Annotated in this window: 110 protein-coding genes (2 of these 110 cut by a window edge); 88 read left to right on the forward strand and 22 right to left on the reverse strand. The window is 45.7% G+C overall.

Annotation, left to right across the window (positions count from 1 at the left end; genetic code table 11):
- Both cydD and cydC read left to right on the forward strand, forming a co-directional pair.
- Nucleotides 1-413: the 3' portion of a thiol reductant ABC exporter subunit CydD gene (gene cydD / locus IGI96_RS07850; protein WP_005226535.1), read on the forward strand. The gene continues 1,309 nt to the left of window position 1, outside the view; the window shows 413 of its 1,722 coding nt (coding positions 1,310-1,722); its start codon lies off the left edge, out of view; its stop codon occupies nucleotides 411-413.
- Nucleotides 406-2,163 (forward strand): thiol reductant ABC exporter subunit CydC, encoded by a 1,758-nt coding sequence (gene cydC, locus IGI96_RS07855; RefSeq protein ID WP_086338872.1) that lies wholly within the window; start codon nucleotides 406-408, stop codon nucleotides 2,161-2,163. The genes cydD and cydC overlap by 8 nt, the downstream gene beginning before the upstream one ends.
- 55 nt (nucleotides 2,164-2,218) lie before the next feature.
- On the opposite strand, the gene IGI96_RS07860 is transcribed toward cydC, so the two are convergent.
- Nucleotides 2,219-3,199: a polyprenyl synthetase family protein gene (locus tag IGI96_RS07860; protein ID WP_005226544.1), complete on the reverse strand. Its 981-nt coding sequence runs from the start codon at nucleotides 3,197-3,199 to the stop codon at nucleotides 2,219-2,221.
- Between the two features lie 93 nt (nucleotides 3,200-3,292).
- On the opposite strand from IGI96_RS07860, the gene IGI96_RS07865 reads away from it, so the two are divergent.
- The 3 genes from IGI96_RS07865 to IGI96_RS07875 all read left to right on the forward strand — a co-directional run bounded on the left by IGI96_RS07865 (nucleotide 3,293) and on the right by IGI96_RS07875 (nucleotide 6,513).
- On the forward strand, nucleotides 3,293-4,195 hold the full coding sequence (locus IGI96_RS07865) for a prenyltransferase (protein WP_005226546.1): 903 nt from the start codon (nucleotides 3,293-3,295) through the stop codon (nucleotides 4,193-4,195).
- A gap of 31 nt (nucleotides 4,196-4,226) precedes the next feature.
- On the forward strand, nucleotides 4,227-5,435 hold the full coding sequence (locus IGI96_RS07870; protein WP_015508719.1) for an NAD(P)/FAD-dependent oxidoreductase: 1,209 nt from the start codon (nucleotides 4,227-4,229) through the stop codon (nucleotides 5,433-5,435).
- 136 nt (nucleotides 5,436-5,571) lie between these two features.
- On the forward strand, nucleotides 5,572-6,513 hold the full coding sequence (locus IGI96_RS07875) for an FAD:protein FMN transferase (protein WP_086338873.1): 942 nt from the start codon (nucleotides 5,572-5,574) through the stop codon (nucleotides 6,511-6,513).
- A gap of 62 nt (nucleotides 6,514-6,575) precedes the next feature.
- Here IGI96_RS07875 and IGI96_RS07880 read toward each other — a convergent pair whose 3' ends face one another.
- Entirely contained in the window at nucleotides 6,576-7,490 is a 915-nt protein-coding gene (locus IGI96_RS07880) for a LysR family transcriptional regulator (protein ID WP_086338874.1), read from the reverse strand.
- A gap of 263 nt (nucleotides 7,491-7,753) precedes the next feature.
- On the opposite strand from IGI96_RS07880, the gene IGI96_RS07885 reads away from it, so the two are divergent.
- The 7 genes from IGI96_RS07885 (at nucleotide 7,754) to IGI96_RS07915 (ending at nucleotide 16,732) form a co-directional block, all read left to right on the forward strand.
- A complete protein-coding gene (locus IGI96_RS07885; RefSeq protein WP_438784991.1) occupies nucleotides 7,754-8,359 on the forward strand; it encodes an NADPH-dependent FMN reductase in 606 nt (201 codons plus the stop codon).
- Between the two features lie 18 nt (nucleotides 8,360-8,377).
- On the forward strand, nucleotides 8,378-10,804 hold the full coding sequence (locus IGI96_RS07890; RefSeq protein ID WP_086338876.1) for a flavocytochrome c: 2,427 nt from the start codon (nucleotides 8,378-8,380) through the stop codon (nucleotides 10,802-10,804).
- 90 nt (nucleotides 10,805-10,894) lie between these two features.
- Complete coding sequence (locus IGI96_RS07895; protein ID WP_005226552.1) at nucleotides 10,895-12,124, forward strand: L-lactate MFS transporter; 1,230 nt, start codon at nucleotides 10,895-10,897, stop codon at nucleotides 12,122-12,124.
- Nucleotides 12,125-12,345: 221 nt separating this feature from the next.
- The gene (locus IGI96_RS07900) at nucleotides 12,346-14,448 is read left to right on the forward strand and encodes an SH3 domain-containing protein (RefSeq protein WP_086338877.1); all 2,103 of its coding nucleotides are present in this window, start codon (nucleotides 12,346-12,348) and stop codon (nucleotides 14,446-14,448) included.
- A gap of 241 nt (nucleotides 14,449-14,689) precedes the next feature.
- Nucleotides 14,690-15,193 (forward strand): general stress protein, encoded by a 504-nt coding sequence (locus tag IGI96_RS07905; protein ID WP_086338878.1) that lies wholly within the window; start codon nucleotides 14,690-14,692, stop codon nucleotides 15,191-15,193.
- Between the two features lie 268 nt (nucleotides 15,194-15,461).
- The gene (locus tag IGI96_RS07910; RefSeq protein ID WP_086338879.1) at nucleotides 15,462-16,028 is read left to right on the forward strand and encodes a hypothetical protein; all 567 of its coding nucleotides are present in this window, start codon (nucleotides 15,462-15,464) and stop codon (nucleotides 16,026-16,028) included.
- Between the two features lie 290 nt (nucleotides 16,029-16,318).
- The gene (locus tag IGI96_RS07915; RefSeq protein WP_010748527.1) at nucleotides 16,319-16,732 is read left to right on the forward strand and encodes a phosphate-starvation-inducible PsiE family protein; all 414 of its coding nucleotides are present in this window, start codon (nucleotides 16,319-16,321) and stop codon (nucleotides 16,730-16,732) included.
- Between the two features lie 33 nt (nucleotides 16,733-16,765).
- Here the strand turns inward: IGI96_RS07915 and IGI96_RS07920 are convergent, their stop codons facing one another.
- Genes IGI96_RS07920 through IGI96_RS07930 form a run of 3 tightly spaced genes read right to left on the reverse strand, consistent with a single transcriptional unit; the run spans nucleotide 16,766 to nucleotide 20,093 of the window.
- Nucleotides 16,766-18,637, reverse strand: a complete 1,872-nt coding sequence (locus tag IGI96_RS07920; RefSeq protein WP_438784992.1) for a fructose-1,6-bisphosphatase — start codon at nucleotides 18,635-18,637, stop codon at nucleotides 16,766-16,768.
- Nucleotides 18,627-19,445 carry a pyruvate, water dikinase regulatory protein gene (locus IGI96_RS07925; RefSeq protein WP_005226564.1) on the reverse strand — a complete coding sequence of 273 codons (819 nt, stop codon included), beginning with the start codon at nucleotides 19,443-19,445 and terminating at the stop codon, nucleotides 18,627-18,629. Before IGI96_RS07925 ends, IGI96_RS07920 begins: the two co-directional genes overlap by 11 nt.
- Nucleotides 19,446-19,457: 12 nt before the next feature.
- The gene (locus tag IGI96_RS07930; RefSeq protein ID WP_005232817.1) at nucleotides 19,458-20,093 is read right to left on the reverse strand and encodes a helix-turn-helix transcriptional regulator; all 636 of its coding nucleotides are present in this window, start codon (nucleotides 20,091-20,093) and stop codon (nucleotides 19,458-19,460) included.
- Nucleotides 20,094-20,283: 190 nt separating this feature from the next.
- On the opposite strand from IGI96_RS07930, the gene ppdK reads away from it, so the two are divergent.
- The gene (gene ppdK, locus IGI96_RS07935; protein WP_015508725.1) at nucleotides 20,284-22,917 is read left to right on the forward strand and encodes a pyruvate, phosphate dikinase; all 2,634 of its coding nucleotides are present in this window, start codon (nucleotides 20,284-20,286) and stop codon (nucleotides 22,915-22,917) included.
- Between the two features lie 82 nt (nucleotides 22,918-22,999).
- Here the strand turns inward: ppdK and IGI96_RS07940 are convergent, their stop codons facing one another.
- Nucleotides 23,000-23,392, reverse strand: coding sequence for a YbaN family protein (locus IGI96_RS07940; RefSeq protein ID WP_438713149.1), 393 nt, complete (start codon nucleotides 23,390-23,392; stop codon nucleotides 23,000-23,002).
- 172 nt (nucleotides 23,393-23,564) lie between these two features.
- On the opposite strand from IGI96_RS07940, the gene IGI96_RS07945 reads away from it, so the two are divergent.
- From IGI96_RS07945 to IGI96_RS07955, 3 genes are all read left to right on the forward strand, one after another.
- Entirely contained in the window at nucleotides 23,565-24,374 is an 810-nt protein-coding gene (locus IGI96_RS07945; protein WP_005226570.1) for an aldo/keto reductase family protein, read from the forward strand.
- Between the two features lie 285 nt (nucleotides 24,375-24,659).
- Nucleotides 24,660-26,705 (forward strand): methyl-accepting chemotaxis protein, encoded by a 2,046-nt coding sequence (locus IGI96_RS07950; RefSeq protein WP_005226571.1) that lies wholly within the window; start codon nucleotides 24,660-24,662, stop codon nucleotides 26,703-26,705.
- A 272-nt stretch (nucleotides 26,706-26,977) separates the two neighbouring features.
- Nucleotides 26,978-27,187, forward strand: coding sequence for a hypothetical protein (locus IGI96_RS07955; RefSeq protein WP_086338881.1), 210 nt, complete (start codon nucleotides 26,978-26,980; stop codon nucleotides 27,185-27,187).
- A gap of 33 nt (nucleotides 27,188-27,220) precedes the next feature.
- Here IGI96_RS07955 and IGI96_RS07960 read toward each other — a convergent pair whose 3' ends face one another.
- Both IGI96_RS07960 and motA read right to left on the reverse strand, forming a co-directional pair.
- Nucleotides 27,221-27,991, reverse strand: a complete 771-nt coding sequence (locus tag IGI96_RS07960; protein ID WP_086338882.1) for an OmpA/MotB family protein — start codon at nucleotides 27,989-27,991, stop codon at nucleotides 27,221-27,223.
- Nucleotides 27,992-28,004: 13 nt separating this feature from the next.
- The gene (gene motA, locus IGI96_RS07965; protein WP_005232810.1) at nucleotides 28,005-28,769 is read right to left on the reverse strand and encodes a flagellar motor stator protein MotA; all 765 of its coding nucleotides are present in this window, start codon (nucleotides 28,767-28,769) and stop codon (nucleotides 28,005-28,007) included.
- A gap of 619 nt (nucleotides 28,770-29,388) precedes the next feature.
- Between motA and flgB the strand changes: the two genes are divergently transcribed.
- The 50 genes from flgB (at nucleotide 29,389) to IGI96_RS08215 (ending at nucleotide 75,259) form a co-directional block, all read left to right on the forward strand.
- Entirely contained in the window at nucleotides 29,389-29,748 is a 360-nt protein-coding gene (gene flgB, locus IGI96_RS07970) for a flagellar basal body rod protein FlgB (RefSeq protein ID WP_017144455.1), read from the forward strand.
- Between the two features lie 21 nt (nucleotides 29,749-29,769).
- A complete protein-coding gene (gene flgC / locus IGI96_RS07975; RefSeq protein WP_003129038.1) occupies nucleotides 29,770-30,186 on the forward strand; it encodes a flagellar basal body rod protein FlgC in 417 nt (138 codons plus the stop codon).
- Between the two features lie 7 nt (nucleotides 30,187-30,193).
- Nucleotides 30,194-30,517 (forward strand): flagellar hook-basal body complex protein FliE, encoded by a 324-nt coding sequence (gene fliE / locus IGI96_RS07980; RefSeq protein ID WP_016608997.1) that lies wholly within the window; start codon nucleotides 30,194-30,196, stop codon nucleotides 30,515-30,517.
- Nucleotides 30,518-30,544: 27 nt separating this feature from the next.
- The gene (fliF, locus tag IGI96_RS07985) at nucleotides 30,545-32,167 is read left to right on the forward strand and encodes a flagellar basal-body MS-ring/collar protein FliF (RefSeq protein WP_176324010.1); all 1,623 of its coding nucleotides are present in this window, start codon (nucleotides 30,545-30,547) and stop codon (nucleotides 32,165-32,167) included.
- Nucleotides 32,168-32,177: 10 nt separating this feature from the next.
- Nucleotides 32,178-33,182, forward strand: coding sequence for a flagellar motor switch protein FliG (fliG, locus tag IGI96_RS07990; protein ID WP_005226586.1), 1,005 nt, complete (start codon nucleotides 32,178-32,180; stop codon nucleotides 33,180-33,182).
- Nucleotides 33,166-33,924: a hypothetical protein gene (locus IGI96_RS07995; RefSeq protein WP_086338884.1), complete on the forward strand. Its 759-nt coding sequence runs from the start codon at nucleotides 33,166-33,168 to the stop codon at nucleotides 33,922-33,924. The genes fliG and IGI96_RS07995 overlap by 17 nt, the downstream gene beginning before the upstream one ends.
- The gene (gene fliI, locus IGI96_RS08000) at nucleotides 33,921-35,273 is read left to right on the forward strand and encodes a flagellar protein export ATPase FliI (RefSeq protein ID WP_438784993.1); all 1,353 of its coding nucleotides are present in this window, start codon (nucleotides 33,921-33,923) and stop codon (nucleotides 35,271-35,273) included. Before IGI96_RS07995 ends, fliI begins: the two co-directional genes overlap by 4 nt.
- Before the next feature lie 22 nt (nucleotides 35,274-35,295).
- Entirely contained in the window at nucleotides 35,296-35,715 is a 420-nt protein-coding gene (fliJ, locus tag IGI96_RS08005) for a flagellar export protein FliJ (protein WP_005226592.1), read from the forward strand.
- 65 nt (nucleotides 35,716-35,780) lie between these two features.
- A complete protein-coding gene (locus IGI96_RS08010; RefSeq protein ID WP_086338885.1) occupies nucleotides 35,781-37,154 on the forward strand; it encodes a flagellar hook-length control protein FliK in 1,374 nt (457 codons plus the stop codon).
- Nucleotides 37,155-37,166: 12 nt separating this feature from the next.
- The gene (locus IGI96_RS08015) at nucleotides 37,167-37,598 is read left to right on the forward strand and encodes a flagellar hook capping FlgD N-terminal domain-containing protein (protein ID WP_003129052.1); all 432 of its coding nucleotides are present in this window, start codon (nucleotides 37,167-37,169) and stop codon (nucleotides 37,596-37,598) included.
- Nucleotides 37,595-37,957, forward strand: a complete 363-nt coding sequence (locus tag IGI96_RS08020) for a flagellar protein (RefSeq protein WP_015508733.1) — start codon at nucleotides 37,595-37,597, stop codon at nucleotides 37,955-37,957. Before IGI96_RS08015 ends, IGI96_RS08020 begins: the two co-directional genes overlap by 4 nt.
- 78 nt (nucleotides 37,958-38,035) lie before the next feature.
- The gene (locus tag IGI96_RS08025; RefSeq protein ID WP_010748537.1) at nucleotides 38,036-38,932 is read left to right on the forward strand and encodes a flagellar hook-basal body complex protein; all 897 of its coding nucleotides are present in this window, start codon (nucleotides 38,036-38,038) and stop codon (nucleotides 38,930-38,932) included.
- Between the two features lie 35 nt (nucleotides 38,933-38,967).
- Nucleotides 38,968-39,165 carry a flagellar FlbD family protein gene (locus IGI96_RS08030; protein ID WP_005226609.1) on the forward strand — a complete coding sequence of 66 codons (198 nt, stop codon included), beginning with the start codon at nucleotides 38,968-38,970 and terminating at the stop codon, nucleotides 39,163-39,165.
- An 11-nt stretch (nucleotides 39,166-39,176) separates the two neighbouring features.
- Nucleotides 39,177-39,680, forward strand: coding sequence for a flagellar basal body-associated FliL family protein (locus IGI96_RS08035; RefSeq protein ID WP_005472968.1), 504 nt, complete (start codon nucleotides 39,177-39,179; stop codon nucleotides 39,678-39,680).
- A 14-nt stretch (nucleotides 39,681-39,694) separates the two neighbouring features.
- The gene (locus tag IGI96_RS08040; RefSeq protein WP_015508734.1) at nucleotides 39,695-40,060 is read left to right on the forward strand and encodes a flagellar biosynthetic protein FliO; all 366 of its coding nucleotides are present in this window, start codon (nucleotides 39,695-39,697) and stop codon (nucleotides 40,058-40,060) included.
- Nucleotides 40,057-40,821, forward strand: coding sequence for a flagellar type III secretion system pore protein FliP (fliP, locus tag IGI96_RS08045; protein WP_005232783.1), 765 nt, complete (start codon nucleotides 40,057-40,059; stop codon nucleotides 40,819-40,821). The genes IGI96_RS08040 and fliP overlap by 4 nt, the downstream gene beginning before the upstream one ends.
- Before the next feature lie 25 nt (nucleotides 40,822-40,846).
- Entirely contained in the window at nucleotides 40,847-41,110 is a 264-nt protein-coding gene (fliQ, locus tag IGI96_RS08050) for a flagellar biosynthesis protein FliQ (RefSeq protein WP_005226613.1), read from the forward strand.
- 12 nt (nucleotides 41,111-41,122) lie between these two features.
- Entirely contained in the window at nucleotides 41,123-41,872 is a 750-nt protein-coding gene (gene fliR / locus IGI96_RS08055) for a flagellar biosynthetic protein FliR (protein ID WP_005232781.1), read from the forward strand.
- A gap of 30 nt (nucleotides 41,873-41,902) precedes the next feature.
- Nucleotides 41,903-42,970: an EscU/YscU/HrcU family type III secretion system export apparatus switch protein gene (locus tag IGI96_RS08060; RefSeq protein ID WP_016609019.1), complete on the forward strand. Its 1,068-nt coding sequence runs from the start codon at nucleotides 41,903-41,905 to the stop codon at nucleotides 42,968-42,970.
- Nucleotides 42,971-42,989: 19 nt separating this feature from the next.
- Nucleotides 42,990-45,065 (forward strand): flagellar biosynthesis protein FlhA, encoded by a 2,076-nt coding sequence (gene flhA / locus IGI96_RS08065; RefSeq protein ID WP_005232779.1) that lies wholly within the window; start codon nucleotides 42,990-42,992, stop codon nucleotides 45,063-45,065.
- Between the two features lie 30 nt (nucleotides 45,066-45,095).
- Nucleotides 45,096-45,803 (forward strand): sigma-70 family RNA polymerase sigma factor, encoded by a 708-nt coding sequence (locus tag IGI96_RS08070; protein ID WP_005226623.1) that lies wholly within the window; start codon nucleotides 45,096-45,098, stop codon nucleotides 45,801-45,803.
- Nucleotides 45,800-46,501 (forward strand): flagellar hook-basal body protein, encoded by a 702-nt coding sequence (locus IGI96_RS08075; RefSeq protein WP_086338886.1) that lies wholly within the window; start codon nucleotides 45,800-45,802, stop codon nucleotides 46,499-46,501. The genes IGI96_RS08070 and IGI96_RS08075 overlap by 4 nt, the downstream gene beginning before the upstream one ends.
- Before the next feature lie 10 nt (nucleotides 46,502-46,511).
- On the forward strand, nucleotides 46,512-47,294 hold the full coding sequence (locus IGI96_RS08080; protein ID WP_086338887.1) for a flagellar hook-basal body protein: 783 nt from the start codon (nucleotides 46,512-46,514) through the stop codon (nucleotides 47,292-47,294).
- A 12-nt stretch (nucleotides 47,295-47,306) separates the two neighbouring features.
- Nucleotides 47,307-48,017, forward strand: a complete 711-nt coding sequence (locus IGI96_RS08085) for a cell division ATP-binding protein FtsE (RefSeq protein ID WP_005226626.1) — start codon at nucleotides 47,307-47,309, stop codon at nucleotides 48,015-48,017.
- A 154-nt stretch (nucleotides 48,018-48,171) separates the two neighbouring features.
- Nucleotides 48,172-49,467 (forward strand): methyl-accepting chemotaxis protein, encoded by a 1,296-nt coding sequence (locus IGI96_RS08090; RefSeq protein ID WP_005226627.1) that lies wholly within the window; start codon nucleotides 48,172-48,174, stop codon nucleotides 49,465-49,467.
- 18 nt (nucleotides 49,468-49,485) lie between these two features.
- Entirely contained in the window at nucleotides 49,486-49,989 is a 504-nt protein-coding gene (locus tag IGI96_RS08095; RefSeq protein WP_010748543.1) for a chemotaxis protein CheW, read from the forward strand.
- A complete protein-coding gene (locus IGI96_RS08100; RefSeq protein WP_005226629.1) occupies nucleotides 49,961-50,470 on the forward strand; it encodes a chemotaxis protein CheD in 510 nt (169 codons plus the stop codon). Before IGI96_RS08095 ends, IGI96_RS08100 begins: the two co-directional genes overlap by 29 nt.
- A 15-nt stretch (nucleotides 50,471-50,485) precedes the next feature.
- Complete coding sequence (locus tag IGI96_RS08105; RefSeq protein WP_086338888.1) at nucleotides 50,486-51,496, forward strand: protein-glutamate methylesterase/protein-glutamine glutaminase; 1,011 nt, start codon at nucleotides 50,486-50,488, stop codon at nucleotides 51,494-51,496.
- A gap of 5 nt (nucleotides 51,497-51,501) precedes the next feature.
- Nucleotides 51,502-52,275: a CheR family methyltransferase gene (locus IGI96_RS08110; RefSeq protein WP_005226631.1), complete on the forward strand. Its 774-nt coding sequence runs from the start codon at nucleotides 51,502-51,504 to the stop codon at nucleotides 52,273-52,275.
- A 21-nt stretch (nucleotides 52,276-52,296) separates the two neighbouring features.
- Nucleotides 52,297-54,348 (forward strand): chemotaxis protein CheA, encoded by a 2,052-nt coding sequence (locus IGI96_RS08115; protein ID WP_086338889.1) that lies wholly within the window; start codon nucleotides 52,297-52,299, stop codon nucleotides 54,346-54,348.
- Nucleotides 54,345-54,932 carry a chemotaxis protein CheC gene (locus IGI96_RS08120; protein ID WP_074934305.1) on the forward strand — a complete coding sequence of 196 codons (588 nt, stop codon included), beginning with the start codon at nucleotides 54,345-54,347 and terminating at the stop codon, nucleotides 54,930-54,932. Before IGI96_RS08115 ends, IGI96_RS08120 begins: the two co-directional genes overlap by 4 nt.
- A gap of 14 nt (nucleotides 54,933-54,946) precedes the next feature.
- Complete coding sequence (locus IGI96_RS08125; RefSeq protein WP_003129084.1) at nucleotides 54,947-55,309, forward strand: response regulator; 363 nt, start codon at nucleotides 54,947-54,949, stop codon at nucleotides 55,307-55,309.
- A 19-nt stretch (nucleotides 55,310-55,328) separates the two neighbouring features.
- The gene (locus IGI96_RS08130; RefSeq protein ID WP_005226635.1) at nucleotides 55,329-55,718 is read left to right on the forward strand and encodes a chemotaxis protein CheW; all 390 of its coding nucleotides are present in this window, start codon (nucleotides 55,329-55,331) and stop codon (nucleotides 55,716-55,718) included.
- Between the two features lie 17 nt (nucleotides 55,719-55,735).
- Entirely contained in the window at nucleotides 55,736-56,746 is a 1,011-nt protein-coding gene (gene fliM, locus IGI96_RS08135; protein WP_005232756.1) for a flagellar motor switch protein FliM, read from the forward strand.
- A complete protein-coding gene (gene fliY, locus IGI96_RS08140; RefSeq protein ID WP_005226637.1) occupies nucleotides 56,743-57,801 on the forward strand; it encodes a flagellar motor switch phosphatase FliY in 1,059 nt (352 codons plus the stop codon). Before fliM ends, fliY begins: the two co-directional genes overlap by 4 nt.
- Before the next feature lie 95 nt (nucleotides 57,802-57,896).
- On the forward strand, nucleotides 57,897-58,172 hold the full coding sequence (gene flgM / locus IGI96_RS08145; protein WP_005226638.1) for a flagellar biosynthesis anti-sigma factor FlgM: 276 nt from the start codon (nucleotides 57,897-57,899) through the stop codon (nucleotides 58,170-58,172).
- Nucleotides 58,173-58,529, forward strand: a complete 357-nt coding sequence (locus IGI96_RS08150; RefSeq protein WP_086338890.1) for a hypothetical protein — start codon at nucleotides 58,173-58,175, stop codon at nucleotides 58,527-58,529.
- A gap of 11 nt (nucleotides 58,530-58,540) precedes the next feature.
- A complete protein-coding gene (gene flgK / locus IGI96_RS08155; protein ID WP_086338891.1) occupies nucleotides 58,541-60,064 on the forward strand; it encodes a flagellar hook-associated protein FlgK in 1,524 nt (507 codons plus the stop codon).
- Between the two features lie 3 nt (nucleotides 60,065-60,067).
- Nucleotides 60,068-60,988: a flagellar hook-associated protein FlgL gene (gene flgL, locus IGI96_RS08160; protein WP_005226641.1), complete on the forward strand. Its 921-nt coding sequence runs from the start codon at nucleotides 60,068-60,070 to the stop codon at nucleotides 60,986-60,988.
- A 136-nt stretch (nucleotides 60,989-61,124) separates the two neighbouring features.
- The gene (locus IGI96_RS08165) at nucleotides 61,125-62,207 is read left to right on the forward strand and encodes a flagellin (protein ID WP_005226642.1); all 1,083 of its coding nucleotides are present in this window, start codon (nucleotides 61,125-61,127) and stop codon (nucleotides 62,205-62,207) included.
- 102 nt (nucleotides 62,208-62,309) lie between these two features.
- The gene (locus IGI96_RS08170; protein ID WP_005226643.1) at nucleotides 62,310-62,723 is read left to right on the forward strand and encodes a flagellar protein FlaG; all 414 of its coding nucleotides are present in this window, start codon (nucleotides 62,310-62,312) and stop codon (nucleotides 62,721-62,723) included.
- A 4-nt stretch (nucleotides 62,724-62,727) separates the two neighbouring features.
- Complete coding sequence (gene fliD, locus IGI96_RS08175; protein WP_005226644.1) at nucleotides 62,728-64,149, forward strand: flagellar filament capping protein FliD; 1,422 nt, start codon at nucleotides 62,728-62,730, stop codon at nucleotides 64,147-64,149.
- Nucleotides 64,150-64,223: 74 nt separating this feature from the next.
- Nucleotides 64,224-64,553, forward strand: a complete 330-nt coding sequence (locus tag IGI96_RS08180; RefSeq protein ID WP_005232745.1) for a hypothetical protein — start codon at nucleotides 64,224-64,226, stop codon at nucleotides 64,551-64,553.
- 13 nt (nucleotides 64,554-64,566) lie between these two features.
- Nucleotides 64,567-64,935: a flagellar export chaperone FliS gene (gene fliS, locus IGI96_RS08185; RefSeq protein WP_034859136.1), complete on the forward strand. Its 369-nt coding sequence runs from the start codon at nucleotides 64,567-64,569 to the stop codon at nucleotides 64,933-64,935.
- Between the two features lie 165 nt (nucleotides 64,936-65,100).
- Nucleotides 65,101-66,852 carry a hypothetical protein gene (locus tag IGI96_RS08190; protein WP_086338892.1) on the forward strand — a complete coding sequence of 584 codons (1,752 nt, stop codon included), beginning with the start codon at nucleotides 65,101-65,103 and terminating at the stop codon, nucleotides 66,850-66,852.
- Between the two features lie 166 nt (nucleotides 66,853-67,018).
- On the forward strand, nucleotides 67,019-67,459 hold the full coding sequence (locus IGI96_RS08195) for a MarR family winged helix-turn-helix transcriptional regulator (protein WP_086338893.1): 441 nt from the start codon (nucleotides 67,019-67,021) through the stop codon (nucleotides 67,457-67,459).
- Nucleotides 67,456-69,198 (forward strand): ABC transporter ATP-binding protein, encoded by a 1,743-nt coding sequence (locus tag IGI96_RS08200; RefSeq protein ID WP_005226665.1) that lies wholly within the window; start codon nucleotides 67,456-67,458, stop codon nucleotides 69,196-69,198. Before IGI96_RS08195 ends, IGI96_RS08200 begins: the two co-directional genes overlap by 4 nt.
- The gene (locus tag IGI96_RS08205; RefSeq protein WP_086338894.1) at nucleotides 69,164-70,930 is read left to right on the forward strand and encodes an ABC transporter ATP-binding protein; all 1,767 of its coding nucleotides are present in this window, start codon (nucleotides 69,164-69,166) and stop codon (nucleotides 70,928-70,930) included. The genes IGI96_RS08200 and IGI96_RS08205 overlap by 35 nt, the downstream gene beginning before the upstream one ends.
- Nucleotides 70,931-71,097: 167 nt before the next feature.
- Entirely contained in the window at nucleotides 71,098-72,531 is a 1,434-nt protein-coding gene (locus IGI96_RS08210; protein WP_086338895.1) for a glycoside hydrolase family 1 protein, read from the forward strand.
- 265 nt (nucleotides 72,532-72,796) lie between these two features.
- Nucleotides 72,797-75,259 carry a heavy metal translocating P-type ATPase gene (locus IGI96_RS08215; RefSeq protein WP_438784994.1) on the forward strand — a complete coding sequence of 821 codons (2,463 nt, stop codon included), beginning with the start codon at nucleotides 72,797-72,799 and terminating at the stop codon, nucleotides 75,257-75,259.
- 73 nt (nucleotides 75,260-75,332) lie between these two features.
- Here the strand turns inward: IGI96_RS08215 and IGI96_RS08220 are convergent, their stop codons facing one another.
- Together IGI96_RS08220 and celB are read right to left on the reverse strand one after the other, a co-directional pair.
- A complete protein-coding gene (locus IGI96_RS08220) occupies nucleotides 75,333-76,049 on the reverse strand; it encodes a GntR family transcriptional regulator (RefSeq protein ID WP_005226669.1) in 717 nt (238 codons plus the stop codon).
- 108 nt (nucleotides 76,050-76,157) lie between these two features.
- Nucleotides 76,158-77,429 (reverse strand): PTS cellobiose transporter subunit IIC, encoded by a 1,272-nt coding sequence (gene celB / locus IGI96_RS08225; protein ID WP_005226670.1) that lies wholly within the window; start codon nucleotides 77,427-77,429, stop codon nucleotides 76,158-76,160.
- Nucleotides 77,430-77,588: 159 nt separating this feature from the next.
- On the opposite strand from celB, the gene IGI96_RS08230 reads away from it, so the two are divergent.
- The 3 genes from IGI96_RS08230 to IGI96_RS08240 all read left to right on the forward strand — a co-directional run bounded on the left by IGI96_RS08230 (nucleotide 77,589) and on the right by IGI96_RS08240 (nucleotide 81,398).
- On the forward strand, nucleotides 77,589-78,977 hold the full coding sequence (locus IGI96_RS08230) for a glycoside hydrolase family 1 protein (RefSeq protein ID WP_420870395.1): 1,389 nt from the start codon (nucleotides 77,589-77,591) through the stop codon (nucleotides 78,975-78,977).
- A 247-nt stretch (nucleotides 78,978-79,224) separates the two neighbouring features.
- Complete coding sequence (locus tag IGI96_RS08235) at nucleotides 79,225-80,466, forward strand: PTS sugar transporter subunit IIC (protein ID WP_438784995.1); 1,242 nt, start codon at nucleotides 79,225-79,227, stop codon at nucleotides 80,464-80,466.
- A 191-nt stretch (nucleotides 80,467-80,657) separates the two neighbouring features.
- On the forward strand, nucleotides 80,658-81,398 hold the full coding sequence (locus IGI96_RS08240; protein ID WP_438784996.1) for a GntR family transcriptional regulator: 741 nt from the start codon (nucleotides 80,658-80,660) through the stop codon (nucleotides 81,396-81,398).
- Nucleotides 81,399-81,472: 74 nt separating this feature from the next.
- Here IGI96_RS08240 and uvrC read toward each other — a convergent pair whose 3' ends face one another.
- Complete coding sequence (gene uvrC, locus IGI96_RS08245) at nucleotides 81,473-83,263, reverse strand: excinuclease ABC subunit UvrC (protein WP_086338898.1); 1,791 nt, start codon at nucleotides 83,261-83,263, stop codon at nucleotides 81,473-81,475.
- Nucleotides 83,264-83,494: 231 nt separating this feature from the next.
- Nucleotides 83,495-84,346, reverse strand: a complete 852-nt coding sequence (locus tag IGI96_RS08250; RefSeq protein ID WP_086338899.1) for a LysR family transcriptional regulator — start codon at nucleotides 84,344-84,346, stop codon at nucleotides 83,495-83,497.
- Between the two features lie 65 nt (nucleotides 84,347-84,411).
- On the opposite strand from IGI96_RS08250, the gene IGI96_RS08255 reads away from it, so the two are divergent.
- Nucleotides 84,412-85,440 carry a YeiH family protein gene (locus tag IGI96_RS08255; RefSeq protein ID WP_438784997.1) on the forward strand — a complete coding sequence of 343 codons (1,029 nt, stop codon included), beginning with the start codon at nucleotides 84,412-84,414 and terminating at the stop codon, nucleotides 85,438-85,440.
- A gap of 165 nt (nucleotides 85,441-85,605) precedes the next feature.
- Here the strand turns inward: IGI96_RS08255 and IGI96_RS08260 are convergent, their stop codons facing one another.
- Nucleotides 85,606-86,373, reverse strand: coding sequence for a DeoR/GlpR family DNA-binding transcription regulator (locus IGI96_RS08260; protein ID WP_438784998.1), 768 nt, complete (start codon nucleotides 86,371-86,373; stop codon nucleotides 85,606-85,608).
- A gap of 332 nt (nucleotides 86,374-86,705) precedes the next feature.
- Here IGI96_RS08260 and ulaG point away from each other — a divergent pair, with 332 nt between their 5' ends.
- From ulaG to araD, 7 genes are all read left to right on the forward strand, one after another.
- The gene (ulaG, locus tag IGI96_RS08265; protein ID WP_438784999.1) at nucleotides 86,706-87,770 is read left to right on the forward strand and encodes an L-ascorbate 6-phosphate lactonase; all 1,065 of its coding nucleotides are present in this window, start codon (nucleotides 86,706-86,708) and stop codon (nucleotides 87,768-87,770) included.
- Nucleotides 87,771-87,817: 47 nt separating this feature from the next.
- Nucleotides 87,818-88,291, forward strand: coding sequence for a PTS sugar transporter subunit IIA (locus IGI96_RS08270; protein ID WP_010748562.1), 474 nt, complete (start codon nucleotides 87,818-87,820; stop codon nucleotides 88,289-88,291).
- Nucleotides 88,292-89,758, forward strand: a complete 1,467-nt coding sequence (locus tag IGI96_RS08275) for a PTS ascorbate transporter subunit IIC (RefSeq protein ID WP_438785000.1) — start codon at nucleotides 88,292-88,294, stop codon at nucleotides 89,756-89,758.
- A 23-nt stretch (nucleotides 89,759-89,781) separates the two neighbouring features.
- Entirely contained in the window at nucleotides 89,782-90,075 is a 294-nt protein-coding gene (locus IGI96_RS08280) for a PTS sugar transporter subunit IIB (protein ID WP_008376531.1), read from the forward strand.
- 72 nt (nucleotides 90,076-90,147) lie between these two features.
- Nucleotides 90,148-90,786, forward strand: a complete 639-nt coding sequence (locus IGI96_RS08285; RefSeq protein WP_010748564.1) for a 3-keto-L-gulonate-6-phosphate decarboxylase UlaD — start codon at nucleotides 90,148-90,150, stop codon at nucleotides 90,784-90,786.
- A 6-nt stretch (nucleotides 90,787-90,792) separates the two neighbouring features.
- Nucleotides 90,793-91,692, forward strand: coding sequence for an L-ribulose-5-phosphate 3-epimerase (locus IGI96_RS08290; RefSeq protein ID WP_010748565.1), 900 nt, complete (start codon nucleotides 90,793-90,795; stop codon nucleotides 91,690-91,692).
- Complete coding sequence (gene araD, locus IGI96_RS08295; RefSeq protein ID WP_086339155.1) at nucleotides 91,664-92,350, forward strand: L-ribulose-5-phosphate 4-epimerase AraD; 687 nt, start codon at nucleotides 91,664-91,666, stop codon at nucleotides 92,348-92,350. Before IGI96_RS08290 ends, araD begins: the two co-directional genes overlap by 29 nt.
- Nucleotides 92,351-92,393: 43 nt before the next feature.
- On the opposite strand, the gene IGI96_RS08300 is transcribed toward araD, so the two are convergent.
- The 6 genes from IGI96_RS08300 to IGI96_RS08325 all read right to left on the reverse strand — a co-directional run bounded on the left by IGI96_RS08300 (nucleotide 92,394) and on the right by IGI96_RS08325 (nucleotide 98,415).
- Nucleotides 92,394-92,897 (reverse strand): GNAT family N-acetyltransferase, encoded by a 504-nt coding sequence (locus tag IGI96_RS08300; RefSeq protein ID WP_034859148.1) that lies wholly within the window; start codon nucleotides 92,895-92,897, stop codon nucleotides 92,394-92,396.
- A gap of 206 nt (nucleotides 92,898-93,103) precedes the next feature.
- A complete protein-coding gene (locus tag IGI96_RS08305) occupies nucleotides 93,104-94,543 on the reverse strand; it encodes a 6-phospho-beta-glucosidase (protein WP_060791640.1) in 1,440 nt (479 codons plus the stop codon).
- A gap of 32 nt (nucleotides 94,544-94,575) precedes the next feature.
- Nucleotides 94,576-95,886 carry a PTS sugar transporter subunit IIC gene (locus IGI96_RS08310; RefSeq protein ID WP_438785002.1) on the reverse strand — a complete coding sequence of 437 codons (1,311 nt, stop codon included), beginning with the start codon at nucleotides 95,884-95,886 and terminating at the stop codon, nucleotides 94,576-94,578.
- Nucleotides 95,887-96,045: 159 nt separating this feature from the next.
- Entirely contained in the window at nucleotides 96,046-96,804 is a 759-nt protein-coding gene (locus IGI96_RS08315; RefSeq protein ID WP_086338903.1) for a MurR/RpiR family transcriptional regulator, read from the reverse strand.
- A 57-nt stretch (nucleotides 96,805-96,861) separates the two neighbouring features.
- Entirely contained in the window at nucleotides 96,862-97,788 is a 927-nt protein-coding gene (locus tag IGI96_RS08320; RefSeq protein ID WP_086338904.1) for an ROK family protein, read from the reverse strand.
- 75 nt (nucleotides 97,789-97,863) lie between these two features.
- Nucleotides 97,864-98,415 (reverse strand): GNAT family N-acetyltransferase, encoded by a 552-nt coding sequence (locus IGI96_RS08325; RefSeq protein ID WP_086338905.1) that lies wholly within the window; start codon nucleotides 98,413-98,415, stop codon nucleotides 97,864-97,866.
- A gap of 320 nt (nucleotides 98,416-98,735) precedes the next feature.
- Here IGI96_RS08325 and IGI96_RS08330 point away from each other — a divergent pair, with 320 nt between their 5' ends.
- From IGI96_RS08330 to IGI96_RS08345, 4 genes are all read left to right on the forward strand, one after another.
- Nucleotides 98,736-99,104: a YxeA family protein gene (locus IGI96_RS08330; RefSeq protein WP_086338906.1), complete on the forward strand. Its 369-nt coding sequence runs from the start codon at nucleotides 98,736-98,738 to the stop codon at nucleotides 99,102-99,104.
- 295 nt (nucleotides 99,105-99,399) lie between these two features.
- Nucleotides 99,400-100,746: an amino acid permease gene (locus tag IGI96_RS08335; RefSeq protein WP_086338907.1), complete on the forward strand. Its 1,347-nt coding sequence runs from the start codon at nucleotides 99,400-99,402 to the stop codon at nucleotides 100,744-100,746.
- Between the two features lie 107 nt (nucleotides 100,747-100,853).
- A complete protein-coding gene (locus IGI96_RS08340; RefSeq protein WP_005226702.1) occupies nucleotides 100,854-101,282 on the forward strand; it encodes a DUF1761 domain-containing protein in 429 nt (142 codons plus the stop codon).
- 240 nt (nucleotides 101,283-101,522) lie between these two features.
- Nucleotides 101,523-102,023, forward strand: a complete 501-nt coding sequence (locus IGI96_RS08345; protein WP_086338908.1) for a hypothetical protein — start codon at nucleotides 101,523-101,525, stop codon at nucleotides 102,021-102,023.
- 107 nt (nucleotides 102,024-102,130) lie between these two features.
- Here the strand turns inward: IGI96_RS08345 and IGI96_RS08350 are convergent, their stop codons facing one another.
- Nucleotides 102,131-103,267, reverse strand: a complete 1,137-nt coding sequence (locus IGI96_RS08350; protein ID WP_128432080.1) for a serine protease — start codon at nucleotides 103,265-103,267, stop codon at nucleotides 102,131-102,133.
- Nucleotides 103,268-103,693: 426 nt separating this feature from the next.
- On the opposite strand from IGI96_RS08350, the gene IGI96_RS08355 reads away from it, so the two are divergent.
- The 3 genes from IGI96_RS08355 to IGI96_RS08365 are packed head-to-tail and all read left to right on the forward strand — an operon-like array spanning nucleotide 103,694 to nucleotide 107,207.
- Nucleotides 103,694-104,998, forward strand: coding sequence for a hypothetical protein (locus tag IGI96_RS08355; protein WP_086338910.1), 1,305 nt, complete (start codon nucleotides 103,694-103,696; stop codon nucleotides 104,996-104,998).
- Nucleotides 104,999-105,043: 45 nt separating this feature from the next.
- Nucleotides 105,044-106,429 (forward strand): hypothetical protein, encoded by a 1,386-nt coding sequence (locus tag IGI96_RS08360; RefSeq protein WP_086338911.1) that lies wholly within the window; start codon nucleotides 105,044-105,046, stop codon nucleotides 106,427-106,429.
- A gap of 4 nt (nucleotides 106,430-106,433) precedes the next feature.
- A complete protein-coding gene (locus IGI96_RS08365) occupies nucleotides 106,434-107,207 on the forward strand; it encodes a hypothetical protein (protein WP_438785003.1) in 774 nt (257 codons plus the stop codon).
- Between the two features lie 97 nt (nucleotides 107,208-107,304).
- Here the strand turns inward: IGI96_RS08365 and IGI96_RS08370 are convergent, their stop codons facing one another.
- Nucleotides 107,305-108,234, reverse strand: coding sequence for a methyl-accepting chemotaxis protein (locus tag IGI96_RS08370; protein WP_086338913.1), 930 nt, complete (start codon nucleotides 108,232-108,234; stop codon nucleotides 107,305-107,307).
- 218 nt (nucleotides 108,235-108,452) lie between these two features.
- Here IGI96_RS08370 and IGI96_RS08375 point away from each other — a divergent pair, with 218 nt between their 5' ends.
- The 3 genes from IGI96_RS08375 to budA all read left to right on the forward strand — a co-directional run bounded on the left by IGI96_RS08375 (nucleotide 108,453) and on the right by budA (nucleotide 112,054).
- On the forward strand, nucleotides 108,453-109,412 hold the full coding sequence (locus tag IGI96_RS08375) for an alpha/beta hydrolase (RefSeq protein WP_015508776.1): 960 nt from the start codon (nucleotides 108,453-108,455) through the stop codon (nucleotides 109,410-109,412).
- 254 nt (nucleotides 109,413-109,666) lie between these two features.
- Complete coding sequence (gene alsS / locus IGI96_RS08380; RefSeq protein WP_438785004.1) at nucleotides 109,667-111,319, forward strand: acetolactate synthase AlsS; 1,653 nt, start codon at nucleotides 109,667-109,669, stop codon at nucleotides 111,317-111,319.
- A gap of 18 nt (nucleotides 111,320-111,337) precedes the next feature.
- Nucleotides 111,338-112,054 carry an acetolactate decarboxylase gene (budA, locus tag IGI96_RS08385; protein ID WP_010748584.1) on the forward strand — a complete coding sequence of 239 codons (717 nt, stop codon included), beginning with the start codon at nucleotides 111,338-111,340 and terminating at the stop codon, nucleotides 112,052-112,054.
- 127 nt (nucleotides 112,055-112,181) lie between these two features.
- On the opposite strand, the gene IGI96_RS08390 is transcribed toward budA, so the two are convergent.
- Entirely contained in the window at nucleotides 112,182-113,675 is a 1,494-nt protein-coding gene (locus IGI96_RS08390) for a helix-turn-helix domain-containing protein (protein WP_438785005.1), read from the reverse strand.
- Nucleotides 113,676-114,269: 594 nt separating this feature from the next.
- Here IGI96_RS08390 and IGI96_RS08395 point away from each other — a divergent pair.
- A protein-coding gene (locus IGI96_RS08395; protein ID WP_438785006.1) for a peptidoglycan DD-metalloendopeptidase family protein crosses the window boundary here: on the forward strand, nucleotides 114,270-115,343 show its 5' portion. 429 nt of this gene lie beyond the right edge of the window; only the first 1,074 of its 1,503 coding nucleotides appear in the window; the start codon lies at nucleotides 114,270-114,272; its stop codon lies off the right edge, out of view.

Consider the following 115,343-nt stretch of genomic DNA (forward strand, 5'->3'; position numbering starts at 1 on the left):
TACTGAAAGCCATTGAAGTGGCAGGCTTGACTGAGCTTTTGGCGGAGCTGCCGCAAGGGTTGGACACGATGTTAGGAGAAGGGGAACGGCATCTAAGTGGCGGACAAGCCCAACGGATCGCTCTAGCCCGTGCCTTTTTAGACCAGCAACGAAAGATTCTTTTGTTTGATGAACCAACGGCTCATTTGGATATTGAAACCGAAGTTGCTTTAAAGGAACGGATGCTACCGCTGATGGAAAACCGTTTAGTCTTTTTTGCAACCCATCGCTTGCACTGGATGGAAGAAATGGATGAAATCATCGTGATGGATCAAGGAAGAATCGTGGAACAAGGAACCTTGGCACAACTGCAGCAAAAGCAAGGTGCTTTTACAGAACTAGTCAATGGAATGAGGAGGGAACAGCTTGAATAAAATCGGCTTATTGCGCTCATTGAAAACTGATACGTGGGTCAAGCCTTTCTTGTCAAAATACAAAAACGTTTTGGCGCTGGCCTTATTCCTAGGCTTCTTGACCTTTTTCTGTGGTGGGGCACTGATGTTTAATTCTGGGTACCTGATCAGCCGCTCGGCATCGATCCCAGAAAACATTCTATTGGTTTACATCCCCATCGTACTGACCCGAGCGTTTGGGATCGGCCGTCCAGTCTTTCGCTATTTGGAACGGTTGACCAGTCATAGCTGGGTCTTGCGCATGACCTCTAATTTACGATTGAAACTGTACAACGTAGTAGAAAAAGATGCGATCTTCTTTAAGCAAGCGCATCGCACAGGGGATATCTTGGGCTTATTGGCAGAAGATATCAACCATATTCAAAACCTGTATTTGCGGACGATCTTTCCTACCGTGATCGCTTGGATCTTGTATGCGTTCTTGATCATTGGACTCGGCTATTTTTCTTGGTGGTTTGCTTTGGTGATGCTGCTGCTATTAGGGATCATCGTCTTTGTCTTGCCGCTTTGGTCGGTGATCATCAACGGCGCGCGGCAAGAAAAGCAAAAACACATGAAAAACAACTTGTATACGACACTGACGGATAATGTATTAGGGGTTTCTGATTGGGTCTTCTCTCAAAGAGGCAGCGAGTACGTGGCTGCCCATAAGGAACTGGAAACGCAGTTGCGGGCGGTGGATGAACAGATGCTGTCCTTTGATCGCCGGCGTGATTTTCTTTTACAAAGCATCTTTGGAGTGATCGCTGTCGCATTGCTGCTTTGGACCAGCATTCGCTTTCCAGGTAACCACGGAGGAGCAGCCAACTGGATCGCTGCCTTTGTCCTGTGTGTCTTTCCTTTAGTTGATGCATTTGCGCCATTACCGTCTGCTGCTCAAGAAACCAATCGCTACAAAGACTCCATCGATCGCTTCAATGCATTGCCAGAAGAAAATCGCCAAGTCTCCATGGAGCAACCGTCAGTACCTGAAGTGACGGGCCTCGTGTCGATCACAGTCAAGGACTTGCATTTTCAGTATCCTGAAGGCAAAGAAGTGCTTCATGGGTTGGATCTAACGATTCCTGCGCATCAAAAACTAGCGATCCTTGGTCGCAGCGGTTCTGGGAAAAGTACATTTGCCTCCTTGTTGCGAGGCGATCTGCAACCGACGCAAGGGTCGATCACCTTAAACGACGTGCCTGTGACGGTATTGAGTGAGTCGATCAGTGACTTGATCGGTGTCATCAATCAAAGTCCCTATCTTTTCCATACGACCGTCTTGAATAATATTCGGCTAGGCAATGAGTCGGCTTCGGAAGAAGAAGTCTGGCGCGTACTGGAGCAAGTCGGGTTGAAAGAAATGGTGGCAGCTTTGCCTAACGGCTTGGCGACGATGGTGGATGAAGCCGGCTTGCGTTTTTCTGGTGGAGAACGCCATCGTTTGGCATTGGCGCGGATCTTGCTAAAAGATACTCCGATCATCTTATTGGATGAGCCAACCGTCGGCTTAGACCCGATCACGGAGCAAGGCGTGCTCGAAACCTTTTTCCAAGTGCTGGAGAACAAAACGATCATTTGGATCACCCACCACTTGCAAGGAATTTCGATGATGGACCGTGTGCTCTTTATTGAAGATGGTCAGTTGACCATGAGCGGAACACCTGCCGAATTGGCAGCAGAAAACAAACATTTTCAACACTTATTGGCCATTGACCAAGGACGACGATAAAAAAAGAGCGTCCATCAATCAGTGATGGACGCTTTTCTTCTCATTGCTCTATGGCTCAGTAATTGCGCTGCAAGAGCAGTTCAGTTAATGAACGAATTTTGGCTTTGCTAGGTGCTTCGGGCAGCAGATCGATGTCGTCTAAGGCTTTTTGCGTGTAGGTGACCGCGAAAGCGCGCGCTTTTTCAACACCGCCGTAACGGACGACAAGATCCGCAACTTCTTGGGCTTCTGCCAAGGAGAGTGCTGCTTTTTTATTCAAATAAGGAGCGAATGCTGCAGGTGCCTGTTCTTTGGCAAATAGCAGCGGTAAGGTATAGACTCCTTGTGCCAAATCTTCTAGAATCGGTTTTTTCAAAGTGCCGCTATCAGAGGTGTAGTCGAGAATATCGTCGAATACTTGAAAGGCGATCCCGATGTTGCGACCGATCTCACCCGCCCGCTCTTGGTTTTCTGTGTCGAGGCCGCCAAAATGAGCGCCTTCGAGACAAGCGAGCCAAAACAGTTCAGCGGTTTTGCCGTTGATGCTTTGCAGATAGTCGTCAATCGATTCATGGATGTTGTAGCGAGTGTGCATTTGATCAAGTTCACCTAAAAGGAGTCGTTTCATGGCTTGTGCGTTGGTTTTTAAAAACGGGGAGCCATTCATACTTTCGATCAAAAGCTCAAAAAATTGGGTGAACAAAAGATCACCCGTGTAGACCGCGATATCCTTGCCGTATTTGGCTTGAACAGTGACTTGACTGCGCCGCAGCGGCGAATCGTCAATGATGTCGTCGTGGATCAAAGTGGCCATGTGTAAAATTTCTAGAGAAGCAGCAATTTTTGTTAATTGGTCGGTTTTTTTATAATGGGGATCGCCTAAGTCAGCAAACAAAAAAAAGAGCGCTGGCCGCAGCATTTTTCCACCTGAATAAGTAAAGTCGATCAAAACATCTTGTATCTCTTTGTTACGAACAGTAACGTGTTCTTCAATGATGGAACATACGGTTTTCAATCGTTGTTCGATCGTCGGATAATCGATCCAAAAGTCAAACATAGTATAACCCTTTCTAACAGTCATTCAGCCCTTATTCTAGCGTAAAGGGGCGTGATTGACTAGTTTAATGCACTCACTAAAGGAGGTGAAGTTGTGACGCTACCTGTATTTTTAGAACTTGTCGAATTTAAAGCAAAAACCGCCAGTATTTTGCCATTTTTCATTGGTGTCTGCTACAGCTGGTACAATTATCAAACGATTCATCTTGGCTATGTCCTATTGTATTTCATTGCCATGCTGATCTTCAATATGGCGGTGGATATTTTAGATAACTACAACGATTACCATCATGCCACAGAAGGGCATGATTACAAAGAAAAGACCAATATCATTGGTCGGGAACAGTTGTCTGTCAAATTGGTTTTTTGGTTGATGGTCTCCATGATCATCGTTTCCGCCGCCATGGGAATCGCCTTGGCAATGGTGGTTGGTTGGCCGCTCTTTTGGATGGGACTGTATTGTTACCTAGTCGGGATCTTTTATTCCTCTGGTCCACGGCCGCTTTCTAGTTTGCCTTTAGGCGAGTTCTTTTCTGGCTTTACGATGGGCTTTATGATCTCATTGATCTGTGTCTACCTTAATGCCTATCAAACCTTTGAATGGAACATTGCCACGATTGGCAGTATTTTCTTGATCTCATTACCCAACACATTATGGATCGCCAACTTGATGCTGGCAAACAACATTTGTGATCTGGAAGAGGATGAAAAAAATGAGCGCTATACGCTGGTGCATTACCTTGGTAAAGCCCGTGCGTTGAAATTATTTATCACGATGAACGTCTTGGCGTTTGTTGCGATCATTGCCTCAGTTGCCCTCAACATTGCGCCTTGGTCACTGGTTCTGACCTTTTTCGCGGCGCCCTTTGTCTGGCAACAGACAAAACGATTTATGCAAAAACAAATCAAAAGAGAGACCTTCATTTGTGCCGTTCGGATCCTTGCGGTCGGAGCATGCGTACAAGTGCTGAGTTTTGCGATTGGTTTGATTTTATAATTTTTACAGCAAAGAAAGGAAGTAAGGAAACATGAAGGAAGTTGTCATTTTAGGAGCAGGGTATGCTGGATTGCGAGCATTGCACGTACTGCAAGGAGCAAAAGAAGCGTTTCACATCACATTGATCGACAAAAACGATTATCATTATGAGGCAACCGATCTTCATGAAGTTGCGGCCGGTACGCAACCAAGAGACCGCATTTGCTATCCCATCAATGATGTCGTTCGTCCCCAAAAGACGAGCTTTGTTCAAAAGGAAGTGGCGTCGATCGATCGTAACCAGCAAGTGATCGTTTTTAAAGATCAATCCACGTGCACGTATGATTATTTGATCGTGGCATTAGGCTTTGAATCAGAATCATTTGGGATCCCTGGTGTCGAGGAGCATGCGTTGGAAATGGTGGATGTCGACTCCGCAGAAAACATCTATCATCATTTGTTGAAACAAATGAAGGCATACAAAGAAACACAAAATCCTGACTACCTAAAAATCGTTGTCTGCGGTGCTGGTTTCACTGGAATCGAATTGCTAGGTTCATTGGTGGAAAACCGTAAAACCTTCGCGAAAGCAGCAGGTGTCAAACCAGAAGACATCAAACTGTACTGTGTCGAAGCAGTGACTCGTTTATTACCGATGTTTGATGAAAAACTATCGGATTACGGGATCAAAAATCTCGTTAAATGGGGCGTAAACTTCCTGACTGGTAAACCCATCAAAGCAATCAAACCAGGTGTCGTTGTCTATCAAAATGATGCCGATACAGGAGCAACAGCAGAATTATCAGCCAAAACCATCGTTTGGACCACAGGCGTCAGCGGCAGCCATGTGATGGCTGAATCAGACTTTTCTGCTCGTCGTGGTCGCGTGATGGTCAATCAAGACCTAACAGACCCTGATCATAGTAACGTCTATGTTGTCGGTGATGTTTCAGCAGTCATGGACCCAGCGACCAATCGCCCGTATCCAACAACGGCTCAAATCGCTTTGAAGATGGGGCAGCATGCGGGTAAAAACATCTTACGTCAAATGAACGGGGAAAAACCAGCAGATTTCCACTTTGAATCATTAGGTTCAGTGGCATCGATCGGCAATACCCATGCCTTTGGCTTAGTAGGGAAAATGGGCATCAAAGGCTATCCCGCTTCCGTGGTGAAAAAAGCCATTATGGATCGTTCCTTGTACCAAACCGGTGGGGTCAAAGAAGTATTGGCGAAAGGCCGCTTCGACTTTTATCATTGAGCAATAGAAACAGCAGACTGCGAGGGTGACCTCGCAGTTTTTTTTCAAAAAAAGCAGCAGTGGTATCCCCCAGACTACTTTTTTCTCCCAGAAACTGCTATGATAGCCAAAAGAACAGAACAAAGGAGCAAGGACAATGCCAGAAGGCCAACGAGTGTTACAGGGAATGGGAACGGTGATCACGATTTGGGTGCAGCATGAAACCCCAGAAGTGATCTTAGAGGAAGCAGCCCAAAGAGCTGCGGCCTTTGAACAGCGTTTTAGTGCCAATGACCCGACGTCTGAGTTGATGCAGATCAATCAGCAGGCAGGACAAGGAGCGATCGCTGCCACACAGGAATTGTTTGAATTGATCGCACTAGGGAAAGCCCATAGCGTACCCAAAGATAGCTACTTAAATATTGCCATCGGTCCTTTGGTGCAGGAATGGCGGATCGGGTTCCAAGATGCTCATCTACCAACGCCTGAGAAAATCGCGGAGCTGCTGCCAAAGACTGATCCTGCCAAGATCATTTTGGATGAAACGCTGCAGACCGTCGGGTTAGCTGCTGGCATGAAGCTTGATCTAGGGGCTGTGGCAAAAGGATATTTTGCTGATTTGTTGATGACCTATTTCAAACAGGTTGGTGTCACAGCCGCTTTGATCGATCTTGGAGGCAATGTGGTGACTTACGGCGATGCCCCGAGCCATCAAGATGGCTATTGGCGGATCGGGATCCAAAACCCTTTCCTACCAAGAGGGAATTTTGTCGCAGCGTTGAAGGTTCGTAATCAATCAGTCGTTACATCAGGGATCTATGAACGAACCTATCAGGTAGCGGGCAAGACCTATCATCATATTTTTGATCGAGATACGGGCTATCCGTTAGAGTCAGCCATTGCCAGTGTCACGATTCTCTCCGACCAATCGGTTGATGGAGAGATTTGGACGACCCGCTTGTTCGGCAAAGAGCCACAAGCCATCTTGCAGGAGCTGGCGCCGTTAGAAGGAATCACTGGGTTAGTCATTACCAAACATGGAGAGTTGATCTATCCGCAAGAATTAGCCCGTTTGATCGAAACGCCAACAGCAGAATGAAAACAAGCAGCGATCACCTAGGAATATAGGTGGTGGCTGCTTGTTTTTTTGTAAAAAGAAAGCTAGACGTGTTGCAAAAAGGTCTCGATCAAGTCGGCTTCGCTGTTTGACAATGCCCGTTCGGCTTGATGGGCAATAAAATAGGTGAGGGACAAGAGTTCCTCTGGCATCGGATAAAGATTAAAAGGGGTCGCAGTCGCTGCTTGCAGCACGCTTTCGGGTACGATCGCAATCCCGAGGTTGTTTTCTGCCAATGCTGCTGCTGTATAAATATTGCTGCTTTCTATGAGAACGGTCGCCTCTACTTTGTATTTTTGCAGCAATTGATCGATTTGACGCCGAATCGCCGAGCCGCTGGCAGTCAAAATCAACGGACTTTGCAGCAAGTCTTTGACTGCCAATGAATCAGGTGCTAAATACCGCTTCTCTGGTTGATACAGGGGAGAACAAGGCGGAATGATCGCTAGATACCGTTCTTGATTGGTACTGTGGACTGTTAGATTCGGTGCGATCGTCTCAGGATTTTGTCCGATAAAAAAGTCCAGCTGCCCATTCAACAGTCGTTTTTCATTGTGCTTCGGCAGGTCTTCCCGTAAGAAAAAGTGCACGCTGGGATAGTGTTCATAATATGCAGGCAAAAAGAGTGGCAGCAGATAGGAACCAAGGCTGGGCAAGATGCCTAAGCGCAAAGAACGCTTCTCGGTCGCGGTATACCAAGACAGCCGACTTTTCAATTTGGCAGACTCTGTTTCCAAGGTTTCCAGATATTGATAATAGATTTTACCAGCTTCCGTCAGTTGGAAATGACCCGGCTGCCGATTGATGATGGGGGTCCCTAGCTCTTGTTCGGCACGTTTCACGGTTTGTGTCAAGTAAGGCTGTGAGATGTAGAGGTCTTTGGCGGCTTTGGTATAGTTGCTATGCTTTAACAAGGTATCGAGGTATTGCAGCATCAGATGGGAATCTTTAAGTGCCATTGCGTGGTCCTCCTAGTCATTTTTTTCATTATAACAAATTTGTTATTGATAGATAGTTAAATAAATATTTCACAAATAAAGAATTCAGTCGTACACTAAATGGGTACTTGGGGAAGATTTTTTTGTTTAGGAAGAAGCCTTTCATCTCAGTAGGTCTTAAAAACCAACTTGAGAAACGATTGAAAAAAGAAATCAAAGCCAATGGTCAAAAACTTTTTATTTATTGTTAAATGTTAAATTATTCACAATTAGGAGAGATGATAATGAAATTGATTGGAATCGTAGGAACCAACTCGACGCGTTCGACCAACCGTCGCTTACTGCAATTTATTCAAAGCCATTTTAGTGACCAAGCGGAGATCGAACTTTGCGAAATCAGTGATCTGCCAGCATTTAATGAACCAGAAGATCGGACGGCACCAGCGGCAGTTCAAGCCTTGTCAGAGAATATCGAAGCAGCAGATGGGGTGATCATCAGTACACCAGAATACGATCACTCGATCCCAGCGGTGCTAAAAAGCATGATTGAATGGCTTTCTTATACGACGCGGCCTTTGATCGATAAACCAGTGATGATCACGGGTGCTTCTCTTGGTGCATTAGGTTCATCGAGAGCCCAAGCCCATTTGCGTCAGATCTTAGATGCACCAGAAGTAAAAGCTCGAATCATGCCGAGTGCGGAATTTTTATTAGGGCACTCCATGCAAGCCTTCGATGAACAAGGAAACTTGCTCGATAGCGAAAAAGTTGCCGAACTAGAAGATTGTTTCAATGAATTTGTCTTGTTTGTCGAAATCACGAACCGTCTGGTCAGTGAATATTCAACGGCTAAAGAACGAGCAAAGAAATTTTCGTGGGAACAAGCATAAGAAAGAGAGGAACCAGTCATGAAATTTGTCGGCCTAATCGGAACGAACGCCAAAAAATCCACCAATCGCCAATTAGTGGCGTTTATGCAGCGAGAATTTGCTGCCCTAGCAGAAATTGAACTACTGGAAATCAAGGATGTTCCAATGTTCAATGAAACACAAGATCAAACCAATAGTGAAGTGATCCAACGGTTAAATAGCAAGATTTTAGCAGCCGATGGGGTGATCATTGCGACACCAGAGCATAACCATTCGATTCCTTCCGCATTGAAAAGCGTCTTGGAATGGCTCTCCTTCAATCTCCATCCCTTTGATGGCAAACCAGTGATGATCGTCGGTGCATCCTACGATGTACAAGGCTCTTCGCGAGCACAGCTTCATTTGCGCCAAATCCTTGATGCACCGGGTGTCAATGCGACAGTCATGCCAGGAAATGAGTTCTTGTTGGGACGTGCGCATCAAGCCTTTGATGAACAAGGCAATTTAAAAGATCAACGAACGGTCGATTTTTTGGAAAGCTGTTTCCGCAAGTTTGTTCGGTTTACGGAAGTCGCTAATTTGTTGAACGTACCAGAAGAAGTCGTTTATGAGCCTGGCGAATACACCGTCACAGCACCAGGACATAACGGGGATCTACCAATGGTCGTCAAATTGAGTGAAGAACGGATCGAAGCTATCGATATCGATACTTCTGGTGAATCCGAAGGGATCGCTGATGTCGTTTTCGTACGGATTCCTCAAGAGATCATTGAAGGGCAAACCTTAAATGTCGATGCGATCTCTGGTGCTTCGGTTACTAGTAACGGTGTCGTTGATGGCGTAGCAAAAGCCGTGAAAATGGCTGGTGCGAACCCAGATGTCTTGCGCAAACGTCCAAAAGCCGCCAGTGCTTTGCAAACAGAAGATGAAACGTATACCACCGATGTCGTTGTAGTAGGTGGCGGCGGCGCGGGTCTGAGTGCGGCTGCCAGTGTGCTGCAAGCCAATAAAGATGTGATCTTAGTAGAAAAATTCCCAGCGATCGGTGGCAATACTGTACGTACTGGCGGACCGATGAATGCCGCGGATCCAAAATGGCAAAACGGCTTTTCCGCATTGCCTGGCGAACGCAGTGCTTTAGAAGAAGTGCTGACGATCGATGAGCAAGAGATCGATGCAGAATACTTACCAGACTTCAAAGCTTTGAAGGCACAAATCACTGCGTATCTTTCAGAAACGACGCCAGAAAAAGAATACTTGTTTGATTCTGCTTTGTGGCATCGAATTCAAACCTATTTAGGCGGAAAACGCAAAGATTTGAATGGTCAACCGATCTATGGGAAATACGAGCTAGTGAAGATCTTGACGGATCAAGCATTGGACTCAGTGAAATGGCTAGAAGAAATCGGCGTAGAATTTGATATGAACAATGTCGATATGCCAGTAGGAGCGAAATGGCGCCGAGGACATAAACCAGTCAAAAACGAAGGGTATGCCTTTGTCTCTGCTTTGCATCAATTCGTGAAAGAACATGGGGGAACGATCTTAACCGATACGCCTGTCAAAGAATTATTGATCGAAGATGGCAAGGTTACTGGAATCATCGGGGAAGGCCGTAACGGTCAAAAAGTCACGATCCATGCCAAAGCAGTGATTTTAGCTTCTGGTGGGTTCGGAGCGAATACGAAAATGTTGAAACAATACAATACCTATTGGACAGAGATCGAAGACGATATCAAAACGTCAAATTCCCCAGCGATCACTGGTGACGGGATCAAACTAGGGGAAAGTGCTGGCGCGGACCTTGTTGGCATGGGCTTTTCGCAAATGATGCCCGTATCTGATCCAAACACAGGGGCTTTGTTCAGTGGCCTGCAAGTGCCACCTGCTAACTTTGTGATGGTCAATCAAAAGGGTGAACGCTTTGTCAATGAATACGAAAGCCGCGATGTATTGACCCAAGCGGCGATCGATAATGGCGGATTGTTCTATTTGATCGCGGATGAAGAGATCAAGAAAACCGCTTATAACACGAGCCAAGAAAAAATCGATAAGCAAGTAGCTGCTGGTACGCTGTTCCGCAGTGAGACCTTAGCTGGCCTGGCAGAGCAGATCAATGTTGATCCAGCCGTCTTAGAGGCGACCGTTGCGAAATACAACAGCTATGTGGATGCTGGGAAGGACCCAGAGTTTGGCAAAGATGTCTTCGACTTGAAAGTGGAAAAAGCACCTTTCTATGCCACACCAAGAAAACCAGCGGTTCACCACACGATGGGGGGATTGAAGATCGATCCGCAAACCCATGTGTTGACGAAGGAAGATCAAATCATTGAAGGGCTGTATGCAGCGGGGGAAGTTGCTGGGGGGATCCATGCTGGCAATCGCTTAGGCGGCAACTCGTTGACAGATATCTTTACTTTTGGCCGAATTGCTGGAAAGACAGCAGTCGCAGAACATCTCGAATAAAAAGCCTTGCGCGTTGTGTCTCGTCACGCGCGCTAGCTTTTGAAAAAACATGTGAATAAAGTAACATGCTTAAAGCAAAGGAGAGAAAAAATGGAAACAAAAATCAATCGTTGGCTGATTCTGATCGCTTCGACCGCGGTATTGCTGTGTACGGGCGCTGTTTACGCCTTTAGTGTTTTTGCAGGACCTCTTAGTCAATTAAAAGGCTGGTCCATGGAAGAGATCATGTTAGCCTTTACCATCAATGCCGCAGTTGGCCCGATTACCATGATTTTGGGTGGTTTGCTGACAGACCGAGGAGCCGCTAGATGGGTCATCGCTGGTGGAGGCGTGTTGTTCGGAGCGGGCTTCTTCCTGACGGGATTGGTCAACTCACCCGCCATGCTGTACCTGACCTATGGAGTCTTTGCTGGTTTAGGGCAAGGCTTTGCCTATTCGGCTTGTTTAAGCAATACGATTCGGCTATTCCCAGATAAACGGGGACTGGCGTCGGGCTTGATCACAGCAGGTATGGGTGGGGCAGCGATTATTGCCGCACCGATTGCAAATCGTTTGATCGAATCACAAGATGTACTAGCAGCGTTTCGGATTTTAGGGATCGCCTATATCGTGATCGTCTTAGTGGCTAGTCTGTTTATTCGCAAGGCACCAGAAGATTATCGCCCAGCAGGTTGGCAACCAGCGGCGCAAGGAAAAAATGGCCCACAAATCAATCTGAATTGGTTGGACATGCTAAAGACCCCAACCTTCTACTTGATTATCGTTATGTTAGGGGCAGGGGCTTTCTCAGGTTTGATGATTGCTTCTAACGCATCGGTGATCGGGCAAAGTATGTTCGGTTTGACGGCAGCCGCCGCTGCCTTTTATGTCAGCTTGTACTCATTGAGCAACTGTTTTGGTCGTGTCCTTTGGGGCACCGTTTCTGATAAAATTGGTCGGACGAATACGTTGATGATCATCTATGGCGTGGTGGCATTGTCCTTATTCCTATTGACACTTGGTCAGACAACCGTGATCTTCACTGTCGGGATCATCGGTTTAGGACTGTGCTTCGGGGGCGTGATGGGGGTTTTCCCATCGATCGTTATGGAAAATTACGGACCGATCAATCAAGGAGTCAACTATGGAATCGTCTTTATTGGTTATTCTACGGCGGCATTCTTTGGGCCTAGAGTGGCAGCAGCAATCGCTGAAAGCAACCAAGGAGATTATACAAAAGCCTTTTATACGGCAATTTTCTTGGCGGTTTTTGGGCTCGTTCTCAACATTGGCTATGCGATGCTGAAAAAAGCCAAAAAGCCTGCACCTGTTATTAAATAACAATTCACCCAAAGCAGTCTTTTTGATAAAGGCTGCTTTTTTGGTGCCAAAACCACTCTTTTTTCTTTTTTTAAAACAGAGGATTGGCGGATGAAGCAAAAGAGAAAACTGTTTCATAGCAAGAAATTATCTCGTTGATTTCACTGTTTTTTCATCTTAACCCCCCATTTTTTAATAAATCGTGTTACAATAAAAAAAGGCTAATACGACGGAGGGATTAAATGACAATTCGTAAAGAACGACGCCGCTTAGAAAAGCGCTTGAAGCGCACACAATATACCCAAAAAAGTATTACGATGGCTACTACTTTAGTAGCGGGATCAACGTTTATCCCGACCTTAGGGCATGCGGCTGAAACGGCAACGACAGAAACTAGCAATGACCTCAAGGTCGTTGAACAAACAACAAACACTACACCAGAAACCGACAGCACACCGGTTGAGGAAACGACAGCATCGACGACAGCACCTGTTGTGACCGAAGAAACTTCGGAAACGACGGAGGAGTCAGGGACTAAAGCAGTCACTGAGGGATCAGAAACAGCGACGACAGAAAGCACAACAGTTGCTAGTGATGAAGTCTTAGAAGCAGATGAAGTACCATCAGCCCTTTCGGATTTGACCAGTCGGGCATTATTTTCACGGGCAACGATCGATCCGGCTGCCTTTATCAGTCAGATTTGCGGCTATGCAACGGAAGTAGCGGCAGCAAACGATCTGTATGCCTCTGTCATGATGGCACAAGCGATTTTGGAATCTGGCTGGGGCGCATCAACTTTGACGACCACGGCCAACAATATGTTTGGGATCAAAGGTAGCTATAATGGCCAATACGTGACAATGGATACGTATGAAGATGATGGTTCAGGCAATTATTATTTGATCAGCGCCAAGTTTCGGAAATACCCATCATTAAAAGAGTCTTTTGAAGACAATGCGTATGTGTTGCGCAACACGAGTTTTTCTAGCGGCAACTACTATTACAGCGGTGCGTGGAAAAGCAATACGACCTCTTACACGCAAGCGACCGCTTGGCTGCAAGGGCGGTATGCAACCGATACTTCTTATGCCAGCAAATTAAACAATTTGATCAGTACGTATAATTTAACGCAATATGACACTGGCAGCTCAAATGCAGGCGGCGGCAATAGCAATGAAACGATCGTCAGTGATGAAACAGCGATCAATCAGCAAATGAAAACCACGTCATCCATGAATATTCGTTCGGATGCCTCAACCAGTGCCTCTATTACTGGTTCGTTAGCAGCCAATACGACGTTTACGGCAACGGCGACCAAAACGGGCACCAGCGTCAACGGCAACACCACGTGGTATAAAATTTCTGGCAAAGGCTGGGTCAGCGGTGCATATTTGACGAAGGTTTCGACCGATTCTTCAAATAACAATAGCGGATCAGGCAACACCGGTTCTGACAATAGCAATTCTGGCACGACGATCAACAAAAAAATGAAGACGACGGAAGCGATGAATATTCGTTCCAGCGCTTCTACTAGCGGATCAGTGGTAGGATCACTTAGCAAAGGCACGACCTTTACAGCCACTTCTATGAAAACCGGCACATCAGTCAACGGCAACAAAAATTGGTACTATGTCTCTGGCAAAGGTTGGGTCAGCGGTGCCTACCTTACTGAAGTGACCAACAATAATGCTTCTGAAGCAGAAAAAGAAGACAACAGTTCAAGCATCAATCAAAAAATGAAGACGACGGCCGCATTGAATGTCCGCTCGGATGCTTCTACCAGCAGCCGTGTCGTGACGACGCTTGGTCAAGGGGTGACCGTTACCGTGACAGCGAAAAAGAACGGCACTTCAGTGGAAGGCAATAAAACGTGGTACTACGTTTCTGGCAAAGGTTGGGTCAGTGGTGCCTACTTGGCAACAACCAGCAGCTCTTCCAATAACAGCGGTTCAACGACGACAAATCAGAAAATGAAAACCACCGAGATTTTAAATGTTCGTTCCGATGCTTCTACCAGCAGCAGTATTACTGGTTCTTTAAGTAAAGGGGCAACCGTCACGGTTACCGCAACAAAAACCGGGACGACCGTCAATGGCACGAACAAATGGTATTATGTTTCTGGCAAAGGCTGGGTCAGCGGTGCCTACTTGACAGCTGCTAGCAGTGGGTCTTCTAATACGAATACCAGCAGTAGTTCAACGAAGACGCACACGGTGAAATCAGGTGACAGCCTATGGTCACTGGCACAAAAATACAATACCAGCATCAGCCAAATCGCATCATGGAACAAGATCAACAGCAGCTATACGATCTATGTCGGGCAAAAGTTGATCGTTTCCAAATAATAAGCAAAAGCAACCGCGTGTATGCCATTGGCTTACGCGGTTTTTTATGCTGGATCAAGCGTTCACTAAGCTGCTAGCGGTTTATCAAGAAACTACTTGTTTTTCGTAAGCGCAATCAAACTATTTGGTCAATCAGGGAACCCTGCGTTAGAATGAAAGAAGCAATAGAAATTGCTAGTTTTAAAAGAATTGCTTCAGAACCAGAACAATCGAAGCGTACACAAAATAAGGAGGATTTCACATGCACAACAGAAACCTAACGATTATTGGCAGTTACGACACTCGAACAGAAGTATTACCGGTTATTGAGCAATTGACAAACGAAGGCTATGGCAAAGACGATATCGTGCTGTATGCGAATCAAACAGTCATCGATCAATTTGGGTTAGAATCCATCGATGATGTGGAAGTGGAGCATGCTGCTAGTGAAGACGAAAATCGTTCGCTTTGGGAAAAAATCAAAGATGCGTTTTCTTTTGGCGATTCAGATCACAGAGACGATGAACATGATCCATTATACGGCTACCGAGATGACATCGAACGAGACAAACTCGTTGTCGGCGTCTACGATTATCAGCCGATGGACAAAATAACGGATCGTGATGCAGATACTGAGCCAATCATCGATCAACCGTTACCAGGTGAAACAGCGATGCCCGATGAGTCCGTTCATCCAACACCGCGCATGGGAGACAGTGATATTGAAGCACCGATCCATGACCCGAATCATCTGCGAAACTTATAAGTAAAAGAATTTCTTAAGTAAAGGAACTATTAAAGCCAGAGGAACGAGCATCCGTCGCACCTGCCAACCCTTAGTGAAGGGATGGGCCCGCAGGTGATCGACCGTCGCCCTCGGGCTTTTTTTGTTGCGCAACGGGCATTCATGTCTTTGTCATCTTTGAAAATAAAACTTAATTTGTTGACGATTGCTTTTTTTTGTATAATATAAGAATGAGATAGATCATTGACGGAAGGTCCAACCATATTTTTGGGAAAGGATGGGGAGTGCGATGAAATTCAAGTTCAATATGCAGTCGGCATTAGTCAGTTGTTTTGTTGCGGTTTTTTTGAGTGTGGCGATCAATCAAGATGCCAATGCCTTTGTTGCCGCGCCCTTTGTTCGAGATTCTTCCAGTAGTTCCTCCGAGCCACCTTACCAGACCGCAAGCAGCAGTATCGAAGAAACCTCTGATTCCAGTCAGATTTTTTATGAAGCCAGTGTTAGTTCGTATACACCGTCTTCAACGACTAGTCGCTCGATCGAAGCGTCGACAAATGAAGGCACGTCTGTTTCTGTAAGCGAAGTAGAGACAGAGCCTAGCGTCAGTACTTCTGCAAGTAGCGAAAGCAGTTCGAGTACCGCGTCGAGTGGCGGCTCAACGACCACCAGCGATACCTCCAGCAGTAGCGCTAGCAGCAGTTCTTCAAGCTCTTCGTCTACGAGTTCGACCAGTACTACAACAAGCAGCTCCAGCAGTGAAACGACTGAACCGTCTTCGGAAACCTCCAATAGCGATGACGAAGCTGCGGAAGATACGAGTGAAAACGTTGATCTAACAGTCGAAGGGGTCAACTGATCCCAGTTTATAAGGAAAACCAGTCCAATCCAAAGGCACCATTTCAGCTAGGCTTTATGCCTAGCTTTTTTATTTGCTTGTGTGAAGGAGTCACGCCCGGCCATTGCCATAAACAGGCTTTTTCGTGGCTGCGTCCCCATAAAGCAGCTATCCCTTTTGACTAGTGAAAAAAGCGACTACCCTCAGTCCTGCGTGTTTATTTCCTTCCTTCCTAAAAAAAGCTGCACTTGCAAGCATATCGTAAAGTGATTTTGAACAGTTTCGCTATAATAAGTGCGAGGAGGGGTGTTATGGGAAAGTATTTTAAGCACTTCGAAAAAATGATTAGTGTGATTGTTGATATTATGTTAGGACTGTTGGTTCTGTTGGTTTTGGTGGTGATGGCGGAAGCGATCTACAAAATCGTTGTCCATGTGATCCCGCTGCATGAAGTCAGTGATCTTTCCTTATTGATCGAAGAGATCGCGACATTGTTTATTTTACTGGAAATTATTTTGATGTTATTGCGTTACGTAAAAGAAGGTCACCATATTCCGGTGCGTTACTTGATTTTGATCAGTATTACAGCAATTTTAAGAGAGCTGCTTTTGGCACAAGGAAAAGGGTTAGAAACGCTCTTTTTGGCCTTAGCGATCTTGGTCTTGATCATTGTGCTGCAGGCGTTGGAAAAACTCAAAGCCTTTCATAGTTCTAAAGGACTGTAAAAAAAATCATCCGATTGGTTGACGAATGACTCGTCAAGGGATCGGATGATTTTTTAATTCTTCAAAAAGCAAGCGGCTTTCTTGCTGCAGCCGCTTGCCGATATCTGTTTGCCCTACCGTTGTTCTTTCCGTTTGCCGCACGACGATTTTTTTCTGAGTGACGATGTCACGTCGCTGCTGGATGGCTTGCTGGCGATCTGTAAAGGGTTGATGGGCTGCTAAGGTCATGCCGAAGGAATTTGACAACAGCGTGTAACCGGCAATGCCTGTGACGGATTGATAGGAGCGAGAGAGTCCCCCATCGATCACCAATAAACGACCATTTGCCTTGATGGGCGTCTCGCCTTTACGCACTTTCACAGGGGTATGGCCATTGATGATGTGACCTGTCGGCGGCAGACCGAAGGCAGCTAGGACACGGCAGCAGAAGTCTTCGTTTTCCCTTAAAGAATAATAGGCATTTTTTTGTTCCGTATGGGTGTTGCGATCTGCTATAAAGTAGCGCTCAAAGGTTTTCATGGCTTTTTTGCCGAAGAGGGAAGAGCCTTCGCCGCACCAAAGATACCAGATCATATCGGTGGCAAGGTCTGTTTGCTTTTCTGGTTGGGCAAAGCTTTCCTGCAAACATTGCTGAAAAAAGTCCATCAACGCTTTGCCTGCTAAGGGCTGCTGCTGGAAAGTAAAGGCCAGGAAATCGCCGTTTTCCTGACAAGGCAGGCAGCCGTGATACAGCAGGTTGTCGTTGAAGCGCTGGTACAATGTGCCATGCTCAACTAAAAAGCGCATATGCGCAGCTAAGCGGGGCGAGCGTTGAAATTGGCTCAGCAAATCTTGCAGTACCTCATGTTCTTCTGCTGTCAAACGGTAAGGATCATCGGGAGCTACTAGTTGAAAACAGCCGTTGATCAAAGGATAGGTCTGGTCTAGCTGGATTTGTTGCCGATCTTGAGACAAGCGATGCAACAAGCAGCGCTCTGCCATCGCAAATGCTGGTCGCCGCTGGATCACGGCTGCTTCGACTTTGAATTGGATGATGGCAAACGCCTGTTGCAAAAGCATGGCTGCTTTTTTTTGCTGGCTTGATAAAGGGTCCACTGTTTTTTGCGGATAAAAGCCTTCATTTTCTGTGTAATATTTTTGGCTAAAAGCCAGTGCTTTTGATAGATCGATGCCATAACCATCTTGTAATAATGCCAGATTGCCGTAGCGAGCAGCGATGCGGATCGTATTGGCCAAACAGGGCAGCGAGCCGCAAAAGCTGCCGATCCACAAAATATCATGGTTGCCTAGCTGAATATCCAGTGAGGGCAAAGTCATCAAGCGATCGACGATTTTGTCTGGCGCTGGTCCGCGATCATAAATATCGCCTAAGACGTGGAGATGATCCACTACGAAGCGCTGAATCAAGTACGCCAGTTCTTGGCAAAAAAGCGGGGCTGCCTCTAATTCAATGATCTTATCAAAAATCGCCCGATAGTAAGCTTCTTTATTGAAGTCAGCATCATATTGGTACAACAGTTCTTCTAAGATATAAGCAAAAGAAGACGGCAGTGCTTTGCGTACCTTGGAGCGTGTGTATTTACTGGAAGTAAAGCGGGCAACTTTCACTAGCTGTGCCATCTTTAAGCGCCAATCGGCAGGGGTCCATGCCTGTTCTTGTAATAGCTCCTCTGGATAATAAATGACAAAACAAAGTTCGGTCTGTTCTTCTTTCGTCAAGACGCCAGTAAACAAAATCTCGACTTTTTCTCGGATACTGCCAGAACCATTCCGCAAAATATGGTCAAAGGCATCGTATTCACCATGCAGATCGCTGACAAAGTGCTCGGTGGCTTTCGGCAGCTGCTGGATGGCTTCCAAGTTGATGATCTCGGTCAGGTTTGCCAAGGCGTCTTTATTGAACATGGGCCTGTTCTTTGGCTTGTTCTTCAATCAGCATCGCGCTTTCTTCAATGGAGCGTTTGCTGACATCGATCACCGGAATGTTCAGCTTTTTGAACCATTCATTCGCGTAAGCTAATTCTGCTTCGATTCGTTCACAATTGGTGTAATGGGTCTCTTCTTTTAAGCCCAATGAATGCATTCGGGATCGCCGAATCTCGGTCAGAGATTCTGGATTCGTGGTCAAACCGACCATTTTTCGCGGGTCGACTTGGTGCACTTCGGCTGGCAAAGCAACTTCAGGAATCAAAGGCAGATTTGCCACTTTGTAGCCGCGGTTTGCCATGTATAAACTCAATGGTGTCTTCGAGGTTCGCGAAACCCCTAAGAGGACAAAGTCAGCATCGAGAAATCCCCGTGGGTCTTTGCCGTCGTCGTATTTCACCGCAAATTCCATCGCTGCCACCCGGCTGAAATATGCTTGGTTCAAGCGATGCAAGGCACCAGGCTCTTGGACGGCTTCTACACCGAATGTTTTTTCCAGCATCGTGGTCAAGGGCGACATAAAGTCGACATACTGCAAACCAGTCCGCTTGGCAAAGGCATCAACAAAGGCGACTAACTCTTTATTGACTAAGGTGGTAACGACGATCGATTTGTCTAGCAAGGCATCTTTGAGGATCTCGCCTAAGCTCTCTTCATCATTAGTAAAGGGAAAGAGCTGGATGTCTGAAAGGTCGATCGTGGGAAACTGCGCGGAAACGGCTGCGATCAGCTTTTGTGCCGTTTCGCCTACGGAATCTGAAATCAAATATATTCGAACGTTCTTCATTGTTTTTGCCCCCTAAAAGTGTGTGTTGTCACTGTCATTGCCTGCTTGAATAAAGTAATTCATCAGCCGTGTCTTCGTGATTTTGCCGATGACTTTTTTTGGTTCCTGCGGATCGACCACAGGCAAGGTATCGACTTCATGTCGCCCTAACAACGTACCAGCCGTCAAAATCGTTTCTTCGGGTGTGATGGTCACGATGTTTGGCATGCGAGTCATGATCATCGCTACAGGTGTTTTTTCTGGTGCGGCATTGCTGATCGCAAAGCGCAGTAGGTCTTTGCGGGAGAGGACCCCAATCAGCTCGTCTTGGTCATTTTTGACATAGAGGGAACCGACATCGTACATAAACAAAGTCGTGACCGCTTCATAAACGGAGACCGTTTGTGAGATCAGCAACGGCGGGATCATGACTTCTGCAACTTTGGTATGATAGAGTTTTTCGAAAAGCAAAGGCTCAACGGTTTGTCCTGTATAGAAATAGCCGACTTTCGGTCGGGCGTCTAATAAACCGGTCATGGTCAAAATCGATAAGTCATTCCGCAAGGTTGCGCGGCTCAAGCCCAACTGCTTCGCAATGGTCTCCCCACTGATCGGCTGATGCTCTTTGACGATCTCAATGATTTTCATTTGTCTTTGGCTTAATTCCAATGTGTCACCTTCTTTCTTTTATGTGCTATGCTATTGATTATATGATTTTCCGAATAAAAAGGCAATCCTTCTCTTTTAAAAAGGATAAATCCCTGAAAAGTTTTCTTTTTTCAGCTTGACGATTAAATGTGTCATACTATATACTGCTAATTAATCGAAATAGTATATAACATTTAAAAGGAGGAACATGATGGAAAAAGCAGTCGTATGGTTTTCAGAAGGCACAAAAGAGCAAAAAGCACTATTAGGCGGGAAAGGGGCAAATCTGGCGGAGATGACCAATTTGGGTTTGCCTGTTCCCCAGGGATTTATCGTCCCTGCGACTATTTGCCTGACCTATTTAGAAGAACAGGTTCTTCCTGAGGCGATCATCAAGCAAGTCAAAGCTGCCATCGAAGAATTGGCAGTCCGCAGGAACAAAACATTTGGCGGACTGCAGTCGCCATTGTTGGTTTCTGTCCGCAGTGGGGCTAAGTTTTCCATGCCAGGGATGATGGATACGATCTTAAACCTTGGGTTGAATGATGAAACCGTCCAAGGCTTGGCTCAGCAGACGGGGGACCCCGTTTTTGCTTATGATTGTTACCGCCGCTTGATCCAGATGTATGGGGATGTGGTGAAAGGTGTAGCAAAAGAGCACTTTGAAGCCTACTTGACAGATTATAAGAAACAGCAGAATTATGCGTCAGACCAAATGATGACCGGCAATGATTGGCAAATGATCTGCCGCGTGTTTCAAAGTATTTATATGGAACATACTCAAGAAGCGTTTCCGCAAGACCCGTTTCAGCAATTGTTGGCAGCCATCACGGCGGTTTTTCGCTCATGGAACAACCCACGGGCAAAGACCTACCGATCTCTCCATCGCATCCCTGACGATCTAGGGACTGCCGTAACGATTCAAGAAATGGTTTTTGGTAACAGCGGGATAAATAGCGGGACGGGTGTCGCCTTCACCCGCAATCCAGCAACCGGGGAACCGGGACTTTTCGGCGAATTTTTAGTGTGTGCCCAAGGGGAAGATGTGGTTGCAGGGATTCGTACACCGCAACCGATCCAAGCGTTGGCACAGCAGCATCCCATGATCTATCAGGAATTAAAGCAACTGGCTGAGCGTTTGGAGGATCACTATCAAGACATGCAAGACATTGAGTTTACCATCGATGACGGCCAGCTGTTTGTCTTGCAAACGAGAAACGGCAAACGAACCGCCGCTGCCGCAGCGCAAATCGCAACGGATATGGTCGCAGAAGGTCGGATCACTATCAGGCAAGCACTAGATCGCATCACACCAGAAATGATCGATCAATTGCTGCACCCGTTATTTGCCCCCGAAGCCTTACAGCAAGCCAAAGCCTTTGCGCAGGGCTTGCCGGCTAGTCCAGGAGCAGCTTCAGGACATGTCTATTTCACTGCAGAGGCGGCGGAAAAAGCCAGCCGCGCAGGAGAAAAAGTCCTGCTGCTGCGGCAGGAAACCTCACCTGAAGATATTGAAGGCATGGTGGTGAGTGAAGCGATCATTACCGCTCGTGGGGGGATGACTTCGCATGCGGCGGTGGTCGCCCGTGGTCTGGGGGTCTGCTGTGTGGTAGGGTGCGAGGCATTAAGTGTCGATGTATTTTTGAAGCAGGCTCGCTGCGGCGAGCTGCTGATTGAAGAAGGTGACGTGCTTTCGGTAGACGGCAGCACTGGCAAACTGTATCAAGGGCAGCTGCCTATGACCAGTGTCCAGGAGCGTGTCTTGCTGGATCAGCTTTTGACGTGGGCACAAGCCCAGGCAGATCTAAAGGTTTACGCAAATGCGGAAACGAAAAATGACATTGAGGCTGCGCTGGCCTTTGGGGCAGCGGGCATCGGTCTGGCACGGACGGAGCATATGTTTTTTGGGGAAGAGCGTTTGTGGAAAATGCGGGAAGTCATTTTGGCGGAAACGAAGGCGGAACGATTGAAGGCGTTGGCTGAGATCAAGGCTTATCAAAAAGCCGATTTCCAAGAAATGCTGCAGGCCGCGCAAGGAAAGAAGTGCACGATTCGTTTATTAGATCCACCACTTCATGAATTTTTGCCCCATGAGCATGAACGCCTTGAAATGGCTCGCCGTAGTCAAAAATCATTGGCAGTGATCGAGCGGCGAATTGACGAGCTGCAAGAGGTCAATCCCATGATGGGGCATCGCGGCAGCCGTTTAGGACTGAGCTATCCAGAAATTTATGAAATGCAAACAGCGGCGATTTGTGAAGCGGCTGTGGAATTGCGGCAGCAAGGAGTCGAGGTAGAGGCGGCGATCTTATTGCCCCTGATCAGTTTGCCCGCAGAGCTGCAGGTGTTGAAAGCGACGTTGACACAGGTGATCGCTCAAGCAGAAGCAACCCTGCAGCAACCATTGCACATCGAGATCGGCATGATGATCGAGACACCTAGAGCGTGCTTGATCGCTGGGGAGTGTGCTGAAGATGCTGCGTTCTTTAGTTTTGGTACCAATGACTTGACCCAAATGACGTTTGGCTTTTCGCGGGATGATGCAGGCAGCTTTATTCAAGCCTATTTGCAGTCGGGGATCTTACAAGAAGATCCTTACCAGCACTTAGATCAGGCGGGTGTTGGCACCTTGATGCGCCAAGCGATCACTGGCGTAAGAGATCGTCAGCCAGAGCACTCGATCGGTGTTTGTGGCGAAGTCGGCAGCGATCCCTATTCCATTGCATTTTTGCGAGAGATCGGCATCGACTATGTTTCTTGCTCCCCATACCGAATCCCTGCTGCCTGGTTAGCGATCGCCCAATCCGCCCCCATCATCGAAGAGGCGTCAGTGGGCTCCCGCTAAAATAGGAGAAAAAAATACACCGCAGTCCACTAGCAAGGCTCGCCTGCTTGGTGGATTACGGTGTGTTCGTGCAGCGTCGTTCTTACAGGGGCTGATCCGTTTTTTGAATCGCGGGTTTGCGTCCTTTTAAATACCAAGTGATCCCAATAACATGGGCGAGGTAGATGGCAGCGAGGACGAAACGTACCAGCAGATTAGGGATCAATAGTGCAGGAATTGCAAAGACTACCAGCATCATGGCAAACATCCGAACCATTCCCTTGGAGCTCAGCTGTTTTTGTACGAGTGGTTTTTCAATGTATTTTTGATAATTTTCTGATTGAACCAAGCGTTGATAATAGGTATCGGAACTCCGCAGCCAGAAATAAGCCGTCAGCAAGTAAAAGACCGTTGTGGGTAAGAAAGGTAAAAAGATTCCTAAAGTACCTAGACCGAATGTCAGTGATCCACAAAGAAAAAATAGTGTTTTTTTCAAAAGTAACCCTCCTTATTTGGGTGTTTCGTGTCTTACCCTCAGTATAACGGAGGAGGGGCAGCTTGAACATGCGTTTTGTGTTTTTCCCCGTCTTTTAGCGGCAATAAGAGTTTTTCTTCCCCATACTCCTGCTTTTTTGATAGACTAGAAACAACACAAAGGGGGAAGCAGCATGGAAACGATTGAATTGAATACCGGCATTCAGATTCCAGTGATCGGCAGTGGGACGAATACATTTGGGAAAGAAAACCGAGAATACCAAGGTGCGATCAATGATGATACGACAGAGCTGTTGACTGCCATCAAGCTTGGGTATCGGCATTTTGATACGGCGATTTCTTACCGCAACGAAGCCGTGGTAGGCAAAGCCATCAAGGAAAGCGGGATCGACCGCAGCGAATTTTTCCTGACTTCTAAGATTCCTGGCAAACCAGAGCATACGCAAGATGCAGCTGCCGTGAAAGCGTCTGTCGAAGCGAGTTTAGCAGCCTTGCAGACGGAATCGATCGATCTTTATTTGATCCATCATCCGTGGGACAACTTGGCAGAGATCGCCGCTGTCTGGGCGGTTCTTGAGGCTTATGTCGATAAAGGAGTCTTAAAAGCGATCGGGGTGTCCAATTTCCAAGAAGAAGAACTTAGCTATTTATTGGCAAACAGTCGGATCAAACCAGCGGTCAATCAAATCGAATCGCATCCAGGCAAGTGGAACGATGCGATCATCGCCTATTCCTTAGCCAATCAGGTAGTTCCAGAAGCCTGGGGGCCACTTTCACGGATTTCAGAAGCGGCTCGGGAAACCTTGACCCAAATCGGTGAAGCGTATCAAAAAACCTGGAGCCAAGTGGTCTTGCGTTACCAAATCGAGCGTGGGGTGATCGTGATTCCGAAATCCCATTCAGAAAAACATCAAGCCGAAAATTTAGCGCTCTTTGATTTCGCTTTGACTGCGGAAGAAAAAGCCGTCATCAAAGAATTATAGGCAATAAAAAGCAGTCCCATTAAAGGGGCCCCTACAGCCAGTGCGGAAACTTCCGTGCTGGCTATTTTTATGCAGTCGCAACGCTCCTTCATGACTGAGGAGCTTTTCTATTCGTTAGATCAGCAACCGTAAGCCTTAGCAAAAAAGAAAATGCGCTTGCAGCCGTTTCTGCCAATGAACCCTCTTAATCATTCAAAGAAATAACCGATTATCCTTACTAAGGGTCGTCTACGGACGAGTCTTCATTGGATCGTGTGAAATTGGAAATGAAGGAGTGGCACAGTTGTGAAAAAAAGAAAAAAGACGATAGGAATTTATGTGATGATCACCTTGATGCTGGTTGCGGGGATCCCGATCATTGTCATGCTGACAAGTTCCTATTTAACCACCAAGAACTTATTGATTGAACGAAATGATTTGAACAAAGAAAGTGCCGTCAATTTGATCTTGGCGGAAGAAAAGAGTTTGCGCCGATCGACGGAAAGCAAATTGAAATCAATGGCTGAACTGCCAGCGATGAAAACAGAATTCAGCATGGGACGCATCCGTTCAGATCTTTCTTTAGCGATTGCTGGAAGCAACAGCTTCTTAGCGGTGACTTTTGGAACAGAAGATGATGAATATGTAACCTTCAATCCCTTACCAGATGATTATAAGCCTACGATTCGGCCATGGTACAAAGGGGCCGTAAAAGCCGAAGGAGAAGTGTATTGGACAGCACCTTATTTAGATACAGTGTCGAATCAATTTGTGACGTCGGCTTCGATCAGGGTCAAAAATTCCCATAATCAAGTGGGGGTTTTAAGCGTCGATGTTTCCTATGAAAGCATTCAAAACATCTTGTCTTCCTTTACCGTAGGGCGGACTGGGAATGTCACCTTAGTTTCAGAATCTGGGGTCATCGTGACCTCAAAAAATACCAAACAAATCGGTAAGAATATCAAAGAAGAAGAAGTGTTCCAAAAAATCAAAGAAGCTAAAAACCCGACAGGCATGGTTGGCTTAGGCGACTCGAATAAAGTCAACGATGTGTTGTATGACAAGTCTGCTGATTCCAATGTTTGGGCGTACTCCGAAGTCAAAGCTAGTGATCTAGACAAAGAGTTAGGAGCGTTAGTCCGCACCACCATTATCGTTACGATCTTGATGCTGCTCTTTGTAGGACTGGTTTCTTATGCCGCGATCAAAGTAGTCGCAGCGATCATCGATTGCTTCAATCGTTACTTTAGAAAAGTCGGTGAAGGCAAACTAGAGAAGATGAGCAAAACCAAAAGAGCCAAAGGCGAAAAATGGACATGGGATCAATTGGCACGCCGAGTTGTATATCCAGACAAAGCAGGCAATGAGATCCAGCAAATGGCGGACAATTACAATGTGATGATCGAAGGCACGGGTGCATTGATCCAAAAAGTACAAAAAGAAAGCAACAGTGTCGCAGGAATGTCGGATTCTTTATTAGAATTGTCAAAACAAACCAATATTGCGACAGAAGAAGTCTCTCAAACCATTACGGGTATTGCTGAAGTGACCGGTGCGCAAGCCCAAGAAACAGAATACAGCGTGTCCCAAATGCAAAATCTGTCGCAGGTCGTGAAAGAATTACGAGAAAATGTTGGCGGCATGAGCAGCAAGTCACAAGAATCTACGAAGATCAATCAAGAAAACTTAACGATCATGGATCAAGTCGATGACAGCTGGCGACAAGAGTTGGCACAGATGGAGCGTTTGATGTCGAACATGACGGGAATGAATGATAGTATCCAAAACATCAACTCGATCATTGGGGTCATCAACGATATTTCTTACCAAACCAACTTGCTAGCCTTGAATGCATCGATCGAAGCCGCAAGTGCAGGTGAGTCGGGCAAAGGCTTTGCCGTCGTGGCTGCTGAGATCCGTAAATTGGCGGAACAAAGCAAGGCTTCTACCAAAGAGATCGAAGCGATCATTGAAGAAATTCGTGAGCAGTCTAGTCAAATGGTCAAACAAACGTCGGCGTCTGTCAAAGGCGGCGTTCGCCAAACCAACTTGATCAAAGAAGCGATCTCGTCTTCAAAAGAAGTTTTCCAACGCAGCAGCTATATGATCGAAGGCATCCATCATATTGAAGCAGCCAGTGCCCGTATCGAAAACATTCAAAACAGTGTACTGGAAAACTTAGAAAACATTTCCGCATCAACGGAAGAAAATGCCGCTGGTACACAAGAAGTTTCCGCAAATGCAGAAGAAGTCTTGGCAACCATGGATGAATTTACCAACCATGTGGCCGATCTCAGAGACATTGCAGAAGAGTTGAAGCGATTGACCAATCGGTTTGAAGTGGAAAAATAAATGATTGACTAGCGAAAGCTGATCATCCCCCCATTCCCAATAAATTCGTTGGTAATGGGGGTTTTTTGATGTGTATGGTTAAATCAGAATTGTCCAACTGCAAAAAAAGAAGGTCAGTTAGGAAACCGTAGGGTGAGGCATGAAGCATCTGTTATAATGAGAAGAAGCAACCAATGGCTGTCGACTTTTGCCAAGCAGCAACATCAGACAGGTGAACTGTGATTGCTCATTAAGAAAGCGTACACTTTAAGTTGAGAAAAGGAGGGGTACGGTTGCTGAAGATTTTTGGAAAAGAATACCAATTGATTCATCTCGCCTCTTGGCTGATGCTAGTTATGGGTATCATCATTTTAGGCTTAAAAGGGTTGCTTTTTATGGTTTTTGAGATTCCTTTTATTGACCGTTCCACATTGGTGGGCATTGTCATCATTTGTTACGGTTACTACAATTTATTTATAGATAAAAAAAACGATCGCCTTTGAAAGGGGATCGTTTTTTTAATTGGAATAGGTTATTTATTGAGCAGCTGCCGTTTCAGTCCGCTGAATGATCATCTCCACGCGGCGGTTTTCCGAGCGGCCTTGGGGGGTGTTGTTATCGGCCTTCGGTTCGGTATCGGCAAAGGCTTGGATGGCAGCATTTTTTTCTAAAACAGCGCCTTTGCTGATGAAGTACTCCATAACGGTAATGGCCCGAGCGGAACTAAGATCCCAGTTAGATTGGTAGCGGCCATTGCCTTTTTCAGGTACGTTATCGGTATGCCCAGCGATCACGATTTTGTTGGCTTTTAATTTTTTCAGTGAGTCCGATAGCAGATCCAGTGACTGACGAGTGGTGTCCGTGATCTCGGCGCTGCCAGGGGCAAACAAGATACTGCTGGCAAGCGTGATATGCAAGCCATCGGATTCCAAGCGGACTTCTGTCTGCTCTTTTAAGCCAGAAGCTGCCAGCTCTTGTGACAGCTGGTCGCTGATTTTTTCTAGTTGCTGATTTTCCAGTTGGGTCCGAACCGCTGCTTCTTGCGCTTGTGCTTCGGCAGAAGTGGCGGCTTTTTTTCGCGGCGTGGTCTCGCCCATATCGATCACTGACCCAATCACAGATGAATTGCTGTGGTGGCTGGAAAGGATGGTGCCAAATTCGCTTTTGATTTCTTGGAACTTCTCATCATCGACTTTCGCCATGGCAAACATGACGATGAACAAAGCCAGCAGCAAGGTCAACATATCCGAGTAAGGCAAAAGCCACGCTTCGTCTACATGTTCTTCATGTTTCTTTTTTCGCTTCATGTCGCTTCACCCTTTATAATTGTTCTTGCCGTTTTTTCGGATCGATCAAGCTGTATAATTTTTTCTCAATGCTTTTCGGCGATTGCCCGGCTTGGATCGCTAAGACCCCTTCCACGATGATCGACATCATTTGGACCTCTTGCTCCGATTTCAAGGTCAGGCGTGAGCTAAAGGGAATGAACAGGACATAGCCGAAGAAAATACCATAAAGGGTCGCCACGAAGGCCGCCGAGATCATGTGCCCCAGTGCCTCTACATCCTCTAAATTACCTAGCGCCCCAATCAGCCCGATCACGGCTCCTAACACCCCTAAGGTCGGGGAACTCGTGCCGGCGGTTTTAAAAATAGCCGAGCCGATGCGATGCCGTTCTTCGATCCCATAGATCTCATTCTCCATGATTTCTTGGATCTGTTCGGCAGCGATGCCATCAACCACCATTTCCAAGCCCTTTTTTAAAAAAGGATCTTCTAAGTTTTGGATGGCACCTTCAAGAGATAACAAGCCATCGCGCCGGGCTTGGTTGGCTAATTCAACGATGGTATTGATGGTTGTTTTTAAGTCGTATTCTTTATTTTTCAGCAGAACGCCGAAGATCTTCGGGATTTTTTTGATATCACTGCTGGGAAATGAATTGATAACGGCTGCGATCACACCAACGAAAATGATGATCGCGGCTGCCGGATTGATCAAAACGGCCACATTGGCACCTTTTACAATCATCCCAACCACCACAGATATCAATCCTAAAATAATACCGATCAGCAAGAAAAAATCCATTTGTTGCGTCCTCCTAAATTCTATTTCCAGGTTTTAAACCCTCATTTATTTTATCGGTGAATTAAAATCATTCTTAATAGCAAAAAAAAATAATCCTAAAAATAACTAAAATAAATTTTCAGCTTTTTCTTTTTTTGTTGTTTTTTGGGCAAGTGGCGGCAAATTTTTGAAATGGTACAGCTTGCAATTTTTGTGAATATTTATAGATGGTACCGTTTTTTTTCGTGAAGCGTTTCTCAGGGTTTGTCATGTCATTCAGCACAAATGAAAATGTTTTAATCAATTTTTCGAATAATGCTTGTTTTTTTATCAAAAATCATCTTTTGATCAAAAAGCATAGATATGCTTGTAAAACGCTTTATATCGATCGTTTACTTTTTATAACTGGGACGAAATTGCGATGAAACAGTGTTTAACAAATAACATAACATGGTTGTAACTTAAATGTCATATCCGTAAAGTTGCAAAAATCAAATTGTAAAATAAAAATAATTCTACTATAATGACATCACGTCTTCTTGTTTTTTTAATCTATAACAAAAAAATAAATAAATATATTTGTTTCTGTTCCATCGCTGAAAAAAACGTTTGGTACAGAAGGTGGAAGGAGCAATTATTGTTGGATACCTATGATTTATTAAAAACAGCCATGAACGTTTCTGCCCAACGCGCAGAATTGATTTCGTCTAATATCGCCAATGTCAACACGGATGGGTACAAAGCAAAACGCATCGTGTTTGAAAGCGAATTAAAGCAGGCACTCGCTTCATCAGGGACGGACGCTGCAACCGAAGCGTCAGTTTCTCAAGTAAAACCGAAAATCACTGAAAATGCAACTACCAGCATCAAAGACAACGGCAATAACGTGGATCTTGAAGTGGAGATGTTGGATCAAGCAGCCAATGGGTTATATTACAGTGCATTAACCGCACAAGTCAACGGTCGCTTGCAAATGATGAACCTTGTATTGAGTAATTGATAGAAAGCGCAGGAAAAACAAATGGGTATGTTTAATGGACTAACGATCAACGCCAGCGGCCTAGCATTGGAACGGTTAAAACTAGATACGATCTCCAGCAATATCGCAAATGTAAATACGAATCAAACACAAACAACCGCGGCTTATCAAAAAAAGAGTATTCTTTTTTCAGAAAATTTAAAAAATAGTCGCGAAGGAACACCGGCTACATACGGTGTCAAAGTGACGGGGATCGCTGCCGATGAAACGGAAAAACTGACCTATGATCCTACGAATCCCGCTGCCAACGATGAGGGATATGTCGGTCAATCAAATGTGGATATTGCCGATGAAATGGTGGCAATGTTGCAAGCGGTTCGAACGTACGAAGCCAATGTTTCTGCTTCAGAAATGAATAAAACGATCTTGAAAAAAGCATTAGAAATATCAAAGGGGTAACGAGAAAATGGATGGACTTTTAACGACAGGATTAACGGACTACCAAAACGTTTTGCGGACACTAGGCACGGGGGCTGCTTCAAACGAGACCAGTGTTGCAGGCGCCGAGGAAAATCAGTTTTCTTCTTACTTGACCCATGCGGTCGATCAGTTGAATCAAAAAACGGCGGTCATGGATCAAGATACTGTAAATTTGATTACCGGCGATGAAAGCGATCTAGGGAATGTGATGATTCGCATGACGGAGGCGCAATTGGCGCTACAAACAGCCGTTCAAGTACGAAACAAGTGTTTAGAAGCTTACAATGACGTGAAAAATATGCAGTTTTAGCAGTGGGTGAGGGAATAAGGATAAATGATGGATAAAGTGAAAGAATGGACAGAACAACTCAAAGACCGTTGGCAAATGCAAAGCTCTTTAAAGAAAATGATCGTTGTTCTTTCCGTTATCAGCGTTCTCGGAATCACAGCAGCTGTGTATTATTTAAATACGCGAATTGAATACGGTATCTTGTTTACGGATCTAAGCGATGCCGATGCGGGAACGATCAGCAAGGATTTGGAGGAACAGCAGATCGCCTACAAATTAGCCGACAATGGGACGACTATTTTGATCGATAAAGACCAAGTCGATGAATACCGCATCAATCTTGCCGTGGACAATAAATTACCAAATACCAGTACAGGCTTTGAATTATTTGATGATGCCAACATGATGACAACCGACGAAGACCGCAAGATCATGTATCAGCGGGCAGTAACGGGCGAACTGCAACGAGCGATCGAGTCGATCGATGCGGTCAAATCCGCCAAAGTTTTACTCGTAATGCCAGAAGAAAGTGTCTTTTCTTCTGAGGAAAGTGCGCCAACTGCTTCTATCGTGTTGACCTTGAAAAATCAGCAGATTTCAGACGAGTCCGTGCAAGGGATCGTTACCTTGACTTCAGGGGCAGTGGAAAAGCTGAAGCCAGAAAATGTAAAAGTCGTTGATAGTGCGGGCAATACCTTGACGAGAACCGAAGATGAAGCCAGTCAATTAAGTGGCCTGAACAATAAATACATTGCCATCAAAGATTCCTACGAAAAAACGCTAGAAGAAAAAGTAGCGAAGCTGTTGACACCGATCTATGGCGCAGACAAATTCCAAGTGTCGATCAATTTAGACTTGAATTTTGACTCGATCGAGCGGAAGAAAGTCACTTATGATGACCCAGAGATCAAGAGTGAGACAGTGCAGGCTGCTGGTTCGCAAGGCACCGTCCAAGAAGCCCAAACAGGGACGGTGGATGACAATGTCTCCAATGTGACGGGTACGGATGGAGAGGGAAACAATTCCTATAGCCGTTCGGTGGAAAACGAATTGGATACCGAGACCACCACGACCATTACGGCCCCTGGCATGATCGAACGAATGACCAGCTCGATCGTGATCAATGCGAACCTTTCTCAAGCGGATCAAGCAGAATTGCAGCAGTTGATTGCTAGTGCCGTCGGCTATGACAATGACCGTGGTGATCAAATCGCGATCCAAGGATTTGACTTTGCCCAAGCAGAGGTTGATCCAGCCGTTGATCCGCAAGGGAATGAACCGATTGCAGCTGCCAAAGGTTATCTCAAGTATGCCATCATCGGCGGCATCGTGTTGACCTTGTTCTTAGTGATTTTAATGATCGTTGGCGTGATCCGACGTCGTCGTAAAGAAGACGAGCTGGAAGTCGATGTGACGGAGGAAATGGTCACTTTTGCACAACCGTCAGCAGTTAGCACTGGTACAAGTCCGTCAGTTGCACAAGAAGTCGTTTTTGGCGGTGTCGGCAATCGGTCTGCTGAAACGAAACCAGCGGTGCCAGAAGCATCCACACAAGAAGCCGCAGCAGAACATTCAGGAGAACCAACATTGGATCAAACGGCTAGAAATTATGCCGAAAGCAATCCTGAAGTAGCGGCGGAATTGATCAAAGCTTGGATGAAAGAAAAATAAGGGGGCAGCCATGGATACAATAGACGGGGTAAAAAAAGCAGCGATTCTTCTGATCTCTCTAGGATCAGATACCTCTGCAAAGATCATGAAGCTGCTGCCAGAATCATTTATACAAAAGGTGAGCTATGAGATCGCCAATATCGACTTTGTCAGTCCCGAAGAGCGGGATCAAGTGTTGGAGGAATTTTCTCATACCGCAACGGCTCGCAAATATGTCTTAGACGGCGGGATCGATTATGCCAAAAATTTGCTGAACCAAGCATTAGGCCCTCAAAAAGCCAAAGAAGTCATTGACGTATTGACTCAGATTCAGCTGCGGGAACGGCCCTTTAATATCGCTCGCAAAGCCGATGTTCAACAGTTGACCAATCTGTTGATCGGTGAACATCCGCAAACGGTAGCGTTGATTTTGTGCTACATGCAGCCGGACAAAGCGGCCAGCGTCTTGTCGCAGTTTCCCGATCATTTGCAAGTGGAGATCGCTGAACGGATCGGGACGATCTCCAGTACGTCGCCTTTGGTGATCGAACGGATCGAAAAAGTGATCGAGAACAAATTCTCGAATTACATTGAGAACGATACGGAAAATGTCGGTGGTGTGCATACTCTGGTTGAGATCTTGAACTCAGTCAGCCGCAGCACCGAAAAGAACATTTTGAACGACTTAGAAAAGCGGCAACCAGAACTCTCCAACGAAGTGAAATCCAGCTTGTTTACTTTCGAGGATATCGTGACCCTCGATCGCTTGGATGTTCAAAAAGTCTTACGAGATGTTCAAAACGATGTCTTAGTCTTAGCGCTTAAAGGCACGACCGATGACATCAAGAACTTTATTTTCTCCAACCTCTCATCACGGGCGGTGGAAAATCTGCAAGAAGAAATTCAATTTATGGGTCCTACCCGCTTATCTGCTGTAGAAGAAGCCCAACAAAGTGTGGTGGCTGTGATTCGACGGCTAGATGAAACCGGTGAGATCTACATCGGAAGGGGCGACCAAGATGCAGTGGTCAAATAGCAGTTTATTGAAGCAGCAGGCGGTCAAAACGACCGAAGCTGCGCGCAGTATTTTGACGGATACGACCATCAAAGCGCCGATTGAGAAACCAAGCTTAGACCCAGAACTGCAAGCGGCTAGACGTGCACGCCAGTTGGAGCAGGAACGGCATCTGCAGCAAATGGAAGCCTTGAAGCAGCAGATTTTGACCGATGCACAAGAACAAGCGGCGCAAATTCTAGCAGAAGCGAGAACGGAAGGCTTTCAAGCAGGACAAGCAGACGGCTTTCAACAAGGCTATCAAGAAGGACTCAATGCCAGCAAAGAAGCCGCGCAAGCATTGATGGCCCAAGCCCAAGCCAATGTCGCTGAAGCCGTTTCTGAGATCAACACCTTTCGCTCAGAGAAAAAGCAAGAAATGATCGCTTACGGCACGGCAATCGCTGAAGCCTTGATCAATCAACGTTTTACAGACGAGCAAGCAGGCTTCCTGCCTTTTGTGGAGTCTGTGCTATGGCAATTTGAACAACCCGATCAATTTGTGACTGTTCGCAGCCAAGAGCAGCATCTTGCAGGGTTGCGAGAATTGTTGGAAACCAAAAAGCAGACGATCAGCGGGTTTCGCTATTTACTCATGGCAGATGACAGCTTGGCGGAACACGATTTTTGTATCGAATCTGAAAATGCCTTGGTGGTTTTTGAACTGAGGAAAGAAATCGCTCGCTTTTTGAGCCAATTTCTAGAAAGCAGTGTGAAGGAATGACGTTTGAATTACCAATCACAGCGCTGCGCAAAACGGCGCAAGCACAGCCGTTTTTTACCACCTACGGCAAAGTCAGCGAAGTTGTAGGTCTGCTGATCAAAGTCGAAGGGCTGGCGGTTTTCATAGGGGAAATCTGTGAAGTCGCATTGCAAAACAAGACACATACAGCCTTAGCCGAAGTCGTAGGCTTTGTGAAAAAAACCGTGCTCCTGATGCCCCTTGATCAGCTAGAAGGCGTCGGACCGGGCTGTTTGGTGCGGCCAACTGGCAAATCATTGACGGTAAAAATCGATGATACGTTGCTAGGGCACACCTTAGATGGACTAGGGCGACCGTTAGATATGGCGCTGGAGCTGGAAAGTGCGCCAGAATATCCAGTTAGTCAAGATTCTCCTGACCCCTTTCGCCGTCAAAAAATCGCTGAGATAATGCCGACAGGTGTCCGGGCGATCGATGGTCTTTTGACCGTCGGCCTTGGCCAACGGATCGGCATTTTTGCCGGCAGCGGGGTCGGTAAGAGTACTTTATTGGGGATGTTGGCTCGTTATTGCGAAGCCGATGTCATCGTGATCGGCTTGATCGGCGAGCGGGGACGAGAAGTCAAAGAATTTATTGAAAATGATCTAGGCCCAGAAGGTTACCTCAAGTCGGTCGTTGTCTGTGCTACCTCCGATATGCCGCCTCTCGTACGATTAAAAGGGGCTCATGTGGCAACAGCGATCGCTGAGTATTACCGCGATCAAGGGAAGAAAGTCGTATTGATGATGGATTCGGTGACCCGTTTTGCGATGGCACAGCGGGAGATCGGTCTATCGACAGGCGAGCCGCCGACGACCAAAGGTTATACCCCTTCTGTGTTTACAGCTTTACCGAAGTTGTTAGAACGCAGTGGGATGTCGGACAAAGGCTCGATCACGGCCTTTTATACTGTCTTGGTAGAAGGGGATGACATGAATGAACCGATCGCTGATGCGGTGCGGGGAATTCTTGATGGACATATTCTGTTGTCCCGAAAAATCGCCGCTCAAAATCATTATCCTGCCATCGATATTCAAAACAGCCTCAGCCGCTTGATGAAGACCCTTGTTTCTGAGGAACAGCATAAACATGCGGGGGAACTAAAAGAAAACATGGCCGTTTATGCAGAGGCCAAGGATTTGATCGATATCGGTGCCTACAAAAGCGGCAGCAATGCGTTGACCGACCAAGCGATCGCGTTGCATCACCCCATCCTACGGTTTTTACAGCAAAAAGTGGATGAGCGGATCCCATTTGAACAAACGATTTTTGAACTGGCGCATTTGTTCAGTGAAGAAGCGCTGATCGAGCGCCAGCGTTCGACCATGTAAAACAGATCATAAAGGAGCAGCTATGCAAGCATTTCACTTTTCCTTAGAAAAAGTATTGGATCACCGAAAAACCATTGAGCAAGAAGCCAAACGCGCTTACGCCCAAAAACAACAATTGTTGATTCAGCAAGAACAGCACCTGAATACGCTGACACAGGAAAAAGCCCAGCTTTTTGATGTCAATGAGATGACCATTGGGCGGATGCAAGTGCAGCAACGCTATTTGCTTGCGTTGAATGCCACCATCGATGAGGTTCAGAACAAAATGTTTCACGTGAAGCAAGAATTGGCAGAGTCTTTATCGGTGGTGGTAGAAGCGCAGCAGGAACGCAAGATCGTGGAAAAGCTGCGAGAAAAACAATTCGCTGAATACACCTATGAACAGCAATTGGAAGAGCAAAAACAATTGGATGAGTTCGGCAATCGCGCCTTATTTTCTTAAAGCACTAATGGTTTTAGTGATGAGACGACCTTGGTTTCAAAGCATCAGCTGAGAGGAGGTGAACAATGAAAGAGATCACAACAAGTGCCGCAACTGCTGTACCTGCCGGTAGCAAATCAAAAAAGACGGAGGCGTCACCAGAAGTCTTCAGTTTGCTGATGCAACAGCTGACGGAACAGAGCGCAAGCAACCTGTCAGCATCCTTCGAACCATCTGGTATGTCGGAGCAAACCGCCGCCGCACCAGAAATGGGGGTTGCCAGCAGTATGGAACATCTGCCGCAGGAGCCAGAAATCACTCCAGCAGTCGAACAACCCGCAACGACACAAGCGCCAGGAATGAGCCAGATCAGCCAGGCACCTTTTGCAGGCTTGGTTCAAGAAACGCCACAGGCATCAATGGCAACGACGGAGCAGAACCAAACGAGCGCCACAGCAGCTTCTCCCGACAGTGTTTCAGCAGCTTTTCCAGCACCAATAGACGTAGCCACCACAGTCATCAACCCCTCCGAGCCTGCGCTTGAAGGTCTAGCTTTGATGACAAATGACAGAAGTGAAGCCGCAGCAACAACGCTTGAAACACCTTTGCCAGAAGACTTAGTAGGCGAGGAGCAGACCACGGCAAAAGGAATCGCTCCTTTCAAGGAAATCAAGGAAGTCGATTCAGTAACACAAGCCGCGATTGCGCAAACGACAGAAGCACAGCTGAAACAGTCCACCGAAGGGACCGCGCAATTGGGCCAAACGGGACCATTAAATCAAGTGTCGCCAGTGACCAAACAAGCGACGGATACGACTAGCACCTTGCAACGCACGAATGAAACAGTCGCCAAAAAAGCGGAAGCTGTTTCTGCACAAGCCATTGCTTCTTCAGCAGCAACCGACAATGAAATAGCGGCACCAGCACTGCAGCTGCTTGATGTTTCTCCCCTTTTGACCAAGCAAGGACCAACGCCAACAAAAGCGAATATGGAACAAGCGGTCCTGCCCTTAGCAAAAGCGACTGCCCAACTCGTCCAAACGAGCAGCACGGCAAGCGAGAAAAAAATCACGCTGCAATTCGTTCCCGAAAAATTAGGCACGATCCAGCTTTCCCTAGAAACGAATGCCCAAGGCAGCCGCTTAGAACTGACCGTTCAGCAGCCGCAAGCCAAAGAATTATTGCTGTCCATCAAGCATGAGCTAGAGCAAGTTTTGCAAAAGCAAGAGCAGCCGATCCTAGCGATCAAAGAACCTACGTTAGCTTCTGTCCAGCAGGCTAGTCCGCTGGCAAATCAATCCTTTGCCGGCAGTATGATGGCAAGTGACAGTCAGTTAAGCCAACAGCGGTTTTTACAGGCTCAAAAAGGACAAAGCAAAAAGCCGTTTCATCAAAGCAATACGGCTGAAGAAGAGCCGCAATTAGCACCGATCGATCATGCGATCAGTATTTTAGTGTAAAGGAGGAGACCTATGGCAGATGAAATTACAGCAGCTGCGGCCGGTATTGCCAATACATCGGCATTAACGCAAACAAAAAAATCTTCAGATATCTCCATGGATGATTTTTTGAAGATCTTAGCCGCATCTATGAGCAACCCATCGATGGGAGGCAGCGATTCTTCTGGTGGTGGTAGCACCGACTATATCTCGCAACTGGTTCAATTTACGACCTTAGAGAGCTTGAATGAATTGAGCGAAACATTGACGACCTCGGTGATTTTACAGCAACAGCAGCAAGCTTTTAGCTTGATCAATAAACAAGTCACTCTGATGGACGGCACAGAAACATTGTCAGGAACCATCGAAAAAGTCCGCTTTGCCAATGGCTACGCCACGATCGTCGTAAATGGCAAAGAATACAGTATGAGTGCGATCCAAGAGATTGGCGGCGAAGCAAAATGAGTTTGACGATTCAACAGGGGCTGCAAAAAGTTGCCGGGGAGCCTTATCAACATCCCCGCAAAGGCGTGGACAAACAAGCCTTTTCTGCAATGCTTGAACAAAAACAAAGCGACATCAAAGTCTCGCATCATGCGCAAAAGCGTTTGACCGCAAGAGAATTGACCTTACAAGACGATGATTATCAATCCCTTTCAACGGCGCTTAGTGAGCTCGCGGAAAAAGGCAGCAAAGAATCACTGCTTGTTTACAAAGATATGGGCTTGATCGCCGATGTCCATTCACGAACCATCATTACGGCGATGGGGATGAATGAGCTTCACACCGTCACCAATATTGACAGCGCCACATTTATCAAATAGCAGCTGGACTGAAAAGGGGCTGCAAGTATTTTCTGAATGACAGAGGAAAATACGCCAACCATAAGGAGGAAAACAAGCATGTTACGATCATTATATTCAGGTGTTAGTGGAATGAAAAATCTTCAAACGAAAATGGACGTGGTTTCCAATAATATCGCCAACGTCAATACGGTTGGATTCAAATCAAGTCGAGTACTTTTCCAAGACATGATGAGCCAAACGATGTCTAACGCAACTGCGCCAGGCAACGGCTTAGGCGGGATCAACGCAACGCAGATCGGTTTAGGGGTTCAGACGGGCTCCATCGATACTATCAATACAGTCGGTGCCCCGCAATCGACAGGTCGCAGCATGGATTTTTATATCAGCGGACAGGGCTACTTTATGGTACAAGGACCAGGAGCAAATGGCGAAACCTATTACACACGAGATGGCGCATTCGTGCGCGACAGCAACGGAACCTTGACCAATAGTGATGGGATGCAAGTCTTAGGTCGTTCAGTCAATGGCGGTCAACCAGTTGTCTATGATGACAACTTTGATGAAAACACGGCATTGAGCGGACAAGATGCGGTATCTCCCTTGTCGATCCCAAGCACACTGACCGTCAATGGGGAAACCTTGACCTATAACTCCATGGCGATCGATGCCAATGGCTTAGTGTTGGCAAAATACGGCAATCAAACCTTTGTGATGGGAAAAGTCGGTGTCGCAACCTTCAATAACCCAGAAGGCTTAGAAAAAGTCGGCGGCAACAACTATATCCAAACCAGCAACTCAGGGAATCCGATCGTTGCAGGACCTGGCAACAATGGCGCAGGAACGCTGCAAGCAGGTGCATTGGAAATGTCCAATGTCGATCTTTCGACAGAATTTACCGAAATGATCATTGCGAGCCGTGCCTATCAAGCAAATTCAAGAAGTATTACGACTTCTGATGAAATGCTGCAAGAATTATTGAATCTAAAACGTTAAGAACGTGACGCTTCATCATTGAGAGGAGTTTGACCATGATTCTAGTGACAGCATTGAATGGCAAGCCATTCTATTTAAATCCAACATTGATTTATCGGATCGAAGAAATGCCGGATACATTGATCACACTGACAGACGGCAAAACATTAGTGGTGACGGAAGCTGCGCAAGAAGTTGCGCAGCGGGTGATCGAGTATCATACGGTGATCCATTCGAACCAAGTGAAAACGTAAGGGTGGGAAAGATGGCAAAAGAAGAAAAAGCACCAAAAGCAGAAAAAGAGAAAAAAGGCTTGAGTATGGTTGTTTTACTGCCGATCCTCTTGATCGTGGTAGTCGGCGGCAGTATCGGCGGGACCTTAGTGACGAATCACTTTTTGACGGGGGAAAAAACAGCAGCTGCTGAAACAGCAAAAGACAGCAGCAAAATCTCCTCAGACGAAGCGATCGTGGCATTGGATGAATTTTTAGTCAATCTGGCCAAAGAAGACAACCAAGAGCAGCAATACATGAAGGTCAATTTATCGATTTTAGTGGCGGATGAGGAAAAAAGCGCGGAAGCCACGAAAAATGTGGCCGTCATTCGTGACAGCGTCGTAAATTTATTGCGCCAACAAAAGGCCAGCGGTATTTTGAGCTCCGCCGAAAGTGTACCGAATTTAAAAAAAGCATTGAAAGAAACAATTAATCAGGAATACGGATCAGAAATCGCCAAGGATGTTTATGTGACGGATTTAGTGATCCAATAGAAAGAGGCATGTTGATGGAAACATTTTTATCGCTGGTCAAAATGATTGGGTTTTTGCTGCTTATTCTTTATTTGATCAACATCAGTTTGAAATATTTGAATCGTTACACGAACCAGCACAATCACCAGCTGCGTATTTTGCAAAAAATCGCCGTCAGCAAGTCGTCTTCGATCGGGATCGTCCAAATCATGGACAAATGTTATGTCATGAGCTTTTCTGAACAGCAAAACCAAATCATCAAAGAGTTGACGCCAGAAGAAACGGCCACTTTTTTACAGCAAAGCCTAGAAAGCACCCAAGTGCAAGCTGGTAAAGACTTTTCTGAATGGCTCAACAAAGCCAAGGCGGAAATTGCTGGAAAACGAGGCAAGCAAAAATGAAGATCAAAGGCAGAGATATCAAGATCATGGCTGCGGTCCTTTTCAGCAGTCTGATGCTTCCGCAGACGGCATTTGCGCTAGACACGGAAGACGTCAGTTCCACCATCAACAATTTATTGTCGAATGGGAATGGCTCAAGTGATACGATCAATACTTTCTTGTTGCTGACGCTGCTTTCCCTTTTACCAGTCTTGCTGATCATGATGACTTCTTTTACTCGTATCATCATGGTTTTATCCTTTGTGCGCAGTTCGTTAGGTACACAGCAAAACCCGCCCAATCAAGTGTTGATCGGGTTGGCCTTATTCTTGACATTTTTTATTATGAAACCTGTGTATACCGACGTCTACCAGCAAGCGATTGAACCGTTTGATCGACAAGAGATCAGCCAAGCCGAAGCCTTTGACCGCTCAGAAAAACGGATCAAGGCCTTTATGATGGTACAGACACGGGAAAAAGACATTGCCTTGTTTGCGGAAGCTGATGGGGAGACCGAAAAGTATCATTCTTCTGACGATGTTCCTCTGACCGTTATGGTACCGGCGTTTATTATCAGTGAGTTACGAACGGCTTTCAGTATCGGCTTTTTGATTTTTATCCCCTTTTTGATCATTGATCTGGTCGTCTCCAGTATCTTGATGTCGATGGGGATGATGATGCTGTCGCCGATCATGATCTCACTGCCCTTCAAGATCTTACTATTTGTTTTAGTGGATGGCTGGTATCTGATCGTGGAGTCGCTGATCAAGAGCTTTCAATAGCCGCTAAGAAAGGAGCCAAGAGGAAATGACAGTAGAAATGGTACTTGATGTGCTAAGGGAAGCCTTTCTTCGAATTTTAGCGATATCTGGCCCTGCCTTATTAGTCGGCATGCTCGTTGGATTGGTGATCAGTATTTTTCAAGCCACTACCCAAATCCAAGAACAAACGTTGAGCTTTGTGCCGAAACTATTAGCGATTTTTTTGACCTTGATCTTGGCGGGGAATTTTATGCTGAATCTCTTGTTGAATTTTACCAAAATGATCTTCAAGATGATTGCGGCAATGTAAGGAGGAAACCTGATGGCGCCGATTCAAGCGACGGTGTTGATTTTTTGTCGAATATTGGCGTTTGTCGTCCTTTGTCCGATCTTCTCACAGCAAAATTTTCCGTCACTGGCAAAAATCGTGATCGGCATGGCGTTGACGGTCCTATGTCTGCCGACGGCACCTGCGATTCCCGAGCTTTCCCTCTTTATGCTGACGGTTTTCGTCATCAAGGAAGTACTGTTTGGGATGGCGATGGGCTATTTGAGTCAGCTGGTCTTTACTGGTGTGGAAATTGCGGGTCAACTGATCGACTTTCAAGTAGGCTTTTCGATGGCGCAAGCCTATGATCCGACGTTGCAAATCGCCTCTTCCCAGTATGGCAAAACGTACTATTGGCTGACGATCGCTGTGTTTTTTGGACTTGATCTGCATCATCGACTGATCACAGCATTGCTGTTGTCTTTTCGGATCGTGCCCTTAGGCTCTGTGGTGATCCAAGGAACGACGGTTGAAGGCATCGTCAAACTTTTCAGCCAAATGATGGTGATGGCAGTCAATCTTGCGGCACCAATGATCATTGCGCTGCTGTTGGTGGACCTGGTGCTAGGTGTGATTTCTCGGTCGATTCCCCAGATCAATATTTTGATGATGAGTCTTTCGATGAAAACCGCCATCAGTTTTGTGGTGTTTCTCTTGCTACTACCCAATGTTCTTTCGTACTTAGGCAAACACTTGCCAGATACGGTCCGCTATTTGCAGGAGTTTATCGAGTCCTTTCAATAAAGTAACAGGTAGCCAGCAGGAGGTGAGAAGATGGCAGAAAAAGATGGCAAAACCGAACTACCTAGTGCCAAGCGGCTGCGGGATGCCCGCAAACGCGGGGAGGTCCCTAAGACCCAGGAATTAGCAGCAGCTGTTTCGCTATTGGTCTTCTCGTTTTTGATCCTGTCTTTATGGCAGTTTTTCGCAGCTTCTTTTTTGCCTTATTTTTCCCGAAGTTTGGCGCAGCTGGCTGATTATCAAACCAGTTTGGCGGATCTGCCGAAACTGGGGGTGCAGAGTATCTTGCTGCTGCTTTTGTTGTGTGCGCCCGTCTTTCTGGTCGCGCTCGGAGTCGGGCTTATCACGAATTATGCCCAAGTTGGTCTGTTGTTTTCTGGCAAGGCCGTCAAACCAGACTTTAAAAAGCTGAACCCCATCAGCGGGATCAAGCAGCAATTCAGTTTGCGCTCGTTGATGAATTTAGGCAAAACATTGGCGAAATTCGGCGTGATCGTCTACTTGTGCTACCAACAATTTTTAGCCGCCGTCCCTGTTTTACTGGGTTTGAGTGAAGTGGGGTTGGAAAAAACGATCCTGTTCATGCTGCTGCGGGCCAAAGAATTGTTTTTACAGATCTCGATTTTCTTGATCGTTTTGGCCGTAGTCGACTACGGCTACCAACGCTATAGCCATCGTAAGAACTTGATGATGAGCAAGCAGGAAGTCAAAGAAGAGTTCAAGCAAATGGAAGGTGATCCGCAAGTCAAAGCACAGCGCAAAGCGAAGTACCGTGCGATGACCCAAAATGCCATCGCCAACGTCAAAGAAGCGACGGTTTTGATCACCAATCCGACCCATTTCGCCATTGCGATTCGTTACGATGCCAGTAGTGAAGGGGTGCCGCGGGTCCTGGCCAAAGGGGCAGATCAGCTGGCGCAGCGGATGAAAGCAGAAGCACTGAAAGAAAATATTCCACAGATCGAAAACCGTGAAGTGGCACGAGCCCTTTATCGCCAAGTAGAACCCGGGGATCTGATCCCGGTTGAGATGTATGAAGCCATTGCCGAAATCATCGCTTTGGTCTATCAGTTAGAAGAAAGCCAACGCGGCAAGATTTAAGGAAACAGGAGGAACAAAAATGAATGAGGCTGCCTCAAAACCGAAAAAAGGCATTGGTCTGGCGGATATCTTAATCTCGGTGATCGTCCTAGCTATTATTGGTTTGATTATTATTCCATTACCGAGTGCACTATTAGATATTCTGATCATTATCAATTTGACGATCGCGATCAACATTTTACTGATCACCCTGTTTACCAAATCAGTGTTGGAATTCACTACGTTTCCAACCTTGCTGCTGATCACAACGATGTTTCGTTTAGGTTTGAACCTATCTTCCACGCGGTTGATCTTGACCCAAGGAAATGGCGGACACGTGATCGATGCCTTCGCCAATGTCGTTGCCGGCAGCAATTACATCGTGGGGATCATTTTGTTCGTGATCATCATGGTGGTTCAGCTAGTCGTCGTGACCAATGGTGCAGGGCGTGTCTCAGAAGTGACTGCTCGCTTCACATTAGATGCGATGCCCGGCAAGCAAATGGCGATCGATTCCGACCTAAATGCCGGTTTGATCACGGAAGCGGATGCCCGCAAACGACGAAAAGATCTGCAGCGAGAAGCTGATTTCTTTGGTTCGATGGATGGTGCCAGCAAGTTTGTCAAAGGGGATGCGATCGCAGGGATCTTGATCACTGTCATCAATTTAGTCGGCGGGGCGATCATTTTCTCCATGGGGGGACAAATGACCGTCATGGAAGCCTTCGCCCAATTCGGGAAACTGGCAATCGGGGATGGCTTGGTCAGCTCGATTCCCTCTTTATTGATTTCGATTGCTTCTGGGGTGATCGTGACTCGTTCTGATAACGATAGTTCCTTTGGTTTAGATATTGCGGCAGATGTGATGCGTAATCCCCAACTGTTTCGGATCGTGGGGGCGATTCTCTTCGTCTTAGCCTTAGTTCCTGGGTTTCCTTTTGTTCCTTTTGTGTTGATTGGCTTAGGCCTTTTCGCAGCCAGCTTTCTGGTGACGCAAAAAGAAGAAAAGCAGCGAGTGGAACAAAAACAATGGGAACAAAAATTGGCACTGGAACGCAAAAAAGAAGCACAGGAAGAAGACGATTCCGTGGCTTCCTTCCAAGTGGAACCAATCTCAGTGGAAATCGGGTATGGTCTGATCCCTATCGTGGATAGTTCGATCGACAACAGCTTGATGAACCGCATCGTGGCGATCCGTAAACAGAGTGCTAGAGAATTAGGGATCTTAGTCAGTCCCGTTCGTATTCGCGACAATCTCTATTTGGATGCCAACGATTACGTGATCAAGATCCGCGGCAACGAAGTCGGCCGCGGCGATATTTACCCGAATAAAGTCATGGTGATCAGTCCGAATGAAGAGCCGTTTCCTTTTCAAGGAATCGCAACAAAAGAACCAGCCTTTCATCTGGATGCTATGTGGATCGATGAATCCGATAAGGAGATGGCGGATCTGCAAGGGTTTACGATTATCGAGCCGTTGACCGTGATCGCAACACACTTAAAAGAAATCATCTATGCCCATGCACCAGAGCTGTTAGGTCGCCAAGAAGTCAAGAAATTATTGGAGGGCATCAAAGAGCAGTACAATGTCGTGATCGATGAATTGATCCCCGATATTTTACGGCTCGGCGAGGTCCAAAAAGTTTTACAAAATTTATTGGATGAACAAATTCCCATCAATGACTTAGCAACGATCTTAGAAACCTTAGCCGATTACGGCGTTGTCACGAAAGACGTAGAAGTTTTGACAGAATATGTCCGCCAAGCACTGAAACGGACGATCGCTGCCAAGTATGCCAATGAGAACCACGAGCTGCAAGTGGCGGTGATCCAGCCGAAACTAGAAGAAATCATCGCTCAAAGTATCCAAAAAACCGCAACTGGCTCGTACCCGGTCTTAAAACCAGATACCGTGACCAAGCTGTTGGATTCCATCAGTGGGATCCAACATGCGGCGATCGCTCAAAATATCAATTTCGTCATTTTGGCATCGCCTAAGATCCGGTTAGCATTCAAAAAAATGATCGTTTTTAATTTTCCAGATATCGCCGTTCTTTCTCTAAATGAGATTCCCAATGAAATTGCGATCGAAACGGTGGGCAGTATTGACATTTAAGCAGAATTTTCTTAGGAAGGGGCATCGCCGATGTATGAAGTCGATCGAGAAGCGGAGATCATCAAGTATCTGCCGCTAGTGGAACGGGTGGTTCAGCGCCTGTCTATCAAAACCGCCGATTATGAATCAGGCGATCTCTACAATATTGGGGTGATTGGGTTGATGGATGCCTTGCGGAAATTCGATCCCTCAAAAAAAGTTCCTTTTGAAAGCTATGCAGCGATTCGCATCAAAGGGGCAATTATTGATGAAGTACGCAAGCACGCCAAAATCTCCCGATACAAAATGGCGGCAGTCAATCAGTTTTATCAAGCACGGCAAGAGTTGGAGCAAAGCCTCAAAAGAGAAGCGACCGACACCGAGATCTGCAAACAGCTGGGAATCAACCAAAGTCAACTAGCGGATATTTATGAGAGTCTGCACTACTTAGCCAGCGTCTCTTTGGAAGATACCTTGTTTGCTTACCAAGAAGAAGGCATGACCTTAAAAGATATGGTTCGGGATCCAGCCGAAAATGTCGAAGAGACCTTGGTCGCTGAAGAAAAACGCACCGCCTTGGTGGCGTGCATCAAAAAATTAGGGGAACGGGAACAATTGATTTTAAGTTTGTACTATACCGAAGAACTGACGTTAAAAGAAATCGCTGAAATCTTAGAAGTCTCGATTCCGCGAGTTTCACAAATTCATGGCAAAACGATTGCCAAATTGCGCACATTGATTGAGGAGGAACTGGCATGATTCGAGGATTGGATGTCTTATCACGGAACATTTCATTATTACAAAAGCGACAAGAGACGACGAGCGGCAATATTGCCAATGTCAATACAACAGGGTATCAAGCAAAAACTTTGTTCCAGTCGGCGCTAGATGAAGTGGCGCTGCATAATTACCAAAGCGGGCCCAATGCGGATACTCGCCGTGATATCGGTGGGTTGTCTTTAGGGACCCAATTGGCAGGCAGTACCATCAGTCAAGACCAAGGTGCTGTCAAACAGACGGGACAAGCCAGCGATTTTGCACTGCTTTCCGAAGGCTACTTTGTCGTTCAAAACAATGCGGGGCAGCGGTTGTATACGAGAAATGGCGACTTTACCGTCAATCAGCAGAATCAATACGTGACACAAGAAGGCTATCTTGTCTTGGGTGCCAATGGACAAGCAGTCAGCGCCTTGGGACCAGCGAACTTTCAGATCCAAACATTCCCCCCAGAAGCATTGACTACAGCTGGTCAAAACTATGTGACTAGCAACGCAGCAGGAACCACGGGGAATGCACCCGTGATCCAGCAAGGTGCTTTAGAACAAGCCAACGTAGCGGTTGCCGATGAAATGGTGGCGATGATCCAGACTTCTCGCGAATTTGAAGCCAATCAGAAAGCCTTGAGTTCAACGAACCAGACATTGCAAAAAGCGGTCAACGAATTAGGAAAGATTTGAGGATGAGTCAATGAATATCAGTGGATTATTAGGAATCAGCCGTTCTGGGTTGAATCATTTGCAAACAAACTTAGACACGACAGCCAACAACATCGCCAACGTCAATACCAATGGCTATCAAGCACAAACGACCCATTTTCAAGCATTGATGGAAAATGCCATCGGTGCAGAAGAAACGCTATTTAATGGCAACGCCGCCCAATATGGTGCGTCAATGGGGGCAAAAGCGGCTACGACTACCAGTTTTGCCCAAGGCAATCTGGCGGGCACCACTCAGCCATTAGATCTCGCGATCCAAGGCAACGGCTTTTTCGGGGTCCGGGACCAAACTGGTCAATTGCTGCTGAGTCGAGCAGGCAATTTTCATTTAAGTGAGAACAAGCAATTAGTCAATAGTGAAGGGTACCCTGTGGCAATGACCACAAACGTACCGACCCCTCAGTGGCCAGATGCGCAGCAAATCGCAATAGATGCCAGCGGTCAGCTGACGACGGAAGAAAATGGTCAGACTCGCGTGTTGGGACAGCTGACCCTTTATCAGCCGACGAATACAGAAAACATCACGCCAGTGGGCAACCAACTGTACCGTGCTGGTGATCAAGCGTTGCTTACTTCGCAAACCAATCCAGCAGCCTTTGGCAGCGTCTTGCAAGGACAGTTAGAACAGTCGACGGTGGATCTAGCGACTTCCATGACAGACTTGTTAACGACCCAGCGTGCGTATGGATTGAACACGAAAGCCATGCAGACAGCCGATGAGATGTGGTCCGTGATCAATCGTTTTACAGATTAGAGGAGAAAGAACATGATTCGCTTAACCAAGGTCAGTAAAAAATTCAGCAATGGCACGTTGGCATTGGCCGATATTTCTGTTGCGATCCCTCAAGGAGAATTTATCTATGTGGTGGGTCCCAGCGGTGCGGGCAAATCGACCTTATTCAAATTACTCTTGAAAGAAGAAGAGCTTTCGGCTGGTTCTATCCAAGTCGGCAATGTCTTGTTGGAACAACTCAAAGACCGTCATCTCTATATGGTTCGACGACAAGTCGGTATCGTCGGACAAGAAGACCTTTTGCTTCCTTATCTGACGGTTGCCAAAAACGTCGATTATGCGCTGCAAGTACTAGGCACTCCCCGCAAGCTGCGTCAGGAAAAAACCGCCAAAGCACTGCAACTGGTGGGTATGTTTCCTCAAAAGGATCACTATCCTGAGGAGCTTTCCGTGGGACAGCGCAAAAAAGTAGCGATCGCGCGGGCGATCGTCACAGAGCCAGCAGTCTTGATCGCCGATGAGCCCACCGCCAATCTGGATGCCAAATCAGCCGTTGAAGTCATGAAACTGCTCTTGCGGATCAATCAAGTCGGTGCCACGATCCTCTTGGCGACCCACGACAGTACGATGGTCAATACGGTCCGTAATCGGGTGGTCGAGCTGCAAAACGGTCGCTTGGTTCGTGATGAATATCAAGGCGGCTATACGCGCTTTGCTGATCCAAAAGATACATATGTCTGGTGAAGATGCTTAACTTTTCTAGCAAAAGATCCGATTAAAGAACTAGAAGATTGTTTTCATAATCGGATAAAGAAGGAGTGACCCAACGATTATCAAGTGAAGAGCGAATCTTGATAAACAGCACGACTGATCATTTTGCATAGGAAAGGATACTGTTATGAAGAAGAAGGTACAAGCTATCATCAAAAAAATCCGCTTGGCGGCGTTGATTCCGCTAGGATTTACCCTGATCGTATTATTAGGATGCTATTTCTTCGTGATCCGCACCCACGGAGACGGACAAGCAGCAAAAAGTTTTTTTATTTTTTCAGTAATCGTACTGCTGCTAGAAATCGCAGTGTTAGTAGGAATGACCTATTTGGTAAAAAAAGAGACCCACTCGGGCATGGATACGTTATTGACAGAACTAGAAGCAGTCGGTTCTGGCGATCTGTCGCATATCGATGAGATCGGCAGCAGCGACCAGACTTCTCTTTTTGGGCAAGTTCAAAATCGTTTTCAAGGGGTTTTAAACACCTTCAAAGCGGTGATCGTTGGCATGCACGAAGAAAGCAGCCGAATGGAAAAAATGGTAGGCGGCCTAACGACAACCTCAAAAAATGCCAAAAATTCAATTGAAAATGTGCGTCAGACGATGAATGCCATCGCAGATGCCACTAGTTCACAAGCCTCCGAAGCGGAACAAACCTCCTTTGATATGGACGAGCTAGCCTTAAGTATCGAAGAGATCCACAAAGAGATCGAATTGATGAACGGCTATGTCGGTCAATCCCAAAGCAGCAATGTCCACAATTCAGAAATGATGTTCCATGTGTTTGAAAGCTGGGAGATCGAACGGCAAAACCAAGCAGAATTAGTAGAAAGCATGAACGACATGAACGAAGATGTCCAAAGCATCGGTAAGATCGTTCAGCTGATCAATGACATTTCTGATCAGACCAACTTACTGGCATTGAATGCATCCATCGAAGCAGCTCGAGCTGGAGAAGCGGGCCGAGGGTTTGCCATCGTTGCGGAAGAAGTCCGCAGCTTGGCGGAACAAAGCAGTCAATCAACGAAAAGCATTCGTTCGATCATTGAAACGATCCGCAAAAAATCGGAAAAAGTGGTCTCTGCAGTGACGGATTCCTTTGAAAGCGGCGAAAAACAAACCAACAATATCAACAAAGCGATCGAATCAGCCAATGAGATCTCTGATATTGTTGAAAAATTGGTTTCAAGTATTCAAGCCGTGGAAGCCCATATTACCGGGATCGTTGAGAAAAAAGACATGGTTCAAGTTTCCGTCAGCAACATTTCGGCTGCTGTTTCGGAAACCTCTGCCGGCACCCAAGAAGTAACGGCAAACTTAGAAGACTTCTACTTAGTCATCGAAGACTTTGAACGGAATGTGCAAGAGATCGAAACGATCGCCACTATCCTTAAATTCCAAGTGGATAGTTTCAAATTCTAAAAAGGAGCAGTGACGCCAATGGAACAATACGTTGTATTTAAAAGTCATCAACAACTCTTTGCCTTGCGTATCGACTATGTGGTACGGGTCATTGAGGCTGCTTCTTTTACCCAGCTGCCGGAAGTGGCGGATTTCGTGCTGGGGATCCAGCCTTTTGAAGAGGCAATGGTGCCGATCATTGACATCCGCAAAAAGCTGTTTGATGAATTTACACCGGAAACTGGGCAAAATGTGGTCTTGTTGTGTCACTGGCAAGAGCAGGCGATCGGCCTTTACGTGGAAGAGATCGTCGGCATTTTACCGCTCGTTGAAAGTCCTAGCAATGCGGAACTAAATACATCAGGACTCAAGCAAAACTATATCGAAGCCTTTCTGAAAAAAGACGATGAACTTGTGCTGGCATTGGAGCTGCCGTTTCTCTTCAGCTATGAACAAGCCGCTGAGATGACGGCGGAGTTAGACGCCTATCAGACAGAGGAATTGGCAGCCGCCAATGACCATGACAATGATGACCGTGAATGAGGAATTGCATGTGGGGATCTCGGAGTATAAGATCGCCCAAGCGCCGACGCGTTTGATCACGGTGGGTTTAGGTTCTTGCATCGGCACGATCATTTACGATGAAGCCAGTCATATCGGCGGCTTGAGTCATATTATGCTGCCAGATAGTCAGCCTTTTTTGCACAAGCGGGAAATCAAGCCCGAGAAGTTTGCGGACTTGGCATTGCCAGCGATGGTGGCTGAGCTGGAACAAAAGATCCGTCGGCCTCGCTTTCAAGCGAAAATCGTTGGCGGCGCCAATATGTTTCAGTTCCAGACGCTTAACGCTGCCAGCAATATTGGTCAGCGCAATATTGAAGCCGTCGAGGAAGTCTTGGCTCGGCTAAACATTCCGATCGTAGCCAAACATGTTGGCGGCAGCGCTGGTCGAACGATGATCGTGGATCTTCAGGATTTCAAGACCATGGTTCGGCAAGTCAAACAAGAAATCGTTTATTTGTAAAAGGAGTACAGGGACATGAAAAAAGTAATGATCGTCGATGATTCGGCATTCATGCGGAAAGTAGTGACAGATTTATTGAATCAGCTGCCTGATATCGAGGTGACCGTCGCTGCCCGCAATGGCAAACAAGCATTGGACTATCTGACCAAAGAAGCGATCGATTTGGTAGTAATGGATGTGGAGATGCCAGTGATGAACGGATTAGAGACCTTGCGGAGGATGAAACAGCAATCAGCCATTCCCGTCATCATGCTTAGTTCATTAACCAATCAAGAAACCACGATTGAGGCTTTGGCGCTTGGCGCCCGAGATTTTGTGGAAAAACCCGTCAGTCTATCGATGATCGAAAAAGAATGGATCGCTGAATTTCATCAAAAGATTTTGGCGATGGATCATGAAGTCGGTACGGTTCACCCGCCAGTACCAACGATTGCCCAGCCCACTAAGCTGACACAAAACAGCTTGCCGGTATCACTTGATGCGCTAGTCATTGGTGCTTCAACAGGCGGACCCCGTGCTTTGCTGGGAATTATTCGCCGTCTGCCTGCACGTTTACGTTGCCCGATTTTGATCGTTCAGCATATGCCAGCGGGCTTCACGGCTTCCTTTGCAAAACGCTTAGACACAGAGACAACCGTCCGAGTACAAGAAGCAGTCAACGGCATGCGGATCGAAAATCAAGTGTATCTTTGTCCAGGGGATTACCACATGACGGTCCAACAAGGGCACCTGCAGCTGGACCAGCGAGAAAAACGGCATGGGACGCGGCCAACCGTCGATTATCTTTTTTCCTCAGCAGCTGACTACTATGGCCCGCAACTAGCGGCAGTGGTTTTGACGGGGATGGGAAAAGACGGCACCGCTGGCTTACGACAGATCCAAGCGGCTGGGGGCTATACGATCGTTCAAGACAAAGAAACGTGTACAGTCTTTGGGATGCCGCGGTATGCCATTGAACAAGGAGTCGTGGATGAAGTCCTGCCATTGCAGGGCATTGAAGCAAAAATTGCACAGATGGTCAGGTGAAGAAGATGGAAGAAGAATTTGCCTTATTTAATGCGTGGGTGGATCGCCGATTAGGGATTCCCTTAGCCGCATACAAAGAAAATCAAATGCAGCGCCGCATCCTTACGATCATGGAAAACAGCGGAGCAAAAACGTTGAGAGAATACCAGCAATTGATCGAAGGCGATGACGGGGTGCGGGCGGCTTTTTTAGCCCATATCACCATTAACGTAACGGAATTTTATCGCAACAAAGAACTGTTTGACGCCTTTGAACGCGTCTTGAAAACCATTGTTCTCCCGAAAACCACGCTGCCCAAAATCTGGAGTGCCGCATGTTCGATTGGGGCAGAACCCTATACGATCGCGATGCTGCTAGAAAAAAACCAAATTGCCGCAGCCAATGTCTTGGCTACCGATATCGATACGCAAATTTTGGCAAAAGCCAAGCAAGGACTCTATCGAGACCACGAATTGCGGAATGTCTCAGCGGCAGAACGTACCCGTTTTTTTGATGCAAAAGAAAAGAACCAATTTCAGATCAAACCAGAAATCAAACGGCGGGTTCATTTTAAGCAACACGATCTTTTGAAAGACCCGTACAATGGGCCTTTTGATGTGATCGTTTGCCGCAATGTGACGATTTATTTCAAAAGTGATGCTCGGGATGCCGTCTATCAAAAATTCAGCGATGCATTGGTCCCAGGGGGCATTTTGTTTACGGGAGCGACAGAAACGATCAATTTTGCGGAACAATTCGGTCTCAAGAAAATCGATTCGTTTATCTATCAAAAAGTATAATTTTGTAAAGGAGGGACCCATTTGGATGACAATAGTGTCTATCGTACCCTTTTCTTTGAAGAAACAGACGATCATTTAGCGCAGTTGAATGATCATGTCTTGCAATTGGAAAACGATCCACAAGATAGCGCCTTGCTGAATGATATTTTCCGTTCTGCCCATACCCTTAAAGGGATGGCGGCAACGATGGGCTATGACGTCATGACGCAGCTGACCCATAAAATGGAAAATATTTTTGAGTTATTTAAAACTGGGACCTTGCAAGTGACCCAGCAATCGATCTCATTGATTTTCAAATGTCTGGATCGCCTGTCAGAACTTGTGGAGGACTTGCGGGAAGAACGCGACCTGCAGCCAGCTCAAATTGCCGATTTATTGGCCGAACTTGACCAAACGGAACATTCTGGCGGTATATCAACCGAGACAGAAGCAAGCCAAAAACCCAACGCAGTGGGCGCGTTAACCCCACAGCTTCAACAAATCGATCCTTCTGATCTGTATGTGATCGAGCAAGCGGCTGGAGATGGCTATCAAGCGGTCCAAATTGCTGTTCGCTTAGATGCCCAATCCATGTTAAAAGGTGCTCGTGCCTTCTTGATCATGGAAAAGCTTGGCCAAGCAGGGGATGTTCTTTATACAGAACCAGATGCCCAAACACTCGAAGAAGGCACCTTTGAATCAGATTTTTCACTGCTTTATTTGACGCAGCAAACACTGGCTGATGTCGAGCAAAACATCGCCAGCAATAGTGAGATCGAAGCCTTCGTGGTGGCACCGTTTGATCCTTCAGCTGCTGTGTTGGAGGAGGCAGAAGAGCTGCTTCAACCAGCACCGACCCCAGAGTCAGAGCCTTCTGCTCTTCAGCAAGCGACAACAGAAACGAAAGAAAAATCGCCGGCGCCCGCGCATCATGCGTCCGCCCAAAATCAATCGATCCGAGTCGACTTGAATCGCTTAGATTCATTCTTGGATCTCGTGTCCGAATTGGTGGTCTATCGCAATCAATTAGAAGATGTCAGTGAGCGGGAAAACATCGAAGCAGTCAAAGACCCCTTAGAGCAAGTTTCACGATTGACCTCTGAGCTGCAAGATTTGGTCTTGCGGATCCGCATGCAGCAAGTCAATGTCGTCTTCAGTCGCTTTCCGCGAATGGTTCGGGACTTATCCAATGAACTGCAAAAGGAAATGGAACTTGTCATTTTTGGGGAAGAAACGGAATTGGATAAAACAGTGGTTTCTGAGTTGAGTGAACCTCTGGTCCATCTGTTGCGTAATTCTGTCGATCACGGCATCGAAGCACCCGATGTTCGGGAAAAACTGGGCAAACCGCGCAAGGGCACGATTCGCTTGGCGGCCTACCAAGAAGGCAATCGCGTAATCATTACTTTAGAGGATGATGGCAAAGGCCTTGATCCGCAAGTAATCAAAGCAAGTGCTGAAAAGAAAGGCTTAGCAACGGAAGGTCTTTCCGATGAAGCGTTGCAGCAGTTGATTTTCCATCCTGGTTTTTCAACGGCACAAGAAGTGACTAACATTTCTGGGCGCGGTGTCGGGATGGATGCCGTGCAATCCAAGATCACCCAACTAGGGGGCACGATCGAAATGAAGAGTCAGCCAAATAAAGGCACGCAGTTTGTGATCAAATTGCCATTGACTCTGTCGATCATTCAAGCGTTGATGGTTCGCGTCGGAGCAGAAACCTTTGCGATCCCACTAAATCTCGTCGAACGCGTGGTGATGGTCAAAGAAGAAGAGATCATCCAGACGGTCTCGGATGAGGTCTATCGTTTTCAAGAGGAGTTGATTCCCTTGGTTCGGACCGATCAACTCTTAGCGATCGAAGGCGATCCATCTGAGAAAAAATTCGCCATCATCGTCAACAATGACCAGCAATTTCACGGCATTTTGGCAGATGAGCTGATCGGCCAGCAAGAAATCGTCATCAAGAAAATCGATCCGCTGCTGCAAAAGCTGAATCGCTATCAAGGGGCAACGATTATGGGCAACGGCTCGATCGCACTGATCCTAGACATTCATGCCATCTGTCAGGAAAAAAAGGATGACCGCTTATGAGCTATACAGCGCTGCAGATCGATGGCCTAAAAGAACTGATCAATATCGGCGGTGGTCACGCTGCGACTAGTTTATCAAAGCTCGTCCAACAACCGATCGATATGCGGGTACCGGAAGTCGAGATTCTAACGTATGAGGACCTGTATCAGCAGATCATGGCGGAAGACAAAGAAGTTCATGTGGTGATGAGCCAGATCGAAGGGGCATTTCGAGGGATCTTCTTGTTTGTCTTAACGGATGAATCCGCCGCAAAATTGCGTCAGTTGATGATCCAAGAAAGCGATCCGTCTGAAGAATTGAAGCAATCGGTCATCAACGAGTTGACCAACATTCTTACCAATTCTTTTTTGATCGCGATCGGCCAACTATTGGAAACTCAGCTGAGTGCGTCTTTACCAAGCGCCAGCTATGATTTCTTTGGCGCAGCGATCAGCTCCATCTATTTGGCGATGGCCCAGTATGATGAGCAGGTGATGGTGATCCGTAATGAGTTCGTCTACGCCAAAGAAACATTAGAGGCATCGTTATTTTTGATTCCAGAAATCGGTGTACTAGAAAACATATTTGATTCATTAGGAATTTGAAAGGGGCAAATACAATGTCAAAAAAAGTATTGATCGTGGATGATGCGGTATTTATGCGCATGAAATTAAAGGATATTTTAGAAAAAAACGGCTATGAAGTCGTGGGGGAAGCCCAAAATGGCCAAGAGGCTTTTGAAAAATACCAAGCAACGACACCAGACTTAGTGACCATGGATATCACGATGCCAGAAGTGGATGGCTTAGAGGCATTAAAAATGATCCGCACGTTTGATGCGCAGGCCAAAGTCGTAATGTGCAGTGCCATGGGACAACAAGGAATGGTGATGGATGCGATTCGCGCCGGTGCGGTGGACTTTATCGTGAAGCCCTTTGACACGGACCGCGTAATCACTGCCATCGACAAAGCCTTTGCCTAATGCCTAGGAGGATAGCGACATGCAGATGATTCTTTTCAAAATGGCTCAGCAGTACTATTTGATCTCGGCGGACTCGGTGGACGAGGTCATTGATGCCCCTTCTTTTACGAAGGTGCCCTTAGCACCAGAGTGGGTGGAAGGGCTGATCAATCTGCGGGGGTCTGTCGTAACGGTGATTCGTTTGGCAAAATTGATTCCCATCATGGAACCAGCCTACGAAAAAAACATATTGATCATGAAGAAGCAAGAGGAGACCAAAGGGGTCCTTGTAGAAGAAGTAATTGAAGTTCTTGATATCACCGAAGACGATATCCAACTAAGCAATCAAGAGACAGAACATGCCGTTGGGGTCGTGACGATCGGTGAAAAAGTAGCCAGTGTGATTCAAATCGATCACATGATTTTTTAAAAAAATGGGGGATTAGTGTGGATCAGGTATTGACGCAGCAAGAGATTGATTTATTGTTGAATGCGATGAGCAGCGGAGAGATCGATCAAGAAATTATTGAGATAGAAGACAAACAAGCCAAAGTGAAAGCCTACGATTTTCGCCGACCAACAAAGCTGTCGAAAGAATACGTCAATACCCTGCACATGATCTTCGAGGATTTCTCGAAGATGAGCAGTAGCATGCTTTCTACCCAACTGCGGACCAATGTTTCTTTGCAGTTGGCAGCTATCGAACAAGTCAGTTATGACGAATTTATCCATTCGATACCAAAATTTACTTTGCTGGGGCTCTTTCATTCGCAGCCTTTGAGCGGGATTCAAATGATCGAGATGAACCCACAACTGTGTATGATGTTGGTGGAGTTGTTGTGCGGCGGCTTGGATGTCTATCAAAACAAGCCGATCGAAATGGATTTTAGCGAGAAAAAAAGTTTTACTGATATTGAAACAGCAATCTTGGAAGAAGTGGTGGCACAATTTGTCCGGGTCTACCAAAATGTTTGGAAGGACATCGTTGCCTTGGATTCGGTTTTGGATGGAATCGATACGAATCCGCAATTGATGCAAAACATGTCGCCCAACGAACCCGTCGTGTTAGTGACCTTTACTATCAAAATTTTTGAAGTGAAACATTTTATCAATCTATGTATCCCCTATGTCTTCTTTGAAGGGATCATTGATAAATTAAGTTTCCGCAATTGGTTTGATAGCAATCAGCCAGTCAACCAAGACGATAGCCGCGAGTTGCAAAAAAGTTTGAATGGCGTCGGATTGAATTTAGAAGTCCTGCTGGGCCATGCTCAAATGAGTCTTTCTGAGTTTCTCCACTTAGAAGAAGGCGATGTCATCAAACTAGACAAAAAAATTACTGAACCATTGGAGACTTTCATCGATGGAAAACCTTACTTCCGAGCAAAACCTGGGAAGCAAGAGGACCGTTTAGCCATTGAATTATTAGACAAGTTAGAAGAGGAGCAAGAACTATGAGTGAACGTTTATCCCAAGCAGAAATCGATGCATTGTTGAATCAAAGTGCCCCAGCCCAGCCGCAAGGATTAGAAGAGCAAGTCAAAGTCGACATTATCGGCGAAGTTGGCAATATCTCCATGTCGCAAGCAGCGACGACGTTGTCTTCCATTCTTGATCGTCGGGTCAGCATCACGACTCCCCGGGTGTCTAAAATCAAATTTGGTGAGATCTTAAACGACCTCGTTGCACCAAAAGTAGCGACGACAGTTGAATTTAAAGAAGGCCTTTTAGGCAGTAATTTGATGCTATTAGAAGTCAAAGATGCCATCGTGATCGCCGATTTGATGATGGGTGGAACTGGTGAAACCAGCAACACTCAATTTACGGAATTAGAGCTAAGTGCTGTGGCAGAAGCTATGAACCAAATGATTGGGACTGCCTCGACTTCGATGGCAACGATGATCAGCCGCAAAGTGGATATCTTGCCGCCGATCGTCAAACTATGGGAGACACCAGAAAACATTGAGTATAGCGGGATCGAGGCAGAGGAAGAGATTTACTGTATCTCATTTTCTTTGCGCGTCGAAGGTTTGATCGAAAGCAAAATCATGCAGATCTTTACGGATCCGGTGGTCAACGATATCGCCAGTGCGATGCTCTCAGACGAAGCGACTGTCGTTACTCGGGAAACACCAACACCGCAGCCAACGGCACCCGTTGCTGCACCTACGCCAGAACCAGCGGCTGCATCAAAGCCCGTGGAAGTCAGCAAACCTGCGTTTCAAACATTGGCCTCCAGCGGAGTGAGCGATGGGGATAATTTGGACTTGATTCTTGATGTGCCATTGGATCTAAGTGTCGTGTTAGGCCGCAGCAAAAAAACCATTAAGGACATTTTATCTTTCAATACGGGGTCCGTCATCGAGCTGGAAAAACTGACGGATGAACCGCTAGAGATTTTGTTGAACGGCAAACTGATCGCCACTGGGGAAGTCGTGGTCATCAATGAAAACTTTGGTGTGCGGATCACCAACATTCTTTCGCAAAAACAACGCATCCACAATTTGCATTAATTTGAAGAAATCGCAAAAAGTTAAACATATGGGTTTAACTTTTTTGTGATTTGACCGATAGTAGAGGGTAGAAGAATGAGAACGGAGGAGAACCTATGAAAATCGAAAGAGGTTACGCAGAATACAGCGACAAGGCCATCAAACGTGAAGCGGTCAAACAAGAAAAGCCATCTGCTGCTCAGACAGAAAAAACCGTCGATGTTCAATTGTCCGAAACAGCTCAAGCCATTCAAAAGAGTGCCAATCAAACAGCCAGTCGCAGTGAGCGAGTGGCAGAATTGAAACGAGCGATCAAAGAAGGCACCTACCAAGTATCTGCCGAAACGATCGCAGATAAAATGCTGCAACAAGATGAAAAGCAGGTCGACTAGATGACAGAACGGGAATTTGAGCGTCAGCTTCAGCAGTTCTTGCGGTTGCTGCAAAAAGAAAAGACCTGCTTGATCAAAAATCAAGCAGAAAAATTACCAGAACTCGTCGAGAAAAAAACCGCCTTCGTACCCGTTTTTTCCACGTATGAAGGAACTCTTTCAGTGACGGTCAAAGAACTCATCCGCCAAATCCAAGTGCAGCAAGCCGAAAATCTCCTGCTGACGGAGCAAGCCATTAGTTTCCAAACTGTTTTGATGGATGCAGTCAAAGAAAATATCAAGACACCGGCAAATACGTATTCGAAATACCAAGAAAAACAAGCTGTCTCAACAGCGATCATCGATCAAAAAATGTAAGGAGTACTTCTATGACAGGACTATTTGGTTCATTAGGCACCGCAACCCGGGGCATGACCGCCAATCAAGCAGCGTTGCAAACCAGCAGCCATAACATTGCAAATACCAATACAGACGGCTACTCAAGACAACGAGTCAACTTGCAAGCCGAAGCGTCTTATCATTTAGCGGGTGTCGGCAGCATCGGTATGGGTGTGAAAGTCGGCAGTGTCGAACGGATCGTCGACGATTTTGTCATTGGACAAGTACGCAATGCCAATTCTACCTATACATATTATGAACAAAAAGCAGACATATTAGGACAGCTGGAAAGTTTAATGAATGAGCCTTCTGACAATGGACTGTCCAAACAGCTGGCAACGATGTTTGATTCTTGGACCGCATTAGCCAACAATCCTGAACTGGATACGTCTAAGACCCTTGTGCTGGAAAACAGCAGTACGTTTGCCGATACCATCAACCAAATGGGCAAACAAATGACGCAGCTGCAAAGCGATACGCTGGATACCATCGAAAAATCCGCGCTGGACTTCAATGAGAAGGTCAAACAGCTGCAATCCTTGAATGAACAGATCTATGGGTTGACGACGAGTGGTGAGACACCCAATGATCTTTTAGATCGTCGAGACAGTCTGTTGAAAGATCTCTCGGGTCTAGCAGGGATCGAAACCAAGACCGATCAGTATGGCCGTGGGTTTGTATCCATGAGCGGACAGACGATTTTAAGTGCGGAGGAACGCAATACCCTTAGTGTGGTGGTGGGACAAAGCGACACAGGCGCCTTGGTTTCCAAAGACGGCAACGCCTTGAATCCTGCCGAAGCCATTACAGGGTCTTATCCAGCTGGAACCGTCTTGTTGACGAAAACCACCGACAATGGCGAAACCGCCTATACAGAATTGCCAATCAAAGAAGGCGCGATCGGAGGCCTGCAAGCATCATCTAGTGAAATCGGCAGCCGTTTGACGGAATTGAACAACTTTACGACGACGATCGCGCAAGCCATGAACATGGTCTTTACTGGCGGCGCTTCTCCTACTAGCGGTCTATTTGAGATCGGCCAAGATGATACTGGTACAGCGACGACGATTCGGGTCAGCCAAGCACTGTTAGATAACCCAAGTCTGGTGACCGGCGGAACGAGCAATGCAGCAGGAGATGGTTCAAGAGCTGCTGCAATGGCGAAACTCAGCAGTGCCAAATTGGACTTCCCGTTGTCAGAAAAGACGATCGCTTCTTTTGATTCTGAGACATTGACGTTTGCCAATGCAGCATCGGGCATGAGTGTCAGCAGTTATTTTAACAGCATCGTCACCAAAAACGGGATCTCAAAACAGCAAGCCGACAATACAGTCAGTGCCCAATTGTCGCTGCTGAATCAACTAGAATACAAAAATCAATCGGTGTCTGGGGTTTCATTAAATGAAGAAATGTCAGATGTGATTCGTTTCCAACAAGGATTTCAGGCCAATGCCCGCATATTATCGGTCGTTTCTGAAATGTTAGACACATTGATCAATCGAACAGGAGTGTAGACCATGCGTATTTCCAATTCAATCACCTACAATGATTTTTTACGAAATCTAGGCACCAACGCCTCCAAAGTCCAATCCACGTTGAATCAGCTATCGAGCTTGAAAGAAGTCAGCAAGTCCTCGGATAATCCGCTGCTGGTTTCAAAAATCATGGATCTCAATGTGTCGTTAAATCAAAACAAAACTTACAACAATACGATCAAAGACAGTATTTCTTGGACAAAAGCCCAAGATTCTGCTTTAGAAAGCGTCAGTACTTCGATGCTGCGGATTCGCTCGTTGGTTCAATCTTCTGCCAATGCGACAGCTGGCAGTGAGGAATTAGGGGCAAATCGTTCAGAGATCGAGCAAGAGATCGAAGGCATCGTTGAATCATTAAACACCAACTTTGATGGCCGCTATCTATTTAGCGGAACGAATACGACGACGGCGCCTTTTGAGATCGTCAAAGAAAATGACGCCATCGTCGGTATCAAATACAATGGCACCAGCGAAGACTTGCCGCGAGAAATCGCAAATGGGGTCTCAGTGGATCTGTTAGCCAGCGGTGATCGTCTGATGAACGAGACGGGCACAGCTGCGGATCCCCAAAATTTAAGCACCTATTTCAATGATTTGTTGTCTGCATTGCGCAGTGATGATAAAGATGCCTTAGGGGGCGAGCTTTTAACCGCTCATGACCAGCATGCCACTAATGTGGTGAATGTACGGGCGCAGATCGGCACCCTCTACAATCGCTTGGAGGCGGCAGCTGATCGAAATGAGACGGAAAAGCTGAACTTGACCGAAACACTGTCCAACAAACAAGACGTCGATATTGCGGAAAAGTATATGGAATATCAAAATCAAATGACTGCCTACCGTTCAACATTAGCGATGGGAACAAAGATCATGCAGATGTCCATTCTAGATTATTTAAATTAACCCAAAAACTTTTGTTCTTTGCTGAGAGCAAAAGTTTTTTATTTTTTTTAGAAAAAAGGCTTAACCCTGAACGGTTTCTTCCGATAAATAGTAGCAGAGGGAAACCTTAGCGAATAAAAATTAGGAGGAACTACACATGAGAATCAATACAAACGTTTCAGCATTGAATACTTACTCACGCCTAACGGCAGCAAATGCTTCTAAAAGCAATTCTTTGTCTAAATTATCTTCAGGCTTACGCATCAACAAAGCTGGGGACGACGCAGCTGGCTTAGCAATTTCTGAAAAAATGAAAGGCCAAATCGGCGGTTTGTCACAAGCAAAAAGCAACGCACAAGATGGTATTTCATTGATCCAAACAGCAGAAGGTGCATTAAATGAAACCCACAGCATCTTAGGCCGTATGCGTGATCTTGCGGTTCAAAGTTCAAATGGTACGTTAAGTGATGACGACCGCAGTGCGATCAACAAAGAATACACCGCATTGTCTGATGAAATCGACCGTATCAGCAATACCACTGAATTCAATACAAAAAGCTTGTTAACTGGTGAAGGCGATGATGCGAAATCATTCACTTTCCAAATCGGTGCCAACGCAAACCAAACAATGAGCGTTTCAATCAACAACATGAGCTCATCTGCATTGAAAGTAAAAGGCTTAGATTTAACACAAGCCATTGATACAAGCGATGCTAAAGCTGTTGCTGCAGCAAAAGATAAAGCAGTAGCGACTGCCTTCAAAGCAGATGCTACAACAAAATATGCAGCGGACGGCACAGTTGATGCGGCTGCTGGTAAAACAGTTGCTGAATTACAAACAGCCATCGATACAGCAGCGGATGATACAGCAAAAGCAACAGCTCAAAAAACATACGATGATGCTTTAGCAACATTTACCGCTTCTGATGAAGGCAAAGCAGCAGCGGCAACTGTCAGCGTTGAAAACAACCCAATCACAAAAATCGATGAAGCGATCAAAGCAGTTTCTGCACAACGTGCGGATCTTGGTGCGGCGCAAAACCGTCTAGAACACACAATCAACAACTTAGGTACAACGCAAGAAAACCTATCTGAAGCAAACTCACGTATCCGTGACGTTGATATGGCGCAAGAAATGATGAGCTTTACGAAGAGCAACATCCTTTCTCAAGCAGCAACTTCAATGTTGGCACAAGCAAACTCAATGCCTAACAGCGTATTGAGCTTGTTACAAGGATAATTTTTGATCAAGTGAACCACTGACACAAGGACTGCCTAGGGGAAGCGCAGTTCTTGTGTTTTACATAGCAGCACAAAAACGCTTAGAAATGAGGAAGCTCTGATGGATATTCAGCCAATGTCAGGAATACACCCGATCGAAGCCGTTGCGTCGGTCGCTAAAGCACGTCCGATCGAATCCCTAGATCAAGAGAACGCCAACCTTCAGCCGCAACACCAAGAGGGGAAACTGGCGGAGAAAAAGGAACAGACAGTGGCCACTGAACCGCCGATCCACTATTTTTCAGTAGCCGATCAGCACAAGATCGCAGCCTCCGTGGAGGAAGTGAATCAGCGACTACTTGGCAAAGATATGAAATTGGCTTATGAAGTACATGAGCGCACGGGGCGTACGATGGTGCGTTTAGTGGATATGCAGACCAACGAAGTGATCAAAGAGATCCCGCCCGCCAACATGCTAGACGTGATTGGGAAAATATGGGATGACATGGGCATCGCGGTCGATCGAAAGGGATGAAAACATGGCAAGTGTAACTAGCAGTTCAGGAATCAGTACAACGCTAGGGAGTTATTCTGGCGTGACTTCAGAAGATATTGAAAAATTATTGGCGGCAGATGCGATCAACAAGACCCGCGCTGAGAATAAAATCACGTCGCTAAAAGCACAAAAAACGGCGTGGAGTGATATCAGCACTCGCTTGACTAACTTTTTGTCAAAAGTCGATGCATTACAAAAAGATGATGCTTATCAAACGAAAAAAGCGACGACCACCAATAGCAGCATCGCTTCAATTGCAGGAACAACGGAAGCTCCAGAAGGCACCTATGATCTAAAAGTCAACCAACTAGCAACAGCCACGAAGGTGACGGGGAGTCAAGTAGCTCAAAGTAGCAAAACGGCCCTAAATGTCAGTGGTCAGCTGTCATTGACCAGTTCGGAAGTCGATGAAGATGGCAAACCGATCACCGCTTCGATCGAGATCACGGCCGAAGACAGCTTAAAAGATGTGGCAGCCAAGATCAATAGCCAAAGCAAGACGACCTTCGTCGCGGCGAGCATCGTGGATAACCGTTTGATTTTAACAAATACTAAAATGGGCGACAAAAATTTCTTGATCGACGGCAATGCCGCCGAAGGGTTAGGGATCGGTTCAACTGCGACAACGACGCAAGGCCAACCGGCTATTTTTGAGCTAGACGGCATGAAGATCACTCGCGACAGCAACAGTGTGACGGATGTTATTGATGGTGTCACGCTGACGTTAGCGAAAAAAAGCGAGGAGCATGTGACGCTTTCTTTAGCCAATGATACCTCGAAAGTCGTTGATGCAGTGCAAGGATTAGTGGATCAATACAATAGCTTGATGAGTTTTATCGGCGACAATTTGACCGTGGGAGATCCTAGTAGTGAAAACAACAAGACGGGGACCTTGGTGGGAGACAGTGCGTTGACTCGTCTACAGACCCAATTGCGAAATTTGATCACCATTCCAGCTGTCAGTGGCTCAAAGCTGACCGCCAATAAGCTAGGCATCTCCACCGTTGATAATGATGGTACATTGGGATTGGATACGACAAAGTTAAAAGAAGCCTTAGCGGAAGATCCCGCTGCTGTGAAGTCTTTCTTTTATGCAAGTACGAAAACCAAAGAAGCTGATGGCACTGCGAGCACGAAAGAGACTGGCTATACACTAGCCCTAAAAGAATTAGCCAACAGCTATGTCGTCAATACTTCAGCCAATAAAGGGATCATTGCCACCAAATCTGCGACCTATGACAGTACCATCAAGGATTTAAACAAGCAGATCACACGGTTTGATGATATTTTGGCAATGAAAAAAGAGCGTTACATCACAATGTTTACCAAGTTAGACTCCGTGATGATGGAGGCTGAAAATCAGCTGAGCTACCTAAGCAATCAGTTTGCCAATACGTCAAACTAGGCAGGATAGCCGATTAAAGCAGTCATTTTTTCATTCGCATAAGAAACCCTCGTCAACATGAAAGGAAACAACCTATGGAGCCACACGTATCATTAGATGAACGTTTGAATCAGATTTTAACTGGTTTTGCCCAATGGCGCGGCGACAGCGAAGAAGCCAGTCGTTTGATGGCAGCCAATGCAGCGGTCATAGCAGCCATGCAAGCAGAAGCACAGAGCCATAGTCCACAAACCAGTGCGTTGGCGCAACAAGTGATCCAAGCGTATCAAGCGTTCTTAGACCAGGTCAAAGCCCAGCAGCAAGAGATCAAACAAGAATTGGGGCGTTTGAACCGCAAAAACAATCTTGTCAAAACGTATTTGCAGCAAGAAGACAGTGCCGCCTTCGTCGAATTTGATTTATAGTGAGGAAAAAAAGATGAATTATCAAAAAATGCAAAACAACTATTTGCAGAACCAAGTAATGAGTGCCTCCCCCAACAAACTGATTGAAATGCTGTTGCAAGCAGCGATCAAAAATATCAAATTAGCAGTGATCGCATTGGAAAAAGAAGAGTTGAGCCAAGCTCATCAGCAATTTGTCAAGGCGCAGAATATTTTATTGGAATTACGGGTCTCTTTAGACCGTGAGCAAGGTGGCGCTATTGCAGAAGATCTCGATTCTCTGTATGGCTATATGTACGATCAGCTAGTCAGTGCCAATGTCCAAAAAGAGGCAGCCCCTGCAGAAACGGTCGTCCCGCTTTTAAGCGAACTACTGGAAAGCTGGCAAACGATCACCCAATAAATTTGAGAAAAAGCACAGAAACGACCACCTAAAACCTAGAAAAGTTTAGTAATTGGTTAAATTTTTACCATGTATCCCTTTTCACTAAGCTTTCTTTTTCCCCTCCTCGTCCCTATCTGGTACTCTTTTTATGAGCGTACCGAAAGGGTGCAAGGAGGGTTTTTTTTGAAACAAAAAATAGTACAAAAGCCGCTTTTCTGGCAAGTGGTGATTCTGATTGCAATGAGTGGTGTTTTTTTATTACCGCAGATCTTAGGCCAAGGCATGATTTTGGGCTCTGATGTGGTCTTTCACTTCAATCGTTTTTATGAGACCAGCCAGCAGATCAAAGAGGGCAATTTTCAATATTTTCTTTCTATCTACGGGTTTCAGCAATCTGCTCGTATCGTCAATGCATTATACGGGCCCTTTTTTGCCTATTTCCAAGGATTGCTGGTCTTGCTGAGTCCTTCGTGGTTTTCCTACCAGCTGCTCGCCAACGGGCTGCTCTATTTGTTAGCAGGGTTTTCGATGTTTGGCTTATTAAAGAAATTACGAGTCAATGGTTGGCTGTCAGTGGGGATGAGCGTCCTGTTTATGGCGACCTATTCTGTCCAGTATTGGATTGAGCGACAGGGCTTTTCTGCTTGGGGGGCGGCTGTGCTGCCGCTGTGCCTGATTCCACTGATCGCACTAGGGGAACATAAACGGTTACGGCCTTTTGCGGTAGGGGTTTCCGTGGCGGTCTTATTTCAAATCCATGTGTTTTCAAGCATCTTGTTAGTGTTCTTATACGTGCCCTTTTTCTTACGCGCCTTTTTTGTTGGGACTTCTGGCGAAGAAAAACGACAATTGGTGCTGCGCTTAGCAGGAGCGATCGGGATCTTCTTGCTACTGACCGCCAATATTTGGTTAGGGATGTTGGATCTTTATACGAGTAACACGTTGATCGCGCCTTTTGTGAATCGCAACATGCAGAACAATACCATTACTGGAACCAGCAGCTATTGGTGGACGACTCCGTACCTGCTGCCCATCTTATGTGCTTTGTTCTTTTGTGGTGCGATCCGTGTGTGGCCACGTCTATCTGGCGGCTTCAAATTAATGACGGCAGCTGCAGCAGTCTTTTTCGTTTTATCATCGAACGCTGTTCCTTGGCAATGGCTAGGCAGTCTGGACAATGGTGTGATCAATTTACTGCAATTTCCTTTTCGGTTCTTTGTTCCTGCCACGATTTTGATCTTAGTCGGTTTGTGCCTGCTAGTTCCTTATTATCGGGGCAAGCCATTGGCAAATCCGCGTTGGTTTGTCCTCGTTTTAGTCTTGAGTGTTGGTCAAATCCTGATCCAAAACACGGTCAAAATGCAGGACTGGCACTCCGATGAAGCTGCGGTTTCACTGCGAAACCACACCTATCTGTCGGCGGAATCTGAAGCGCAATTGAAGGAAGCCTATTTTAGTAACGACAAGTCCTTAGCATTAGCGCTGTATCAACGTTCTACGCCAGATTATCTGCCCCTCTATCAAGAAACCAAGAAGAACAAGTACAATTTGTACGGGGAAGAAATCATTGAAAAGAATGATACCGTGGCAAAAACCGTAGAAAACGGGAAGCTTACTTTACGTTGGCAAGGTGATCAAGAGACGTGGAAGGCGTTACCGATCATCAATTACCGATATACTGAATTGACCCTCAATCAGCAGCCACTAACTGAAAAAGATGTCTCTTTGAGTGCCATTGGTGCCGTTTCTGTCCAACAGCAAGCAGGGGAGAATGTCTTAGTCGTTGATTACGACGCGCCTTGGTTTTTCGACGGAGCTTTATGGCTGACGATCGTTTCTTGGCTCGCTTTACTCATCGGCTTTATCAGCTGGAAAACAAGACAGCTGTACCGTCGTCGTAAGGTCGTACAAGCTTTATTGAAAGAATCTGAATAAAATGAATCAGAAAAGAACTTCAGCGAGAGGGCTGAAGTTCTTTTTTTGCTGATCAACAACAGTGTACCTGTTGCTTTTCGTCAGAAACAATAATCGTTGCGCACGCAACGATTATTCCTTATAATAGATTAGACACTTTGAAGAACTAAGAAAGGCAGGAGTGCTCATGGAAGCCATTATCCGCTCAATCAATCATATTGCCCGTCTCGCCACCCTTTATCGGGAAAAAGAACTGAAAAAATTTGGTTTAGGCGGGATGCATCATACCTATATCTTAAACATTTGCCGCCAACCGGGGATCAGTCAAGAAGCCTTAGCCAAGAAGATTTTTGTGAATAAAAGCAATGTTGCCCGTCAACTAGCAATCCTAGAAGAACGAGGATTTGTCACTAGAACCAGCAGTCCCACCGACAAACGACAATTACTGGTTTATCCAACCGAAAAAGCACTCGCCGTCCAACCAGCGATCCAACAGCTGCTTCAAAGCTGGAATGAACAAGTCGTAGCAGGTTTTTCTGCTGTCCAACAGCAGCAGTTGATCGCCGATCTGGAAATCGTCAAAGAAAATTCCCAGCGGCTTTTAGCGAAAGATGAGGCGATGGAATGAATCTTTTGACTCAATATTTAAAACCCTATATCGGCCGCATCTCCCTTGGCGTCAGTATCAAATTCTTCGGCTCCCTGATGGACTTGCTATTGCCTTGGATTTTGGCGTATATCATCGATTCTGTGATTCCCACCAAGCAGGTATCTGCGATTTTTGCTTGGGGTGGGGCGATGGTGGTCTGCTCCATCATCGCAGTCGTCACCAATATCATCGCCAATCGGATGGCCTCCAGTGTTGCTCGCGATACCACCGGCAGTATACGCCATGATTTATTTGAAAAAGTTTCCTATCTGTCGATTCCGCAAGTCGAAGAAGTCGGGATCCCTTCCTTGGTGTCTCGCTTGACGACAGACACTTACAACATCCATCAAACGGTAGGCATGATCCAACGGATGGGGATTCGTGCCCCGATTCTGTTATTAGGGGGGATCATGATCACTGCCACATTAGATCCCGTGTTGACGCTGGTCTTAGTGGGCGTCTTGCCCTTCACTTTAGTGGCGGCAGTCACGATCTCGAAACGGGGGATCCCCTTGTTTGCCTCATTGCAAAAGCAAGTGGATGTGTTGGTGCGAACTGTCCGTGAAAATGTGACTGGGGCTCGGGTGATCAAGGCCTTGTCCAAAGCAGATTACGAGAAAAAGCGCTTTGACCACGTCAATCAAGACGTAGTAGCTGCGGAAACTACCGCTAATCGAACGATGGCTGCAACACCGCCCCTGATGGACCTATTTTTGAATATCGGACTGACGCTAGTGATCGTCGTCAGTGCCTTTCGCGTCAATCAAGGATTGACCCAACCAGGCGTCATCATCGCCTTTTTGACTTATTTTACGATCATTTTGAATGCCATGCTCAGTATCACGCGCATCTTTGTGATCGTGTCGAAGGGGCTGGCTTCTGCCGATCGGATCCAATCCGTCTTGCGCCTGCCGCAAAATATGCAAGTCATTGAGGCGCCTGTCAAAGAAGAGTCTGCGCATATCGTTTTTGAAAAAGTTTCCTTCACCTATCCTAACGGTACCCAGGTGCTGAAAGACATCGATTTTTCCTTGCAGCCGGGAGAAACCTTAGGGATCATCGGTGCGACTGGTAGTGGAAAATCAACGATCGTCAAACTACTGCTGCGGCTCTATGACCCAACGAAGGGCATGATTCGCATCGCTGGTCGCGACATTCGCTCCATCGATCCGACGGAGCTGCATCAGTTATTCGGTGTCGTCTTACAAAAAGACGTGCTTTTTGCGGAAACGATCGAAGAAAATATCGCTTTTGGTCGGCGGTTTTCCAAAGAACAGATCGAAGAAGCGGCGGCTCGCGCCCAAGCCAAGGAGTTTATCAATCAACTACCCAAGCGCTTAGCTCATCCACTGCATGCTAAAGGCAGCAATTTAAGCGGGGGTCAAAAGCAGCGGGTCTTGTTATCGCGGGCCTTGGCGGGGGATCCAGAGATTTTGATTTTGGATGATTCTGCCAGTGCGCTGGATTATCGGACCGACGCTCAGTTGCGCAAGGTCCTGAGACAGCAGTTTCAACAGACGACGACGGTCTTGATCGCGCAGCGGATCAGCTCGATCCAGCATGCCGACAAAATTTTGGTACTGGAAAACGGGCAAATGAACGGCTTTGGCAGTCACCAAGAATTACTAGCAGAAAATGCGATCTACCAAGCCATTTATCAAGGTCAGACAGGAGGTGCCGACGATGCCGAAGAAAAAAACGGAAAAACCGCAGGATAGTAAGAAAACACTACGGCGTTTGTGGGGCTATCTCTACGAGTACAAAGGTCTCCTGCTGGCAGCCGCTGTATTGATGATGGCCAGCAACATTTTCGCCTTGGTGGGACCGTTGCTTTCAGGGTACGCCATTGATGCCATTCAACCGGGTCCCGGCAAGGTCATTTTTGACCGAGTCTTCTTTTATTGTGGGCTGATGCTGCTGTTTTATCTTGCGTCTTCCCTTCTTAGTTATCTGATTTCGCTCATGATGATCCGCTTGAGTCAGCGGGTGGTGGCAGCGATGCGCAAGGCGATTTTTGATAAAATCACCGAACTGCCGGTTGGGTATTTTGACCGAGTCGCCACTGGGGATATCATCAGTCGCATCAGTTATGATGTCGATACCATCAATACGTCATTGGCCAGCGATGCCATTCAAGTCCTCAGCAGTCTTGTGACGATCATTGGTTCGTTTGTGATGATGGTTTTGATTTCGCCGCTGCTGGTGCTGATTTTTGTCGTAACGGTTCCCGCTTCGATCTTTTTGACCCGCTTTTTGATGAGCAAATTTCAACCATTGTTTCGCCGTCGTTCCCGCAAATTAGGCGAATTGAACGGCTTTGTGGAAGAGATTATTTCTGGTCAGCAAACGATCAAGCTGTATAACCAAGAAGAAGCGATCATCAGCCGTTTTGACGAAAAAAACCAAGAAGCGGTGGATGCCTATTACAATGCCGAGTACTACGGCAGTATGACTGGTCCTTCCATCAACTTTATCAACAATCTGTCGTTGTCCTTGATCAGTATGTTTGGCGCCTTGCTGTTTTTGTTCGGTCATCTGACACTAGGGAATGTTTCTTCCTTTGTTCTTTACTCCAGAAAATTCTCAGGACCAATCAATGAGTTAGCCAACATCTTCAGTGATTTGCAATCGGCATTGGCGGCGGCAGAACGGATCTTCCGTTTGCTGGATGAAGAACCTGAAGTTTCTGATGTTCCTGGAGCCTACGAATACCACGAGGTGTCTGGTGATGTCGCCTTTGACCATGTGACCTTCGGCTATCAAGCACAGCAGCCCATCATCAAAGACCTTTCGCTACAAGTACCAGCTGGCAGCTTGGTCGCGATCGTCGGACCGACCGGAGCGGGGAAAACCACCATCGTGAACCTCTTGATGCGGTTTTATGACCCTGACCAAGGAGCGATTCGGTTAGACGGTAAAAATATCCGCCAAGCGACACGCCGCAGCTTACGGCAAAGCTATGCGATGGTGCTGCAAGATACCTGGTTGTTCACGGGAACGGTTTTCGACAATTTGGCCTACGGCAAGGCGAATGCGACGTTGGCAGAAGTCCAAGCTGCTACACAAGCCGCCCATATCCATGACTTTATTATGAGCCTGCCAAAAGGCTATGATACTTTGATCTCAGAAGACGGAACCGGTATCTCACAAGGGCAAAAACAGCTGTTGACGATTGCACGAGCAATGCTGTTGGATGCCGATCTGTTGATTCTTGATGAAGCCACATCGAATGTCGACACGCAAACAGAGCTGCTGATCCAAGCAGCGATGACCAAATTGATGAAAGGCAAAACCTCCTTTGTGATCGCCCATCGCTTGTCCACGATTCGACATGCCGATACGATCCTCGTGGTGGAACAGGGGAATATCGTAGAGCAAGGGACCCACGAAGAATTAGTAGCCAAAGAGGGGCGTTACGCCGCACTCTATCAGGCACAATTTGACGCATGATCCATAGCTAGTCCACATCCTTGCAAGGAGAACGCCACTGCTTGCAAGGATGTTTTTTGCGTGCCATCGGCTTTCTTGGCATAGGTACAAAATCTTCTTATGACAAATCAGGCAATTATCGGTATACTTAAGAAAGGGGTATCATCAAACAGAAAGAAGGGAAACAATTGGATCATAAACAACTAAAAGAATTCCCCAACGATTTTTTATGGGGTTCAGCATCAGCAGCCTATCAAGTAGAAGGCGCATGGCAAGAAGACGGCAAAGGCGCTTCGGTTTGGGACGATTTTGTCCGCATTCCCGGAAAAACCTTTAAAGCAACTAACGGAGATGTCGCAGTCGACCATTACCACCGCTTCAAAGAAGATGTTGCCTTGATGAAAGAACAAGGATTGAAAACCTATCGTTTTTCCATTGCTTGGACACGGATTTTTCCAGAAGGACGAGGAGAAGTCAATCAAGCAGGGTTAGACTTTTATTTAGCATTGATCGATGAACTGATAAAAGCAGGGATCGAACCGATGGTGACCTTGTACCATTGGGATCTGCCACGAGCCTTGCAAGAAGAATACGGTGGCTGGGAATCTCGCAAAATCATTGAAGATTTCACCAACTATGCGGCCGTATTGTTTGAAGCCTTTCGCGGCAAAGTCCACTATTGGGTCAGCTTGAATGAACAAAATATCTTTACTTCTTTAGGTTATCTTTTAGCTGCCCATCCACCAGGAGTGACCGATCCTAAACGGATGTATGAAGTCAATCATATCGCTAACTTGGCGAATGCTTCGGTGATCAACAAGTTCCATGAGATGAAAATCCCAGGGAAAATCGGACCAAGTTTCGCCTACTCACCAAACTACCCAATCAACAGCGACCCGAAAAATATTTTGGCAGCTGAAAACGCGGAAGACTTGATGGCGCATTATTGGTTAGACGTCTATCTATGGGGCGAATACCCGATTGCGGCAATGAATTACTTGAAAGAGCAAGGGATCGCACCAACGATTGAACCAGGAGATATGGACTTGCTGCGTTCAGCAAAACCAGATTTCTTAGGGATCAACTATTACCAAACAGCAACAAATGCCTACAATCCATTAGATGGTGTCGGTGCGGGGAAAATGAACACCACTGGGAAAAAAGGCAGCTCCGAAGAAACCGGGACACCAGGAATGTTCAAAAAAGCCGAAAATCCATTTGTGGAACGGACGAATTGGGATTGGGAGATCGATCCTCAAGGGCTGCGGATCGCTTTACGACGAATCACTAGCCGTTATCGGGTGCCTGTGATCATTACAGAAAACGGACTTGGTGAATACGACAAACTAACCGACGATCATCAAATCCATGACCAATACCGCATCGATTATTTAGCAGGGCATGTCCATGCCATTAAAGAAGCGATCAGCGACGGCGCGGAAGTTCTTGGCTATTGCACCTGGTCCTTCACTGATTTGCTAAGCTGGTTGAACGGCTACCAAAAACGCTATGGCTTTGTCTATGTCGACCAAGATGAAACGCAAGAAGGATCTTTGGCACGCTACAAGAAAGACAGCTTCTACTGGTACCAAGAGCTGATCAAAACCAACGGGCAAGAGTGATAGCCTCCTAAAACCAATACCTGAATAAGCGAAACGATCCCTGCAACGGCAGTGATCGTTTCTTAGAAAAAAGTACGTTCCACCTGTAGCGACCGCCCAAAGGTAGACCAAAAGTCTCGCGTTTTGGGCCGCTTCAAAGGAGAACGTCCTTTTTTTGAGTATTATCGTTGACAAGTGTAAACGATAATTGTAAAGTAGAAGAAGATTACAACTGTAAACATAAAAGGTTAATGGGTTTGCATAGCAAGCAAGGAGGAAGGAAACAATGATCGAAAAGAATTATGGGGTAAAAGGGATGACCTGTGCGTCTTGTTCCCAGACCGTCGAAAAAACAGTCAGCAAGCTGGCGGGGGTCGACCAAGCAGCTGTCAATTTGGCTACTGAAAAATTACATATTCGTTATGATGAGCAGCAGCTCACCGAAGAAACACTCGCTGCGGCCATCAAAGCAGCGGGCTATCAACTGATCGGCTCCCAAAGACAAGAGACCTTTGCCATCTCGGGCATGACCTGTGCGTCTTGTGCCCAAACAGTAGAAAAAGCTGTCCAAAAATTAGCGGGTGTGGAGCAAGCATCCGTCAATCTGGCAACAGAAAAACTGATGGTCAGCTATCAACAAGATCAAGTGACCGCCGCGAAGATCGCAGCTGCCGTGAAAGAGGCGGGCTATGATGCACAGCTGCCGACCGCTTCTGCCGACAAGGTGGATTCAAAACAGGCAGAGATTCGTGCTTTATGGCAACGGTTTTGGCTTTCAGCGCTCTTTACGATCCCCTTGTTCTATTTGACGATGGGGGAAATGATCGGTTTGCCGATCCCTGGCTTTTTAGATCCGATGGCCTATCCAGTCAATTTCGTTACCACTCAATTGCTTTTGGTCTTACCGGTGATGGTCCTCGGTCGCGCCTTTTACATTGCTGGTTTCAAAGCGCTTTGGAAAGGCCATCCCAACATGGATTCCCTTGTTGCATTGGGAACCAGTGCTGCCTTCTTTTATAGTATTTATGGAACCGTGATGGTCTACCTTGGCACGAACCACTATGCGATGCACTTGTACTATGAAACGGCCGCCGTTATTTTGGCATTAGTTACTTTAGGAAAATACCTTGAGTCGGTCTCGAAGGGCAAAACCTCCGAAGCCATCAAGAAGTTGTTGGATCTCGCACCGAAAAAAGCCCGCGTGCTTCGCGGCAGCGGGAATCAAGCCGAAGAAGTCGAAGTGGGTATTGAAGAAGTCGCAGCTGGCGATATCTTAGTCGTACGACCTGGAGAAAAGATTCCTGTGGATGGGATCGTTACCCAAGGCCGGTCTGCCATCGATGAATCAATGATTACTGGAGAAAGCTTACCTATCGAAAAACAAGTCGGTGATCGGGTGATCGGCGCCAGTATCAACAAAAACGGCTCGTTTCAATATGAAGCCACCAATGTGGGAGAAGATTCAACGTTAGCGCAAATCATTCAGTTAGTAGAAAATGCTCAAGGATCCAAAGCGCCGATTGCCCGCATGGCTGACAAAGTTTCGGGTGTGTTTGTCCCGATCGTCATGGTCTTGGCGATTTTTGCAGGACTTGCCTGGTTTTTCTTAGGACAAGAAACCTGGATCTTCTCATTGACCATTACGATCTCTGTATTAGTGATTGCCTGTCCGTGTGCCTTAGGATTAGCGACACCGACCGCCATCATGGTGGGTGCGGGCAAAGGGGCAGAAAATGGCGTCTTGATCAAAAGCGGCGATGCGTTAGAAACAGCTAGAAACGTGACGACCATCGTCTTTGATAAAACCGGCACGATCACAGAAGGCAAACCAGTCGTAACCGATCTCCTGCCTGCAGGTAATCACACGCCGACGGAATTGCTGCAACTGGCGGCTTCTGTTGAAAAAGGCTCAGAACATCCATTAGGCGAAGCGATTGTGATCGAAGCCCGCACGCAAGCCCTCGCCCTACAAGAAGTTGACGGGTTTGAAGCGATCCCAGGTCATGGGATTCAAGGAACGATCGCTGGCAGTCCAGTCCTATTAGGCAACCAGAAATGGTTGGAAAAACAAAACGTTGCCATCGATGGCCTGATCGAGCAAGCCCAACAATTGGCTCACGAAGGGAAAACACCGATGTATGTTGCCAAAGACGGCGAAGCGATCGGGATCATCGCTGTGGCAGATACTATCAAAGAAAGCAGTCGAAAAGCCATTGAACGGTTGCATCAAATGGGCTTGTACGTAGCAATGATCACGGGCGACAATGCCCGAACGGCCCAAGCCATCGCCAAACAAGTCGGTATCGATGAAGTGATCAGTGACGTCTTGCCAGAAGATAAAGCCGCCAAAGTAGCCGGCCTGCAAGCCAAAGGCCAAAAGGTTGCGATGGTAGGTGACGGGATCAATGATGCGCCCGCGTTAGCCCAAGCCGATGTAGGGATCGCGATCGGCTCTGGTACCGATGTCGCCATCGAATCGGCAGACATCGTACTGATGCGCAGCGATCTGATGGACGTCCCATCAGCGATCGAGTTAAGTCGGGCAACCATCAAAAACATCAAAGAAAATCTTTTCTGGGCTTTTGCTTATAACGTCTTAGGCATCCCTGTCGCAATGGGTGTGCTGCATCTTTTCGGTGGCCCCTTGCTCAATCCAATGATCGCTGGGGCGGCCATGAGCTTCAGTTCGGTATCCGTTTTATTAAATGCCTTGCGGCTGAAACGATTCCAACCCTCAGCGAAAAAATAAACGAAGCAACGAATGCACCAACAAAAAGACCTGCCTACGGTTTCTGATGGAAGAAAACCGTGGGCAGGTCTTTTTAGTGCTGGACATCTAAATAAGAGTAGGCCCGCACGTCATAACGGTTGCGACTACGGGAAAATTCGATAGGTGAGCCATTTTTCTGATAGACGATCTGTTCGATCTCTAAGACCGGATCATCGGCTTTACAGTCCAAATACTGTTGATCGTACGCGGTACTTTTATCAGCGGCGATGGTGCGGTAGGCGCCAGCAAACTGGACCCCTAGTTCCTCTTTGACATAACGGTAGATAGAACTTTCTAAATGGCCACGAGTTAAATTGGGCACCAAATGGACGGGCATATAGGTATATTCTAAAATAAACGGTTGGTCTTCAAGAATCCGCAAGCGGACAATACTATAGATCGGCTGTTCTTCCGTTAACATCAACTTTTCTTGGATCGTTTGGTCAGGAAATTCGACTTGAAAATCGATGACCTGACTGACTAGCTTGCGGCCAGCTTTGCCCATTTCTGTTGACAAGCCTTCATAGACCGTTAAAGCAGTGGTGTCTTTTTTTAAGAATGGGTGGTTCAATATTTTTGTTCCAGCGCCCCGCTGAGAATAAACCAGTCCTTCCATGGCTAAAATACCGATGGCTTTTTTGACGGTCATCCGGCTGACTCCGAATTCCTCGACTAAATCAGTTTGATTCGGCAGTAAGCTGTCAGGCGGATACGTTTTGTTTTTGATACGTGTGCGTAAAATATTGGCAATTTCTTGGTATTTTGGCATCTGATCACCTCGCAAGAAGTATAGCTGAAAAAAGCGGTTTCGACAATCAAACCTTGGTTTTTTTATAAAAAGAACGGCTGACTGAAAAAATTCAGCCAGCCGTTGCGCTTAATCGATTGATGGTTCTGCTTGACGATCTAACACACGTAAGAATGGATACCAGATCAAGCCGACGATCACCACGTCAATGACTTGCAACAAACCACCTAACCAAGAGTTGGTTGCTAAGACACCACTGAAGACCACTGGAACGGTCCAAGGAACAGAAACACCAGTTGGTGCAGGAACAAGTCCAGCCGCCATCACTAAGTAGTTGAAGGTCGTTACCACAAGAGGTGCTACGACCCAAGGAATCAGGATCGTCGCATTCAAGACGATCGGCATACCGAAGATGGCTGGTTCGTTAACATTAAAGATCCCTGGTGCTAAAGCCAAACGACCCACATCGCGGTATTGTTTTTTCTTCAATACGAAAGCCATCAAGATAACAACGGCTAACGTCATACCAGAACCGCCTAATCCAACAGTAAAGGTTTCCATAAATGGTTTTGTGACGATATGCGGCAGTGCATCCCCATTTTGATACGCTTCTAAGTTGTCTAACATCAATGTATTCCAAATCGGGTCCATCACAGAGTTGACGATGATTTGACCATGTAGACCGAAGAACCAAAGGAATTGAACAAAGAACAAAGCCAATAGAGTTGCTGGCAAGCTGCTGCCTAGTCCAGTCAATGGTTTTTGGATCAATTCATAAACCAAGTCATGCAAGTTGGCATTGAAGACACCCGTCATGATGGCATTGATCACTAAGAATACCGTTAAGGTGATAATTGCTGGAATCAAAGCGGCAAAAGATTTAGAAACTGCTGGTGGCACCCCATCAGGCATTTTGATCTGCCAGCCGCGTTTTGTGATGCGGCAATAGATTTCAGCTGCCAAAAATGCTGCGATCATCCCGATAAACATCCCTTTTGCGCCAAGACGATCAAGAGACAGCACACCGGAGATCGTTTCGCCAGATTCAGTAGTCATAAAGAAAGGAGTCAAGATCAAAAAGCTGGCAAACGAAACGGCACCACCAAAAATCCCTTCCACATCATATGATTTTGATAAATAATAGCCAATACCGAAAGTAACGAAAACAGTCATGATACTCATTGTTGCATTTTGCCCATTGCCAAACAGTGTTCCTAATGTTCCTTTAGTGGCATCACTGAAGAAGGGCAGGTTGTTTAAAACGACCACGATCGATCCAAACATAGTGATTGGGAACGAAAGCATAAACGCGTCCCGCAAGACGGTCAGGTAGCGATTTTGTCCTAAGGCATTCGCCAAGGGCAAAATCTTTTCAGATAACTTGTCCATAAAACCATTCATTATTAGTTCACTCCTTAAATTTCTTTTTGCAATCGATTACATTGATAATGTATCATGTTTTATTTTAAATGTCTATACATTTATTTTAAAAAAGATTGATTTTTGTAACTGCTTCCTTTATGATTAGGGCAGCAAAGAAAAAATGAGGAGTGAATGAAGATGGATTATCAATTTCCAGCAGGCTTTTGGTGGGGGTCAGCCGCTAGTGGCCCACAAACAGAAGGTGTATTTGAAGGCGATGGCAAAGGGGCAAGCATCTGGGATTACTGGTATCAGCAGGAACCAGAGAAATTTTTCAATGAGGTAGGTCCTGAAAAAACCTCGCAAGTCTATACACGCTATCAAGAAGATATTCAACTAATGAAAGAAACCGGCCATACGACGTTTCGGACATCGATCCAATGGAGTCGTCTCTTCCCGCAAGGCAAAGGAGAAGTCAATCAAAAAGCCGTTGATTTTTACAATGCCTACATTGATGAGTTGATCGCCAACGGGATCGAACCTTTCATGAACCTTTACCACTTCGATATGCCGATGGCGCTGCAAGAAAAAGGCGGCTGGTTGAACCGAGAGACCGTGGATGCCTATGTCGCATTTGCGCAAACCTGCTTTACATTATTTGGTGATCGTGTCAAGAAATGGTTCACTCATAATGAACCGATCGTCCCTGTTGAAGGCGGCTATCTTTACCAATTCCATTATCCGAATGAGATCAACATGAAACATGCAGTCCAAGTTGGGTTCCACGAAACGTTGGCGAGTGCTAAAGCCATCAAAGTCTATCATGAGATGAACCTTGATGGGGAGATCGGCATCATCTTGAACTTGACGCCAAGCTATCCAAGAGATGAGAATGATCCAGAGGATGTCAAAGCAGCGCAAATCGCGGATGCCTTCTTTAATCGTTCTTTCTTAGACCCTGCGGTCAAAGGCACGTTCCCAGAAGAATTAGTGACCATCGTCAAGGAATTGGATATGGTACCAGCGATGGAAGCCGATGATTTACAAACGATTCGCGAAAATACGATCGACTTGTTGGGGATCAATTATTATCAACCTCGTCGTATCATGAAGAAAGAATCACCGATCGATCAAGCGAAAAGTCCAATGCCTGATGATTACTTTGATAACTATGATATGCCGAGCAAGAAAATGAACCCGTATCGTGGATGGGAAATCTATGAAAAAGGGATCTATGATATTTTGACGAACACGCGAGAAAACTATGGCAATATCAAGTGCTACATTTCTGAAAATGGCATGGGTGTCGAAGGAGAAGAACGTTTCGTCAATGCTGATGGCGTGATCGAAGATGATTACCGCATCGAATTTGTCTCTGACCACTTGAAGTACGTCCACCAAGCGATCCAAGAAGGAACCAATTGTGTTGGCTACCATATGTGGACCTGCATGGACAACTGGTCATGGACCAATGCTTACAAGAACCGTTACGGATTTATCTCCGTTGACTTAGCAAATGATGCTAAACGAACGGTGAAAAAATCAGGTCGTTGGTTTAAAGAAGTTTCTGATAATAACGGCTTTTAATAACAATGAAAAAAGCAATGCTGTAGGAATCAGCATTGCTTTTTTTGTGTAAAATCGCGGATTTTTTCTGGCTAATTTCAAAGGGGGGATTCTATTAAAAAACCACCTGTTTTTGCAAATGATAAGCTGGGTTAAATAAAAGCACAGTTTTGATAAAGAAAAGACTAGACATGGAAACGTTCTCGTGGTATTCTTTAGTAGAAATCGGTTTCATTATTTTGTTTAGGGTTTGAAAGGAGAAAAAACAATGGATAAATTTATTGGATTTATGGAGAAGCACTTTATTCCGATCGCTTCTAAAATAGGCTCTCAAAGACATCTAGTGGCCATTCGTGACGGATTTATCGTAACGATGCCGTTGATGATCTTAGGCTCTTTTGGGGTATTGATCAACAACTTACCAATCCCTGCCTATATTGATTTTATGAATGGCATTTTTGGTGAAGGAACATGGCAAGCCTTTGGGAACAACTTGTCAGCAGGTACTTTTTCAATACTTGGTCTGTTAATCGCTTTCACAGTAGCGTATAATTTAGCTAAAAGCTACAATCAAGACGCATTAGGTGCAATGGCGACAGGCCCAGATGGTTTGTTAACAGCTACCGGACTTGGTTCTCAAGGATTATTTTTAGCATTAATCGTATCGATCATTTCTACTGAGATCTTCCGTCGTCTAGCTGGCAACCCACGCTTAGTCATCAACATGCCTGATGGCGTACCACCAGCAGTTTCACGTTCATTTGCTGCATTATTCCCAGCAATGATCACCGTATCGATCTTTGCTTTGTTTACAGCAATTTTCCAAGCATTTGGTGTGACAAGTATCGTATTGTCCTTCTATGAATTGGTGCAACAACCATTCATGGGCTTGGCAAACTCTTACCCAGCTGCTTTGCTATTAGGTTTTATCTCTGCATTCTTATGGTTCTTTGGTTTACATGGTGCCAACATCATCGACCCGTTCATGCAAACGATCAATGTGCCTGCGATCGAAGCAAACGCACGAGCATTAGAAGCAGGAACAGATTTGCCTTATATCGTGAACAAACCATTCTTTGATTCTTTCGTGAACATCGGCGGAACAGGTGCGACACTAGGTCTTTTGATTGCGATCTTTTTAGTTGCTCGTCATCATAAAGCGTATATGACTGTCGCAAAACTATCCGTTGCACCAGGTGTGTTCATGATCAATGAACCAGTGATGTTTGGGTTGCCAGTTGTCTTAAACCCAATCTTGTTCATCCCATATGTGTTGACCCCACTTGTTTTAGTAACGACTGCTTATTTTGCAACCGCAACTGGCTTAGTTCCTGCAAGTACCGTCATCGCACCATGGACGACGCCACCAATCATCGGCGGTATTTTGTCGACACAAAGTATTGCTGGCGGAATCTTGGCAGCTGTTAACTTGATCTTGTCAATCGTTATCTACTTGCCGTTCGTGAAAATGGCGCAAATTCAAGAAACACGCCGTTTAAAAAATGCGTAATGTCTGATCGAGTCGATTAGAAACAAGCGCCAAACGTAATAGACCTTATCCGGCCGCGATCAGAGTGCAATACCCCTTATCACACTGCTTCATTGGAAGGTGCAGTGGTGTGATGACACTCTTTTCGTTTGGCCGGTTCTTTTCTCGTTTTTCAATCAATACAATACAACACACGTTTTGGAGGTGGCAAAATGCCCAAATATATGGAGATCGCAGATGTTCTGCGTAAAAGAATCAAGGACGGAACTTATCCGAAAGACAGTCTTTTACCTTATCAAACAGAGTTAGTGGAAGAGTTTGGCGTCAGCCGAATGACGATTAAAAATGCGGTGAATATCCTGATTATGGAAGGCTTGCTGCTGACAAAGCGCGGCTTAGGGACCAAAGTTTTGAATCATTCCTTTTGGGGCAAAGATACCTCATCGGTGACAGAATACAAAGGCCTGAGCTATCAGATGAAACAAGAAAAACGGACATTGACTAGCCAAGTCATCACCTTTGAAGTCTGTTTTCCTACAACAAGAATTCAAGAGATGCTTCAGATCACTGCCGAACAACCAATCTATCATGTGATCCGTTTGCGGATCTTAGAAGGCAATCCATACATACTCGAGCATTCCTATATGCCGTTGGATCTGGTCAGCGGTTTGACGAAAGAGATCTTGGAAGAATCCGTCTATGACTATCTACTGCAAGATTTAGGCTACAAATTTGCTGGTGCTTATCGGACTTTTCAGGCTGCCAAAAGCGATGAATACGATCAAACCTATTTAGCGTGCCAAGCAGATGACCCAGTATTGGAATTAGAACAGATCATCTATTTAGAATCGGGACGTCCAGTGGACTATTCCTGCAGCTGCAATCGGTATGATGTTCGTGGCTATTCCATGTTAGACATGAAGCCTGACCTGTTACAGCACCGCAAAAAGTAACGGCTTACAAAATGCTTCTTCAACGAAAAAACGCTTCATAGCTACTGTTGGCTATGGAGCGTTTTTGTTTTGACTTAAGAAGTGGGTTGGTTTTGATCACCTAGTTTGGCTAAGATAGTTTCCGCAACGGCTTTGGGGATGCCAGCTTGCTGGATCTCTTCCACGGAAGCTGCTTGGATGTTTTTTAACGACTTGAAGGTTTTCATCAGCTGTTGCTTGCGTTTTGGTCCTAAGCCAGGAATTTCATCCAGTTTGGAAGAAAAGCTGTTTTTGCTGCGCAGTTGGCGATGGAAGGTGATCGCAAAACGATGGACCTCATCTTGGATCCGTTGCAGCAAAAAGAATTCGACAGAATTGCGTTCCAGCTGGATCGGATCTAAAAATTCCCCGAAAATCAACTCGCTGGTTTTGTGTTTGTTGTTCTTCACTAAACCGGCAACGGGAATATCTAAACCTAGCTGGTTATACAGCACTTCTTGGGCGGCACCGACTTGGGCTTTCCCACCATCGATGATGATCAGATCAGGAAAAGGCAGGTTTTCTTTTAGGACACGAGAGTATCGGCGATAGATGACTTCTTGCATAGAGCCATAATCGTCGCCGCCTTGTGCAGTACGAATCTTATATTTCCGATAATCATCTTTAAACGGCTTCCCGTCGACAAAAACCACCATTGCAGACACTGGGTCGGTCCCCATGATGTGGGAGTTATCGAAGGCTTCGATCCGATAAGGTGTCGCGATCCCCATGGCTTCGGCTAGACGATCCACTGCACCGATCGTCCGTTCTTCAGTACGCTCGATCAACGCAAATTTTTGTGCCAAGGCAATGCGGGCATTTTTATTGGCCAAATCGACCAATTTCTTTTTGTCGCCTCGTTGGGGCTGCAGGACTTTGGTTTCCAGCAGCGCTTCTAATGGGGCAGCATCGACATTTTGCGGAACAAAGACTTCTTTGGGAATGAAGTGCTCATTCTTTTGGTAAAACTGGCCGACGAAGGTCAAGAAATCCTCATCCGCTTCATTGTAGAAAGGAAACAAAGAGACTTCTCGTTCGATCAGCTTTCCTTGACGGATAAAAAAGACTTGGACACACATCCAGCCTTTGTCGACACTGTAGCCAAAGACATCACGGTCCATCAGATCTGTCAGAGTCATTTTTTGTCGCGTCATGACGGTATCGATTGCTTGGATCTGATCCCGCAGCTCAGCCGCTCGTTCAAACTCTAACGTTTCAATGGCTTCGCCCATCTTCTCTTTCAGGTCTTTCAAAATATCGACGTGACCGCCGTGGAAAAAGTGTTTGACTTGATCAACGATCTTCTGATAATCCTTGGGATCTACATTGTTGACATAAGGACAGACGCATTGACCCAAATGATAATAAAGACAAGGCCGCTTTTGAGAAGGACCGCATTTTCGCAATGGAAAGAGGCGATCCAGCACCCGTTTGGTTTCGTTGGCTGCTCGTGCATCAGGATAAGGGCCAAAATATAAAGCCCCGTCTTTTAAAACTTTACGAGTGATGATCAGACGCGGATAGCGCTCTTTGGTCACTTTAATAAAAGGATACGACTTGTCGTCCTTTAGCATGATATTGTATTTCGGTTTGTTTTTTTGAATCAAATTGATTTCCAGCAATAAGGCTTCCGTATTTGATTCGGTAACGACGTACTCAAAATCATTGATTTCTTGAACGAGCCGTTCGGTTTTCGTATCGTGACTGCCGGTAAAGTACGAACGGACACGATTTTTTAAAATTTTGGCTTTCCCAACATAGATGATTTTGTTATTTTTATCTTTCATTAAATAACAACCAGGTTGATCGGGAAGCAGCGCTAATTTGTTCTTGATTTGTTCGTTCATTTCAAGATCCTTTCTTACTGGTTTGCTCACGAACTGCAAAAGTAGTCAAAGGGCGGTCTAAGATCCACCGAAAAGGGGAACATTAGAGCCCATAGCCAGTACTCTTCATTTTAGCACAAATTTCTTAAGAAACAATCAAACGGACCAGATGGGCAGCGAGGAAGCGTAATCGTAAGAAAAGGTTAAGAAATCCCACGAGGCGGTGGTTCCCCCAAAAAAATCAGTTTGTTTTTATACGCTTGCCACCTGTGAGGGATCGTTTTGCGACCACTCCTGAATGAAGGTCCGCAATCCCTCGATGGCTGGTTCTGTGACGGCTTTGCGCTGGATGAGGTAAAATTGCCGCTCAAAATTTTTATCCAGCAGTTGATAGCCAATGCCGTGGGCGGCTCGCTTGGAAAGGATCGAACAGCCGAAGCCTTGTTTCAGTAAAGCGACGATCAATTCATTGCTGGCGATCTCAATGATCGGTCCTTGAATATTTTGTTCCTCTAGATAGCGCTTAGTGTAATAGTAGACACCAGAACTCGCTTCTCGAACGAGCCAAGGACCGACTTGGGGATCACCAGCTAAGACGAGCTGATCTTTCAAAATCGGGAAACGCAAAATACTTGGTGCAGATAAGGGTTTTTCAATGATCCCTAAATCTAATTGATGTTGTTCAAGGGCTGTTAAGACTTCAGCGGAGTTCATCATCGATACCCGAAAACGCACCGTGGGAAAGGCGTTGTATAAAGCAATCATCAAGTCAGGCATCAAGGCCATCGCATAGGTATGAGAGATGCCTAGGGCACAGTGGCTTTGATGCTGCGTGTTGGTATGGATCTCGCTGGTGATCGTCGACCACTCATCCAATAAATTCAGTGCCTTTTCGTAAAGGTACTCTGCTTGGGGCGTGGCGATCACGTTTTTGCGACCATTGCGTAAAAAAAGCGGTGTATCCAGGTCTTGTTCCAACTGCTTGATCTGAGCAGAAACCGTGGGCTGCGAAATAAACAGCAATTCGGCAGCTTTCGAAAAATTTTTCGTTTCATAGACCATCTTGAAGGTCTCCAGTAATTTTAACATTGCAATCCCTTCCATTAGAAAATTCAATCATAACTATTATACCAATAAATCCTACTGATCGGTCAATCTGTGTATAATGGATGTTATATGAAAGGATGAAAGCAATGAAGCAACGACAAACAGCTTTGATACTTCCCGGTTTGTTCCTATCCTTTTCGGTAGCCGTCATCGCCCGAATCATGGCTTTGGCTGTGCCAAAATTAGGGGGAGCAACCCTTGCTATTTTATTAGGAATCATTTTAGGAAATACACTGTTCAAGCAAGAACGCTATCAAGTCGGAACGAAGGTTGCGGAAAGTCGGCTCTTGGAATATTCGGTGGTTTTGCTGGGCTTTACCGTCACTTTCCAGACCATCAGTGAAATGGGCCTTCGGGGCTTTCTCTTTATATTGCTGATGATGAGCTTGGTCATTACCGCTGCTTATTTGATAGGGAAAAAAATGGGCTTTAATCAAAAGATGAGCCTGATGATGGCAGGCGGCAATGCTGTCTGCGGATCCTCTGCGATTGCGGCGATCGCACCGGCCATTGATGCCGATGATGAAGAAAAAGGGCAGATCATCACCTTGGTCAATCTTTTAGGAACAGTGATGATGCTGACGCTGCCGTTTTTAGGCTTGGCCTTATACGGCTATGATCTGTTGCAAAAAAGCGCCTTACTTGGTGGCACGCTGCAATCCGTCGGACAAGTCGTGGCGGGGGCTAGTTTGATTGATGCCGACACCGTCAAATACGCGATGCTCTTTAAAATCGCACGCATCATCATGTTGGCAGTCGTCGTCATTGTTTTTGAACGAATGACGACAAAGACCCCCACCAAAACCAAAGCCAAAGCCAAAGGCAATCGGCGGCTGCCGATCCCTTGGTATGTGTTGGGCTTCTTGACCATCTGTATCTTGAACAGCTTCTTGCCGCTGCCTAGCTGGTTGAATGAGGGCGCTCATTTTATCAGTACGTGGTTTGAAACGACGGCGTTGGCAGCCATTGGTTTGCGCTTGGATTTCCGCAAGTTTTTAAAAGAAGGCCCGCGCTTTTTATTCTATGGTCTTTCCGTTGGTGCTGTCCAAACCGTGGGTGCTGTTGCATTGATTTGGTTGCTGCGGCTCTAATTCACAAGAGGCACGACCCATAAAGCACGTTTGAAGCGCACGATTGTTTAACGGAAAAAGCCACGACGGTTGATCGAAGGGCACGCTTTGCTGTTTCTGTTGGAAGAGGCAGCAAGGCGTGACTTTTCAGATCAACTGTCGGGCTTTTTTTAGCGGCAAAGAAGGTTAGACGGGTACTTGGATGACTTGAACACCTTGTTGCTCAATCAAATCGATGACTTTGGGATCAGAATAATGATCGGTGATCAGCAGATCGATATCTGCAATTGCGCCAATCGTAAAATTGGATTGCTTACCGATTTTGCGATAATCCGCGATAACGATCAACTTGCCAGAATTTTCGATGATTTTCGCATTGACTTTGGCTTCGTGGATTACTGAAGTGGAAATGCCGGTCTGTAAATCTAACCCACTACAGCCAATGATCGTAACATCAGAACGAACGTGAGAAAATGACTCCACGGCGATGTCTCCTGACAATGCCGCTTTAGGGTAACGTATTTCGCCGCCACTTAAAACGATCGTTGATTTTGGATGGTGTTCCATTTGGATCACACTCGTGTTGTTTGTCAGCAAACTGATTCGTTTGTCTGTGAGATGGCGCAACGTTTGAGCCGCACTGGTACTCGTATTGACGAAAAGGGTATCGCCATCTTTTACTTGGCGAGCCGCTTCTTTGGCCAGTCGATCTTTGATGTACTCGATCGAGTCGGTGGGATGTGCTTCATCTTCATAAGCTTCACAGTATTCGATTTTTCCGTGGGTTTGTTTGATCTGACCCATCTCACTGAGGACAGTACAGTCTCTGCGGATCGTCATCTCTGATACTCCCAACTGATGACTGAGGGTCTTCACATCAGAAAAACCAGATGTTTTTATCAGATCGATCAATTGTTTTCTCCTTTGCCTCACTTCTTCATTGGAACGTTTCACGATACTTCCTCCTTACATACGCTTTATTCTATTCTTGTCTTTCATCGTTTATCCAGATTGCGATTGTCTTTGCATAGCAAAAACCTTCTCGTCTCCTTCTTGCAAGTTCAAGTGATGATCCCACACCACTTGTTGCGAAGCAACGATGTTTTTGTTGTTTCTTCTTTCGAACTCATTTTAACATATCCTCTATAAATTACCATATATATTAAATAATCACATTTATTTATCGGTAAATTAACATATAATAAGATAAATTAACATAAAATTTGATTGAAAGCGTTTTTCTATATGTTAGAATCAAGGTGTAAATAAGCAAAGGAGGAATAAGAATGGCACATGTAAATGATGTTTCGAAAGAGAGTTGGCTGTTAAATACGTTTCCAGAATGGGGGACCTATTTAAACGAGGAGATCGAAAATGAACTTGTGAAAGAAGGTACAGTTTCCATGTGGTGGTTAGGCTGTACGGGTATTTGGCTGAAGAGTGCGGAAGGAACCAATATTTTATGCGACCTTTGGTGCGGCACTGGCAAACGCAGTCATGGTAATGGGCAAATGAAAAAAGGCCATCAAATGATGCGAATGAGTGGTGTACAGGAAATGCAGCCTAACTTACGGACGCAGCCCTTTGTGATCGATCCATTTGCAATCAAAGGAGTGGATGCGTTAGTGGTGACTCACATCCATTCCGATCATTTAGATATCAATACCGCAGCCGCAGTCCATCAAAATTGTCCAGAAGCAAAATTCGTCGGTCCCCATGAAGTCGTTGCAACTTGGTTGAAATGGGGAATTCCAGAAGAAAAAACCATCGTGGTCAAACCGGGGGATGAAGTGACCATTGGGCAGGTGAAAATCATCGCTTTAGAAGCATTCGATCGAACCGCTCTGATTACGTGTGAAGACCCGGATACCAGCTTGAAAGGAAAAATACCACAGGACATGGATCGTATCGCAGTCAATTACTTGTTTGAAACTTCCGGTGGGGCGATTTATCACGCTGGAGATTCTCATTATTCGAATGTATTTGCCAAGCATGGAAATCAGTACAAGATCGATGTTTGCTTAGGTGCATATGGCGAAAACCCGCGGGGCATCACCGACAAGGTTACTTCAGTCGATATGTTGCGGATGGCAGAATCCCTCAATGCCAAAGTAGTGATACCTGTACACTATGATATCTGGTCCAATTTTATGGCTGATCCAAAGGAGATCACTGAGATTTGGAAGTTTAAAAAAGATCGTTTGAACTATGAGTTTAAACCGTATATTTGGCAAGTTGGCGGCAAATTTACCTACCCAACGAATAAAGATGATCTTGAATTTAATTTCTATCGCGGCTTCAAAGATGTGTTTTCGGTCGATAATGATACGCCATTCCCTTCTTTTTTATAAAAGAAGGGGGGATGCTGCAAAAGCCAAATTTGAAAGGAGCAAAGGTAATGCTGCGTTATTTTTATGAAAATGAGTTGGTTGCGATCAATCATGAACAGCCCGAAGATTGGGAAGCCGCTATCTGGGCGAGTGGCGAAGGATTAAAGCAAAAGGCGTTGATCACGGATCAGTATATTGAAGATGTCATTCGGGATGTTCATCAATACGGTCCTTATATTGTGATCATTCCCAAAGTAGCCATGCCCCATTCTTCAGCAGAAAGCAAAGGCGTCTTAGGAACGGGGATCGGATTGACGATTTTTCCAGCCCCCGTTTCATTTCAAGATGATGACCCCGACAAAGAGGCGCAGTTGTTCTTTATGCTCGCTGCCAAAAACGCTGAAGCACATATGAACAATATCGCTAGTTTATCCGAAATGCTGATGGAAGAAGGGCTGGTGGAAGATTTACTAGGTGTAAAAACAATGGCAGATTTTGAAGCGGTGATGGAGAAATATGACCAAAAAGAAAGCAGGGATTAGATGGAAATGGTAGGAGATTTCTTATTGAGATGCTGGGATTACTTTGCTCAGAATATTTTGATGCAGCCAGCTTTTTTGATCGGTTTTATTGTACTGATTGGTTACTTACTATTGAAACGGCCGTTTGTTGAATGTGTTGCAGGTTTCTTAAAGGCCACCGTTGGTTACTTGATTTTGACGATTGGCTCTGGTGGATTGGTCAATAATTTCCGTCCGATCCTGGTGGGGCTTAAGGAGCGTTTTGAATTAGATGCGATGGTCACTGACCCGTATTTTGGTCAAAATGCGATCACCGCCGGCATTGAAGAACGATTTGGACGCACCTTTGGTGACACGATGCTCTTATTATTGATTGCCTTTGTTTTTAATATCTTACTCGTTCGCTTCAAAAAATATACGAAGCTGCGGGCCGTCTTCACTACTGGAAATGTGCAAGTACAGCAAGCCGCAACGGCCTTTTGGCTGCTGCTATTCTGTTTTCCAGACTTGGGTCGAATCGAAGTCTTACTTGTCATGGGCTTGATCTTAGGCTGCTATTGGGCGGTTGGGTCCAATTTGACCGTTGGCATCTGTCAAGATTTGACGGAAGGTGCTGGTTTTGCGATTGCCCATCAACAGATGTTTGGTGTTTACTTCTTTGCACGACTTGCGGAACGTTTCAAAAAGAACAAATCCAACCGCAAATTAGAAGATGTCGAACTACCGGGTTTTTTATCGGTCTTCAATGAAAACATGGTATCGACTTCGATTTTGATGCTCTTTTTCTTCGGTATCATTTTAGTAACGCTTGGACAAGATTATTTAATAACAGCAGGATTTATGGCAGAAGGACAAAGTTTCTTATTTTATATTTTACAAACTTCACTAATGTTTGCCGTCTATTTAGCAATTCTTCAATTAGGTGTCCGCACCTTCGTTTCTGAATTGACCGAGTCATTCCAAGGAATCTCGAATACGATTTTACCAGGTGCTGTTCCAGGGATCGATATCGCCGCAACCTTTGCCTTTGGGTCGCCAAATGCCGTGACGGTGGGCTTTTTATTCGGTGCATTAGGACAATTCTTAATGATTGCATTACTGATTTTGTTCCGTTCACCAACGATCGTCATTGCTGGGTTTATCCCACTGTTCTTTGATAACGCAGCGATCGCCGTTTTTGCCAACAACCGCGGAGGCATCAAAGCGGCTTGTCTCTTCCCATTCTTATCAGGCATTATTCAGATCGGTGGTTCGGCATTGATCGCTACTTGGGTAGGATTGTCTCAATATGGCGGCTATCTTGGGATGTTCGACTGGGCGACCGTCTGGCCATTCTTTACAGTATTGATGAAATTCTTAGGCGTCATTGGTGTGGTTCTTGTAGTGGTGATCTTATTAGTGATTCCACAGTTGCAGTACCGCAGAGATCCAGAAGGGTATTTCTTGATCGTAGATGATTATGATGCGTATGTAGAAAAACAAAAATAATGAATTCTTAGGAGGAAAAGAAGATGAGAGTATTGGTATCTTGTGCAAATGGATCAGGAACAAGTTTGATGATGATGCGGAGTGTCGAAAAAGCTTTGAAGTCAGAAGGGATCACGATCACCTCTATTCATCATTGCGCGATTTCTGAAGGCAAAAGCACCGCCAAGAATTACGATGTGGTCTTTACGCCAATGAACTTTGTCAATATGTTCGATAAAGCCAAAGAAAAGGGCGTAACAGTGATCGGAGTCAGAAATGTGATGTCCCCTAAAGAAATTATTGAGCGGGTCAGAGAAGCGGGTCTTTCGAAGGAGTAGTGCATCAGGACGTGACAAGAACAAAAAGATGATCGAACAAAAAGATGATCGAACAAAAGAGAGGGGAATTTCATGAGTATACCAAAACTGCAGATCGCTTGCGATCACTCCGATTTAGCTGGTGCACTGGCTGATATCAAAAAAGTTGGCGATGTGGTGGATATCATTGAAGCAGGAACTATTTTACTGTTGCAAGAAGGAGCACAGGTCTTACGCTGTTTCCGAGCGATGTATCCGGAAAAGTTGATCGTAGCAGACACAAAATGTGCCGATGCCGGTGGGACGGTCGCCAAAAACTGCCAGCAAGCTGGCGCGGATTATATGACCGTAATTTGTGCAGCAACGATCCCAACAATGAAGGCAGCGGCAAAAGAAATTGCTGAGATCCAAGTAGAATTATATGGTGACTGGACCTACCAGCAAGCACAGCAGTGGCTAGATGCCGGCATCTCACAAGCTATCTACCATCAAAGTCGTGACGCACTGTTAGCTGGTGAAACATGGGGAGAAAAAGATTTAACGAAAGTCCGTAAATTGATCGATATGGGGTTTCGAGTGTCAGTCACGGGAGGATTGAGCGTCGAGACGTTGGCTCTGTTTGCTGGCATTGATGTGTATACCTTTATCACAGGACGAGGCATCACTGCAGCTGACGATCCGCAACAAGCAGCAGTGGATTTCAAGCAAGAGATTTTACGGATTTGGGGGTAGTTTTCCATGAGTTTGATCGGTCTATATGAAAAAGCAACACCCAAAACCCTCTCTTGGTCGGAACGATTGCAGTTTGTCAAAGACCGAGGCTTCGATTTCATTGAAATGTCCATTGATGAAACCGATGAACGCTTGGCACGCTTAGAGTGGGACCAAGAGCAACGCAAAGAGATCGTCGAGGCAATCTATGCCTCGGGGATCAAAATCTTGTCTTTATGTCTCAGTGGACATCGGCGGTTTCCCTTTGGTTCGATCGATGAAAAAAAGCGCAAGCACGCGATGCATCTGATGGAAAAAGCCATTGACCTGGCTTCAGATTTGGGTATTCGCTGCATCCAATTAGCCGGATACGATGTGTACTATGAGGAAAAAAGTCTTTGTAGCCGAGAATGGTTCATTGCCAATCTAAAAGAAGCGGTCGCTAGGGCGTCTGAAAAGGGTGTCGTTTTGTCACTAGAGATCATGGATGATCCGTTTCTAAATTCTATCTCAAAGTATTTACGGATCAAGGAGCAGATCCCTTCGCCCTATCTACAAGTCTATCCAGATGTCGGGAACCTATCGGCCTGGCCAGAAAATGATGTCGGTTATGAATTAGAAAAAGGCATTTGCGAGATAACCCAGATTCATTTGAAAGATACATTGGCGGTTTCAGATAAGTTTCGAGGAAAATTTAAAGAAGTACCGTTTGGCACTGGGTGTGTTGATTTTGATGGCTGCTTACGCACGCTGAAGCGGTTGAATTACAACGGTTCTTTTGTCATCGAGATGTGGAGTGAGACGAGCGCTGACCCGATTGCGGAAATCGAACAAGCCAAAGCATTTTTATTACCAAAACTAAAGGAGGTCGGTTACCTTGATCAATCAGCTTCAATTGATGAAAGAGCGAGTCTATCAAGCCAATAAGAGACTGCCTGAGGAAGGACTAGTAAAGCTAACTTGGGGAAATGTCAGTGAGATCGATCGAGATTTAGGGATCATCGTCATTAAACCCAGCGGTGTTGATTATCAGACGATGACGATTGACTCAATGGTGGTTTGCGACTTAGCGGGAATGCCGAAAGAGGCGAAGGCGTTGAAGCCTTCCTCGGATATCAAAACCCATGCGCTATTGTATAAGCACTTCGAAGGCGTCAAGGCGATCGTCCATACGCATTCGACAAATGCGGTAAAATGGGCGCAAGCACAGCGAGACATCCCTGCATATGGAACGACGCATGCGGATACTTTTTATGGTAGTGTCCCTTGTACACGACCGTTACGGGCCTCTGAGGTAACGGCAGACTATGAAAAAGAAACTGGCAAAGTCATTGTCGAGACGTTTGAAAAGCGGGGATTAGATCCACTTGCATGCCCAGCTGTCCTCACAGCGGGACACGGTCCCTTTACTTGGGGGCAATCTGCGGAACAAGCGGTCAGCAATAGTATTGTTTTAGAAGAGGTCGCAGAAATGGCATTAGGTACCGAAGCTTTGACCTTGGATCGAACACCGATCGCTGATTATTTGCTGGATAAACATTATTTCCGCAAGCATGGCGAACATGCTTATTATGGACAAGGATAACGGAAAAGCAGCCATTCCTAGCGATCAAGGAACGGCTGCTTTTCTATTCGTTTTCTTCAGCGAGTGTTTTCACATAAAAGCGATCCATCGTGGTATGCTGTGCTGCCAATAGTGGCTGGCACAATGCGCGATAGCCGGCTTTTTGATAGACATGCAAGGCTGCTTCTAGAGAATGATGGGATTCTAAATAGAGTTGCCGATAACCTAGTTCAACAGCTTTGGCCTCGATCTTCGCCAGCAAGGGATAGCTGAGGCGCTGCCCTTTGGCAGCATCACTGAGATAAAATTTTTGCAGCTCGGCGATTTTCCCTTCTGAATCATAAGCGGCAAGACCACCGCCGCCTAAAAGGGTACCCGATTCATTAGTGACGACAAAATAATGGCGGCTAGCAGGATCTGCTGCATAAAATTCACTTAAGTGGTCTAACTCGGGATCAAAATAGGCAGTCCCTGGAACCGCCAACTGGTGGTCGGTCAAACTTTTGCGAATGATAGCGGCTAAGGGCCCATCATCTTGAGATTGGATCGAACGAAATATCGGCTTCATGCAGCTCCTCCTTAAAGTGAAAGTAAATGAATAGCTATAGTGTACCACAGCATTGAGGGAGTGTTTAGTGATGATAAGAAAAGCCATCCTCGCAATGGCGCCCCTCTTTAATAAGAAAACCGCCCCTCGTTGCCGGGCTCCTAATGTGAAAAGGAGTATGGCGCAACGAGGGGGCGGTTTTTGTGCGTTAGTCATGGAAGCAGTAATTAGAGCGTTTCACCATTGGAGGCGATCACTTGCTGGTACCACGCAAAGGAATCTTTTTTCAAACGATTCAAGGTTCCTTTCCCGGTATTATCTTTGTCGACATAGATCATGCCATAGCGTTTCTCCATTTCGCCGCTGCCGAAGCTGACGATATCAATGATCCCCCAAGGCGTATAGCCTAATAACGGTACACCATCTTCAACTACCGCTTTTTCCATCTGTTCGATGTGCTCTTTCAGGTAAGTGATGCGGTAGTCATCATGGACTTGCTGCTCATCGGTTAATTGATCGTAAGCACCGAAGCCATTTTCCACGATAAATAGTGGCAAGTCATAGCGTTGATAGATCGTATTTAACACATAACGCAACCCGACTGGGTCAATAGGCCAGCCCCAATCAGAAGCACTGATATAAGGATTACTCACGATTTTTGCTCCTGGGATATCCTCAGTTGGTGTGCCAGCCACCTCATCAAGGGTTGAGATCGTTCCTGACATGTAATAGCTGAACCCAATATAATCAACGGTTCCCGCTTTTAATAGCGCTTGTTCCTCGGGCGTGATCTCAATCGTGATGCCTTTTTTCGCCCAATATTTTTGCACATAGGTTGGGATCTTGCCTCGTACGTGGACGTCGCTGTAAAAATAGCGCCGTTCATTGGCTTTGACGGATGCCATCAAATCAGCGGGTGCGCAAGAGTAGGGGTAGACTGGGACATAGGCCATCATACAGCCAATCTGAAAATCTGGATTGATTTTTTTGCCTTCGATCACCGCTGCCGCACTGGCAATCAACTCATTGACGCCCGCTTGAAAGACGAGTGCTTCTTTTTGACTGTCATCCTCGATGATCATGGCAGAATTGGTCCAAACGTGCAGCGGCTCTTGCCCATCTGCTTGATTATTGATCTCATTGAAGGTCATCCAATACGTTACTTTGTCACGATACCGTTGAAAAACAGTCTTGGCGAATTTGACAAAGAGGGGAATCACTTCTTTATTAGCAAACCCACCAAATTCTTCATAGAGGGCATAAGGCATTTCAAAGTGGGACAAAGTGATCACGGGTTCGATGCCGTTTGCCTGCAATTCGTCGAAAAGATCATCGTAGTATTGGAGACCGGCTTCATTTGGTTCTTCTTCTGTTCCAGTTGGATAGATCCGACTCCAAGAAATCGATGTCCGTAGACATTTCAAGCCCAGCTCTTTGAATAACTGGATATCTTCTTTGTACCGGTGATAAAAGTCAATGGCTTCATGGTTCGGGTAATACTCTCCTTCAATGACGCCTTTGGTGATTTTACGGGGAATACCGTTGCCACCGGCCGTCATAACATCAGCGGTACTCATTCCACGGCCAGCAACATTCCAAGCGCCTTCCGCTTGATGGGCAGCGATCGCGCCGCCCCATAAAAAATCTTTTGGCATTTTTGCGGACATAAATTTCATTCCTCCTCGACTCATTCGTTTGCTTATAATTCCACTTTTTGGGAACGGTTAGAGGCGATCACGAATGGCAAATAGATCAAGACCGAAATCGCAAGACAAACGACACCGACAACTGCAGCGATCGCATTTCCTCCAGTTCCTAAAAAGAGATTAATGATTCCGGGGGTCGTCCATGGTACCCCAATCGCTGGGGTCGGCATGATCGGCCAGACAACAGTGACAAAATAACCCACTAAAATATTGACCATTGGCGTCAAAATAAACGGAATGATCATGATTGGGTTCAAGACGATCGGTAGACCGAAGATCATCGGCTCATTGATTTGGAAAATTCCTGGAACTAAGGACATCTTAGCGATCTCACGTTGTTCTGGACGTTTTGAAGCGATGAAGATCGCAATGATCAAGCCCAATGTCATACCAGTTCCGCCCATATTTGCGAACATATCATTTAAAACGCCCCAAGTTTCTTTGTAAGGAACGTCCCACAAGGAGCCGCCTTGGTTGATAAAGTCTAGGTTAGCTAGGTCCTGTTCGGTAAAAATCGCTGAACGAACCGCATTCAAAGTATTTGGTCCATGGATCCCGATCGCAAACAACGTAGTTTGCAAGAACGCCAAGATCAAGACACCGACGACATTGCCCCCCAGATCCCGCAATGGACTTTGGATCCCATTATAAATCAGTTCATTGATGCCTTCTGGTGTGATCATCAAAACTAAGAAATTGATCAAAGCAGTGACTGCCACGATGATCACGATCGGAATCATGCCAGAAAAGGAACGAGAAACTGCTGGTGGTACCATTTCAGGCATTTTGATCTGCAGTCGTTTGACTTTGAAAAGCTTCGGCAAGAATTCACCGACCAAACAAGCCACGATCATAGCTACAAACAACCCTTGGGCGCCTAAATATTGTGTGGAGATCACATTGACATCATCTACTGCAAAGGAGGTCGGGTACAAGATCATAAAGGCAGCGACACTTGTCAAACCAACTAGCGTAGCATCTGCTTGGAAATGCTTGGCTAAAAGCTGAGCAACAAGAAACGCAATAAATAAACTCATAATGTTGATGGTCCCGTTCGCCACGGAAGCTAGGACTTGCTGGGCACTTTCCAGATTTGGGAAAAGTCGATTCAGTTGAAATAATTGCACGATGAAACTCTCATTGGAAAATAAAATATTGTTGACCAAAATAACGAGAGAAGAAGCGATGGTCAGTGGGAAAATCAGCATGAACGCATCTCGAATCGCTGCTACGTGGCGTTGATTGTTCAACTTTGTTGCGATCGGTACCAACGAGCGGTCTAACAGGTCATTGAATTTTTGCATAATAATAACACCTTTCATTAATTGATGCCATCATTATAGCGAATGAAAACGACTAAAAGTAAGCGGATACGGATTCCGTACATATCTCTCAAGAAATGAAAAAAATTCCGCAGCTGGAACACAGTGTTACAAAAAAAGATGGTTCAATAAACTGAACCATCAAGAATGGGTACGATAATCTTGCAAATAGCCGATCAGCGTTTCTAAAATCGCTACTGAAGGCAGTTGACTAGTCAAATCAAGAAAGATGTCTTTGCGTTCCTCTTTGATCGCATACTCGATCGAATAATCGCACAGACGTGCCAACGTACTTTCCCGATTAGGGGTAATGCAGTACTTCTGCACGATCGCCTGATTGTCTAAACCGGTAATGACTTCGATCAGTTCTTTGGTTTCACCAGAGTCACTCAAAAAAACCAAAACATTCTTTTGCTCTTTTCGCAAAAAGCTTTTGATCGGGTAGGTTAGCTCATCAATGCTGATACTAAAGTAACCGAGGCTGGCTAGTTTGCGGGCAACGTATTGCGCAATCGCACCGGATGCCCCCATCCCCATAAATAAGATCAAATCGGCATCCCGCATCGCTTCGGCGAGTTTTCGTATTTGGTATTCCGCATCAGGGTGGAAGATCTGCATATTCAAGCCTTTGATGCGCGCTTCTAAACCTAAGTGTTCCGGATGTGCGTCAAAATGAGCTTTTTCTAAATGATTTTTGATATAGAAGCGAAATTCTGGAAACGACTGAAAGCCGACTTTTTGAATAAAACGAAAGACCGAAGTCGAAGAGACATGGGCATCATCGGCAATGTCGCGCACGCGCATATACGGAATCTTTTCTAAGTGATTGACGATAAAACGGTAGATTTCTTGTTCTACCGCAGAGAGCTTGTTCAAGTTTAATTGTTCAAAAAGCGCCATGCTGGTTCCTCGCTGTCCTAGATAATCAATTTACACCAGTATAGCATATCCGAACTTTTAACGGTGCAGCTGTTGATGGATCTGATAGACTGCGCCGATCAAGCCGGCGTCGTTTTTCAGCTTCGCTGGACGCACAGGTGCGATGGTTTGTCCGCGCAAATAATTGATCGCTTCATGCCGTGTTTCCGTGATCGTCAAGCGAGCCTGCAGGCGTTCCCAGAAATAAGGATTGGCACTGATGCCGCCGCCGATCAATACCAATTCTGGGTCAAAGCAGCTGATCAAATTGATCAGCCCTACAGACAGATCCGTCAGAAATTGGTCCGTCAGCTTCAGCGCCAACGCTTCGCCTTGCTGCGCGCGGTCAAAAATCTCTTTGGCGTCTTGGGTGGGTTCAAAGCCAGGAACTGCTGCCCCCGCTAAATTGTAGAGGCGAATCAAGCCGCCCACGACGGCAGTTTTTTTATTGATGGAACTTTCCTCGATATTGCCTTCTTCTGGCAGCTGATCGATCACCATCCAGCCAAATTCACCAGCCATGCCATGAGCACCTCGGTAGACTTGATTATTGATCACGATCCCACCGCCTACACCAGTGCCTAGGACAAGACACAAATAGTTGGCAGCCTCTTGCGCATTGCCGATCCATTTTTCAGCGATCGCTGCTGCATTGGCATCATTTTCCACCGCCACAGGCAACCCTGTACGCGCTTCCAAGACTGCTTTGAAATTTTCGCCATATAACGATTTGATGGCGCCCGCAGTTAACATAAAGCCGTCTTTTTGAACGATCCCCGGGGCGCTGATCCCAATGCCATCAATCGTGTGGCGGTTCTGGGCATCTTCGATGATCGTGAGTAGATCCTGATAAAACTGGGCTGGCTCATAGCTAGTAGGGATCGCAGATTTTTCAAGGATCGCTCCGGTTTCATCTAAAACACCATATTTAATACTTGTTCCGCCAATATCAAATCCTACGTACATTCTTCTTCCTCACCTTCTAAAACATTGTTGCCTTAAGTGTACCATCTGGCAGGAGGAATTTTTTTCTTTTTTCAGCTATTTTTTGCCTGCCGTTTCCGCTGCATCCAAATAAAACAAAATGTCACTTTTGCCTTCCTGATTGGTTCCTTTGTACACTTCCGTATCCAGACCTCCGATACGAAAGCCTGCTCGCATGTAGAACAGACAGGCAGAAGGATTGTTGTCCTGTGCTTGCGTGTAGATGCCGCGATAACCTTTGGCAAGGGCCGCTTTCAGTGCCTGTTGGATCAGTAGTTGACCGACTCCTTGCTTACGGTAGTCTGTGTTGACCTTTAAGTCATAGAGGTACAGATACTTGAAAAAAGCGTCTTGAACGATCGCTAAGCCGATGCATTTTCCATCATCATAAGCACCGATAAACAGACTGTTTCGGCTCATTTCATCATAGCAATAATTTTCATCTGGGAAACGCATCGTCTGAATGTCTTCGGATGCAAATTTACAGATCGTGTACTGCCAGCTGCCCTCACTATAAGACGGCAGCATTTTCCCCCATAAGGAGAAGGGTTCGTTTTTCAAGCGGATATCAGCTTGGTGTTCTTGATCGATCCGTTTGATTTCTAGCATGGGGCACCTCGATTTTCTATAGATTTCAATCATGAGTATTTAAAAGTAAGTTGTTGCAGTTTAGTTTACTACAAAGAATGAAAAATCACGATACTTATTAAACAGTCTAGTCTTCCTGTGAGAAGGGACGATTTTGTAGGAGAACTTAGTTGTTTGTCTATACATTGAGGTTGGAAAGAGCAGAAATATTCCATTGATACCTTAGTCACAATGACCGACGGAAAAATACGCCTTAAGTTTGATTATATTTATCGCTTGTTTTTTTATACTGAAGGTAGATAGAAAAAACGGAGGACAATCACTTGAAGAAAGCAATTAGTATGATCCTGCTCGTGTTAACGATCGGGACCGTCACACTGGTTACATGGTCTTATTTTACGAAAGATGATTCCAGCGAACTGGTTCAGCTGGTGGATCGTTTCAATCCGTTCGTACCGGAGAAAAAGGTCTATATCAAAACATCCGACGAGTATGGCGTGTTGCAAGAACACGATTCCTACGAATATACACAAGAAGGGGTCAATGAAGATGGGCAAAAGATAAAAATCACGTTTTGGGCACCACAAAAGCTAAAAGAAAATGCCTACCTAGAGCTTGATGCAAAGGGCAAACATGTGGAGTCGTATCAAGAGGTGACCGAACAAGATCTCCCTGACGCCGTCAAAGACGAGTTGGTTACGACTGATTGATCATCAAGCCTGCTTGAAAAAAAGGACAGGAAGTCATTTCCCGCAAGTTGGGAGATGGCTTTTTTCGTGCATTCACTTAGAGAAAAGCTCGCCAAGATTTGATTTAGGTGAAAAAGATTAGAGGATGATAGAATTTTCAGAAAAAATAGATAATTTTTTCAATTCTTAGTTGCAATAGCAGAAGCGTCTGGTATTCTCTATGAGGTAGTTAAAAAAAATCATTCATATAATTAAAAATAGCGACAATGAGAGAATCACCTTGTATGGAGGATCAACGGTTTTCAAGGAGGAACCTATGACAGAAAAAAATCAATTAAAAAAGCAGATGAAAACCAGACATATCACTATGTTGGCACTAGGTGGCGCCATCGGTGCTGGCCTATTCAAGGGCAGCGGTGAAGCGATCCAGTTAGCGGGGCCTGCGGTCTTGCTGGCGTTTATTTTTTGCGGGCTGATCTTATTTGTCGTCATGACAGGACTGGGACAGTTGGTCTTATCTGACCAAAAACAACATGGCCTTTCGGGCTTAGTCCAGCCATATCTTGGCGTGCATACAGCCGATTTCATCGACTGGATCTACTGGTCAATGTGGATGATCAACATCATCGCCGAAGCAGTTGCTGCCGCAAGCTTTTTGCAGTTGTGGTTTCCCAATATTCCAGCTTGGATCTTTGTGTTGATTTTGGCACTGCTCACGACCACCATCAATTTGTTTTCGGTTCGCTTGTTTGCGGAAACGGAATACTGGCTTTCCTGGGCCAAAATCAGTGTGGTGATCGCGTTGATCTTGGTGGGTCTCTATCTGGTTGCCACGCAAGTCTTTGATTTGGGCTTTTTCCCGACGATGAGACAAATGACAGACTATGGTGGTTTTGCCCCCCATGGTCTCAAAGGGTTTATCAATTCTTTACTGGTCGTAATCTATTCGTACGGCGGTTCTGAATTAGTAGCCATTACGATCAGTGAAGCGGAAAATCCCAAAAAAGCGATCCCGCAAGCAATCAAAGGAGTGATGACGCGGATTGCCGCTTTTTACATCATTCCCTTGTTTCTTTTACTGATCATTTATCCGTGGAATCAATTAGCCGATCCAAATGTCAGTCCTTTTGTGATGGTGTTTCAAAAAATCCATGTCCCATTTGCCTCCGACATCGTCAATTTAGTGATTATTTTGGCTTTGTTTTCGTCAATCAATTCTGGAGTCTATGCTTCTTCAAGAACGTTGTTTTTCCGATTAAGCAACAATGGCCAGAAAAAAAGCTGCTTTACGATGCTGAATAAAAACAGCGTGCCCCAACGAGCGATCATGTTTTGCAGCGGTACTTTATATCTTGGGGTCGTTCTTTCTTACTTTTTAGGCGACAAACTCTTCAATTATCTAGCAGGCTCCCTGTCTTATACTGTATTGCTGATTTGGTTGTTGATTAGTGCGGCGGCGTTTGTTTTGGTACGCAAGCAGAAGAAAATGGGCTATACGATTTTCTTGAGTGGGGCGATCCTTGCACTGATTTTGCTGTTTGTCGGTATTTTGATCACTAACCCGTTGGCGGTCACTGGCTTCACCGCATTATTGTATACGATCATTTTTCTTAGTTTTTATTGGAACCATCGAAAAATTGAGAAAACCAGTGAAAAAAGTTGAAGAAACGTCCCTTAAGACATAAACTGATGGGGAAGGAACCCCGCGTTCGGTTGTTTCTTCGGTTCTCAGGAATGTGACGATAAAATAAAGTGTAGGAGAAAACGAAAATGGTTAATTTTTGGACATTGATTTTCGGCACCCTCAGCTGGGTCGTGGTGGAAAGTCTGCTTTACAATCCGATGCATAAGTGGGGCAAGTTTTGGGCGAAAGAATCAGGAATGGCAGAGAAGATGGCTGATCAGCAGATGACGACCGGTGACATGCTCTTTACCTTTGGCGGCACGATCGTTGGTGGGATCCTCTTATCAGCAGCGACCTATCAAGTCGTCTATTGGTTTGCAACATTCGATCATGATGGTTGGCTGATGACCTCCTTGCAAGTCGCTTGCTTATTGTGGCTAGGGGTTTATGGGGTCGCCACCTTCGTGATGGCTGTTTACTCGGGACAGTCCCGCAAATTAGTCGGGCTGCACCTTGTGAACGGGTTTCTAGGAGTGATCGTTTTAGGACTTGTTGTCGGCTTGATTGGACAGTAAGCAACGATCATACCCCAGCGAGAGCGTTCAAAGGTCTCAACGAATCAATCCTAAAGAAAGCCGATCTTGTTTCAACAAGGTTGGTTTTTTTGTGCGTAAAATTAATCTTACTATAAAAAATAGCTATAAAAGCAAATAATTTATGCTATACTAAAAGCACTTTAATCTGTAGGAAACCAAATCCGCGGATTGCGGAAAAATCATCAAAGAAACAAAATTAGGGGCAACGAGGAGGAAAAAATGAAAACGAAAAGCATGTTAGGTAGAGGAATATTTGCTGCCGTTTGTTTAGGGACACTATTTTTCTTGACAAGCTGCAGCAGCTCAGGGGTTGACTCTGCAGCTGCGAATCAAGTATTGACCAATAGCAACAGTCATCAACAAAATGCCTTGTACGTTTTGGAAGATGGAAAGCTCACCGTTAATAAAACGTTGAGTTTTTTGGTCGATCCGAATCAGGAACCTGCGGACTTGGTAAAAGAACAAGAGACGCAATTAGTGCAGATCAACGAAACACTGCAAGCAGAGTTTCCCAAAAGCAAAGCACTGACTGCGGCAGACATCGGCACTATGCACACCTTTGAAGTGACCAATGCCCAAGTGATCATTGATCAAGAGAAAAAGGAAGTGCGCATGACTGGCGATGATTTTGAGAAAGTATTCAAGATGGTGGACAACAATGACAAGCGTCTGATCGATGACGAACAAAACGAGTACAAGTTTTCGTATGAGGAAAACTAGCAAGTGACAAAAAACGGCTGCCTCCGACGAGACAACCGCTTCAGACAGTAGACAAACCTTAGACAAAACTGAGGTTTGTCTTTTTTCGTTGCAAAATTTAGTGGCTATTACGGAAAACATTTTGCGCAAGGAGTAAGTCCGCGACTTTGCGCTTCTGCTAAAGTTGCAGGCGTGTAGGTACCGTTGCCGCATTTTCTCGTATGGTATTTCGAACCTGTTGGTGTCACGAGGACCGACGTTTGGCCTTGATTGCTAGCAGCGGCTGGCTGGCTTTGTTCTGGCACAGCAGCGGCTGCCTGCCGTTCTTCCTCCGCCTTAGCTTGTGCAGCTGCTTGTTCGTTGGCAGTGATCGTTTGCGCCACTGTTTTCGTTCGAGCAGCTAATTCCTCATCGGGGGTCTTGAGACGAGCGACGGCATCCTCTGCCTGAGCGAGTCGGTCTTTTGTCGGTTCCGCCTCTGCTGCTTCCACCGCTTGGACAGCTTCTGCAACGAGGGCTTCTGCTTCTTTCTCAGAAATCTTGGTTTCTACAGTGGATAACCGACTTTCAAACGTTTCCTTGTTCAAAACCGCTTGTGCGACTAATTCTTTTGCCTGATCGAAATCACTGCGTTCAAGAGAAGCTTCAGCGGTATCAAGGGCTTTGCCGATGGCAAGATGGTCTTCAACTACCGCGAGCCGAGTAGCGAAATCTTCGTAGGTTTTACTTAAAGCATGAATCAGCGTCACGGCTTCGTTGTAATTCTTTTGGTTTGGCTGGGTTTCGGCAAGAGCCAGTGCCGTCTCGGCTTTTACCAGTGCTTCTTGTTCTTGTTTTTCAGCTTGCAAACTCGCTAGAAATGCGTGAGAAGGTTTGACGGTGACGACCTCTTCTTTAGTGATTCCACCCATGGAGGTTTGGACAGTAAATTCCTGTTCCTCTTCATCTTCCAGTTGGACAGCATAAGAAAATGTTTCGTCCGCCAGCGAAACCTCCACCCCGTTGATCGTCAGTTGCGCTTCTGGGTTGGTTCGCCCAGTGATCGCCGCTTCGCCTTGCTCATTCGTAAACAGTTCTGCTTCATCTACGTGAAGCTCCGGTGTTGCTGCAGGAGTCAATAGTGCCCCGCCAATCAATAAGAGAAAACCACCCATAAAAATAACGATTTTGTTGCGAAGCGGCTTTTTCTTGATCAATCCAAGAATAAAAAAGATTCCGCTTACAACCATTGTCAAAAAACCAATAACAAAAATAAACATCCCCATAACTCTTTTCAATTCCTTTCTTGTGAATATTTTAATTATAACATTTTTACTAACGTATCCGCCATCAATAACCGACTAGTAAGGGTTGCTGAGCGTACGGAAGAAGCTCAACTAGCAAATTAGCAATTATTTTTATCAATATTAAATAGATTTAAGGTATTTTTTATTATAAAATGATATAGAAAAGAGTTGTTTTTCGTTTGCGGTTGTTTTTTTGGATAAACAGCTCTTGGTACAAATACACTTGTTTGCTTCATCACTGGAAAAAATGTTTCGAACAAACGGATGAGAGCGAGCAACTACCTGCAAACAAGCAGCTTTCCTTCGCTGCTTCCCCCAACTAACACCTTATAAAAGATATTCCCCCTCACTTGCAACCAAGCCACTTCATTGATAAGAAAATCAGTATGTGCAAAAGGAGAAGCAATGAAAATCACACAAATCCAATGTCCCAGCTGCTTGGGTCAGTTAACCGTTGACTGGGAGACAGGAAAAGCAGTCTGCCAGTATTGCTTAACGAAGTCAGTCCTACATTCGCCGCCAAAACAAACGCAAGAAGCTTCGAATGAACAAGCTCCCGTAGTTTTTCAAGAAGTCAAAGAAGGGTTTTATTCGTTTACCTTTAATGAAGACGAGGTAGCAAATGCCTTGAAAAAATGGCTGATCCAACAGGAATCAGTTCCTGAGGACATTGTCGTTCATCTTGAAGTCAGCGAGGTAAAACGATATTTTATTCCGATTTATGAATTTCAGGTGACCTATACGATGCACTGGGAGGGGGTCTTTGGCTACGATACCCATTCCATTGCTTGGGACGGCTCGCATACGACCACGTGGGAAAAGAAGCGCGGCGACCATCCAGATGAGAAGATCAGGCTCTATCAATGCGGCAGTTCGGAGGTGATCGAGCAAGAAATTCCTCAGAGCTTCGAGGTCAATGATGAAATGAAAAGAAAACCGCACTTTAGTACCGATCAAAAGGAATTTCAACAGCTAGTCTCAGCACATGCTATTCATGTTTTTCCCTTTGATATTGAGCAAGAGCAGGCGCTCTTTGGTTCTGAAAAACAAGCGGAACTGAGAGCCCATGCGAATGCCGTGATTCAGAAGAAAGAATCTGCCGATCATCTAAAAGAGCTGCACCTAGATCTTTCCCTGATCAGCTGTGCTACAGAAAAGCTCTACTTTCCCCTGTATATGGGCACCTTCAAGTACCAAGAGCAATCCTTTGAATTTGCGATCGACGGCAAAGATCCTGACCGAATGAAGCTGCCGATTATCCCACAGTGCCAAGAAACCTTACAAACGGTTGCGAATTTTTCAAAAGCTCGCAAGGTTTTTGGCTGGTCCTCCGTACTCTTTTTTACGTTAGGTGTGCTCCTGCTGTTCTTTGCACTATTCATTTCTGAATGGATCCCTCTAGGAAGAGTGTTCAGAGCTGTCATAGGGGGGATTGTCATGAGTTCCCTGCCAACTGCCGTCTATTGGGTAGTATCGGGGATAGTGTTGCACTTTCTAAAAGAACAGTATCTCAAAACAGTCCAAAAATTTAGAGATGAGCTTAAAAGAGAATTATTAGGTAAGAAAACGGCCGGGGCAGCTTTGTTAGCAAACTACGAGAAGCGTGGGAAGCACCTTGCAAGAATCAGGAAACTTTCTGAATGGCTCGATACACTCGCTTATGTGGTCGTGATCGCTACCCTTATTTGGAACATTCGTCGGTTTTTTTGATAAGCCATCTTGTTGAAAAAAATGATTCATAAAAAAGGAGAAAAAATGAAAATCACACAAATCCAATGCCCCAGTTGCTTAGGGCGTCTAGAAGTTGATTGGGACTCAGGAAAAGCAGTCTGTCAGTATTGCTTGAATGAGCTGTTGATCAAACCAGAACAAAAAAACCAGGAACAAACAAACCAAGTCGTCTCGCTGAAAGAGTTGCCACGCATTCAAGGACCCGTCAAAGAAGGATTTTATCCGTTTGCCTATGATGAAAAGGCATGTGAAGCTGCGTTGAAAAATAAACTAGCCTGGCAAGACACCATCTCGGAAAGTATCTTTTTTGAGCTAGAGATGGTTCATCTAAAACGTGTATTTATCCCGATGTATTATTTTCAAATTGCTTATGATGCGCAAGTGAGAGGGAGCTATGTCCACGAGGAACAGCAGAGGGAGAGTGGGCGCATTACTGCCGACATTTCTTTACATAACAGCGGGAACACAACGGTTTTCAATGAATATTTCCCTACGGATACCCAAAAAGAAGCGGATTACAGTATCAATGGCAAGCTGCCGCTGCATCTTCAAAAAGGAGACGCCTATTGCACGGATATGCAGCAGTTTTCGGCACTTAGCCAAGACGTTCAGGTGCTGCCCTTTGATATTTCCAGAGAAGCAGCACTCTCTGATACCCATCTATTGGAAATCTTTGAAGCAAAAGCCAAAGACCATTTGGTGGGAGCAGAGGTTGCCAATGAGGTTCAACTGACTCTTTTTCCGAAACAATGTGATACGGAAAAACTGTATTTTCCTTATTACATTGGCGAATTCAAGTACGGAAACCAAACCTATTCTTTCGTGGCTGATGGCACCGATGCTGAACGTCTTTTTCCAACCCAGCTTCCTGAATGTGAACAGCTCGTGCAAGTGAAAAAAAGTTTTTCCAAAACCAGTAGTGTCCTATGGCAGTTCTGCTATACCTTTTTTTCATTCGGAATAATTTCAGGGACCCTTTTAAATGTTCTTTTTGGTGGCTTTTTAATGCCTGCTGTTGCCTTTAGTCTGCTCGCTTCAGCGGTTATCTTGCTGATTGCTTGTCTTGCGACTTGGTATTTCTTGCTCGTACCAGAGGTCAAGTTTTTCTCAGAGTACGGCAGATTCAAAGCAGAACTTTCTCAGGCGTTGAGTCAGTCGGATGGATCAACGGCTGCTGTGAAGAAAGCTTTTGAAGCCCGTAGGAAGAAACTCGTCCGAAAGACAGTATTTTACAGCGGTCTGGAAAACATGGCGTATGAATTTGCCTTGATTCTTTTTTTAGCAATCCTGACTTGGTATTTTGATTTTTATGGCTTATCGCTGCTAGTGCTGCTGGTGTTTGTCAGCTGGAATACGATCCGTATCTTTACAACGGATAGCTCCGATACCTGTATCGAAACGAAAGGATAATTCAATGGATATTATTCCGATTCAATGCCCCCGCTGCCTAGGAGAACTAGAAGTCAACTGGGACGCTGGCACGGCGATTTGTCTGTATTGTCGTGGGAAAATGGTCATAAAACAATCTTTCGATCATACCAAAAGCCCGCATGCCAATCCTATGACAGAAAAACAGCTTGCGCTGACGCACCTTGCTGCTTTGTTGAAGAAAATCAGTCAGTCAGCTGATGCCAACCAAACGATGGATCCTCTTCCCCTGGGAAACTCGCCAACGGCTGGGGGTTCAAGTGATCACAAGCAGTCAGAGCAATCGGCAACGAATCAGACGTCTTTGATTCAATGGGCGCCACTCGATCCGGACAACGAGCGACAAACTCGTTTGAATGCTTTTTTGCAAGAGCAATATTTTTTGTTCTATTTCTTTGGAGAAAAACAAGTGTTGCCGCAGCAATTGCAAAGACAAGTCCTTACCAGTTTTCAAGTGCCTGAAACGGAGACGCCTCTGGCACTGCTAACGGCACAGATGACTGGCAAGAAAGCGGATGCGGGTCTACTTTTTGGTGTCGAACGAGTGTATTTGTGCACGTATAAAAGGAAAGAAAAACGAACAGCCAGTTTTTCCTGGAGTACTTGGAAAAATCTTTCCTTTGAGATTCGACATAAAATCTTTGGTAGTATTTTGGTGATTCAAAAGGAATACCGTATTCCTATTCAAACATTGGGCTATGCAACCAAACCTTTTTTACAAGAGTTGCAGAAATTGCTACAAGAGTGGGGGGCTGACTAGTGCTGAGGCGGAGGATCAATGGGCAGTCAAATCAGGAATCAACTGTTTAGTTAGAAAACCAAAAAGAGCGTCGCAAACAGCGGCGCTCTTTTTCACTTCATGTGGTTTCCAACTCAGCGTCGTTGGTTTCTGATAAATACTCGGCTTCATCGTTTAAAAGACTGGCCGTCGTTCGCAGCGTGTCGTAAGAATGCAAAACGGCAGCGAGGCTTTTTTGCGAATCACTGATTTTCATGGTCGTCGAATCGGCACTATCTAACACGACTAAGGCTTGTTGGTTGATGGCTTGCATGGTTGCGGCAATGGTTTGGGTCAACTGCTTGGTCTGTTCAGCTAATTTTTGCATTTCATCCGCAACTACCCGAAAGCCAGCTGCCTGTTCGCCGATCCGTGCCGTTTCGATGGAAGCATTGAAGGAAAGCAATTTGGTTTGTTGTGCAATGCGGTCGATGTCATGCAGCACTGCTGTCACTTGTTGGCTATCCATTTCTAAGGCATGGGTCGTTGCTTGATTTTGATCAGACAGCTGTTTGACTTGTGCCAAGTTCTCTGACAAATGATCGACTTGCTGGTGTCCGTTGGCAGAAAGTCGTGTCAGGGAAGCAGCACTTTCTTGCACTTTTTTGATAGTGACCGCTAAGGCTTGTTCTCTTTGGGTAATGTCAAAAGCGATTTTGACGACGTTGACGACTTCTTGCTGCTCATCGAGGACAGGGAAGTAGATCCCTTCTAAAATCAGTTTTTCTCCTTGTTTGTTTTTCCGAATGATTTTGTCTTGAAACCGTTGCTTTGAGTAAAGCAGTTGATTCCAGAAAGCTTGGTAATCCGTACTGGCAGCATAATGGTCAAAACAAAAGGTCCGATGCGGCAAGCCAATGATTTCTTCTTGGCTATAACCTAGGATATCCGTCATGTTGGCATTGGCGAAAACAACTTCTTTTTGCGGATCAAAGACTATGACAGCGAGTTCTTGAAAAATAGCAGCGAGCAGACGGTTATTTTGTGTTTCATCTAATGTGAATTTCATACGTACTTACCTACGCCTTTCAGTTTTTTGGGAAGTTTACACAGCGAGTGTCTTACAGTTATCGGTGATGAAGGCAAGGCAGTTAAGAGTGCAAAAACCACCTTTTTTGTCGAGCGAAATGCTTGGAAGCAGAAGGAAGCAAGATTCTTTGCATCAGAATGACTTGGTGGTACCCTTAAGGTCAACACGAACGATTTCAAACAAAAGGAGAGAATCGTATGACAGATAGAATTTCGTTGGAAAAAGCAGCCGTTGAATTTAGTGAGGCAAATGCACCGCACCCACGGATCTATGAATTACCGCCAGAAGAAGGGCGCGCACTATTGGAACAAGTCCAAGAGTCACCCGTCAATAAATTGGCGGTTGAGATAGAAGATCAGACCGTAGATACAGGCGAATGGGGGACCATCAATGTTCGTTTTGTTCGTCCTGAAGGAAATCATGCGATTCTCCCTGTCATTTATTATCTCCATGGCGCGGGCTGGGTCTTCGGTAGTGCCGCGACTCATGATAAATTGATCCGTGAATTGGCGGTACGAACCAACTCGATCGTCATTTTTCCTGAATATAGTCGTTCACCAGAAGCAAAATACCCAACGGCGATCGAACAAAATTATGCGGTCTTGCAGCAATTACCGGGATTTGTCGATGTCAAAGGCTTAGACCTTAGCCGTTTGACCGTGGCTGGCGATTCCGTAGGTGGGAATATGGCGACCGTTATGACCTTGTTAACGAAAGCCCGTGGCGGCATTCCGATCGCACAGCAATTATTGTTCTATCCTGTGACAGATGCCCGCTTTGATACGCCTTCGTATGAAGCATTCGGTGAAAATTATTTTCTGACCAAAGAAGGCATGCAATGGTTCTGGGATCAATACACGACGGATGAAACACAGCGGGATCAAATGACCGCTTCTCCACTACGCGCGACCAAAGAGGAGTTAGCCGATCTGCCGCCAGCGTTGATCATTACAGGCGAAGCAGATGTCTTGCGGGATGAAGGGGAAGCCTATGCGCAGCATTTACGAGCAGCTGGCGTGGAAGTCACCCAAGCACGGATGCAAGGGATCATCCATGATTTTGTGATGGTCAATGCGATGGATCAGACCCAAGCCGCACGAGCGGCCATGACACTGGCTGTCGGTTGGCTGACGGAAAAAAATGTCCCTGCAGAATAAGAAACCGACGAAAGCAGATTCTTTTTAAGCGGTGTTCTGATACAGAAAAGGATGTATGGAGTGGAGCGATCCACTCCTTTTTTTGTCGGAAAAATTGAAAGACGTACACCTGCAGTCTGAAGCAGATGCAAACGCTCTCTAAAAAAACTCGCTTTTATAATACAGATTATAATAAGTGTTTTTCGTTGATAAATAAATAAAAAGTGCTATTATATGTATTGTGATTAATACAGTTTTTGAAAAGAGGTAATACAGTGAGTGCAAAAGGATCAGAAATCATTGTTGAAAGTTTAGAAAACCATCGGGTGCCTTATATCTTTGGGATTCCCGGTGCAAAAATCGATGGCGTGTTTGATGTGTTGAGTGATCGAGGACCAGAGTTGATCTTGGCACGACATGAACAAAACGCGGCCTTTATGGCACAAGCAATCGGTCGCCTGACAGGAGAGCCAGGAGTCGTCATTGCAACAAGCGGACCAGGAGCCAGTAATTTAGCAACTGGGTTGGTCACGGCAACTGTCGAAGGTGATCCCGTCTTGGCACTAGCAGGCCAAGTGAAGCGTTCTGACCTTTCAAAATTGACCCACCAAAGCATGAATAACGCGGCGTTGTTTGCGCCGATCACGAAATTCAGCAGTGAAGTCCAAGATCCTGAAACCCTTTCTGAAAGTATTGCCAACGCCTTTCGCATCGCAAAAACAGCGAAAAAAGGGGCGAGCTTTTTATCCATTCCTCAAGATGTGACAGATGGAACCGTTCAAGGGGTAGCGATCAAACCACTATCTTCGCCTAAATTAGGCAGTGCCGATGCAGAAGATATCCAGGCACTCGTCGATCGGATCAAAGAAGCCAAACTGCCTGTCTTACTCTTAGGGATGCGGGCTTCAGGCGTGAAAGAAACACAAGCGATTCGTCAGTTAGTTGCAAAAACTGGGTTGCCCGTCGTAGAGACCTTCCAAGGCGCTGGGATCATTTCTCGTGAATTAGAAGAGCATTTCTTTGGCCGCGTCGGCTTATTCCGCAATCAGCCGGGTGATATGCTGTTGAAACGCAGCGACTTAGTGATTGCTGTAGGGTACGACCCGATCGAATACGAAGCTCGCAACTGGAATGCGGAAAAAGATGCCCGCGTGATCGTCATCGATGAAGTACCGATGGAGATCGATCCATTTATGCAGCCAGAAGTTGAACTGATGGGCAGTATCGCGAAAATTATTGAACAACTATCAAAAGCCATCGATCAGTATCACTTGACCGAAGACGCTCAAAACTATTTAACGACGCTGCAAACCAAACTCAATGAAAAACTAGCGGATGTCGAAGGCAGCAACAATACCTTGCATCCCCTGGAAATCATTGATGCTTTGCAACAAGAAGTGACCGACGATATGACGGTAACGGTGGATGTCGGCAGCCACTACATTTGGATGGCCCGTCATTTCCGTAGTTATGAGCCACGGCATCTGCTCTTTAGTAATGGCATGCAGACCTTAGGGGTCGCTTTGCCATGGGCGATTGCTGCAGCGCTCGTGCGACCAAATACTCAAGTGATCTCTGTATCTGGCGATGGCGGTTTCTTGTTTTCTGCCCAAGAGTTAGAAACAGCTGTCCGTTTGAAACAAAACATCATTCACTTGATTTGGAATGACGGTACCTACAATATGGTGAAATTCCAAGAAGAAATGAAATATGATCGTGCTTCTGGGGTTGATTTTGGACCCGTTGATTTCGTAAAATATGCCGAAGCATTTGGTGCCAAAGGTTTACGGGCAACCACTAAACAAGAATTGATGGCAGCCATCGAAGAAGGCTTTGCAACGAATGGTCCAGTGATCATTGATATCCCTGTGGATTATTCAGATAATGCCGATCTGGGCAAAACGATCCTACCTGATCAATTTTATTAAGACCAAAGGAGCAGCAAGATGAAAGTGAAAAACAAAAGTTATTTATATCAGCATGGCACCCTAGGTGGGTTGATGCAGGATTTAATGGATGGCACGGAGCAAATCGGCAAAATGCTTGAATATGGCGATTTTGGGATCGGTACATTGGCTGGCTCCAATGGTGAAGTGATTATTTTAGATGGTGAAATCTACCATGTAGACGAGTCGGGCAAGGTGCGAGTGCTCCAAGGCAATGAAGGAACCCCCTATGCGGCAGTCGTTGATTTTTCTGCGGCGAAGCACCTGCAGGTTAGCCAAGAAATGACCGATGAAGAAGTGAAAAACCACGTCCTGACCGAAGTCAGCCCGAATTTGTTTTCCGCTGTCAAAATCCATGGGGTATTTACCAAGATGCACGTCCGCGTTGCCCCAAAGCAAGAAAAACCATATCCAAAATTCATTGAGATCATCCAGCATCAGCCCGAATTTCAGACAGAAAATATCAGCGGAACGATCGTCGGATTCTTTACCCCGCTGTTGTTCCACGGCGCTGCGGCTGCTGGTTTCCACCTGCATTTTATTAGTGATGATCGGACATTTGCTGGCCATGTCTTAGACTTTGAAGTGGCAGCTGGTGAAGTCGAATTGATGGAACTAGCCGAATTTCGTCAGCATTTTCCTATCGACAATCAAGACTACTTGCAGCGGGAGATCGATGTCGCAAAAATCGCCAAAGATATTGAAGCTGCCGAATAAGCAGCAGGCAGCAAAAATAATTGATCGCCAGTAGAGTGGTCTTGAATCGAATGGAACGCAAAAAAGCAGTGAAGCCAACGCTTCGCTGCTTTTTTTGTGCTTCTTTCTATTCGGATGGTTGGTATCGTCATGTATTATCAAGTACAACTAATCGCAAAATCCTTGGATTGATCCGATTCAAGAGATGATTCCAATCGGTAGCATCAGGTATCGATTTTAATAAGACGCTTTCGACATCCAGCAAATACTCCGTCGCATATTCAGGGTAGTTGGTGATCAGCAAGTTGATATTTTTTTCCTTTAAGTACTCATGGGAAAGTTCGTTTGAATCAGGGTAGTACATTTCATGATAAAACCCTAGATATTTTCGGATAATGCTTTCGGCATGCTCGCAAACATATTCATTGCCTTCAAAAATAACGGCAATGATTCGCGGCTTGCCCCAATTTTCTTCAATAATTGCTTCCATATGGAACGTGAGGCTTGTACAAAAATCATCCAAATGATCGAGAGAATAGAGATTTTTTACAAGCGGGTGGGAAAGGAGAAACTGACGATTTTTCGCAAATTCTGCGGCAAACTTTTCTTGGACAAAGTCATTGAGGTCGTCAATATTGATATTCATCGTTGGCGATAACAATTCACGGAGTTTGACAACGATGAAAAAAGATTCTAGCCAAAGCAAGTCTTTTTGTTCATCCAAACTATGCCCACGATTTTGTGCGTAAAAATCTGCAGTGATCTGTTTGATCTCTGGCCATTGGTTGTAATTGGGGCAAAACGCTTCGCTGGCTGCTAGGTCGGTGTTGATTTTGCGGCGACAAATGATACACGTCAAAAGGTAGACGGCTTCTTCTTGAGGGAATTCATAATGAAAATAACGCCGAATAATGGTTTTTAGCGCCTCATAATCAAACAGCAGATCATTTTTTTTGATCAGCTCCTTGAGTTGAGGGGAGGGGGCAGCAAGTAAACCACGTTTGCTGCGCTCTACGCTAATATAAAGGATATAAGCAAAATAAGAAAACGAAGAGCTCTGTAAGGCCTTCGTTTCCAAAAGATCAGTGATTTCCATCACCGCATCTTGGACATGGATCGAAGGGAATAGCGTGTGGACATTAATGTCAGATTCGTAGTAAAAAAGACAGAAAAATTTCCGGATATCGATCTCAGAACCTGCCAAAGAGACGGGGTCAGTTTTGATTTTTAAACCGAAAGGGGATAAAAAAGGCTGTATTTTTCGGAAATAGCTGATCAGTGCTTGTTCAGAAATATTAAGCGTTAAGCTCCAATCAAGGAGTGACTGCTGCTCATTATAAAAAATACTCTCTAAAATTTGGAAAATCGGTTCATCATTTACTAACTCTTGCTTTTGCTTTCGATACCTATCCTGATCGATTACTTCAAAAAGGTACCCGATTTTTGCTGTATGGATCGCAATCGCCCCTTTAAAGTGCTCTCGCAGGCTAGCGATGTCAGTAATCAACGTACGGGTACTGCTTTCGGTCACTTCAGCAAGTTCTCCCAATGTACGGGTGGGACTTTTCTCAAATTCATTTAACAATTGCAGCCAGCGAATCAACGTGCGGTTTCGCATGAATTTTAATTGAAATGTTTTCATGTCAGCCTCCAACAAAATAAGTTTCAATAATTATAGCATAATCATTTGCACAGATAATGAAACCTTCAACTGTTCGGCGTTTTTAGTCATAGTCCCTTGAAGACTCTGACTGCCAGCAGAAAATTTCTAAGAATATCAATTCTTCAGAGTAAGTATAGCAAGGACCTGAGAAACCAATTGCCAAAAATCATACATAAACTTGAGAAAAATGAAGCATGAATAGAAAGGGTCCCAACGCTCGATAAAAAGCCAATGGAGCAAGAAGAGACAATTGAAACACTGTTGTTCAACGGGCAGCCGCCTATTTGAACAACAGTGTTTTTTTCTGATGACGCCAGAGGATCTTAGGCAACAGAAAAAAACTGCTGAAGCCGAGGATCGACAATGCGTTGGATGCAAAACCTGATCTTTTACCAGTAGACCCATTCTCCAAAAGCTCGTTCTCTTTTGCTAGGGCGGGAGTCATTTGCTTGAGTCGAAAAAACGAAGCGTAGTATAATAAAAGAGAATTGATATTTATTTACTAATTGGATGGCAAGATGTTTTTTCAATAGAGGTTGTTAAGAGGAAAAAGAAAGAGAAAGGATTTCGCCTATGAAGCATTCGCAAAAAGGGGTAGCGCTTCTTTTGGTTTGCGGACAACTTTTAGCTGGTGTGCCAGTTTCAGCTGCGGTTGTTGCATCAGAAAGTACGACCGTTACCCAAACATCAGAAACAGCTGCACAAGCAAGTGACAGCAGCACAGCAGGGACGATCGAAGAAACCGCTCCAGCAGTGGAAGGACAAGTGCCCGATTCTGAGCAAGGATCGGTACCTGTAGAAAGTGTACCAGAAGGATCTGAGACAGCGCCGGAGGGAACAGAGCAAACCGAAGAACCAACCCCAGTTCCCCAACCGACCCCAGAGCCCGAACCAGAACCAGAGCTACCGAGTAAGCCAGAGCCTTCTCAGCCAGAAGAACCAACGCCAGCACCGAAACCAGAAAAACCAACACAGCCTGAAGCACCCAAACCTGAGACGCAGCCAGAGAAGCCCCAACCGTCAAAACCTGTAGAAACGAAGCCGACACCAGAAGCAAACAGTGATGCAAGTCAAGAAACACCTGCGGCTGTGTCACCGATCATGCCACCAAGTACCCAAGCACCGAGCGCGCCAAGTCAATCCGATCCGACACCGCAGCAAGGTAGCGAAACGACCTTGACGGTCACACCAGTAAAAGAAGTGTGGGATTTTATCCAAGAAATTGGTGAAGATGCCCGAGAAATCGGCTTGAAAAATGATTTGTACGCTTCTGTCATGATTGCACAGGCTATTTTAGAGTCAGGTGGCGGGCAAAGCAGACTGAGTCAGGCGCCGTACTTCAATCTCTTTGGTATCAAAGGAACCTATCAAGGACAGGGTGTCGCTTTTCGGACACAAGAAGATGATGGTACGGGAAATCACTATACGATCACGGCAACGTTCCGCCAATATACTGGCTACAAAGAGTCATTGCTGGACTATGCACACTTGTTGAAAGAGGGGGTCGGGCAGCAGTCTGATTTTTATAAAGGCGTATGGAAATCAGAAGCGGCTTCTTATCAAGAGGCTGCCCGTTATTTGACTGGTCGGTATGCCACAGATACGACGTATGATCAAAAGCTGACAGCTTTGATCGAAGCCTATGCG

Origin of the sequence: Enterococcus sp. DIV0421 (assembly GCF_051713745.1) — a bacterium.
Classification (GTDB): Bacteria; Bacillota; Bacilli; order Lactobacillales; family Enterococcaceae; genus Enterococcus_D; species Enterococcus_D casseliflavus.

What these genes read in the sequence shown, in the direction of transcription:
- IGI96_RS07860 (WP_005226544.1), bottom strand. Translation starts at nt 3,199, where the DNA reads ATGTTTGACTTTTGGATCGATTATCCGACGATCGAACAACGATTGAAA.
- IGI96_RS07870 (WP_015508719.1), top strand. Translation starts at nt 4,227, where the DNA reads ATGAAGGAAGTTGTCATTTTAGGAGCAGGGTATGCTGGATTGCGAGCA.
- IGI96_RS07875 (WP_086338873.1), top strand. Translation starts at nt 5,572, where the DNA reads ATGCCAGAAGGCCAACGAGTGTTACAGGGAATGGGAACGGTGATCACG.
- IGI96_RS07880 (WP_086338874.1), bottom strand. Translation starts at nt 7,490, where the DNA reads ATGGCACTTAAAGATTCCCATCTGATGCTGCAATACCTCGATACCTTG.
- IGI96_RS07885 (WP_438784991.1), top strand. Translation starts at nt 7,754, where the DNA reads ATGAAATTGATTGGAATCGTAGGAACCAACTCGACGCGTTCGACCAAC.
- IGI96_RS07890 (WP_086338876.1), top strand. Translation starts at nt 8,378, where the DNA reads ATGAAATTTGTCGGCCTAATCGGAACGAACGCCAAAAAATCCACCAAT.
- IGI96_RS07895 (WP_005226552.1), top strand. Translation starts at nt 10,895, where the DNA reads ATGGAAACAAAAATCAATCGTTGGCTGATTCTGATCGCTTCGACCGCG.
- IGI96_RS07900 (WP_086338877.1), top strand. Translation starts at nt 12,346, where the DNA reads ATGACAATTCGTAAAGAACGACGCCGCTTAGAAAAGCGCTTGAAGCGC.
- IGI96_RS07905 (WP_086338878.1), top strand. Translation starts at nt 14,690, where the DNA reads ATGCACAACAGAAACCTAACGATTATTGGCAGTTACGACACTCGAACA.
- IGI96_RS07910 (WP_086338879.1), top strand. Translation starts at nt 15,462, where the DNA reads ATGAAATTCAAGTTCAATATGCAGTCGGCATTAGTCAGTTGTTTTGTT.
- IGI96_RS07915 (WP_010748527.1), top strand. Translation starts at nt 16,319, where the DNA reads ATGGGAAAGTATTTTAAGCACTTCGAAAAAATGATTAGTGTGATTGTT.
- IGI96_RS07920 (WP_438784992.1), bottom strand. Translation starts at nt 18,637, where the DNA reads ATGTTCAATAAAGACGCCTTGGCAAACCTGACCGAGATCATCAACTTG.
- IGI96_RS07925 (WP_005226564.1), bottom strand. Translation starts at nt 19,445, where the DNA reads ATGAAGAACGTTCGAATATATTTGATTTCAGATTCCGTAGGCGAAACG.
- ppdK (WP_015508725.1), top strand. Translation starts at nt 20,284, where the DNA reads ATGGAAAAAGCAGTCGTATGGTTTTCAGAAGGCACAAAAGAGCAAAAA.
- IGI96_RS07945 (WP_005226570.1), top strand. Translation starts at nt 23,565, where the DNA reads ATGGAAACGATTGAATTGAATACCGGCATTCAGATTCCAGTGATCGGC.
- IGI96_RS07960 (WP_086338882.1), bottom strand. Translation starts at nt 27,991, where the DNA reads ATGAAGCGAAAAAAGAAACATGAAGAACATGTAGACGAAGCGTGGCTT.
- motA (WP_005232810.1), bottom strand. Translation starts at nt 28,769, where the DNA reads ATGGATTTTTTCTTGCTGATCGGTATTATTTTAGGATTGATATCTGTG.
- flgC (WP_003129038.1), top strand. Translation starts at nt 29,770, where the DNA reads ATGGGTATGTTTAATGGACTAACGATCAACGCCAGCGGCCTAGCATTG.
- fliE (WP_016608997.1), top strand. Translation starts at nt 30,194, where the DNA reads ATGGATGGACTTTTAACGACAGGATTAACGGACTACCAAAACGTTTTG.
- fliF (WP_176324010.1), top strand. Translation starts at nt 30,545, where the DNA reads ATGGATAAAGTGAAAGAATGGACAGAACAACTCAAAGACCGTTGGCAA.
- fliG (WP_005226586.1), top strand. Translation starts at nt 32,178, where the DNA reads ATGGATACAATAGACGGGGTAAAAAAAGCAGCGATTCTTCTGATCTCT.
- IGI96_RS07995 (WP_086338884.1), top strand. Translation starts at nt 33,166, where the DNA reads ATGCAGTGGTCAAATAGCAGTTTATTGAAGCAGCAGGCGGTCAAAACG.
- fliI (WP_438784993.1), top strand. Translation starts at nt 33,921, where the DNA reads ATGACGTTTGAATTACCAATCACAGCGCTGCGCAAAACGGCGCAAGCA.
- fliJ (WP_005226592.1), top strand. Translation starts at nt 35,296, where the DNA reads ATGCAAGCATTTCACTTTTCCTTAGAAAAAGTATTGGATCACCGAAAA.
- IGI96_RS08010 (WP_086338885.1), top strand. Translation starts at nt 35,781, where the DNA reads ATGAAAGAGATCACAACAAGTGCCGCAACTGCTGTACCTGCCGGTAGC.
- IGI96_RS08015 (WP_003129052.1), top strand. Translation starts at nt 37,167, where the DNA reads ATGGCAGATGAAATTACAGCAGCTGCGGCCGGTATTGCCAATACATCG.
- IGI96_RS08020 (WP_015508733.1), top strand. Translation starts at nt 37,595, where the DNA reads ATGAGTTTGACGATTCAACAGGGGCTGCAAAAAGTTGCCGGGGAGCCT.
- IGI96_RS08025 (WP_010748537.1), top strand. Translation starts at nt 38,036, where the DNA reads ATGTTACGATCATTATATTCAGGTGTTAGTGGAATGAAAAATCTTCAA.
- IGI96_RS08030 (WP_005226609.1), top strand. Translation starts at nt 38,968, where the DNA reads ATGATTCTAGTGACAGCATTGAATGGCAAGCCATTCTATTTAAATCCA.
- IGI96_RS08035 (WP_005472968.1), top strand. Translation starts at nt 39,177, where the DNA reads ATGGCAAAAGAAGAAAAAGCACCAAAAGCAGAAAAAGAGAAAAAAGGC.
- IGI96_RS08040 (WP_015508734.1), top strand. Translation starts at nt 39,695, where the DNA reads ATGGAAACATTTTTATCGCTGGTCAAAATGATTGGGTTTTTGCTGCTT.
- fliP (WP_005232783.1), top strand. Translation starts at nt 40,057, where the DNA reads ATGAAGATCAAAGGCAGAGATATCAAGATCATGGCTGCGGTCCTTTTC.
- fliQ (WP_005226613.1), top strand. Translation starts at nt 40,847, where the DNA reads ATGACAGTAGAAATGGTACTTGATGTGCTAAGGGAAGCCTTTCTTCGA.
- fliR (WP_005232781.1), top strand. Translation starts at nt 41,123, where the DNA reads ATGGCGCCGATTCAAGCGACGGTGTTGATTTTTTGTCGAATATTGGCG.
- IGI96_RS08060 (WP_016609019.1), top strand. Translation starts at nt 41,903, where the DNA reads ATGGCAGAAAAAGATGGCAAAACCGAACTACCTAGTGCCAAGCGGCTG.
- flhA (WP_005232779.1), top strand. Translation starts at nt 42,990, where the DNA reads ATGAATGAGGCTGCCTCAAAACCGAAAAAAGGCATTGGTCTGGCGGAT.
- IGI96_RS08070 (WP_005226623.1), top strand. Translation starts at nt 45,096, where the DNA reads ATGTATGAAGTCGATCGAGAAGCGGAGATCATCAAGTATCTGCCGCTA.
- IGI96_RS08075 (WP_086338886.1), top strand. Translation starts at nt 45,800, where the DNA reads ATGATTCGAGGATTGGATGTCTTATCACGGAACATTTCATTATTACAA.
- IGI96_RS08080 (WP_086338887.1), top strand. Translation starts at nt 46,512, where the DNA reads ATGAATATCAGTGGATTATTAGGAATCAGCCGTTCTGGGTTGAATCAT.
- IGI96_RS08085 (WP_005226626.1), top strand. Translation starts at nt 47,307, where the DNA reads ATGATTCGCTTAACCAAGGTCAGTAAAAAATTCAGCAATGGCACGTTG.
- IGI96_RS08090 (WP_005226627.1), top strand. Translation starts at nt 48,172, where the DNA reads ATGAAGAAGAAGGTACAAGCTATCATCAAAAAAATCCGCTTGGCGGCG.
- IGI96_RS08095 (WP_010748543.1), top strand. Translation starts at nt 49,486, where the DNA reads ATGGAACAATACGTTGTATTTAAAAGTCATCAACAACTCTTTGCCTTG.
- IGI96_RS08100 (WP_005226629.1), top strand. Translation starts at nt 49,961, where the DNA reads ATGACCATGACAATGATGACCGTGAATGAGGAATTGCATGTGGGGATC.
- IGI96_RS08105 (WP_086338888.1), top strand. Translation starts at nt 50,486, where the DNA reads ATGAAAAAAGTAATGATCGTCGATGATTCGGCATTCATGCGGAAAGTA.
- IGI96_RS08110 (WP_005226631.1), top strand. Translation starts at nt 51,502, where the DNA reads ATGGAAGAAGAATTTGCCTTATTTAATGCGTGGGTGGATCGCCGATTA.
- IGI96_RS08120 (WP_074934305.1), top strand. Translation starts at nt 54,345, where the DNA reads ATGAGCTATACAGCGCTGCAGATCGATGGCCTAAAAGAACTGATCAAT.
- IGI96_RS08125 (WP_003129084.1), top strand. Translation starts at nt 54,947, where the DNA reads ATGTCAAAAAAAGTATTGATCGTGGATGATGCGGTATTTATGCGCATG.
- IGI96_RS08130 (WP_005226635.1), top strand. Translation starts at nt 55,329, where the DNA reads ATGCAGATGATTCTTTTCAAAATGGCTCAGCAGTACTATTTGATCTCG.
- fliY (WP_005226637.1), top strand. Translation starts at nt 56,743, where the DNA reads ATGAGTGAACGTTTATCCCAAGCAGAAATCGATGCATTGTTGAATCAA.
- flgM (WP_005226638.1), top strand. Translation starts at nt 57,897, where the DNA reads ATGAAAATCGAAAGAGGTTACGCAGAATACAGCGACAAGGCCATCAAA.
- IGI96_RS08150 (WP_086338890.1), top strand. Translation starts at nt 58,173, where the DNA reads ATGACAGAACGGGAATTTGAGCGTCAGCTTCAGCAGTTCTTGCGGTTG.
- flgK (WP_086338891.1), top strand. Translation starts at nt 58,541, where the DNA reads ATGACAGGACTATTTGGTTCATTAGGCACCGCAACCCGGGGCATGACC.
- flgL (WP_005226641.1), top strand. Translation starts at nt 60,068, where the DNA reads ATGCGTATTTCCAATTCAATCACCTACAATGATTTTTTACGAAATCTA.
- IGI96_RS08165 (WP_005226642.1), top strand. Translation starts at nt 61,125, where the DNA reads ATGAGAATCAATACAAACGTTTCAGCATTGAATACTTACTCACGCCTA.
- IGI96_RS08170 (WP_005226643.1), top strand. Translation starts at nt 62,310, where the DNA reads ATGGATATTCAGCCAATGTCAGGAATACACCCGATCGAAGCCGTTGCG.
- fliD (WP_005226644.1), top strand. Translation starts at nt 62,728, where the DNA reads ATGGCAAGTGTAACTAGCAGTTCAGGAATCAGTACAACGCTAGGGAGT.
- IGI96_RS08180 (WP_005232745.1), top strand. Translation starts at nt 64,224, where the DNA reads ATGGAGCCACACGTATCATTAGATGAACGTTTGAATCAGATTTTAACT.
- fliS (WP_034859136.1), top strand. Translation starts at nt 64,567, where the DNA reads ATGAATTATCAAAAAATGCAAAACAACTATTTGCAGAACCAAGTAATG.
- IGI96_RS08195 (WP_086338893.1), top strand. Translation starts at nt 67,019, where the DNA reads ATGGAAGCCATTATCCGCTCAATCAATCATATTGCCCGTCTCGCCACC.
- IGI96_RS08200 (WP_005226665.1), top strand. Translation starts at nt 67,456, where the DNA reads ATGAATCTTTTGACTCAATATTTAAAACCCTATATCGGCCGCATCTCC.
- IGI96_RS08205 (WP_086338894.1), top strand. Translation starts at nt 69,164, where the DNA reads ATGCCGAAGAAAAAAACGGAAAAACCGCAGGATAGTAAGAAAACACTA.
- IGI96_RS08215 (WP_438784994.1), top strand. Translation starts at nt 72,797, where the DNA reads ATGATCGAAAAGAATTATGGGGTAAAAGGGATGACCTGTGCGTCTTGT.
- IGI96_RS08220 (WP_005226669.1), bottom strand. Translation starts at nt 76,049, where the DNA reads ATGCCAAAATACCAAGAAATTGCCAATATTTTACGCACACGTATCAAA.
- celB (WP_005226670.1), bottom strand. Translation starts at nt 77,429, where the DNA reads ATGAATGGTTTTATGGACAAGTTATCTGAAAAGATTTTGCCCTTGGCG.
- IGI96_RS08230 (WP_420870395.1), top strand. Translation starts at nt 77,589, where the DNA reads ATGGATTATCAATTTCCAGCAGGCTTTTGGTGGGGGTCAGCCGCTAGT.
- IGI96_RS08235 (WP_438784995.1), top strand. Translation starts at nt 79,225, where the DNA reads ATGGATAAATTTATTGGATTTATGGAGAAGCACTTTATTCCGATCGCT.
- IGI96_RS08240 (WP_438784996.1), top strand. Translation starts at nt 80,658, where the DNA reads ATGCCCAAATATATGGAGATCGCAGATGTTCTGCGTAAAAGAATCAAG.
- uvrC (WP_086338898.1), bottom strand. Translation starts at nt 83,263, where the DNA reads ATGAACGAACAAATCAAGAACAAATTAGCGCTGCTTCCCGATCAACCT.
- IGI96_RS08250 (WP_086338899.1), bottom strand. Translation starts at nt 84,346, where the DNA reads ATGGAAGGGATTGCAATGTTAAAATTACTGGAGACCTTCAAGATGGTC.
- IGI96_RS08255 (WP_438784997.1), top strand. Translation starts at nt 84,412, where the DNA reads ATGTTATATGAAAGGATGAAAGCAATGAAGCAACGACAAACAGCTTTG.
- ulaG (WP_438784999.1), top strand. Translation starts at nt 86,706, where the DNA reads ATGGCACATGTAAATGATGTTTCGAAAGAGAGTTGGCTGTTAAATACG.
- IGI96_RS08270 (WP_010748562.1), top strand. Translation starts at nt 87,818, where the DNA reads ATGCTGCGTTATTTTTATGAAAATGAGTTGGTTGCGATCAATCATGAA.
- IGI96_RS08275 (WP_438785000.1), top strand. Translation starts at nt 88,292, where the DNA reads ATGGAAATGGTAGGAGATTTCTTATTGAGATGCTGGGATTACTTTGCT.
- IGI96_RS08280 (WP_008376531.1), top strand. Translation starts at nt 89,782, where the DNA reads ATGAGAGTATTGGTATCTTGTGCAAATGGATCAGGAACAAGTTTGATG.
- IGI96_RS08285 (WP_010748564.1), top strand. Translation starts at nt 90,148, where the DNA reads ATGAGTATACCAAAACTGCAGATCGCTTGCGATCACTCCGATTTAGCT.
- IGI96_RS08290 (WP_010748565.1), top strand. Translation starts at nt 90,793, where the DNA reads ATGAGTTTGATCGGTCTATATGAAAAAGCAACACCCAAAACCCTCTCT.
- araD (WP_086339155.1), top strand. Translation starts at nt 91,664, where the DNA reads ATGAAAGAGCGAGTCTATCAAGCCAATAAGAGACTGCCTGAGGAAGGA.
- IGI96_RS08300 (WP_034859148.1), bottom strand. Translation starts at nt 92,897, where the DNA reads ATGAAGCCGATATTTCGTTCGATCCAATCTCAAGATGATGGGCCCTTA.
- IGI96_RS08305 (WP_060791640.1), bottom strand. Translation starts at nt 94,543, where the DNA reads ATGTCCGCAAAAATGCCAAAAGATTTTTTATGGGGCGGCGCGATCGCT.
- IGI96_RS08310 (WP_438785002.1), bottom strand. Translation starts at nt 95,886, where the DNA reads ATGCAAAAATTCAATGACCTGTTAGACCGCTCGTTGGTACCGATCGCA.
- IGI96_RS08315 (WP_086338903.1), bottom strand. Translation starts at nt 96,804, where the DNA reads ATGGCGCTTTTTGAACAATTAAACTTGAACAAGCTCTCTGCGGTAGAA.
- IGI96_RS08320 (WP_086338904.1), bottom strand. Translation starts at nt 97,788, where the DNA reads ATGTACGTAGGATTTGATATTGGCGGAACAAGTATTAAATATGGTGTT.
- IGI96_RS08325 (WP_086338905.1), bottom strand. Translation starts at nt 98,415, where the DNA reads ATGCTAGAAATCAAACGGATCGATCAAGAACACCAAGCTGATATCCGC.
- IGI96_RS08330 (WP_086338906.1), top strand. Translation starts at nt 98,736, where the DNA reads ATGATCCTGCTCGTGTTAACGATCGGGACCGTCACACTGGTTACATGG.
- IGI96_RS08335 (WP_086338907.1), top strand. Translation starts at nt 99,400, where the DNA reads ATGACAGAAAAAAATCAATTAAAAAAGCAGATGAAAACCAGACATATC.
- IGI96_RS08340 (WP_005226702.1), top strand. Translation starts at nt 100,854, where the DNA reads ATGGTTAATTTTTGGACATTGATTTTCGGCACCCTCAGCTGGGTCGTG.
- IGI96_RS08345 (WP_086338908.1), top strand. Translation starts at nt 101,523, where the DNA reads ATGAAAACGAAAAGCATGTTAGGTAGAGGAATATTTGCTGCCGTTTGT.
- IGI96_RS08350 (WP_128432080.1), bottom strand. Translation starts at nt 103,267, where the DNA reads ATGGGGATGTTTATTTTTGTTATTGGTTTTTTGACAATGGTTGTAAGC.
- IGI96_RS08355 (WP_086338910.1), top strand. Translation starts at nt 103,694, where the DNA reads ATGAAAATCACACAAATCCAATGTCCCAGCTGCTTGGGTCAGTTAACC.
- IGI96_RS08360 (WP_086338911.1), top strand. Translation starts at nt 105,044, where the DNA reads ATGAAAATCACACAAATCCAATGCCCCAGTTGCTTAGGGCGTCTAGAA.
- IGI96_RS08365 (WP_438785003.1), top strand. Translation starts at nt 106,434, where the DNA reads ATGGATATTATTCCGATTCAATGCCCCCGCTGCCTAGGAGAACTAGAA.
- IGI96_RS08370 (WP_086338913.1), bottom strand. Translation starts at nt 108,234, where the DNA reads ATGAAATTCACATTAGATGAAACACAAAATAACCGTCTGCTCGCTGCT.
- IGI96_RS08375 (WP_015508776.1), top strand. Translation starts at nt 108,453, where the DNA reads ATGACAGATAGAATTTCGTTGGAAAAAGCAGCCGTTGAATTTAGTGAG.
- budA (WP_010748584.1), top strand. Translation starts at nt 111,338, where the DNA reads ATGAAAGTGAAAAACAAAAGTTATTTATATCAGCATGGCACCCTAGGT.
- IGI96_RS08390 (WP_438785005.1), bottom strand. Translation starts at nt 113,675, where the DNA reads ATGAAAACATTTCAATTAAAATTCATGCGAAACCGCACGTTGATTCGC.